The organism is Rhizobium sp. USDA 4016, from assembly GCF_056279705.1.
In genome coordinates, this window is record NZ_JBWCCY010000004.1 from 4209213 (window position 1) to 4320771 (window position 111559).

The 111559-nt window shown below is 60.0% G+C and carries 112 protein-coding genes, 1 tRNA gene and 1 pseudogene (2 of these 114 only partly in view); 69 read left to right on the plus strand and 45 right to left on the minus strand.

The annotated features are described in order from the left end of the window. The 4 genes in view from ACZ9DP_RS36540 to ACZ9DP_RS36555 are tightly spaced (at most 15 nt apart) and all read left to right on the plus strand, a layout consistent with a single transcriptional unit that may run on beyond the window. Positions 1 to 613, plus strand: partial view of a GntR family transcriptional regulator gene (locus ACZ9DP_RS36540; protein ID WP_074070003.1) — the 3' portion only. 161 nt of this gene lie to the left of the window's left edge; 613 of the gene's 774 nt are visible here — the last part of the coding sequence; its start codon lies beyond the left edge, outside the window; it ends in the stop codon at positions 611 to 613. Then, the gene (locus tag ACZ9DP_RS36545; protein ID WP_283069925.1) at positions 610 to 1641 is read left to right on the plus strand and encodes an SIS domain-containing protein; all 1032 of its coding nucleotides are present in this window, start codon (positions 610 to 612) and stop codon (positions 1639 to 1641) included. Before ACZ9DP_RS36540 ends, ACZ9DP_RS36545 begins: the two co-directional genes overlap by 4 nt. Next, complete coding sequence (gene nagA, locus ACZ9DP_RS36550; RefSeq protein ID WP_476205538.1) at positions 1641 to 2792, plus strand: N-acetylglucosamine-6-phosphate deacetylase; 1152 nt, start codon at positions 1641 to 1643, stop codon at positions 2790 to 2792. The genes ACZ9DP_RS36545 and nagA overlap by 1 nt, the downstream gene beginning before the upstream one ends. Before the next feature lie 15 nt (positions 2793 to 2807). Then, positions 2808 to 3536: an SIS domain-containing protein gene (locus ACZ9DP_RS36555; RefSeq protein ID WP_194728439.1), complete on the plus strand. Its 729-nt coding sequence runs from the start codon at positions 2808 to 2810 to the stop codon at positions 3534 to 3536. A 55-nt stretch (positions 3537 to 3591) separates the two neighbouring features. Here the strand turns inward: ACZ9DP_RS36555 and efp are convergent, their stop codons facing one another. Further along, a complete protein-coding gene (gene efp, locus ACZ9DP_RS36560; RefSeq protein ID WP_476205297.1) occupies positions 3592 to 4161 on the minus strand; it encodes an elongation factor P in 570 nt (189 codons plus the stop codon). A gap of 151 nt (positions 4162 to 4312) precedes the next feature. Between efp and epmA the strand changes: the two genes are divergently transcribed. The 7 genes from epmA (at position 4313) to ACZ9DP_RS36595 (ending at position 12491) form a co-directional block, all read left to right on the plus strand. Continuing rightward, positions 4313 to 5374 carry an EF-P lysine aminoacylase EpmA gene (epmA, locus tag ACZ9DP_RS36565; protein ID WP_476205299.1) on the plus strand — a complete coding sequence of 354 codons (1062 nt, stop codon included), beginning with the start codon at positions 4313 to 4315 and terminating at the stop codon, positions 5372 to 5374. Beyond that, positions 5374 to 6426: a lysine-2,3-aminomutase-like protein gene (locus tag ACZ9DP_RS36570; protein ID WP_476205300.1), complete on the plus strand. Its 1053-nt coding sequence runs from the start codon at positions 5374 to 5376 to the stop codon at positions 6424 to 6426. The genes epmA and ACZ9DP_RS36570 overlap by 1 nt, the downstream gene beginning before the upstream one ends. 263 nt (positions 6427 to 6689) lie before the next feature. Beyond that, positions 6690 to 6941, plus strand: a complete 252-nt coding sequence (locus ACZ9DP_RS36575; RefSeq protein ID WP_194728436.1) for an acyl carrier protein — start codon at positions 6690 to 6692, stop codon at positions 6939 to 6941. After that, positions 6941 to 8122 (plus strand): acyl-CoA dehydrogenase family protein, encoded by a 1182-nt coding sequence (locus ACZ9DP_RS36580; RefSeq protein ID WP_239599688.1) that lies wholly within the window; start codon positions 6941 to 6943, stop codon positions 8120 to 8122. Before ACZ9DP_RS36575 ends, ACZ9DP_RS36580 begins: the two co-directional genes overlap by 1 nt. A 5-nt stretch (positions 8123 to 8127) precedes the next feature. Continuing rightward, positions 8128 to 9036 (plus strand): amino acid--[acyl-carrier-protein] ligase, encoded by a 909-nt coding sequence (locus tag ACZ9DP_RS36585; RefSeq protein WP_476205302.1) that lies wholly within the window; start codon positions 8128 to 8130, stop codon positions 9034 to 9036. Positions 9037 to 9043: 7 nt separating this feature from the next. Next, positions 9044 to 10006, plus strand: coding sequence for a DUF1839 family protein (locus ACZ9DP_RS36590; protein WP_476205303.1), 963 nt, complete (start codon positions 9044 to 9046; stop codon positions 10004 to 10006). A 16-nt stretch (positions 10007 to 10022) separates the two neighbouring features. After that, the gene (locus tag ACZ9DP_RS36595) at positions 10023 to 12491 is read left to right on the plus strand and encodes a glycoside hydrolase family 2 protein (RefSeq protein ID WP_283069915.1); all 2469 of its coding nucleotides are present in this window, start codon (positions 10023 to 10025) and stop codon (positions 12489 to 12491) included. Here ACZ9DP_RS36595 and ACZ9DP_RS36600 read toward each other — a convergent pair. Beyond that, positions 12454 to 14310 carry a serine aminopeptidase domain-containing protein gene (locus ACZ9DP_RS36600; protein WP_476205304.1) on the minus strand — a complete coding sequence of 619 codons (1857 nt, stop codon included), beginning with the start codon at positions 14308 to 14310 and terminating at the stop codon, positions 12454 to 12456. The genes ACZ9DP_RS36595 and ACZ9DP_RS36600 overlap by 38 nt on opposite strands. 12 nt (positions 14311 to 14322) lie before the next feature. Then, positions 14323 to 15837 (minus strand): lipopolysaccharide biosynthesis protein, encoded by a 1515-nt coding sequence (locus ACZ9DP_RS36605; protein WP_476205305.1) that lies wholly within the window; start codon positions 15835 to 15837, stop codon positions 14323 to 14325. 160 nt (positions 15838 to 15997) lie between these two features. Between ACZ9DP_RS36605 and ACZ9DP_RS36610 the strand changes: the two genes are divergently transcribed. Further along, positions 15998 to 16876: a glycosyltransferase family 2 protein gene (locus tag ACZ9DP_RS36610; RefSeq protein ID WP_476205306.1), complete on the plus strand. Its 879-nt coding sequence runs from the start codon at positions 15998 to 16000 to the stop codon at positions 16874 to 16876. Here ACZ9DP_RS36610 and ACZ9DP_RS36615 read toward each other — a convergent pair. From ACZ9DP_RS36615 to ACZ9DP_RS36625, 3 genes are all read right to left on the minus strand, one after another. Beyond that, entirely contained in the window at positions 16852 to 18018 is a 1167-nt protein-coding gene (locus ACZ9DP_RS36615; RefSeq protein ID WP_476205307.1) for a glycosyltransferase family 4 protein, read from the minus strand. The genes ACZ9DP_RS36610 and ACZ9DP_RS36615 overlap by 25 nt on opposite strands. Before the next feature lie 120 nt (positions 18019 to 18138). Further along, complete coding sequence (locus ACZ9DP_RS36620; protein WP_016556708.1) at positions 18139 to 18375, minus strand: Lrp/AsnC ligand binding domain-containing protein; 237 nt, start codon at positions 18373 to 18375, stop codon at positions 18139 to 18141. A 72-nt stretch (positions 18376 to 18447) separates the two neighbouring features. Further along, positions 18448 to 19341: a LysR family transcriptional regulator gene (locus ACZ9DP_RS36625; protein ID WP_476205308.1), complete on the minus strand. Its 894-nt coding sequence runs from the start codon at positions 19339 to 19341 to the stop codon at positions 18448 to 18450. Positions 19342 to 19633: 292 nt separating this feature from the next. On the opposite strand from ACZ9DP_RS36625, the pseudogene ACZ9DP_RS36630 reads away from it, so the two are divergent. The 4 genes and pseudogenes from ACZ9DP_RS36630 to ACZ9DP_RS36645 all read left to right on the plus strand — a co-directional run bounded on the left by ACZ9DP_RS36630 (position 19634) and on the right by ACZ9DP_RS36645 (position 24726). Beyond that, positions 19634 to 20919 (plus strand): annotated as a pseudogene (locus ACZ9DP_RS36630) (NAD(P)/FAD-dependent oxidoreductase). 40 nt (positions 20920 to 20959) lie between these two features. Continuing rightward, positions 20960 to 22498, plus strand: a complete 1539-nt coding sequence (gene amaB, locus ACZ9DP_RS36635; RefSeq protein WP_476205309.1) for an L-piperidine-6-carboxylate dehydrogenase — start codon at positions 20960 to 20962, stop codon at positions 22496 to 22498. Positions 22499 to 22579: 81 nt separating this feature from the next. Then, positions 22580 to 23569, plus strand: a complete 990-nt coding sequence (locus tag ACZ9DP_RS36640) for an Ldh family oxidoreductase (protein ID WP_476205311.1) — start codon at positions 22580 to 22582, stop codon at positions 23567 to 23569. Between the two features lie 140 nt (positions 23570 to 23709). After that, on the plus strand, positions 23710 to 24726 hold the full coding sequence (locus ACZ9DP_RS36645) for an iron ABC transporter substrate-binding protein (protein ID WP_194728424.1): 1017 nt from the start codon (positions 23710 to 23712) through the stop codon (positions 24724 to 24726). Positions 24727 to 24783: 57 nt separating this feature from the next. On the opposite strand, the gene ACZ9DP_RS36650 is transcribed toward ACZ9DP_RS36645, so the two are convergent. Next, positions 24784 to 24951 (minus strand): hypothetical protein, encoded by a 168-nt coding sequence (locus ACZ9DP_RS36650; protein ID WP_237361744.1) that lies wholly within the window; start codon positions 24949 to 24951, stop codon positions 24784 to 24786. On the opposite strand from ACZ9DP_RS36650, the gene ACZ9DP_RS36655 reads away from it, so the two are divergent. Together ACZ9DP_RS36655 and ACZ9DP_RS36660 are read left to right on the plus strand one after the other, a co-directional pair. Continuing rightward, positions 24950 to 26464, plus strand: a complete 1515-nt coding sequence (locus tag ACZ9DP_RS36655) for an ABC transporter permease (protein WP_476205314.1) — start codon at positions 24950 to 24952, stop codon at positions 26462 to 26464. The two genes, ACZ9DP_RS36650 and ACZ9DP_RS36655, sit on opposite strands and share 2 nt — an antisense overlap. Continuing rightward, a complete protein-coding gene (locus tag ACZ9DP_RS36660) occupies positions 26461 to 27501 on the plus strand; it encodes an ABC transporter ATP-binding protein (RefSeq protein WP_074069985.1) in 1041 nt (346 codons plus the stop codon). The genes ACZ9DP_RS36655 and ACZ9DP_RS36660 overlap by 4 nt, the downstream gene beginning before the upstream one ends. Here the strand turns inward: ACZ9DP_RS36660 and ACZ9DP_RS36665 are convergent. After that, a complete protein-coding gene (locus tag ACZ9DP_RS36665; RefSeq protein ID WP_476205316.1) occupies positions 27498 to 28829 on the minus strand; it encodes a glucoamylase family protein in 1332 nt (443 codons plus the stop codon). The two genes, ACZ9DP_RS36660 and ACZ9DP_RS36665, sit on opposite strands and share 4 nt — an antisense overlap. Positions 28830 to 29348: 519 nt before the next feature. Between ACZ9DP_RS36665 and ACZ9DP_RS36670 the strand changes: the two genes are divergently transcribed. Beyond that, the gene (locus ACZ9DP_RS36670; protein ID WP_476205318.1) at positions 29349 to 29930 is read left to right on the plus strand and encodes a dioxygenase family protein; all 582 of its coding nucleotides are present in this window, start codon (positions 29349 to 29351) and stop codon (positions 29928 to 29930) included. A 182-nt stretch (positions 29931 to 30112) separates the two neighbouring features. Here the strand turns inward: ACZ9DP_RS36670 and ACZ9DP_RS36675 are convergent. Further along, positions 30113 to 30187 (minus strand) — tRNA-Gly (locus ACZ9DP_RS36675). A gap of 253 nt (positions 30188 to 30440) precedes the next feature. Between ACZ9DP_RS36675 and ACZ9DP_RS36680 the strand changes: the two genes are divergently transcribed. The 4 genes from ACZ9DP_RS36680 (at position 30441) to ACZ9DP_RS36695 (ending at position 32963) form a co-directional block, all read left to right on the plus strand. Continuing rightward, entirely contained in the window at positions 30441 to 30950 is a 510-nt protein-coding gene (locus ACZ9DP_RS36680; RefSeq protein WP_074069982.1) for a prolyl-tRNA synthetase associated domain-containing protein, read from the plus strand. A gap of 54 nt (positions 30951 to 31004) precedes the next feature. Next, positions 31005 to 31976, plus strand: coding sequence for a thioredoxin (trxA, locus tag ACZ9DP_RS36685; protein WP_476205321.1), 972 nt, complete (start codon positions 31005 to 31007; stop codon positions 31974 to 31976). Positions 31977 to 32080: 104 nt separating this feature from the next. Then, positions 32081 to 32764 (plus strand): LON peptidase substrate-binding domain-containing protein, encoded by a 684-nt coding sequence (locus ACZ9DP_RS36690; protein WP_074069980.1) that lies wholly within the window; start codon positions 32081 to 32083, stop codon positions 32762 to 32764. Positions 32765 to 32774: 10 nt separating this feature from the next. Then, positions 32775 to 32963, plus strand: a complete 189-nt coding sequence (locus ACZ9DP_RS36695; RefSeq protein WP_074069979.1) for a Trm112 family protein — start codon at positions 32775 to 32777, stop codon at positions 32961 to 32963. Here the strand turns inward: ACZ9DP_RS36695 and ACZ9DP_RS36700 are convergent. Beyond that, positions 32960 to 34174 carry a ubiquinone biosynthesis hydroxylase gene (locus ACZ9DP_RS36700; protein WP_194728420.1) on the minus strand — a complete coding sequence of 405 codons (1215 nt, stop codon included), beginning with the start codon at positions 34172 to 34174 and terminating at the stop codon, positions 32960 to 32962. The two genes, ACZ9DP_RS36695 and ACZ9DP_RS36700, sit on opposite strands and share 4 nt — an antisense overlap. 84 nt (positions 34175 to 34258) lie before the next feature. Between ACZ9DP_RS36700 and tesB the strand changes: the two genes are divergently transcribed. From tesB to ACZ9DP_RS36730, 6 genes are all read left to right on the plus strand, one after another. Beyond that, a complete protein-coding gene (gene tesB / locus ACZ9DP_RS36705; protein ID WP_074069977.1) occupies positions 34259 to 35143 on the plus strand; it encodes an acyl-CoA thioesterase II in 885 nt (294 codons plus the stop codon). A gap of 223 nt (positions 35144 to 35366) precedes the next feature. Further along, a complete protein-coding gene (locus ACZ9DP_RS36710; protein ID WP_027511789.1) occupies positions 35367 to 35705 on the plus strand; it encodes a P-II family nitrogen regulator in 339 nt (112 codons plus the stop codon). 28 nt (positions 35706 to 35733) lie between these two features. Beyond that, on the plus strand, positions 35734 to 37170 hold the full coding sequence (locus tag ACZ9DP_RS36715; RefSeq protein ID WP_074069976.1) for an ammonium transporter: 1437 nt from the start codon (positions 35734 to 35736) through the stop codon (positions 37168 to 37170). Between the two features lie 235 nt (positions 37171 to 37405). Further along, positions 37406 to 40072 (plus strand): FtsK/SpoIIIE family DNA translocase, encoded by a 2667-nt coding sequence (locus tag ACZ9DP_RS36720; RefSeq protein WP_476205324.1) that lies wholly within the window; start codon positions 37406 to 37408, stop codon positions 40070 to 40072. A 136-nt stretch (positions 40073 to 40208) separates the two neighbouring features. Beyond that, positions 40209 to 40877, plus strand: coding sequence for an outer membrane lipoprotein carrier protein LolA (locus ACZ9DP_RS36725; protein WP_194728417.1), 669 nt, complete (start codon positions 40209 to 40211; stop codon positions 40875 to 40877). Positions 40878 to 40994: 117 nt separating this feature from the next. After that, positions 40995 to 41798, plus strand: coding sequence for an exodeoxyribonuclease III (locus ACZ9DP_RS36730; protein ID WP_476205326.1), 804 nt, complete (start codon positions 40995 to 40997; stop codon positions 41796 to 41798). 3 nt (positions 41799 to 41801) lie between these two features. On the opposite strand, the gene ACZ9DP_RS36735 is transcribed toward ACZ9DP_RS36730, so the two are convergent. Both ACZ9DP_RS36735 and ACZ9DP_RS36740 read right to left on the minus strand, forming a co-directional pair. After that, positions 41802 to 42257, minus strand: coding sequence for a cyclic nucleotide-binding domain-containing protein (locus ACZ9DP_RS36735; RefSeq protein ID WP_074069973.1), 456 nt, complete (start codon positions 42255 to 42257; stop codon positions 41802 to 41804). A 13-nt stretch (positions 42258 to 42270) separates the two neighbouring features. After that, complete coding sequence (locus tag ACZ9DP_RS36740) at positions 42271 to 42954, minus strand: response regulator transcription factor (protein ID WP_039846414.1); 684 nt, start codon at positions 42952 to 42954, stop codon at positions 42271 to 42273. A gap of 144 nt (positions 42955 to 43098) precedes the next feature. Here ACZ9DP_RS36740 and ACZ9DP_RS36745 point away from each other — a divergent pair, with 144 nt between their 5' ends. Continuing rightward, entirely contained in the window at positions 43099 to 43647 is a 549-nt protein-coding gene (locus ACZ9DP_RS36745) for a L,D-transpeptidase family protein (protein ID WP_283069884.1), read from the plus strand. A 137-nt stretch (positions 43648 to 43784) separates the two neighbouring features. Then, entirely contained in the window at positions 43785 to 44615 is an 831-nt protein-coding gene (locus ACZ9DP_RS36750; protein WP_476205328.1) for an aldo/keto reductase, read from the plus strand. A gap of 54 nt (positions 44616 to 44669) precedes the next feature. On the opposite strand, the gene ACZ9DP_RS36755 is transcribed toward ACZ9DP_RS36750, so the two are convergent. The 11 genes from ACZ9DP_RS36755 to ACZ9DP_RS36805 form a co-directional block, all read right to left on the minus strand. Further along, complete coding sequence (locus ACZ9DP_RS36755; protein WP_194728413.1) at positions 44670 to 45212, minus strand: SixA phosphatase family protein; 543 nt, start codon at positions 45210 to 45212, stop codon at positions 44670 to 44672. Positions 45213 to 45318: 106 nt separating this feature from the next. Beyond that, on the minus strand, positions 45319 to 46728 hold the full coding sequence (gene leuC, locus ACZ9DP_RS36760; protein ID WP_074069969.1) for a 3-isopropylmalate dehydratase large subunit: 1410 nt from the start codon (positions 46726 to 46728) through the stop codon (positions 45319 to 45321). Positions 46729 to 46968: 240 nt separating this feature from the next. Further along, positions 46969 to 47790, minus strand: a complete 822-nt coding sequence (locus tag ACZ9DP_RS36765; RefSeq protein ID WP_476205330.1) for an amino acid ABC transporter permease — start codon at positions 47788 to 47790, stop codon at positions 46969 to 46971. Positions 47791 to 47806: 16 nt separating this feature from the next. Further along, a complete protein-coding gene (locus tag ACZ9DP_RS36770; protein ID WP_194728412.1) occupies positions 47807 to 48604 on the minus strand; it encodes a basic amino acid ABC transporter substrate-binding protein in 798 nt (265 codons plus the stop codon). A gap of 149 nt (positions 48605 to 48753) precedes the next feature. Then, entirely contained in the window at positions 48754 to 49293 is a 540-nt protein-coding gene (gene rplS, locus ACZ9DP_RS36775) for a 50S ribosomal protein L19 (protein WP_074069966.1), read from the minus strand. A 224-nt stretch (positions 49294 to 49517) separates the two neighbouring features. Then, on the minus strand, positions 49518 to 50198 hold the full coding sequence (gene trmD, locus ACZ9DP_RS36780; protein WP_194728411.1) for a tRNA (guanosine(37)-N1)-methyltransferase TrmD: 681 nt from the start codon (positions 50196 to 50198) through the stop codon (positions 49518 to 49520). 7 nt (positions 50199 to 50205) lie between these two features. Continuing rightward, the gene (gene rimM / locus ACZ9DP_RS36785) at positions 50206 to 50775 is read right to left on the minus strand and encodes a ribosome maturation factor RimM (RefSeq protein WP_239596538.1); all 570 of its coding nucleotides are present in this window, start codon (positions 50773 to 50775) and stop codon (positions 50206 to 50208) included. Positions 50776 to 50893: 118 nt separating this feature from the next. After that, entirely contained in the window at positions 50894 to 51262 is a 369-nt protein-coding gene (gene rpsP, locus ACZ9DP_RS36790; RefSeq protein ID WP_022717347.1) for a 30S ribosomal protein S16, read from the minus strand. A 50-nt stretch (positions 51263 to 51312) separates the two neighbouring features. Beyond that, entirely contained in the window at positions 51313 to 51633 is a 321-nt protein-coding gene (locus ACZ9DP_RS36795; RefSeq protein ID WP_022717348.1) for a chorismate mutase, read from the minus strand. A gap of 16 nt (positions 51634 to 51649) precedes the next feature. Further along, positions 51650 to 53233 (minus strand): signal recognition particle protein, encoded by a 1584-nt coding sequence (gene ffh / locus ACZ9DP_RS36800; RefSeq protein ID WP_239596541.1) that lies wholly within the window; start codon positions 53231 to 53233, stop codon positions 51650 to 51652. A gap of 517 nt (positions 53234 to 53750) precedes the next feature. Further along, complete coding sequence (locus ACZ9DP_RS36805; RefSeq protein ID WP_476205332.1) at positions 53751 to 55709, minus strand: elongation factor G; 1959 nt, start codon at positions 55707 to 55709, stop codon at positions 53751 to 53753. A gap of 285 nt (positions 55710 to 55994) precedes the next feature. On the opposite strand from ACZ9DP_RS36805, the gene dapF reads away from it, so the two are divergent. The 5 genes from dapF (at position 55995) to ACZ9DP_RS36830 (ending at position 61037) form a co-directional block, all read left to right on the plus strand. Beyond that, positions 55995 to 56900, plus strand: coding sequence for a diaminopimelate epimerase (dapF, locus tag ACZ9DP_RS36810; protein WP_194728408.1), 906 nt, complete (start codon positions 55995 to 55997; stop codon positions 56898 to 56900). After that, positions 56897 to 58171 (plus strand): tRNA (N(6)-L-threonylcarbamoyladenosine(37)-C(2))-methylthiotransferase MtaB, encoded by a 1275-nt coding sequence (gene mtaB, locus ACZ9DP_RS36815; RefSeq protein WP_074069960.1) that lies wholly within the window; start codon positions 56897 to 56899, stop codon positions 58169 to 58171. Before dapF ends, mtaB begins: the two co-directional genes overlap by 4 nt. A 15-nt stretch (positions 58172 to 58186) precedes the next feature. Then, the gene (ftsY, locus tag ACZ9DP_RS36820) at positions 58187 to 59746 is read left to right on the plus strand and encodes a signal recognition particle-docking protein FtsY (protein WP_476205333.1); all 1560 of its coding nucleotides are present in this window, start codon (positions 58187 to 58189) and stop codon (positions 59744 to 59746) included. 62 nt (positions 59747 to 59808) lie between these two features. After that, the gene (locus ACZ9DP_RS36825; protein ID WP_074070465.1) at positions 59809 to 60453 is read left to right on the plus strand and encodes a septation protein A; all 645 of its coding nucleotides are present in this window, start codon (positions 59809 to 59811) and stop codon (positions 60451 to 60453) included. Then, the gene (locus tag ACZ9DP_RS36830; RefSeq protein ID WP_194728404.1) at positions 60450 to 61037 is read left to right on the plus strand and encodes a DUF2585 domain-containing protein; all 588 of its coding nucleotides are present in this window, start codon (positions 60450 to 60452) and stop codon (positions 61035 to 61037) included. Before ACZ9DP_RS36825 ends, ACZ9DP_RS36830 begins: the two co-directional genes overlap by 4 nt. Here the strand turns inward: ACZ9DP_RS36830 and ACZ9DP_RS36835 are convergent. From ACZ9DP_RS36835 to ccmA, 5 genes are all read right to left on the minus strand, one after another. Then, a complete protein-coding gene (locus ACZ9DP_RS36835) occupies positions 61034 to 61639 on the minus strand; it encodes a DsbE family thiol:disulfide interchange protein (protein WP_476205335.1) in 606 nt (201 codons plus the stop codon). The genes ACZ9DP_RS36830 and ACZ9DP_RS36835 overlap by 4 nt on opposite strands. Further along, positions 61636 to 61803 carry a heme exporter protein CcmD gene (gene ccmD, locus ACZ9DP_RS36840; RefSeq protein ID WP_476205336.1) on the minus strand — a complete coding sequence of 56 codons (168 nt, stop codon included), beginning with the start codon at positions 61801 to 61803 and terminating at the stop codon, positions 61636 to 61638. Before ccmD ends, ACZ9DP_RS36835 begins: the two co-directional genes overlap by 4 nt. A 3-nt stretch (positions 61804 to 61806) precedes the next feature. Beyond that, a complete protein-coding gene (locus tag ACZ9DP_RS36845; protein ID WP_194728402.1) occupies positions 61807 to 62568 on the minus strand; it encodes a heme ABC transporter permease in 762 nt (253 codons plus the stop codon). Between the two features lie 58 nt (positions 62569 to 62626). Further along, positions 62627 to 63286 (minus strand): heme exporter protein CcmB, encoded by a 660-nt coding sequence (gene ccmB / locus ACZ9DP_RS36850; protein WP_476205338.1) that lies wholly within the window; start codon positions 63284 to 63286, stop codon positions 62627 to 62629. A gap of 145 nt (positions 63287 to 63431) precedes the next feature. Beyond that, a complete protein-coding gene (ccmA, locus tag ACZ9DP_RS36855; RefSeq protein WP_074069953.1) occupies positions 63432 to 64079 on the minus strand; it encodes a heme ABC exporter ATP-binding protein CcmA in 648 nt (215 codons plus the stop codon). Between the two features lie 260 nt (positions 64080 to 64339). Between ccmA and acnA the strand changes: the two genes are divergently transcribed. The 3 genes from acnA (at position 64340) to ACZ9DP_RS36870 (ending at position 68668) form a co-directional block, all read left to right on the plus strand. Continuing rightward, positions 64340 to 67030 (plus strand): aconitate hydratase AcnA, encoded by a 2691-nt coding sequence (gene acnA, locus ACZ9DP_RS36860; protein WP_476205339.1) that lies wholly within the window; start codon positions 64340 to 64342, stop codon positions 67028 to 67030. A gap of 221 nt (positions 67031 to 67251) precedes the next feature. After that, positions 67252 to 67992 carry a DUF1223 domain-containing protein gene (locus ACZ9DP_RS36865; RefSeq protein ID WP_074069951.1) on the plus strand — a complete coding sequence of 247 codons (741 nt, stop codon included), beginning with the start codon at positions 67252 to 67254 and terminating at the stop codon, positions 67990 to 67992. A gap of 274 nt (positions 67993 to 68266) precedes the next feature. Further along, positions 68267 to 68668 carry a DUF2794 domain-containing protein gene (locus ACZ9DP_RS36870; protein WP_074069950.1) on the plus strand — a complete coding sequence of 134 codons (402 nt, stop codon included), beginning with the start codon at positions 68267 to 68269 and terminating at the stop codon, positions 68666 to 68668. Between the two features lie 5 nt (positions 68669 to 68673). On the opposite strand, the gene ACZ9DP_RS36875 is transcribed toward ACZ9DP_RS36870, so the two are convergent. The 4 genes from ACZ9DP_RS36875 to ACZ9DP_RS36890 all read right to left on the minus strand — a co-directional run bounded on the left by ACZ9DP_RS36875 (position 68674) and on the right by ACZ9DP_RS36890 (position 73488). After that, positions 68674 to 69231: a GNAT family N-acetyltransferase gene (locus tag ACZ9DP_RS36875; protein ID WP_074069949.1), complete on the minus strand. Its 558-nt coding sequence runs from the start codon at positions 69229 to 69231 to the stop codon at positions 68674 to 68676. A gap of 101 nt (positions 69232 to 69332) precedes the next feature. Next, positions 69333 to 70061, minus strand: coding sequence for a Bax inhibitor-1/YccA family protein (locus ACZ9DP_RS36880; RefSeq protein ID WP_022717367.1), 729 nt, complete (start codon positions 70059 to 70061; stop codon positions 69333 to 69335). A 179-nt stretch (positions 70062 to 70240) separates the two neighbouring features. After that, the gene (locus tag ACZ9DP_RS36885) at positions 70241 to 72784 is read right to left on the minus strand and encodes an ABC transporter permease (protein ID WP_476205341.1); all 2544 of its coding nucleotides are present in this window, start codon (positions 72782 to 72784) and stop codon (positions 70241 to 70243) included. After that, positions 72781 to 73488 (minus strand): ABC transporter ATP-binding protein, encoded by a 708-nt coding sequence (locus ACZ9DP_RS36890; RefSeq protein WP_194728398.1) that lies wholly within the window; start codon positions 73486 to 73488, stop codon positions 72781 to 72783. The genes ACZ9DP_RS36885 and ACZ9DP_RS36890 overlap by 4 nt, the downstream gene beginning before the upstream one ends. A 54-nt stretch (positions 73489 to 73542) precedes the next feature. Between ACZ9DP_RS36890 and ACZ9DP_RS36895 the strand changes: the two genes are divergently transcribed. Beyond that, a complete protein-coding gene (locus ACZ9DP_RS36895) occupies positions 73543 to 74187 on the plus strand; it encodes an arylesterase (RefSeq protein ID WP_476205342.1) in 645 nt (214 codons plus the stop codon). Positions 74188 to 74255: 68 nt separating this feature from the next. Further along, complete coding sequence (gene thpR / locus ACZ9DP_RS36900) at positions 74256 to 74849, plus strand: RNA 2',3'-cyclic phosphodiesterase (RefSeq protein ID WP_074070463.1); 594 nt, start codon at positions 74256 to 74258, stop codon at positions 74847 to 74849. Here the strand turns inward: thpR and ACZ9DP_RS36905 are convergent. Beyond that, entirely contained in the window at positions 74756 to 75256 is a 501-nt protein-coding gene (locus tag ACZ9DP_RS36905) for a low molecular weight protein-tyrosine-phosphatase (RefSeq protein WP_283069860.1), read from the minus strand. The two genes, thpR and ACZ9DP_RS36905, sit on opposite strands and share 94 nt — an antisense overlap. Before the next feature lie 35 nt (positions 75257 to 75291). Between ACZ9DP_RS36905 and ACZ9DP_RS36910 the strand changes: the two genes are divergently transcribed. The 7 genes from ACZ9DP_RS36910 (at position 75292) to ACZ9DP_RS36940 (ending at position 81192) form a co-directional block, all read left to right on the plus strand. Beyond that, complete coding sequence (locus ACZ9DP_RS36910) at positions 75292 to 75594, plus strand: 4a-hydroxytetrahydrobiopterin dehydratase (RefSeq protein WP_476205343.1); 303 nt, start codon at positions 75292 to 75294, stop codon at positions 75592 to 75594. Positions 75595 to 75645: 51 nt separating this feature from the next. Then, positions 75646 to 76035, plus strand: coding sequence for a YkvA family protein (locus tag ACZ9DP_RS36915; protein ID WP_074069944.1), 390 nt, complete (start codon positions 75646 to 75648; stop codon positions 76033 to 76035). A 346-nt stretch (positions 76036 to 76381) separates the two neighbouring features. Beyond that, positions 76382 to 76897 carry an invasion associated locus B family protein gene (locus tag ACZ9DP_RS36920; RefSeq protein WP_074069943.1) on the plus strand — a complete coding sequence of 172 codons (516 nt, stop codon included), beginning with the start codon at positions 76382 to 76384 and terminating at the stop codon, positions 76895 to 76897. A gap of 227 nt (positions 76898 to 77124) precedes the next feature. Further along, complete coding sequence (gene rlmN / locus ACZ9DP_RS36925) at positions 77125 to 78354, plus strand: dual-specificity RNA methyltransferase RlmN (RefSeq protein WP_074069942.1); 1230 nt, start codon at positions 77125 to 77127, stop codon at positions 78352 to 78354. Positions 78355 to 78444: 90 nt separating this feature from the next. Continuing rightward, entirely contained in the window at positions 78445 to 79398 is a 954-nt protein-coding gene (locus ACZ9DP_RS36930; RefSeq protein WP_194728393.1) for an ABC transporter substrate-binding protein, read from the plus strand. 121 nt (positions 79399 to 79519) lie between these two features. Further along, a complete protein-coding gene (locus tag ACZ9DP_RS36935; protein WP_476205344.1) occupies positions 79520 to 80401 on the plus strand; it encodes an ABC transporter permease in 882 nt (293 codons plus the stop codon). Further along, entirely contained in the window at positions 80398 to 81192 is a 795-nt protein-coding gene (locus ACZ9DP_RS36940; protein WP_476205346.1) for an ABC transporter ATP-binding protein, read from the plus strand. Before ACZ9DP_RS36935 ends, ACZ9DP_RS36940 begins: the two co-directional genes overlap by 4 nt. A gap of 10 nt (positions 81193 to 81202) precedes the next feature. On the opposite strand, the gene ACZ9DP_RS36945 is transcribed toward ACZ9DP_RS36940, so the two are convergent. Both ACZ9DP_RS36945 and ACZ9DP_RS36950 read right to left on the minus strand, forming a co-directional pair. Continuing rightward, positions 81203 to 81844 (minus strand): LysE family translocator, encoded by a 642-nt coding sequence (locus ACZ9DP_RS36945; protein ID WP_074069939.1) that lies wholly within the window; start codon positions 81842 to 81844, stop codon positions 81203 to 81205. A 79-nt stretch (positions 81845 to 81923) separates the two neighbouring features. Next, a complete protein-coding gene (locus ACZ9DP_RS36950) occupies positions 81924 to 82778 on the minus strand; it encodes an SDR family NAD(P)-dependent oxidoreductase (protein ID WP_074070461.1) in 855 nt (284 codons plus the stop codon). Positions 82779 to 82956: 178 nt separating this feature from the next. On the opposite strand from ACZ9DP_RS36950, the gene ACZ9DP_RS36955 reads away from it, so the two are divergent. Beyond that, positions 82957 to 84180 carry an argininosuccinate synthase gene (locus ACZ9DP_RS36955; protein WP_476205539.1) on the plus strand — a complete coding sequence of 408 codons (1224 nt, stop codon included), beginning with the start codon at positions 82957 to 82959 and terminating at the stop codon, positions 84178 to 84180. Positions 84181 to 84311: 131 nt separating this feature from the next. Then, a complete protein-coding gene (locus ACZ9DP_RS36960; RefSeq protein WP_074069938.1) occupies positions 84312 to 84953 on the plus strand; it encodes a LysE family translocator in 642 nt (213 codons plus the stop codon). Between the two features lie 6 nt (positions 84954 to 84959). On the opposite strand, the gene ACZ9DP_RS36965 is transcribed toward ACZ9DP_RS36960, so the two are convergent. Continuing rightward, complete coding sequence (locus ACZ9DP_RS36965) at positions 84960 to 85391, minus strand: hypothetical protein (protein WP_074069937.1); 432 nt, start codon at positions 85389 to 85391, stop codon at positions 84960 to 84962. A 210-nt stretch (positions 85392 to 85601) separates the two neighbouring features. On the opposite strand from ACZ9DP_RS36965, the gene ACZ9DP_RS36970 reads away from it, so the two are divergent. The 5 genes from ACZ9DP_RS36970 to ppa all read left to right on the plus strand — a co-directional run bounded on the left by ACZ9DP_RS36970 (position 85602) and on the right by ppa (position 92764). After that, a complete protein-coding gene (locus ACZ9DP_RS36970) occupies positions 85602 to 87689 on the plus strand; it encodes a M3 family metallopeptidase (protein ID WP_476205347.1) in 2088 nt (695 codons plus the stop codon). Positions 87690 to 87825: 136 nt separating this feature from the next. After that, complete coding sequence (locus ACZ9DP_RS36975; RefSeq protein ID WP_476205348.1) at positions 87826 to 89403, plus strand: alkaline phosphatase D family protein; 1578 nt, start codon at positions 87826 to 87828, stop codon at positions 89401 to 89403. Positions 89404 to 89526: 123 nt separating this feature from the next. Beyond that, a complete protein-coding gene (typA, locus tag ACZ9DP_RS36980) occupies positions 89527 to 91347 on the plus strand; it encodes a translational GTPase TypA (RefSeq protein WP_022717387.1) in 1821 nt (606 codons plus the stop codon). A 199-nt stretch (positions 91348 to 91546) separates the two neighbouring features. After that, positions 91547 to 92053 (plus strand): GNAT family N-acetyltransferase, encoded by a 507-nt coding sequence (locus tag ACZ9DP_RS36985; RefSeq protein ID WP_074069934.1) that lies wholly within the window; start codon positions 91547 to 91549, stop codon positions 92051 to 92053. A gap of 177 nt (positions 92054 to 92230) precedes the next feature. Next, positions 92231 to 92764, plus strand: coding sequence for an inorganic diphosphatase (gene ppa / locus ACZ9DP_RS36990; RefSeq protein ID WP_074069933.1), 534 nt, complete (start codon positions 92231 to 92233; stop codon positions 92762 to 92764). 4 nt (positions 92765 to 92768) lie between these two features. On the opposite strand, the gene ACZ9DP_RS36995 is transcribed toward ppa, so the two are convergent. From ACZ9DP_RS36995 to hemC, 8 genes are all read right to left on the minus strand, one after another. Further along, positions 92769 to 93083 (minus strand): DUF167 domain-containing protein, encoded by a 315-nt coding sequence (locus ACZ9DP_RS36995; RefSeq protein WP_074069932.1) that lies wholly within the window; start codon positions 93081 to 93083, stop codon positions 92769 to 92771. Continuing rightward, positions 93080 to 93370, minus strand: coding sequence for a YggT family protein (locus ACZ9DP_RS37000; protein ID WP_028739981.1), 291 nt, complete (start codon positions 93368 to 93370; stop codon positions 93080 to 93082). The genes ACZ9DP_RS36995 and ACZ9DP_RS37000 overlap by 4 nt, the downstream gene beginning before the upstream one ends. A 189-nt stretch (positions 93371 to 93559) precedes the next feature. Continuing rightward, a complete protein-coding gene (locus tag ACZ9DP_RS37005) occupies positions 93560 to 94318 on the minus strand; it encodes a glutamine amidotransferase (RefSeq protein WP_074069930.1) in 759 nt (252 codons plus the stop codon). Continuing rightward, on the minus strand, positions 94308 to 94793 hold the full coding sequence (locus ACZ9DP_RS37010; RefSeq protein ID WP_074069929.1) for a tellurite resistance TerB family protein: 486 nt from the start codon (positions 94791 to 94793) through the stop codon (positions 94308 to 94310). The genes ACZ9DP_RS37005 and ACZ9DP_RS37010 overlap by 11 nt, the downstream gene beginning before the upstream one ends. Before the next feature lie 17 nt (positions 94794 to 94810). After that, the gene (locus ACZ9DP_RS37015) at positions 94811 to 96421 is read right to left on the minus strand and encodes a heme biosynthesis protein HemY (RefSeq protein WP_074069928.1); all 1611 of its coding nucleotides are present in this window, start codon (positions 96419 to 96421) and stop codon (positions 94811 to 94813) included. Between the two features lie 3 nt (positions 96422 to 96424). Then, positions 96425 to 97678, minus strand: coding sequence for a COG4223 family protein (locus ACZ9DP_RS37020; protein WP_476205352.1), 1254 nt, complete (start codon positions 97676 to 97678; stop codon positions 96425 to 96427). A gap of 89 nt (positions 97679 to 97767) precedes the next feature. Beyond that, entirely contained in the window at positions 97768 to 98472 is a 705-nt protein-coding gene (locus tag ACZ9DP_RS37025; protein ID WP_476205353.1) for a uroporphyrinogen-III synthase, read from the minus strand. 6 nt (positions 98473 to 98478) lie between these two features. Then, on the minus strand, positions 98479 to 99408 hold the full coding sequence (hemC, locus tag ACZ9DP_RS37030) for a hydroxymethylbilane synthase (protein WP_194728383.1): 930 nt from the start codon (positions 99406 to 99408) through the stop codon (positions 98479 to 98481). A 72-nt stretch (positions 99409 to 99480) separates the two neighbouring features. Between hemC and tsaD the strand changes: the two genes are divergently transcribed. From tsaD to ACZ9DP_RS37055, 5 genes are read left to right on the plus strand one after another with little or no spacing between them, the layout of a single operon-like run. Next, positions 99481 to 100578 carry a tRNA (adenosine(37)-N6)-threonylcarbamoyltransferase complex transferase subunit TsaD gene (gene tsaD, locus ACZ9DP_RS37035; RefSeq protein WP_476205355.1) on the plus strand — a complete coding sequence of 366 codons (1098 nt, stop codon included), beginning with the start codon at positions 99481 to 99483 and terminating at the stop codon, positions 100576 to 100578. Beyond that, positions 100575 to 101558, plus strand: a complete 984-nt coding sequence (locus ACZ9DP_RS37040; RefSeq protein WP_194728381.1) for an NAD(P)H-dependent glycerol-3-phosphate dehydrogenase — start codon at positions 100575 to 100577, stop codon at positions 101556 to 101558. The genes tsaD and ACZ9DP_RS37040 overlap by 4 nt, the downstream gene beginning before the upstream one ends. A 10-nt stretch (positions 101559 to 101568) precedes the next feature. After that, complete coding sequence (locus ACZ9DP_RS37045) at positions 101569 to 101862, plus strand: YciI-like protein (protein ID WP_074069922.1); 294 nt, start codon at positions 101569 to 101571, stop codon at positions 101860 to 101862. 3 nt (positions 101863 to 101865) lie between these two features. After that, a complete protein-coding gene (locus ACZ9DP_RS37050) occupies positions 101866 to 102297 on the plus strand; it encodes an EVE domain-containing protein (RefSeq protein WP_476205357.1) in 432 nt (143 codons plus the stop codon). A gap of 5 nt (positions 102298 to 102302) precedes the next feature. Beyond that, the gene (locus ACZ9DP_RS37055; protein ID WP_476205358.1) at positions 102303 to 102950 is read left to right on the plus strand and encodes a class I SAM-dependent methyltransferase; all 648 of its coding nucleotides are present in this window, start codon (positions 102303 to 102305) and stop codon (positions 102948 to 102950) included. Here the strand turns inward: ACZ9DP_RS37055 and ACZ9DP_RS37060 are convergent. Beyond that, a complete protein-coding gene (locus tag ACZ9DP_RS37060) occupies positions 102940 to 103425 on the minus strand; it encodes a hypothetical protein (RefSeq protein ID WP_074069920.1) in 486 nt (161 codons plus the stop codon). The two genes, ACZ9DP_RS37055 and ACZ9DP_RS37060, sit on opposite strands and share 11 nt — an antisense overlap. A 310-nt stretch (positions 103426 to 103735) precedes the next feature. Between ACZ9DP_RS37060 and sdhC the strand changes: the two genes are divergently transcribed. The 9 genes from sdhC to sucC form a co-directional block, all read left to right on the plus strand. Beyond that, positions 103736 to 104131, plus strand: a complete 396-nt coding sequence (sdhC, locus tag ACZ9DP_RS37065) for a succinate dehydrogenase, cytochrome b556 subunit (protein WP_074069919.1) — start codon at positions 103736 to 103738, stop codon at positions 104129 to 104131. A 10-nt stretch (positions 104132 to 104141) separates the two neighbouring features. Continuing rightward, positions 104142 to 104522, plus strand: a complete 381-nt coding sequence (gene sdhD, locus ACZ9DP_RS37070) for a succinate dehydrogenase, hydrophobic membrane anchor protein (protein WP_074069918.1) — start codon at positions 104142 to 104144, stop codon at positions 104520 to 104522. A gap of 7 nt (positions 104523 to 104529) precedes the next feature. Then, positions 104530 to 106371, plus strand: a complete 1842-nt coding sequence (gene sdhA, locus ACZ9DP_RS37075) for a succinate dehydrogenase flavoprotein subunit (protein ID WP_283069831.1) — start codon at positions 104530 to 104532, stop codon at positions 106369 to 106371. A 2-nt stretch (positions 106372 to 106373) separates the two neighbouring features. Then, complete coding sequence (locus tag ACZ9DP_RS37080; RefSeq protein WP_476205540.1) at positions 106374 to 106616, plus strand: hypothetical protein; 243 nt, start codon at positions 106374 to 106376, stop codon at positions 106614 to 106616. A 9-nt stretch (positions 106617 to 106625) separates the two neighbouring features. Continuing rightward, positions 106626 to 107405, plus strand: a complete 780-nt coding sequence (locus ACZ9DP_RS37085) for a succinate dehydrogenase iron-sulfur subunit (RefSeq protein ID WP_074069915.1) — start codon at positions 106626 to 106628, stop codon at positions 107403 to 107405. Between the two features lie 297 nt (positions 107406 to 107702). Beyond that, a complete protein-coding gene (locus ACZ9DP_RS37090; RefSeq protein WP_074070458.1) occupies positions 107703 to 108209 on the plus strand; it encodes a protease inhibitor Inh/omp19 family protein in 507 nt (168 codons plus the stop codon). A 48-nt stretch (positions 108210 to 108257) separates the two neighbouring features. Beyond that, positions 108258 to 109421 carry a cell division protein ZapE gene (gene zapE / locus ACZ9DP_RS37095; protein ID WP_476205359.1) on the plus strand — a complete coding sequence of 388 codons (1164 nt, stop codon included), beginning with the start codon at positions 108258 to 108260 and terminating at the stop codon, positions 109419 to 109421. A 178-nt stretch (positions 109422 to 109599) separates the two neighbouring features. Next, positions 109600 to 110562, plus strand: coding sequence for a malate dehydrogenase (gene mdh, locus ACZ9DP_RS37100; RefSeq protein WP_022717411.1), 963 nt, complete (start codon positions 109600 to 109602; stop codon positions 110560 to 110562). A 19-nt stretch (positions 110563 to 110581) separates the two neighbouring features. Then, positions 110582 to 111559: the 5' portion of an ADP-forming succinate--CoA ligase subunit beta gene (sucC, locus tag ACZ9DP_RS37105; protein WP_476205361.1), read on the plus strand. Its footprint extends 219 nt past the window's final position; only the first 978 of its 1197 coding nucleotides appear in the window; the start codon lies at positions 110582 to 110584; its stop codon lies beyond the right edge, outside the window.

The window sequence follows — 111559 nt, forward strand, 5'->3', positions numbered from 1 at the left end:
CGAAGCTCTGAAGCTCGGCCGCGTGACGGTGCGAACCGCCTATCGTGATCTGATGGCATCCGGCGCATTGGAATCGCGTCACGGCAGCGGTACCTTCGTTTCCAGTAAGGTGGAGCGCATGGAGCAGCCGCTCTGGCGTCTTTCGTCTTTCTCGGCCGATATGCGCTCACGCGGCCGTTCGCCGGCGGCAAGGATATTGTCCCGCACGATCAATTCGCCATCGCCGGAAGAATCCTTCCTTCTCGGACTTGGGCAGGATGAGGCCGTTCTGCGCCTGGATCGTCTGCGCCTTGCGGATGGTTTGCCGCTGGCGATCGAGCGGGCGGTTGTGCCGGTCAAGTTCCTCGGCGGCAATGCCGGTGGCGAGGGATCGCTTTATGATGCGCTGGCCGCAAACGGCCACAAGCCGGTGCGTGCTCTGCAGCGGCTGACCGCCGTGACGCTCGATCCTTCATCAGCCTCGATGCTGAATGTAAAGACCGGTGCGCCAGCACTCTTGATCGAACGGATTTCGCGCCTGGAAGACCAGCGCGTCGTTGAATACACCCGTTCGCACTACCGCGGCGATGCCTATGATTTCGTGGCCGAACTGAAAATTGGAGATGACCTATGAGTGAGAACCAGTCGCTGATGCTGCAGGAGGCGGGCCAGTCGCCGGACGTGGTCGCGACGCTCCTTCAAAAGGAGAAGCCGGTTTTCGCCGAAATCGCCAAGCTGTTTTCCTCGGTTCGCCCGAGCGTGGTGACGACGGCAGCGCGTGGCTCTTCGGACCATGCCGCAACCTTCTTCAAATATCTCTTCGAGATCACTGCCGGTATTCCCGTCGCTTCCGTCGGCCCATCGATCGCTTCCGTCTATGGTGCGGCTCTACAGTTGAAGGATGGTGTTCACTTCACGGTTTCGCAATCCGGCGCCAGCCCGGATATCGTTGCCCTTCAGGATGCTGCCAAGCGTGGCGGCGCGACGACGATCGCCGTTGTGAACGTCACCGACAGCCCGCTTGCAAAGCAGGCAGATATCGTTCTGGACCTCAATGCAGGTGCGGAAAAGAGTGTTGCCGCGACGAAGTCCTTTATCGCCTCGGTTGCCGCGCTCGCCGGTGTCACGGCTGCGATTGGCGGTACGGCCGATCTGCAAGCCTCATTGGAGAGGTTGCCAGAGGCTCTGTCGGCGACAGCTGGTATCGATACGGCTGCCGCAGAAGACGTGCTCTTCAATGCAACCTCGCTTTATACGGCAGGCCGCGGGCCAGCTTTGGCGATCGCGCTCGAGGCCGCGCTGAAAGCCAAGGAAACGTCCGGCCTTCACGCGGAAGCCTTCTCGCTGGCAGAGCTGATGCATGGCCCGATGCGCCTCGTTCAGCCGGGTTTCCCGATCGTCGCCTTCATGCCCGACGATGCGGCCTATGCCAACAACGTTCAGGCACTCGAGCGATTACAGAAGCTCGGCGCAACGACGGTACCGTTCTCGGCGCAGCCGCTTTCCGGCGTCAATCTGCTCGTGCCGACGACGGGCAACGGCTTACTCGATCCGCTCGTGTCGCTTCTCGTCTACTATCGCCTGATCGAGTCAGTTACGCGCCGCAAGGGTTTCGATCCAGACAAGCCGGCGAACCTGCTCAAAGTCACGGAGACGATATGATACCCCGCAAGATCTTCACCGGTGCCCGGATCTTCGACGGCGAGAGGTTCCACGACGAAAAGGCGCTGATCGTTGCCAATGGCCGGGTCGAAGCCATTGTCTCGTGCAACGACTTGCCCGAAGGCGAGACGATCTTGCTTGACGGCGGAGTGCTTTCGGCAGGTTTCGTCGATGCGCAGGTGAATGGCGGTGGCGGGCGCATGCTGAACGATGAGCCGTCGGCAGCTTCGATGTGTATCATTGCTGACGGTCACCGGCGCTACGGTACGACGGCGCTGCTTCCAACGCTGATCACCGATACGGCAGATGCGACGGCGGCTGCGATCGAGGCCGCGAAGGATGCGGTTAAAACCCATCGCGGCGTGGCCGGTCTTCATCTGGAAGGTCCGCATCTGGCGCCTGCCCGCAAAGGCGCGCACCTGGCCGAACTGATGCGCCCGGTCGAAGACAAGGATGTCAAGGCTTGCATCCGCGCCCGTGAGGCGATCGGTACGCTGCTCGTGACGATGGCGGTCGAACAGGTGACGGTCGCTCAAGTTCGCGAACTGAGCGAGGCTGGCATCATCGTCAGCATCGGCCATTCGGATTGTTCGAGCGAAGCTGCAGAAGAGCGTTTCGATGCTGGTGTACGCGGCGTCACCCATCTTTTCAACGCCATGAGCCAGATGGGTCACCGCGCACCCGGTCTGGTTGGCGCGGCAATCGACCATCCGTCGACGTGGTGCGGCATCATCGCCGACGGCCATCATGTCGATCCAAAAGCACTGCGCACTGCACTTCGCGCCAAGCGCGGGGAGGGCAAGCTCTTCTTCGTGACGGATGCCATGTCGCTGGTTGGCTCCGAAAAGGATAGCTTCATGCTGAACGGTCGCACCGTACGGCGTGAGAAGGGGGGCTTCTGCTCGAAGCTGGTGCTTTCGGACGGCACACTTGCCGGGTCGGATGTCGATATGGCGTCGACCATCCGCTATGGCGTCACCTATCTTGATCTGACGCTTGCCGAGGCGCTGCGCATGGCAACGCTCTATCCGGCCCGGTTTCTCCGGCTCGATGGTTATGGCCATCTTTCGCCGGGAGCGCGCGCCGACCTCGTGCATCTGACGGATGCGATCGAAGTCACCGCCACGTGGATCGACGGCGAGGCGGCCTGAAGCAAAGGAAATGCCATGACGGCGGTTACGGATGCCTATTTCTCCAATCTGATCGGCCGTCTCGAGGCTTTGAAGAAAAGCCTTGCCGAACCCATGGCGAAGGCCGCAGCAGTCATTCTCGATGCGGCGCGTCATGACAAGCGCGTTTACGTCTTCGGCACGGGCCATTCGCATATGCTGGCCGAGGAGGTGCATTATCGCGCCGGCGGTCTTGCGTTCACCGTGCCGGTTCTCATCGGCTCCGCGATGCTGCATGAGGGGGCGGTCATCAGCTCGGTCTATGAACGCACGCAAGGCCTCGTTCGGCCGGTGCTGGAGCGCTACGGGATGCAGCCAGGCGACGTCATCATCATTGCTTCGAACTCGGGTGTGAATGCCGCACCAATCGAGGCCGCGGACTATGGCCGCGAGATCGGCGCCAAGGTGATCGCTGTTACCTCGGTTGCCTATTCGAGCGCGATTGCCAATGGCCGCCGCCGGCTCGTGGATATCGCCGATGTCGTGCTGGATAACGGCTTGCCGCCCGGCGATGCCGTGCTCGATCTGGCTGGAAGCAGTCTCAAGGTGGGCCCGGTGTCGACGGCTGTCGGAGCAACAGTGCTGAACGCAATCTTCGCTGAAGTTGCGTCAGTGCTTTCGAAGTCCGGCGACGCACCAGTCTATCTCAGCGCCAACATGCCCGGAGCTGCGGAGGTCAATCAGCGGCTGGTGAGAAAATACCGGCCGCGCAACCCGCATCTGTAATCAAAACAGAAAGGCCGGCATTAGGCCGGCCTTTCTGTCTGATATGTCCGAAGGATCAATCCTTGGCGCGTTCGACGTAGGAGTTGTCTTCCGTTGCGATAACGACGCGCGTGCCCGCGTTGATATGCGGCGGCACCAGGGTGCGCACGCCGTTCGAAAGCATCGCTGGCTTATAGGAGGACGACGCCGTCTGGCCCTTGACGACCGGTTCCGTCTCGGTGATCTCGAGCGTGACGTGACGCGGCAGCTCGAGTGCCAGCGGGATGCCTTCATGCATCGACAGAATGCAGGTCATGCCTTCCTGGAGGAAGGCCTTCTGGTCGCCCATTGTTTCGTTGTCGACGACAACCTGATCGTAGGTCGCCGGGTTCATGAAGTGGAAACCTTCGCCGTCTTCATAGAGATACTGGAAGTTCACATCCTCAACGAAAGCGCGCTCGACCTGCTCGGTCGTGCGCCAGCGCTCGGAAACCTTTACGCCGTCGACGATGCGGCGCATGTCGACCTGGGTGACCGGCGTACCCTTGCCGGGGTGAAAGTTCTGCGCGGTGAGAACGACGTAAAGTTTGCCGTCTACGTCGAGAACGTTGCCCTTGCGGACCGAAGAGGCGATGACCTTGACCATAAGACTTCCTTGTAACTCGGCTTTTGGCGTCGTAGAGGGATTGTCTGGATGGTCCCGATGACGCCAATTGTTTTTCGTTGGGGCGCAACTAACCTAAAATCCGGCAAAACGCCAGCCCTCGTGTTGGCGAGCCTGGTGATGAAAGCTGAGAATGAACCTTACCAGCGCCAAAGCGTCTCCTTGGTGGACCCCCAGCGTCCACGCGGACCGCCGCCCCTTCCTGATTGGGCGGAACGCGATCCAGGCGGCGCTGCGCGGCTTCTTCGCGCGCGAGGATTTCATCGAGGTAGATACTGCGACGCTGCAGGTTTCGCCCGGCAACGAGGCACATCTGCACGCTTTTGCAACCGAGGCGCTGACGACGGACGGGCAGGCGACATCCTTCTACCTGCACACCTCACCGGAATTTGCCTGCAAGAAGCTGCTCGCCGCCGGTGAGCAGCGCATCGCCTGCTTCGCGCATGTCTATCGCAACCGCGAACGCGGCCCATTCCATCATCCCGAATTCACGATGCTGGAATGGTATCGCGCCGGCGAAAGCTATGAAACGCTGATGATGGACTGCGTGCGGATTCTGGCGCTGGCCGCCGAAACCGTGAAGACGCCGAAGCTGACCTATCGGGGCGCCGAAACCGACCCCTTCGCCGGACCTGAACGCATCAGCGTCGCAGAGGCGTTCGAGCGCTATGCGGGCATCGACCTGTTGGCGTCGGTCGCCGCCGATGGTTCGACGGATCGGGAATATCTGGCTTCCGAACTACGCCGGAACGGCATGCGCGTCTCGGCCGACGACGGCTGGGCGGACCTCTTCAGCCGCGTCCTGGTTGAAAAGATAGAACCCCACCTCGGTTTCGGCCGCGTGACCATTCTGGATGAGTACCCGGTTTGCGAAGCGGCACTCGCCCGTCCCTCGGCACGCAATCCGCGGGTTGCGGAGCGTTTCGAGCTCTATGCCTGCGGCGTTGAACTGGCGAACGGCTTCGGCGAACTCACCAATGCGACAGAACAACGCCGCCGCTTTGAGCTCGAGATGGCAGAAAAAGCGCGCGTCTATGGCGAACGCTACCCGATCGACGAGGATTTCCTCGATGCGCTTTCGATCATGCCCGAGGCAAGCGGCATCGCGCTCGGCTTCGACCGGCTGGTCATGTTGGCGACAGGAGCCTCGCGCATCGACCAGGTGCTGTGGGCACCGGTTGCGGAGTATCGCTGATGAATATCGTCCGGCCGATCAAAAGTGTCGTTGACCTGTCGAAAGCCAGGTTGTTGGCCGATCGCGACCGGCTGGCACTGGAAGAGGTCGCTGCACGATATGCGATCGCCCTGACGCCGACCGTCGCTAAGCTGATCGATCGAGCCGACGTCGACGATCCGATCGCGCGTCAGTTCGTGCCGGATGCGGCCGAGCTTGTCGTAACACCTGAAGAGCGCGCCGACCCGATTGGTGATCATGCGCACAGCCCGGTTGAAGGCATTGTGCATCGCTATCCGGATCGCGTGCTGCTGAAGGCCGTGCATGTCTGTCCGGTCTATTGCCGCTTCTGCTTCAGGCGGGAGATGGTCGGTCCTCAAGGTCTCGGTACGCTCGATCCGGCGGCGATGATGGCTGCTTTCGACTATATCCGCAGCCATCCGGAGATCTGGGAGGTGATCCTTACAGGCGGCGATCCGCTCGTCCTTTCGCCGCGACGGCTGGAAGAGATCATGCGGGAGCTTGCGGCCATCGATCACGTGAAGATCGTCCGGTTCCATACACGCGTGCCTGTTGTCGATCCGCAGAGGATCGATGCGACGTTGATCGCCGCGTTGAAAGCGAGCGGCAAGACGACTTATATAGCGCTGCATGCCAACCATCCGCGCGAAATGACGATCGAAGCCCGTGCAGCCTGTGGCCGGCTCATCGATGCCGGGATCGTCATGATCAGTCAGTCCGTGCTGTTGAAGGGCGTCAACGACGATGCCGGCGTTCTGGCGGACCTGATGAAGACCTTCGTCGAGACGCGCATCAAGCCTTACTACTTGCATCATCCCGATCTGGCGCCCGGCACCAGCCATTTCCGGCTGACGATCGAAGAAGGCCAGAAGATCGTTTCTTCGCTGCGCGGCCGCATCTCAGGCCTTTGTCAGCCGGCCTATATCCTTGATATCCCAGGTGGCCACGGAAAGGCAGTGATTGGCGAAAATTCTGTCCGGAAGACGGCGGATGGTTGTTTTTCCGTACTGGATTACCATGGCGTAGAGCATTGCTACCCGCCTTCCGAGTGACGTGAAGACACGTGGCGTATCATTTCTGCACTTTCAGCCTGGACACAATCTTGGCGCCTGAGACAGGAGTAACGCCTAAGTGTCTGTCAAGAAAAAGATAAAGGCCATCGAGGCAAGGTACTCCCTAAAATTTTAACTGCGAGTCTTCCTCATATTTAACCAGACAAGTTAGCGGAATGTTTTGTTTTCCGGCCTAAAGAACGCTCATGATGAAGGCGATAAATCGCCACTCGGGATCATGACAATCTTGGAGGTTGCTAAGGATGAACAAGACTATCCGCGAACTGCTCGCCAAATTCGGCAAGCTTCCTGTTCCGATCGATCAGCTAGCCGACGATGCCGATCTCTATGCGGCCGGCCTGACATCCTTTGCTTCCGTGCAGCTCATGCTTGGCATCGAAGAAGCCTTCGATATCGAATTCCCGGACAATCTCCTCAATCGCAAGTCCTTTGCCAGCATCTCCGCGATCGAAAAGACCGTCGATATCATCAAGGACAACCGGAAGGTCGCGTGATGAACTTTCCGGTCAAGATCACGGAACAGAGTTTTACCGTCAGAACGGCGCGCGTTGCCGAGATCGCCGCGAAATATGCCGACGCCGTCGACGCCGAAGGCCGCTTTCCATGCGAGGCCGTCGATGCGATGAAAGCCGAGCGCCTGCTCAGCATTCAAGTGCCGCGCCACCTGGGTGGCGAGGGGGCTTCGACGACCGAAGTCGCCGAACTCTGCTCCGTTCTTGGCCAGGCTTGCGCCGCAAGTGCGATGGTCTTCGCCATGCACCACATCAAGCTTTCAAGCTTGGTCGAGCACGGCACCGAAAGTGAATGGCATGCGGGCTTCATGCGGCGCATCGCCGCCGAGCAGCTTTTGATCGCATCGGCGACGACCGAAGGCGGGATCGGCGGCAATCTGCGCAACAGCATCTGCGCCATCGAGGTCAGCGGCGACAGCTGCCGTCTCGAAAAGGACGCGACCGTGATCTCCTACGGCTCGCATGCCGATGCGATCCTCATAACCTCTCGCAGCCATCCGGACGCAGCACCCTCGGATCAGGTCCTGACGGCGTTTCTCAAGGACCAGTACACACTTGAGCGCACGCATATCTGGAACACGCTGGGCATGCGCGGCACCTGCTCCGACGGCTTCCTCTTCAAGGGGCAAGCGCCTGCCGTTCAGATCCTGCCGAAGCCTTTCGCCGAAATCGCCGCACAGTCGATGCTCGCTTCGTCGCATCTGCTGTGGAGCGGCGTCTGGTATGGCATTGCGGTCGACGCCGTCTCCCGCGCTCAGGCCTTCGTGCGTGCCGCCGCCCGTAAATCTCCTGGTGTTCCGCCCCCCGGTGCGCTGCGGCTCGCCGAAGTCTCCACTCTGCTGCAGATGGTGAAGTCGAACGTCGTGGCGGGTCTCAAGGCTTACGAAGATGCCAAGTCCGATCCGGACAAGCTTTCCTCGATGGGCTTTGCGGTGGCCATGAACAACGTGAAGATCGCTTCGTCGGAAACGATCCTGGAGATCGTCAACCACGCCATGCTGATCTGCGGCATCGTGGGCTACAAGAACGGTACGCCCTTCAGCCTTGGCCGGCATTTGCGCGACGCTCATTCCGCACAGCTCATGATCTCGAATGACCGCATCCTCGGCAACACGTCGAGCATGCTTCTCGTCCACAAGCAGGACACTAGCCTACTGGGGTGACAGTCATGGATATGCAGACCTCGTTTCTAGACCGGCTCTTCGAATCCGGTCTACTGATCGATACCGGCGTCGACGGTCTTTATGGCCGTAGCGGACAGTTCGAAGACGTGATCACCGCCTTCGAGCGCCTGATCGACAAGTTCGGCGGTGCGGATGGCGCAGAAGCCATGCGCTTCCCGCCGGGCATGAACCGCGCGCTTTTCGAAAAGAGCGGCTACATGAAAAGCTTCCCGCAGCTTGCGGGCACCGTCCACAGTTTCTGCGGCAGTGAACTCGATCACATGAACCTGCTGCAGTGCATGGAAGTCGGCGACGACTGGACGAAGGGCCAGGAAGCAACGGATATCGTGCTGACGCCGGCCGCCTGCTATCCGCTTTATCCGACAATCGCCAAGCGGGGCAATCTGCCTGCGAAGGGCGGCCTCTTCGACCTGCAGTCCTATTGCTTTCGTCATGAACCGTCGAAGGATCCCGCCCGCCAGCAGCTTTTCCGCATGCGCGAATATGTCTGCATGGGCACCGAAAGCCATGTGACCGACTTCCGTCAGCGCTGGATGGATCGCGGCGTCGAGATGATGAAGCAGCTCGGCCTCGAAGTCGTCATCGACGTCGCCAACGATCCATTTTTCGGCCGCGGCGGCAAGATGATGGTCAACAACCAGCGTGATCAGAACCTGAAGTTCGAGCTGCTGATCCCGATCACGTCGGCTGCCAAGCCGACAGCCTGCATGAGCTTTAACTATCATCAGGACTCCTTTGGCCAGAAGTGGGACCTGAACCTTGAGGACGGCAGCGTCGCGCACACTGCATGCGTCGGCTTCGGTCTCGAGCGCATCGCGCTTGCGCTGTTCCATCATCACGGGCTCGACGTGACGGAATGGCCGGCGAATGTGCGCAAGACCCTGTGGGGCTAGCGGTTCGATGTCCTGCGTTTTTTCGGCCATCCGTCCAGATGGCTACCGCCAGCATGCGCTGCATTCCAACGAACGCATGTGGCCGGAAACCAACTGCTATATCGACCTCTGGATCGAAGTGCTGAACACGCTGAGGCTGCCGCCTGAAGCGATGCTCGGCTTTACGCTGACGCAGGATTTCGAGGGCGATCAATTCACCTTCTTCAAGGTGCCGCTCGAAGACCTCGAGGCGCTTTACGGCATCCGTGTCACCGAACTCGCGATCTTCGACCGCGTCGAGCATCACGTCGAAACGCAGATCAGGCGCGGCCGACTTTGCCTGATCGAAATGGACTCCTTCTATATGCCGGATACCCTCGGTACGGCCTATCGTTGCGAACACGGCAAGACGACCGTCGCCATCAACCGGCTGGATGTTGCTGCCAAGCACGTAGAGTATTTTCACAATGCCGGCTATTTCCAGCTTGAGGGCGAGGACTTCGACGGTCTCTTCCAGATGCATCTGACGGACGAGGATTCGCCCTTCCTACCCTATACGGAATTTGCAAAACTTCCGGAGGCGTTTGCAGGCGAAAACTATATCGGCGATGTGGCGCACCGTCTTTTCAAGGTCCATTTCTCGCGCCGGCCTGCCGAAAACCCGATCCGCGCCTTTTCCAAGCAATTTCCGCAGCAGGTGGAAGTTGTCGCCGAGCGCCCTTTCGGCTTCTTCCACAAATATGCCTTCAACACCTTGCGCCAGTTCGGCGCCAATTTCGAGTTGGCCGCAGATCACCTCGCGTGGCTTTCTCCGGGCAGGTTCGCGCAGGCTGAAGAGTATGCCCGGCGTATCTCCGAAGTGGCGAAGTCGGTGCAGTTTCAGCTTGCCCGCGCCGTCACGCGCAGGAAGTTCGAGCCATTGCAGGCGGCGCTTGATCCGGCGGCAGATGCATGGGATGCCATGATGACTTCGATTTCCGATCGGCTTTGATACCGGGAGCTTGTGCATGGGGGGGCGGTTGGCGAGCGTCGGTGCGGAAGAGACCCTGCTTTCCGAAGGCTGGAACCTGGTTCTGACGGAACCGGGAGCTTGCTTGACGCCGCATGACATCCCGCCGTCTTCGAGGTTCATTGCAGCACCTGTTCCCGGCACTGTGGCTGACGCTCTGGAGCGCGCCGGTCTCTTCGATCGCGAAAATCCGGAGCCGCTGAATACGAAAGACGCCTGGTACGTCTGCCGGCTCTTCGACGCCCAGCCTGGCGATGTTATCCTTCGTTTCGGCGGGCTTGCGACGCTCTGCCATGTCTTTCTGAACGGGCAGGAAATCCTCTCTTCCGAGAGCATGTTCACGGCGCATGAAATCCCGGTCACGCTTATGGGCGGCGATGACCTGGTCCTTTGTTTCCGTGCGCTCGGTCCCCGTCTGAGCGAGCCCGGAGCCCGCGCCCGCTGGCGTCCTCAGATGATCGCGCCGCAGGGGCTTAAGAACTTTCGTACGACGCTGCTTGGGCACATGCCTGGCTGGTGCCCGGAAATTCATGCTGTCGGGCCGTGGCGGTCGATTACGCTTGTTCGCCGCAGCGTGATGTCGATCGATAATGTCTCGATCCGGGCTGTGCTGGAAAATGGCGTCGGCCGCCTCAGCGTTTCGTTGCACGCGGATGCCGCAAATCCCGAGATGCTGCTTCGCTGCGGAGAGGTGGAGCAAGGCTTTGAGAAGATCGGCGGAAATCATTATTCGGCGATCCTCAAGCTGCCGGAGGTCACGCCGTGGTGGCCGCATACGCACGGGACCCCGCATCTTTACGAACTGACGCTCGTTTCGGACGGCACCGAATACTCGCTCGGAAAGACCGGCTTCCGGCGGATTGAAATCGATCGTGGCGTCGACGGCGACGGGTTCGGCCTTCGGGTAAATGGCGAGCCCGTCTTCTGCCGCGGTGCTGTCTGGACGACGGCCGATATCGTTCGCCTGCCGGGTTTTCGCGCGGACTACGAGCCCTTTCTGCGCCTTGCTGCCGGCGCCGGTATGAACATGATCCGCATCGGCGGCACGATGGCCTATGAAACGCCAGAGTTCTTCGAGCTTTGCAACGAGCTCGGCATTCTTGTCTGGCAGGACTTCATGTTCGCCAATTTCGACTATCCGCGAAGCGACAAGGCCTTCACGGGCCACGTTCATGCCGAAGTCGAGGGTTTTATCCATGGAGTGCAGGCTTCTCCTTCGCTCGCGGTTCTTTGCGGCGGAAGCGAGATTTATCAACAGGCGGCGATGCTTGGGTTGCCGCAGGAATTCTGGCGCGGACCGCTGACGGAGGACGTCATCCCGGCGATTGCAGAGCGTATGCGCCCCGACGTGCCCTACGTGCCGAACTCCCCTCACGGTGGGGCCATGCCTTTCTCGCCAAATACCGGCGTCACGCACTATTACGGCATTGGTGCCTATATGCGCCCGCTGGAGGATGCTCGCCGCGCCGACGTCCGGTTTGCTGCAGAAACCCTCGCCTTCGCCCATGCACCGCAACAAAAGACATTGCAGCGGCATCTGGATGTCCCGGCAGTCCATAGTCCGCTGTGGAAAGCTCGCGTTCCGCGGGATCGCGGCGCCTCCTGGGATTTCGAGGATGTTCGCGACTTCTACCTGAAGGAACTTTATAACGTCGACCCAGCGGCGCTGCGCCGGGAAAATCCGGAGCGCTATCTCGATTTGTCTCGCGCCGTGACGGGCGAGGTTCTGACGGAAACCTTCGCCGAATGGCGGCGCAAGGGTTCAAACTGCAACGGTGCTCTTGTCTGGACGCTTCAGGATATTCTGCCTGGTCCCGGTTGGGGCGTTGTCGATTCCACCGGTGAGCCGAAACCGGTTTGGTTTGCCATGCGCCGCGCCTTCCGCCCGATTCAAGTGCTGCTGACGGACGAGGGCACGAACGGCCTTGACGTGCATGTCATCAACGAAACCGGGGAAAGCTTGCCGGTTGAGCTTGAAGTCGTCTGCCTGCGAGACGGCAAGCAGAGAGCCGTCAGCGGCAGCCAGGCACTGATACTTGCGCCAAGATCCACCGAAAAGCTCGCCGCGACCGAGCTCTTCGGTGCATTTTTCGACACGACCTATGCTTTCCGTTTCGGTCCACCTTCCCATGACGTAACCGTCGCGCGGCTGCGCTCCGCCGATGGCGGGCTGCTTGCCGAAGCATTCCATTTCCCGCTCGGACGGTCGAAGGCGTTTCACGATGCCGCGATCGATGTGAAGGCGGTAGAAGATGGCGGGAACTGGACCCTTGAGCTGCAGGCCGATCGCTTTGCGCAGTCCGTACACGTTGATGTCCCGAATTACCGTGCAGCCGACGATTGGTTTCATCTGGCGCCAGGTTCGGTCAAACGCGTCCCACTGCATGGCCTTGCGGGCGCGACGAAGGGCGAGGCGCCCTCTGGTGAAATCAGGACGTTGGGAGGTTCGCGTATTTTGGCGATCTGACGGCGTGGCTGCGGTCCTCATGCGGTGTTGCCTGGCGCGTCCCGATCTTCAGCGATATGGAGCGGACCTCCTGGAGGTAGAAGGACTGAGCATGTGCCTGTGTAAGGTTATGATCGGCTTCCGGTATGATGTTGAGCCTAACGTTGCCGTAGCGTTTCAGATATGAGCCATTCTTGCCAAAATGATCATTGAACTGCTCAAGACCGGTATCATGGGCGGTATAGATCAGCGACACGTCAACCTTGCGGGCTTTCAGGGACTGGAAAAGATCGAGAATTGCGGTCCGCTCCTCGGATCGGACCGGCAGAAAATCCAGCATCGGACGGCTTAGCCTGATCGCTCGTCGCACCAGAGAGGTCATGAAATTTCTGATTGCCCGCGGGACATCGATTTCACCGCGCAACAACCGCTTTAGGGTTTCGAACTGCAGCAGCTTCAGGCGGTACGTTTCGAGCGAGCGCGGCACATGGCGAAGCGATGCGTCGACCGTGAGCCTACCGGACCAGTGGAAGACATAGGGATTGGCGGCAATCAAGCCGCTGGAGCGTTCATCCCAGAGGCTGCCCTGGAAAGCGAGGTAACCGCCGCTGCAGCGGCCGACAAGCACGGCAGGCAGCAGCTTGGATGATTCCAGAAGATCGAGGGCCGCTGTGATCTCATCGTTCTGTCCTTTGAAATAGAGCACCTGCTCTGGCGCGCCCGGGGTGGGCGGGCTATCTGCGACATTCGCATTGTCGAAGCGCAGCGAGGGAATGCCGTCGCGGGCAAGCGCGCGCGCCATTTTTACGGATGTGCGGCCCCAGCCCGCATTCCGGTCGTAAGCCGTCGTCAAGATGATCGCGGTTGCACCACGACGCGGAGCCGTGGGCTCGCAAAGAATTCCGTAGAGTTCGCCAGCTTTTCCAAACCGCAGCGGCGTCTCGGTGAACTCGGCGGTTGTAAGCGGTGCCGTCGGGCGTTGCCTTCGCGTTGATGTCCCTCTCTGAGAACCGGAAATCGATTTCACCCATTCGACAATGTGATTGCCGGTCTCTACCGGCATCGTTGCGATCGTCGGGTTGAAGACGAGTTCGTCATAGCCGCGATAGACAGCTTCCCGCGTGGCCGGATGCAGGTCCTTGACATGGGCGGCAAAATCTTCGTCGGCCGAACGGTTCGGGCGCGTCAGCACCAAGCAGTTTTTTGCGTCGAGCTTCGAAAGCTCCATGAGGTTGATTTTGCGAACTTCCGCGGCGATTTCGTCCGACATACGAAGGCCGGCGATCCATACGCCCTGTGTTTCGCGCTGGCTTTCGGCAACGCCCATTCCGTCGTCGATCATCTTCGACCATACGGAGAGTTCACGCAGATAGAGCCGGCCGGAGATTGCGGGTGCCATCAATGCAATGCCCTCGACACCACCGAGCCTTTGCGCCAGATCGACAGCGATCGTGCTGCCGAGACTCTGGCTCACAAGTATGATGCTGTCACAGCCGGAAAGCGATTTCAGCTGCGCTGCAGCCTGCTCCGCCGTTTCGAGCCAGACGGCTAGGCCGCGGCTATGGTCCGTTACCTCCAGCGCGTCGCCGGTTCCTGCGTAGTCGAAGCGCAGGCTTGCCACACCCGCTTCGGCAAGTTCTTCCGCCAGGATACGGAAGAACTTGCGGGTGCACATTTCCTCAAATCCCCAGGGGCTGACAAAGAGAACGGCCGTGGATTTGCGCGCGGCTTGACTGGCAGGTGCGTAAAGGCCGATTGTGCCGGCAAATGTCACCGGCTCGGCTGCTGCAGCAGCTTTTTGCGTTGTCTTGCTTTTGTTGGTATCCAGCCCCGTGCTCATTTTCATTCCTCGTCATATTCTGCGCGGCGTGAGCAGCGCCAGCGCATGAAATGCTAATGGATGCGCCAGCTTCGGCAGGCGATTGACGATCTGTTCCATCACCGCAATATCAGCAGCCGGAACGGCGTTCAGCAGGCGTAGGGCGATCCCATAGGCGCCTGCTGCTGCGATAACCGCAACAACAAGCCCGCCAATTCCTGGAACAAAATGGATCGCTCCATATGCTGTCGCCCCGCAAAGGGCCGCGGCAGCGGCGATGCGGAGAATCGGGATCGACATTTGGTAGATCGAGCCGTCGAGGTCGATCCGCGCGACCATCAACATGCACATGACCGTAAATGCCAGAAAACGGATTGCCGCGGCACCTTCTCCGCCGTACCAGGGCACGGCGGCAAAACAGCCCACAGCGAGTACGAGGCTGGCTATGCCTCCGATCATCAGGCGTTCACGAATTCGATCGACGGAATACAGATATTGCGTGCAAATCTGCGTGAAGACGTAAGGTATGGCCGTCAGCGCCAAGATGGCGACTGTACCGCCCGCCGGCGCGAAAGGCTGGCCGAAGATTGCAACGACGAGCGGCTTGGCGATAGCGGCAAGGCCGAAGCTCATTGGCAGCGTGATGTATGCAATGCTTCGAACGACGCCTTCAAAAATGCTTGCAGGGAGTTTGCCGTTGGGACTGGAATGAATTTTTTCCGAATAATAGGGAATAAGGCTACCGCTCAGTTGGACGGGAAGCTGCAGCGCGAGATTGGCCAGCGACAAGCCGACGGCATAATAGCCGACAGCCTCCACGCCCCAATCCTTCTGCAGGAAGAAAAGCTCGATGCGATTTAGGAAGATCGATGTATTCGCGTATTCCAAGGACAGAATGAACGAAGAACTCGCAAGATAACCCACGCCGATACCACACGAGCTTGCGCGCACCGAGGCAATCCTGAGCGTAAAGAGGAACATCAGGAACTGACCGGCTGCATAACCGGCCAAGGCGCCGCTAACGCCGTACAGCAGCGCACCTGCAAGCACGATGACGACCTGTACGACGGAGCTTGCGATCGTCAGCAGAAAAAAAGGCGCGAGATTCTGTTCCCCGATGAGATAGTTCTTCGTGTAAGCGCCGATCGACTGGAAAAGGAAGAGGACGCCGGTGATGACAATCACGGCCGGGGCGCCGACGGCCCAATGAAGCTGCTCGGCTTCGAAATAGACCAGGGAATAAACGGCGAGCACTATCAGCGACGCAACGATCGTTGGCCGTACGAGATAGGCGGCAAAGCTACGGCGTTCCTCGTAGGATCTGCCCTTAGCCCGCAGTTGCGGCAGGATGCGCAGAAGCATGACGCCAGTGCCGAGTTCGGCGAGAAGCGCTCCGGTCGTGACCAGCCACAGGGAAAATGCGATAATCCCGTTTGCTTCCGGGCCGAGCAGCCGCGCAGCAATGATCGAACATGCAAAACCCGTCGCAAGCAGGGTCAGGCCTGCTGCCGCATTGAGCGCCGAGTTTGCCATTATGCTCTTCGCCATGAATACTACCGCTTTTCCTTTTCCCGGAGACCACAGCGCATTGTGAAGTGTCTATTTCAGATACCTTAATATTTGCCGCTTAAAGTCCAGTTAAACGTCGCACCGGTGGTCGGTATGAAAATCACCGCAATTTGCCGGCTTCTGCCTTCAGGGGTATCGATTGTTCAGCCTCATCGTCTGTACCGTTGATCGTTTCGATCAACTCGAGCGTCTCTTTGGATCCTTGGCAAGGCAGACGCTGAGGACCTTTGAAATCATTCTGGTTGATCAGAATGAAGATGACCGGCTATTCGATCTGGTGGAACGCTTCGCTTCCTCCTTTCCCATTCACCATCTACGCTCGGGGCGCGGGCTTTCGCATGCGCGCAATAACGGAATTGCGAAAGCATCGGGAACCTATGTGTGCTTTCCGGACGACGACTGCTGGTACGAGCCCGCTACCTTGGAAATCGCCGCGCGGCTCTTTCGAGAAAATTCCGCGCTTTCGATCGTAACGGGACGAACGCTTGATGCGGATGGCAAGCCTTCCGTTAGCCCGACGGGTGATCGCAGCGTAGAGATATCCCGCCGGACTTATCTTCGCTGCGGCAATTCGAACGGCATCTTCGTTCGTCGTGAAACGCTTTGTGCAATCGGCGGCTTCGACGAGAATCTGGGCGTTGGGTCGGCGTCGCCGTTTCAAAGCGGAGAGGAGGCCGATCTCCTGCTGCGCTTCGTTGGTGCCGGCCAGAAACTCATGTACTTCCCGGAACTCATCGTCCATCACGATCAGGTTGTGAGCGTGATCGGTACCCAGCAGATCGAACGCGCTCGAAAATATGGCCGCGGTTTCGGTGCGCTGCTGCGCAAGCACGATTTTTCCTTGCCGTACGTGACCTACAGAATTGCACGCCCGGCGATCGGCTGGCTTGTTGCGCGCTTCCGCTTTAATGCGGATGAAGCGGCATTCAAGCGAGCATGGCTCAAAGGGATCGTCGAAGGGTACAAGGCCTGGCCGAAATGGAACGGCGTTGATCAGTCGCTTAGGACCGAGTCGTAGACGCTGAAATAGCGCCCCGCCACCGTTTGCCACGAATACCGGCCGGCTTCCTGCATCAGTGTCAGGCGAATGCCGGCCGGATCAATTGGAAGAGCAAGATAAGCCGACTCCAAGATATCAGCCGCGGCTTGCGGATCGGAAAAGTCGGCAAGGCGTAGCAACGGGTGTTTTGCGGCCAGACCGCAATAGGCTGCATTTCCGTTGAGTACCGGCACAAGGCCAGCACTCATGGCTTCGAGGGCGACGAGGCCGAAGCCTTCATATTCAGAGGCGGACGCGAAAAGCGACGCGCTGCGAATGAGGCGGGCGATCGAATCGTTGTCCGGTGAAACAGTCAGCGTCACGGTCGTGTCGAGCGCGCGTGCCTGGATTTCTCGCCGCAAGTCTGCTTCCTTGAGGTCGGATTCAGAGCCGACGATGTCGAGGTGCCATTCAAGATTGCGTGCTTTCAGGATGATCATGACATCCAGCAGGTGATCCAGCCGCTTGTTGAGGGAAAAGCGGCCGATGGTGATGATGCGGCGTCGTGGCTTTTGCGATGCGCTGTCGGCGAATTTGCCGATGTCCACGCCGTTCTCGATCAGGATGCTCGTTCTTGGCGAGATTTTGCGAAACTGTTCCAGATCGGAGACGCTGCAGCCGACGATGCGTTTGTACGCCCTTGCCGACATGCGTGTCAGGGTCTGGAACCAAAACTTCTTGATCGTGGCGTATTTTCGAGTGTGGAAGAAGCCGCCATGGGTGGTCACGATCATCGGCTTGCCGTGCAGGAAGCGTCCCAGGGCCAATGCATCGAAGAAGAAGTCGATCGCGTGCACGTGAATGACGGCGGCGTCCCCCAGGTGGCGAAAGACTTGCGGTGCGATCGGATAGCGCTGGCTGCCCGACCAGGGGATGCGGACGACCTCGATACCGTCGATCGTCTCATGGGCGGGCAGTTTGTTGTCCCGCGACGTGAAGAGCGAATCGAGCGTTATGACGCGGACGCGGTAGCCGTGTTTGATCGTCTGGTAGGCAAGGTTGGCGACAACATCTTCGAGTCCGCCGCGATTGGGCAGAAACTGGCGTACAACATGCACGATCAGTGGTGCAGCAGCTGACTGCGGCACCGATGTGACTGTCTCTGTTTCCACTGCTGACATCGTTCACCTACCGGCCACATGGCCGCAACTCGGCTTTGACCAGATAATGGATGGCGTTAAAGCGGGGTTTACGGGGAGACCGGCGGATCGATTGTTGCGGAAGAAGGTTAATCGTATCTGTCAGAAGGCCTTGAAGGTCAGCGTCGTCAGCGAGCGAACAATGCCGGGGATATTGGCGATGTTGTCGTTGATGAACTTGCCGATGTCCTGACCCTCCTCGATATAGACCTTGAGAAGCAGGTCGTAATCGCCGCTCGTCGAATAAAGCTCCGAAACGCGTTCGGTCTGGTAGATCGCGTCGGCGACCTCGTAGGTCTTGCCGGGCGCGCATTGGAGCTGGACGAAAATGGGTTTCATGGGAGTTTCCTGCGAAATATTCTGATTGGGCGCATAATGCTCGAAAGCGCTCTTGCGATGCAAGCCGTTCCGTCATCCCGCTTTGGCTTCTGCGGTGATCCAGTCACGAAAGGCTGAAAGCGGCGCATAGTCGGCCCGCTCGGGAGGACAGGCGAGATAATAGCTTTCGCTGCTTTCCACTTCCCGGCCGATCGCCGCGACAAGATCACCGCGCTTCAGCTCGTCCTGAATGAGAAATGTCGGCAGCAGCGCGACGCCGAGGCCGGTGATCGCTGCCTGTGCCGCCGTCGCAAACTGGTCGAACAGCATGCCGTGTACGTTTTGGAAGGCGACGCCGTTATCGGCAAACCACCGCTCCCAGGCGTCAGGGCGGGTCGTCAGATGCAATAGGGGAACATCCAGCAGGTCTTCAGCTTTGGTGATGCCGTGCTGCCTCAGGAAGGCGGGGCTGCAGGCAGCAACCGTCTTTTCGGACATCAGGAAGGTCAATTCCGCTCCCGGCCAATGCGGATGGCCGAAGTGAATAGCGGCGTCGATCGAATCGAGCCGGAAATCGAAGGAGGAGAGCCGGGTGACGAGATTGATCGTAACGCCCGGATTCTGGTCCAGGAACCGGCCGAGGCGTGGTGCCAGCCAGCGGGTGCCGAAGGTCGGCAGGATGGCGAGGTTCAGCGTTCCGCCATGCGGATTAGCGCGCAGGTTCAGCGATGCGCTGGAAATTCGGCGAAGTGCTTCGCGGATCTCGCGGGCGTAGCTGTCGCCCGCAAGCGTGAGGCGCACCGTCTGGCGTTCGCGAAGAAAAAGTTCAGCGTCAAGCTGTACTTCCAGCGCCTTGATCTGGCGGCTGACGGCGCTCTGGGTGAGGTCGAGTTCGCGTGCTGCCGCTGTCACGCTGCCGGTTCGGGCGACGGCCTCGAAGGCGGCGAGCAATGAAATCGACGGCAGAAAACGTCGCGAAGGCAGCATGGTTCATTCCAATTGAGAATGATGTATTTCCAAAACGTCGATATTCATGGCGCTGGAGCCTTTGTAAAGACGTCTATCCTCCAAAATCGGAATGACCCGGAGTTCTTTGATGCCGAGCACCGTCGAGGACGAGCTGAAGCTCTTTGCCGAGCGCCAGTCGGCTTCGCCCGACGCCGTGATGAAGACGCTGGGGATCGTCGGCCTGGAGTTGAAAACCGTTGACTGAGGCTGCTTCCGCAATGCCGTGGACGGCGCTAGAGTGCTGCCGCGTTTGCTTGGAATGGACTGACTGATGCTGAATGATCCCCGCTCCCACGGACTCTGGGAAAAGACCGCGCCGCTGCCGCCGGCGACATCGGCGCTTCAGGGCGCCCTGTCGGCCGATGTGGTGATTGTCGGCGGCGGCTACACCGGACTGTCGTCCGGTCTTCATCTTGCCGAAGCCGGTTTCGAAGGTCGTGCTGTTGGAGGCCAAGGAGATCGGTTTCGGTGGGGCTGGCCGCAATGTCGGACTGATCAATGCCGGCATGTGGGTGATGCCGGACGATCTGCCTGGCGCTCTCGGGCAGACCTACGGCGATCGCCTGCTCGGTATGCTCGGCGAGGCGCCTCGCCTTGTCATGGAGTTGATCGAAAAGCACGACATCGCCTGCGAGCTTGAAAAGAACGGTACGCTGCATTGCGCCGTCGGCGCGGATGGGTTGAAGGAAATCGAGACGCGTGCTGCGCAGTGGTCCGCGCGCGGGTCGCCAGTGACGCTGCTTGATGCCGCCGAGACCGCACGTCGCGTTGGCACCAGCGCCTATGCCGGTTCGCTGCTCGATATGCGTGCGGGAACACTGCAGCCGCTCGCCTATGCTCGAGGTTTGGCGCATGCGGCTATCAAGGCGGGCGTTTCGATCCATACATCGAGCCCTGTTATCGCAACCGAACGAGACGGCAGCCGATGCACGGTGAAGACTGAGAGCGGCCGGGTGACCGCTGACTGGATTATCGTCGCGACGGATGCCTATAGCACCGGGCCATGGGAACAGGTCCGCTGCGAGCAGGTGCATCTTCCCTATTTCAATTTCGCGACGACGCCGCTCAGCGATAATCTGCGCAAATCGATTCTGCCCGGTCGCGAAGGCTGTTGGGATACGAAGGAGATCCTCTCCTCATTCCGGATGGATCGTGCCGGGCGCCTCGTTTTCGGCAGTGTCGGAGCGTTGCGCAACACCGGCGCTGCAGTTCACAAAAGCTGGGCGAAACGCTCGCTGAAGAGGCTCTTTCCGCAGATCGGCGACGTAGAATTCGAATACGAATGGTACGGCAAGATCGGCATGACCGACAATGCGCTACCACGCTTTCACAAGTTCGCGCCGAATGCCGTTGGCTTCTCCGGCTATAATGGCCGGGGCATTGCGCCTGGCACGGTATTCGGCCGTACGCTGGCACACCATATATTGGGGCCGGATCGCGGAGGCGGACCTGCCCTTGCCGGTTACGGACCTGCGGGAGCCCGGTTTCCGCACGCTCAAGGAAATGTGGTACGAAGCCGGCGCCCAGGTCGCTCACTTCGCCGACGCGCGCTTTTGAGTAAAAGCTCGCAATCAAGAACAAGAAGGTTGGAAACACGATGACCATCGCTACGCTCGATCTCGCAGCCGAGACGAAGAAACTGCTTTCCGAACTCGGCGTCGATGCGGCCCGCTATACCGGCGGCTCGCTGCGTGTCGCCTCGCCGATCACCGGCAAGGAAATCGGCCTACTCAAGGAACATTCCGTCGCGGATGCCAAAAAGGCGATCGACGAAGCGCACAAGGCATTTGCCGAATGGCGCGCAGTCCCTGCGCCGAAGCGCGGCGAACTCGTCCGTTTGCTTGGCGAAGAGCTTCGCGCGGCGAAGCCGGCGCTCGGCCGCCTCGTTTCGATCGAAGTCGGCAAGATCACGTCTGAAGGTCTCGGCGAAGTCCAGGAAATGATCGACATCTGCGATTTCGCAGTCGGCCTTTCGCGCCAGCTCTACGGCCTAACGATTGCAACCGAGCGCTCCGAGCACCGCATGATGGAAAGCTGGCATCCGCTCGGCGTGGTCGGCATCATTTCGGCCTTCAACTTCCCGGTCGCGGTCTGGTCGTGGAATGCGGCGCTGGCGCTCGTCTGCGGCAATTCCACAGTCTGGAAGCCGTCGGAAAAGACGCCGCTGACGGCACTTGCCGTACAGGCGCTGTTCGAAAAGGCGCTGAAGCGCTTCGTCGCCGAAGGCGGGCAGGCTCCGGCGAACCTTTCGACGCTGCTGATTGGCGGCCGCGATGTCGGTGAAGTCCTCGTCGATCACCCGAAGGTGCCGCTGGTTTCCGCCACCGGCTCCACGGCTATGGGCCGCGCCGTCGGCCCGCGGCTGTCGCAGCGCTTTGCCCGTGCGATCCTTGAACTCGGCGGCAACAATGCCGCCATCGTCTGCCCGACAGCCGATCTCGATCTCACTCTGCGCGGCGTTGCCTTTTCGTCGATGGGAACTGCCGGCCAGCGCTGCACGACGCTTCGCCGTCTCTTCGTGCACGAGAGCATCTACGACAAACTCGTGCCTCGCCTGCAGAAAGCCTATGGATCGGTCACGATCGGCAATCCGTTGGAAAACGGGACGCTTGTCGGTCCGCTGATCGACAAATCGGCCTTCGAGAAGATGCAGTCGGCTCTATCCGAGGCAAAGTCGGCTGGCGGCAAGGTCACGGGTGGCGAGCGCGTCGAAAACGGCGCTGCCGAAGCCTTCTATGTGCGCCCGGCGCTTGTCGAGATGCCGTCTCAGACTGGTCCTGTCGAACACGAGACCTTCGCACCGATCCTCTATGTCATGAAGTACACGGATTTCGACGAGGTGCTGAAACTGCACAATGCCGTGCCGCAGGGCCTATCTTCCTCGATCTTCACCAATGACATGCGTGAAGCCGAAACCTTTGTTTCCGCCCGTGGCTCCGATTGCGGCATCGCCAACGTCAATCTCGGCCCGTCGGGTGCCGAAATCGGCGGTGCTTTCGGTGGCGAAAAGGAAACCGGGGGCGGCCGCGAATCCGGCTCGGATGCCTGGAAGGCCTACATGCGCCGCACGACGAACACGATCAATTACGGCAAGACGCTGCCGCTCGCTCAGGGTGTCAAGTTCGACGTCGAGTGATCGAGAGAGCCGCATTGAATCCGAAGGGACGATGACGTAACACCGTCATCGTCCCTTCGTTTTTGCCCAAGGTTTTTCTCCATGCATCTGACACTTGCCGCAGCCCAAGCGCTGGTTATCGACGCGTTGAAGCGCAGCGGAGTGGAGGAGGGAAATGCGCGCTCCGTCGCGCGTGCGCTGGTCGCCGCAGAAGCCGCAGGACAGGGTGGCCACGGGCTGCGCCGCGTCGTTGCCTATGCGGCCCAGGCAAAGTCCGGAAAGGTCGACGGAATAGCCAAGCCGATCGTCTTCCGGCCTTTTCCATCCATCATCCAGATCGACGCCTGCCACGGCTATGCTTATCCGGCTTTCGATCTCGCCGTGCCGTTGCTGTCGGAGATGGCGCGCAAACAGGGCATTGCGCTTGCCGCTATCCGCCGTTCGCATCATGCGGGTGTGCTCGCGCTGACCGTCGAACGTTTTGCCGAAGCCGGTCTCGTGGCGCTGATGGTTGCGAATGCCACAGCTTCCATGGCTGCCTGGGGCGGACGCAAGCCCGTCTTCGGCACCAATCCCATTGCTTTTGCAGCGCCCGTTCCCGCAGATGATCCGATCGTCATCGACCTTGCGTTGTCGCGCGTTGCGCGTGGCAAGATCATGGCCGCCCGGCAAAAGGGCGCGTCGATCCCGGCCGATTGGGCCTTTGATCGTGACGGCCAGCCGACAACCGATGCGGTTGCCGCCCTGGAGGGCACCATGGTGCCATCCGGCGAGGCCAAGGGTGCTGCGCTTGCCATGATGGTCGAGATTCTCGCAGCACCGCTCGCGGGTGCCAATTTTTCCTTCGAATCCACTTCCTTGTTCGATGACCAAGGAGCAGCGCCTGGCCTTGGGCAGATGCTGATCGTTATCAATCCCGAAGCCAGCGGTGGAAGCTTCGCGGCATCGCGTCTGGGCGAACTTGCCGCTGAAATTTCTTCCGATCCCGGTGTCCGCCTGCCCGGTCGCCGCGGCCAGAATGCGCGAAAATACGCGCTGGAGCATGGCATCGAAATCGAAGATGACGTGATCGACGCCATCCTGGCTATATAGAATTATTCTAAAGTTGATGGGTGGGTTCAAGTATTTGTGAAGACCGGCGGCAAGGCGAAACTTGAAAAACTAAATCAAGAAAAATATACGGGGCGCGCATCACCCGGGGAGTTTGGGTGACACCCGCCATGGAGGGCATCATGAAAATTTCTCTTACGCGCTTTTCCGCGCTTGCTTTGGCCACCTCGCTTCTTGCTGCGACGTCTCTGGCATCCAGCGCAAATGCGCAGGAATCCGAAGGTATCGTTGTCTATAACGCTCAGCACGAAAGCCTCGGCCGCGAATGGATCGATGCCTTCACCAAGGAGACCGGCATCAAGGTCACTATGCGCCAAGGCAGCGACATGCAGTTCGCCAACCAGATCATCCAGGAAGGCGACGCTTCCCCGGCCGACGTGTTCTTGACCGAGAACTCTCCGGCGATGGCGCTCGTCGATGGCGCGGGCCTGTTTGCCCCGGTCGACAAAGAAACGCTTGATCTGGTCCCGGCGCAGTACCGTCCGGCCGATGGCATGTGGACCGGCATCGCCGCCCGCTCGACGGTGTTTGTGTATGATAAGACGAAGCTCACCGAAGACAAGCTGCCGAAGTCGATGCTCGATCTCGCCGATCCGGCCTGGAAGGGCCGTTGGGGCGCGTCGCCTGCCGGTGCCGATTTCCAAGCGATCGTCGGTGCACTGCTGCAGCTGAAGGGCGAAGCAGCAACGGCTCAATGGTTGAAGGCGATGAAGGAAAACGCAACGCCTTACAAGGGCAACAGTGTTGCCATGAAGGCCGTCAATGCCGGCGAAGTTGAAGGCGCGGTCATCTATCATTACTATTGGTTCGGCGATCAGGCGAAGACTGGCGAAAACAGCAAGAATGTCGGCCTGCATTACTTCAAGAACCAGGATCCGGGCGCGTTCGTCAGCGTATCGGGCGGCGGCATCTTGAAGTCGACGCAGCATATGAAGGAAGCCCAGGCGTTCTTGAAGTTCGTCGCCGGCAAAGCCGGCCAGGACATCCTGAAAAACGGCACGTCCTATGAATACGCGGTCAGCGGCGATGCGAACGAAAAGCTCGTCCCGCTTGCCGATCTCAATGCGCCGAAGGTTGAGGCTTCCGAGCTTGACAGCAAGAAAGTCGTCGAGCTGATGACGGCCGCGGGCCTGATCTAAGCCTCTCTGCCGCAGGCCGGATCGAGTCAAAACTATTGCTTTTGGCTCAAGAAAACCTTAGGGCATGACCCAATCCGGCAACCGCTTCAGAAAGAGGCGGTTGCCTTCCTTTTTCAGCGTATCAAAGGCGTCGGCCTTGCTGCAAGACAACAGATCGCTTGTTTCCGAGCTCGCGCCCGGCAATGGAGCGCCAGTCAGCGGAACAGGTTTGCTGCGCGGGCGCATGCCGCACGCCTCCGTCGTCGTCTTTGCAACGCTCGTCGCACTTATAAGCCTCGTGCCGCTCGGCTTCATCGGTTGGATTACCATCAATGTCGGCTGGCAGACGGTCAAGGAGCTGGTCTTCCGGCCACGTGTCGGCGAGCTGCTCGTCAACACGATCCTCCTCGAGGCGCTCACCATTCCCCTGTCGATTGTTGTTGCCGTGACGCTCGCCTGGCTGACGGAGCGGACCAATGTTCCGTTTCCGCGGTTGTGGTCCTGGCTTGCCGTTGCGCCGCTTGCCGTTCCGGCCTTCGTCCACAGCTATGCCTGGGTGAGCCTCGTTCCCGGCATGCGCGGCCTGCAGAGCGGTGTCTTCGTTTCCGTGCTCGCCTATTATCCTTTTCTCTACCTGCCGGTCGCTGCTGCTCTTCGCCGCCTCGATCCGGCGATCGAGGATGCGGCGGCGTCGCTTGGCCTCGATCCCTGGCGTGTCTTCTTCCGTACGGTCCTGCCGCAGTTGCGGCTTGCGATCTGTGGAGGCTCGCTCTTGATCGGGCTGCATCTCCTGTCGGAATACGGGCTTTACGTGATGATCCGCTTCGACACCTTTTCGACCGCGATCGTCGATCAGTTCCAGTCGGCCTATAACAGCCCCGCAGCCAATATGCTCGGCGGTGTGCTCGTCGCCTGCTGCCTTTTCCTGCTTGGCCTCGAAATCCTTTTGCGCGGCAACGAGCGCTACGCCCGCGTCGGATCCGGTTCCGCACGTCCCGCCGATCGCCGCCGTCTCGGCTGGTTTGTCGTACCTGCCATTCTGCTGCCGGGCACGCTTGCGGTGCTGACGCTCGGCGTACCGCTCATGACGCTCGGCCGCTGGCTCTATCTCGGCGGCGGCGAGATCTGGCGGCTGGATGCGGTCGGAAATGCGTTCGTTCAAACGATCGTCCTTGCGGTTGCAGGCGGCGTGCTGACGACGATCGCGGCCGCGCCCATGGCCTGGCTGTCGGTCCGCGCCCCGGGGCGATTCCAGCGCTTGCTCGAAGCCTGCCATTATTATGTCGGCTCGCTTCCGGGCGTCGTCGTGGCGCTGGCATTGGTGACGATCACCGTGCGGCTGGCGCTGCCGCTCTACCAGACTTTTGCGACCCTCATCGTTGCCTATGTCCTGCTCTTCCTGCCGCGTGCGATGGTCGGCCTTCGTGCCAGCATCGCACAAGCACCTGTGGAGCTGGAACGGGCTGCCATGTGCCTGGGACGCACGCCATCGCAGGCCGTGCGCCAGATTACCATGCGCCTTGCTGCCCCGGGCTTTGCTGCAAGCATCGCGCTGTCGGCGCTTGGCATCACCAACGAGCTGACGGCAACGCTGATGTTGTCGCCGAACGGTGTTGAAACGCTGGCAACGAAATTCTGGTCGCTGACCAGCGAAATCGACTATGCGTCGGCCGCTCCCTATGCGGTGATGATGATAGTGCTGTCGCTGCCGCTGACCCTTCTTCTCTATGCCCAATCGAAACGGACCGCCGGCCAATGACCTTGCTTACGATCCAGTCTGTCAGCAAGCGCTATGGCCCAGTGACAGCGCTGGACAAGGTGACGCTGGACGTTGCCGCCGGCAGCCGCACCGCCGTCGTCGGCCCCTCAGGTTCCGGCAAAACGACTTTGCTGCGCATCGTCGCCGGCTTCGAGCGGCCCGATGAAGGGCAGGTCGTCCTGAACGGCGAAGTGCTCGCGGATGGCTCGGCAGCCGTTCCCGCGCACAAGCGCGGCATCGGCATCGTCTCGCAGGACGGTGCGCTCTTCCCGCATCTGAGCGTTGCCGACAATATCGGCTTCGGTTTCGAGCGGGGCGGTCCCGATCGCGAAAAGCGGATCGTCGAACTACTGGATATGGTCGAGCTCGACCGCAACATGCTGACGCGCCGTCCCCACCAGCTTTCCGGCGGCCAGCAGCAGCGCGTGGCACTGGCGAGAGCCCTCGGCCGCAAGCCGCGCCTCATGCTGCTCGACGAGCCCTTCTCGGCGCTCGATACCGGCCTTCGCGAACACATGCGCAAGGCTGTCGCACGCGTGCTGCAGATGGCGGATATCACGACTATTCTCGTAACCCATGATCAGGCAGAGGCTCTCTCCTTTGCCGACCAGGTCGCGGTGCTCAGGGAAGGCAAGCTGATCCAAGCGGGTTCACCGCAATCGCTCTACCTGCAGCCGAAGGACCGCGAGACCGCACTCTTCCTGGGTGATGCGGTGATGCTTCCGGCGATTATCCGCAATGGCTTTGCCGATTGCGCGCTCGGCCGTGTTGCAGTGGAAGGCAGCCATCAAGGCAAGGCCGAGATCATGCTGCGGCCGGAGCAGATTCGCGTCGTTGCCGATGAAGGCGAGCCCGCCTATGGTGGTCGTGTCGTCGAGGTCGAGTTCGGCGGCGCAACCTGCACCGTGGCAGTGTCGCTGGAAGGCGTGGCGCTACCGCCGATCTTCATCAAGACATCCAGCGTGGCCTTGCCCGCACGCGGCGATCGTGTTCGCCTTGACATCGCCGGCAAGGCGCATGTCTTCGGCCGCCGTTAAGCCGACTTTCGCGAAACCCTTTCCGTTTCCGCCTGCTCCAGCCAGCCGCCCGTAAAGCCGGCGCGTTCAAGGCCGAGACGGATGACCGGCGACTGCCGCATCAGGTTCCAGATGAACTCCGACCGGTCGTTTTCGATCGTCATCACCAGCAGCCCTTGGTCGATCGCGACGCATCGATCGTCCACCCAACCTTCAGGCCGGGCAGTCTTCACCGTCGGGTTGAAGCCGCCTGGAAAGCGGCCTTCGCAGAGCAGATCAGGATAGGCGGCGAGCAGCGCCTTTAGGCCATCAAGCGACGCCTGCCGGTCAAAGGGCAATGCCGCAACCGCCGCCCAGGGTGCAATTGTCCCGTCATCCGGGCCAAGCGGTGCACCGCGGGCGGCGTAACCAAGCACCTTCGGGCGCCGGCCGCCACGCATGTTGCGCGTTGGCGGCGGGCCGTCGGAGGCGGAAAGTCCCCAGACATCCCTATTGTAGCCAACGAAGTGTCCGGGGTTGCGCTCGGCATAATCGCGCTGCACGGCGATCGAAACCTGTGTGTTGCGGAAATAGTCCCAGTCGTGGGCGGCCATCTCTTTGTCCTTAATCCCGCGGAAGTCGATCCAGGCATGCGGGAAAAGGTGAATGAAGAACGGTCCAGCATAGAGATAGGGCTGCTTGCCGAAGAGCATCCAGGAATAGCTTGAGACGAAGGCATCGTAGCTCGATGGCAAGATCGGATGGGTCGGCGAAGCAAGTGCCAGCATATAGAGCAGGATCGCTTCGTCATATCCCTGCCAGCGCCAGCGCAGAAAGCCACTGCCCGGCTTCCAGCCCATGCTGACGGTCTGCCCCTTGTTCAACGCCCAATGCCAGTCGATGCGCTCATAGATGAATTTCGCAAGCTCGCGGATTTCCGTCTCCACCGCATCGGTCCGATCGAAATAGGCCGCAGCCGTCAGCATGCCGGCGACGAGCAAGGTCGTGTCGATTGTCGAGAGCTCGCTGTTCCAGGCCCGGTGGCCGGTATCCATATGCAGGAAGTGGTAATAGAAGCCGCGATAGCCGGTCGCGTGGCGTTCGCGTCCCTGATGGCTCCTGGCAAAGAAACGCAGCGTCGTGACTGACCTGCCTGCCGCTTCTTTGCGCGTCATCCATCCGCGTTCGGCGGCGACCGCATAGCTGGAGAGCGCAAAGCCGACGGCAGCGATGCTGCAAGGAACCCCGGGCACTGACGTATCCGCGACCAGGCCGTTTTCGGGATTGGAATATTTCAGAAAATAGTCGAATGCGGATTCCTGCAGCCTGTCGATCAGGGCGGCATCCGTGTCGTCAATTCGTTGCAGCATACATCAAACCAACCGTTGCCCGCCCTCGCTCAACATGGCGATGCGTTGCGCGCAAATCAAATTCTTTTCAGATAGTGCGGCAAATGGCTGCGATCGGCCGTTTTGGCGCTGACGTGGCGACATGGCTTTAGAACACTACATCGTCTTACCGATGATTATTATAAATATTTGATATTTCTATGAAAACTGGAGAGCTCGAAGGAATTTGAACCCTCGACCCCAACCGGCAAGCATAAAATTACGACGTCGTAGGATCGTGCCCGTACTGCAAAATTCACTCCAGTTCTAGAAGGAGCGGTTTTTGCGCGGAGCACTCGATGAGTGTGACGCGAAGTGCATACGTGGAAATAGATTGCACTTGGCCGAAATCCGGTGACTGTTACCCGAGGCAACAGCAAGGCATTCGGGCCATGCGCGCCGCTACAACTATTGAGTACCCAAATTCCTAGCGACCCGCCCCACTTCTGCCCAATGGAGCCGCAAGGATCTTGGTTTCCATGTTAGGGGAGATACAACGCCATGCCGACCCGGCGACATTTCCTTATGGGCTTCGTTGCCACGCCGATTGTGCTCCCGAGACTCGGCCATGCAGCCGGCGCTCCTGCGCAGCTGTCGCTTACACCAACTTGCGATGATGACGACGATCTGACGCCAGCGCAGACCGAGGGCCCGTATTTCACCCCGGAGAGCCCTGAAAAACAGGACTTCGCGAGCGATGCACCGGGCGGTGAAAGGATGACGCTTGCCGGTTACGTGCTGACCGAGAACTGCCAGCCCGTGGCAAAAGCGTTGATCGAGTTATGGCATGCCAATGAGATTGGCACCTATGACAACAGCGGATACAAACTCCGCGGACATCAATTCACCGATGCTGAAGGCAAATGGTGGTTTGAGACGATCGTGCCAGGGGTCTATCCTGGCCGCACCCGGCATTACCACCTGAAAGTCCAACGGCCCGGCGGAAAAGTGCTGACGACGCAGCTCTATTTTCCCGGTGAGCCGGACAATGAACGTGACCGGATATTCAACGCAGCCTTGTTGCTCGATGTCGGGGCGACGAGCGACGGAAAATTCGGCCGCTACGATTTCATAGTGGCCTAAACCGGGCGCCTTGCATAGCAAGCGATGAACCAAGGCCATTACGTTGCAAAATTCCACGGCATGAAAGTTTCGATTTCGCTGGCTGGCCACCCGCTGCGATACAACCCGTTCGGCACGAGGTTGTCACCTACGTGTTAGGTACGATCTGTTACCAATGTCTCCGGGTCGGACAATTTGGAAACTGGAGCGGGCGAAGGGATTTGAACCCTCGACCCCAACCTTGGCAAGGTTGTGCTCTACCCCTGAGCTACACCCGCTCAATCCGCATCGGTCCGGGGTAGTTGGTGGACCGTGGGCTGCCACCTTGCGGCGACGGGCGCTATATGGCCCAATCGATTTTTAAATGCAACAGGGAAATCACGCAAAGGCCAAGAAAAATTCCACGATTTCAGAGGCGCTTTCGCAAACTGCCGCAAATTCAGGGATAAGCGTCGATCCCGAACATTGCAAAACACGTCCCTCCGACTTAATCAGGGCACCTTATCTCTTTCTTTCCGCACGGATGCCGCGATGACTGAAGCCAAGCCGAAAAACAAGAACGAACTTTTCGCCTTCCTCGACGGGCTCGGCATCGCGCACAGCACGCATGAGCATGCTCCAGTCTTCACCGTGGCCGAATCGGTGTCGCTGCGCGATGCTATTCCCGGCGGGCATACAAAAAACCTTTTCGTGAAAGATAAGAAGGATCAGTTCTTCCTGCTGACGGTCGAGGAACATGCCGTTGTCGATCTCAAGACCGTGCATGGGCTGATCGGCGCCGCCAGCAAGGTTTCGTTCGGCAAGGCGGAAAAGCTGATGGAATATCTTGGCGTGATCCCCGGCGCGGTCACCGCCTTTGGCGCCATCAACGACATGGGCAACAATGTGACCTTCGTGCTCGATGCGGACTTGATGAAGGAGGAGGTCGTCAATTGCCATCCGTTGTCCAACGATGCGACGACGTCGATTGCAAGCGCAGATCTCATTCGCTTCATGGAAGCGACCGGCCATAAGCCGCTTGTCTTGAAAGTGACGGCCTGACATACGATTTTAGCGCTAGAAAAAGCCGGGCAACCGGCATGGCGGGAGATACCAATGAGCGGCAGCGACAATTCCTACAGCAATTCCTTCGGCAGTCAGATGTCGGCAACGGCGAATTTCGGTTCGGCGCCGCAGCCGGCGGCAGGCGGCGGACATATCAAGGATACGACAACCGCCACTTTCACGAAGGACGTCATCGAGGAATCGCGCAACCAGCCCGTGCTCGTTGATTTCTGGGCGCCTTGGTGCGGCCCGTGCAAACAATTGACGCCAGTGCTCGAGAAAGTGGTCAATGAAGCGCAGGGCCGCGTGAAGCTCGTGAAGATGAATATCGACGACCATCCGTCGATCGCAGGCCAGCTTGGCATCCAGTCGATCCCGGCCGTGATCGCTTTCGTCGGCGGCCGCCCGGCCGATGGCTTCATGGGTGCCGTGCCGGAAAGCCAGGTTCGCCAGTTCATCGACCGCATCGCCGGTCCTGCTGGTGCAGATCAGGCTGCGGAGATCGAAGCGGTGCTCGAGGAGGCTGCGGGGCTCCTGGCCGCGGGCGACGTTAATGGTGCCGCGCAACTCTATGGCGCGATCATGCAAGCCGATCCGGAAAATGCCAAGGCGCTTGCCGGGATGGCCGAAATCATGATTGCCGCCAACCAGCATCAGCGCGCTCGCGAAGCGCTGACCGATCTGCCGGAAGAGCTTGCCAAGGACGCCGGGATTCAGGCCGTCATCACGAAGCTCGATCAGATCGAAGAAGCCCGCAAGCTCGGTGATCCAATCGCCCTGGAACAGGACCTTGCGGTCGATCCGGATAACCACGATGCGCGCATGAAGCTTGCCAAGATCCTGAACGTCGAGGGAAAGCGCGACGAGGCGGCCGAGCATCTGCTCCATATCATGCGCAAGGACCGGACCTTCGATGACGACGGCGCACGCCGCCAACTCCTGCAGTTCTTCGAAGTCTGGGGCTTCAAGGATCCGGCAACGGTGTCCGCGCGGCGCAAGCTTTCGGCGATGCTCTTCTCGTAACTTTCAAAGCCTTGCCCTTGCGTTTTTGGGCAAGGGCACCACATTTCACAGGCAGGACAGGGAGCACCGTTTCGCTCCTGCCGCTTGGTGTGGGACAAGTTTTGATGCAAGTCGGGAATGCAAGATATTTAAAGCCCGGCGATCTGCCAGATTCGATCGCCGTCTTTCCTCTGACCGGCGCTCTTCTCCTGCCTACGGGACAGCTTCCGCTGAATATTTTCGAGCCGCGTTATCTCGCGATGTTTGACGCCGCGTTGGCTGGCAACCGGCTGATCGGCATGGTCCAGCCGGCGCTTGGCGACAATGATTCGACGGCGGGCGACAAAAGCGGCGAACCTCATCTTGCTCCCGTCGGCTGCATCGGGCGGATCACCTCTTTCGCCGAGACGGGCGACGGGCGCTATATCGTTTCGCTAACGGGCGTTTGCCGTTTCCGCCTGCTTGGCGAGAAAATGACGCATGAGCCGTTCAGAAGCTTCCGCATCGCTCCCTTCATTTCCGATCTTTCCGCACGCGATGAAGAAGATGCCGTCGATCGTGGCGCTTTGCTTTCCGCTTTCAGGGCCTACCTCGATGCGAACAAGCTGGAGGCCGACTGGGAAAGCGTCGAGCGCGCCAGCAATCTGACGCTCGTGAATTCGCTTGCGATGATGTCGCCCTTTGGCCCTGCAGAGAAACAGGCGCTGCTGGAGGCTCCCGATCTCAAAACCAGGGCGGAAACCCTGATCGCAATCACTGAAATCGTGCTCGCGCGGGTCTTCGGTGACTCCGATACGGTTTTGCAGTAAATCATCGGGTATGGACGAAAAACTCAGCCGTGTTGATCCGAAACTGCTTGAGCTCCTTGTTTGTCCGCTCACCAAGGGCACGCTCCGCTATGACCGCGAGCACAACGAACTCGTCTCGGAAAAGGCGCGCCTTGCCTATCCGATTCGTGACGGCATCCCGATCATGCTGGTGTCAGAGGCGCGGGGGCTGGACGATTAGATCGTCTCGCCTGCCAAAAGCCGCGGATTGTTCCTGGCCGCGGTCCCGGCCGCCTGCCCGATGAAGAAGGACTTGAGGCTCGGGATCCTGTCGACGATGCCCAGGCCGACGTCGCGGGCAATGCGCACCGGCATCACGTCATTGGAGAACAGCCGGTTCAGCACGTCGGTCGTCACCCCCATGCGGAAAGTATCGAAGCGGCGCCAAGTCTGGTAGCGCTCGAGAATATTGATCGAGCCGATATCGAGCCCGAGCCGGTCGGCCTCGACGATGGTTTCTGCCAATGCTGCCACGTCCTTGAAGCCGAGATTGAGGCCCTGGCCGGAAATCGGGTGAATGCCGTGGGCTGCATCGCCTGCAAGTGCAAAGCGCGGCGCCACGAAGGCCCGGGCGAGCGTCAGGCCGAGCGGGAAGGCGCGCCTTTCGCCAATCACCTTGAGCGCGCCGAGCTTGTGGCCGAAACGGCGCTCCAGTTCCTCTTCGAAAATCAGGTCGTCGCCGGCAACAAGCCGGTCGGCATCGTGGGCCTGCTCGGTCCAGACAAGGGAAGACCGGTTGTTGGTGAGCGGCAGGATCGCAAAGGGACCGGAGGGCAGGAAATGCTCCTCGGCGCAGCCATTGTGCGGCCGCTCGTGCTCGACGGTTACCACGATGCCTGACTGGCCGTAATCCCAGCTGACCGTCTTTATGCCTGCAAGATCGCGGAGCTTCGAGCGCACCCCATCGCAGGCGACGAGCAAGCGTGATTCCAGTGCGCTGCCATCGGACAACGTCACGGAGATCCGGTTTTCTTCCGTCTTCAGGCCGGTGGCGCTCAGTCCATGCCGGATTTCGATGCCGAGCCGGTCACAGACGCCGCGCAACGCGCCGACCAGGACGGCGTTCGGGATCATGTGCGCAAAAGGGCGGCCATCTTCCACTTCACCATCGAAGGTCAGGAAAACCGGGCGGACCGGGTCGGCTGTCCTCGAATCGGTCACGATCATCTTGGTGATCGGCTGGGCTTCAGGCTTGATTTCCTCCCAGATGCCGAAGACTTCCAGCATCTTCGTTGCCGCGGCGATGATTGCCGAGGCGCGCATATCCTTCTGCCAGGCATTCTCAGGCGCTGCTTCAACGACCGCAATATCGAGGTGGGGGGCAGCCTGCTTGACGGCGACCGCCGCGGAAAGGCCGACGTAACCTCCGCCAACAACCAGCATGTCCTGCATCGCCCGCTCTCCGCGCCTTGTGATTACAATGATGATCTATATAGATCATCGCATCCCCACTTCCTACCGTTGGGAGCTGAACAAATGATGGAAGACGCGGCCAAACCCACTGCCATGGAAACGCTGCTCGCGACGCTTGATCTCGAGCCGATCGAAGTCGATATCTTTCGCGGCCGCAGTCCGCAGGTCGGCTGGCAGCGCGTCTTTGGCGGACAGGTGATCGGTCAGGCATTGATGGCTGCCCAGCGGACGATTGAGACAGAGCGCTTCGTTCACTCGCTGCATGCTTATTTCATGCGGCCGGGCGATCCTTCCGTACCGATCGTCTATCAGGTGGAGCGCATCCGTGACGGATCGAGCTTCAACACGCGCCGGGTGGTGGCAATCCAGCACGGCAAGGCGATTTTTGCACTCTCGTGCTCCTTCCAGGTCGAGGAACCGGGCTTCGATCATCAGATCGTGATGCCCGATGTCCCCATGCCGGAAAGATTGCTCGGCGAACAGCAGATCAAGGAGCAGTATCTCGCGCATGCGCCGGCGGCTGTGCGCAAATACTGGGAGCGCGAACGGCCGATCGAAATCCGGCCGGTTTCGCTGACACACTATTTTTCCGACAAGAAGCTCGATCCCCGACAGGATGTCTGGGTGCGCGCGACAGGGCCGGTCCCGGATAACCGGCTCTATCAAGCTGCTGTGCTTGCCTATCTCTCCGACATGACGCTGCTCGATACCTCGCTCTACGCTCATGGGACGTCGATCTTCGACCAGAGCCTGCAGGTTGCGAGCCTTGACCATTCCATGTGGTTTCATCGGCCTGATAAACTTGAGGATTGGCTGCTTTACACACAAGATAGCCCATCGGCTTTTGGTGCCCGCGGTCTCACGCGCGGTAGCCTCTTTACCCGGTCGGGTGTTCTGATTGCGTCAGTCGCGCAGGAAGGTTTGATTCGGAAAAAGGCAAATGAATAAAAAATGTGCAAATTTACAAATTTGGGCATTATTTGGGCGGTTGTTGCCCTGACATTTGCCTCTTAAATAGCATCGCTCATTATACTCTTTACTTTTCAATAACTTATAATCTGCCTCGAAACTGGCACGCCCTTTGAATGTAGATCCCCAGTCGCTGTTCGTGAACGTCAGCGGCAAGGAGAGTCGGCTCCGCGCCGAGGATAACGAAGGATGGGAAAACCAGATGAAAATTGTGATGGCCATTATCAAGCCGTTCAAGCTCGATGAGGTCCGCGAAGCCCTCACGGCGATCGGCATCCAGGGCCTGACTGTGACCGAAGTGAAGGGCTACGGACGCCAGAAGGGACATACCGAAATCTATCGCGGTACGGAATATGCGGTCAGCTTCCTGCCGAAGCTCAAGATCGAAATCGCAGTCGCATCAGAAATCGTCGACAAGGCCGTCGAAGCCATCGCGTCGTCGGCCAAGACCGGCCAGATCGGCGACGGCAAGATTTTCGTCTACTCGATCGACCATGCCGTCCGTATCCGCACGGGCGAAACCGATACCGAAGCGCTGTAAGAACGGCTGAGCAAGGAGCTTTATTCCAATGTCAATTTCGAAGTTTTCTTCCACATTTGCGCGGCTCGGGGCTGCGTCTGCCGCGCTCTTGGCGCCGGTCGTCGCCTTTGCGCAGGAGACCGCGCCGGCTGCTGCCGATGCCGCGGCTGCAGCGGCTCCGGCCTTCACCATGGACAAGGGTGACAATACCTGGATGCTCGTCTCCTCGGCGCTCGTGCTGTTGATGACCATTCCCGGCCTGGCTCTCTTCTATGGCGGCCTCGTACGCGCCAAGAACATGCTCTCCGTGCTGATGCAGGTCTTCATGATCACCGCCGTTGTGTCGCTGATCTGGGTCACCTACGGCTACTCGCTCGCCTTCACCGACGGCGGTTCGCTGAACAGCTTCATCGGCGGTTTCTCCAAGGCCTTCCTTGCCGGCGTCAACACGTCGTCGCTCGCCGAGACCTTCTCGAAGGGCGTCGCAATTCCGGAATACACCTTCATCGTGTTCCAGATGACGTTTGCCTGCATTACGCCCGGCCTCATCGTCGGTGCGTTTGCCGAGCGCATCAAGTTCTCCGCCGTCATGCTGTTCGTTGTCCTGTGGGTCACCTTCATCTACTTCCCGATGGCGCACATGGTCTGGTTCTGGGGTGGTCCGAGCTCCTACAGCTCGCCGTCCGGCCTGATCTTCTCCTATGGTGCAATCGACTTCGCCGGCGGCACGGTCGTTCACATCAATGCCGGTATTGCCGGCCTTGTCGGCGCCATCATGCTTGGCAAGCGCACGGGTTATAAGAAGGAAATCATGGCTCCGCACTCGATGACGCTCACCATGGTCGGCGCATCGCTTCTGTGGGTCGGCTGGTTCGGCTTCAACGCCGGTTCCAACCTCGAGGCCAACTCCTATGCTTCGCTCGCGATGATCAACACCTTCGTCGCAGCGGCTGCTGCCGCTGTTTCCTGGTGCATCGTCGAAACCTTCGCCCGCGGCAAGGCTTCCATGCTGGGTGCCGCTTCGGGTGCTGTTGCCGGTCTCGTTGCCGTTACGCCGGCAGCAGGCTTTGCAGGTCCGATGGGCTCGATCGTTCTCGGCCTGATCGTTTCGCCGGCCTGCTATTTCTTCGTCGACGTCGTGAAGAACAAGTTCAACTACGACGACAGCCTTGACGTCTTCGGCGTACATTGCATTGGCGGCATCATCGGCGCCATCGGCACCGGCATTCTCGTCAACCCGGCGCTCGGCGGCGCAGGCATCGTCGACTACTCGACGCCGGACTTTGCTGCATCCTACGCCGGTACGGCAACTCAGGTCTGGGCTCAGCTAAAGGGCGTCCTGACGACCCTCGTCTGGTCGGGCGTCGGCTCTGCGATCCTCTACAAGATCGTCGACCTCATCGTCGGCCTGCGCGTAACCCCGGAGGCAGAACGCGAAGGTCTCGACCTGTCGACCCATGGCGAAGCCGCCTACCACTCTTCTTGATCGCAGGGACAGCGGCGCCCGACAAAGGGCGCCGCTGAACAGCCCGTCGCGGCCTATCTATAGGCTGCATCTTGGCCCGGACCTTAGGTTCGGGCCTTTTTATTTGCCGGTCCGGCTTGTCCAGTCTCTCATGGTTAACATCGCTTTAACCCTCCTTTGATTAGGTGGGGCGGACGCATATTGCGTGGCGACGCCCTCGGCGATTCGCGCGCTCAGCATTGGACGGGTTGGGTATATGGCAAGAAGCACGTCGCCGGTGATGGATAGCCGGCCGGACCGTTTCTCCCTCTCAGGGTTCGTGTTCCGGCAGGCGCAGGCTCTCCTGGGCTTTGCAATCTTCCTGCTATTGGCGCTCGCGGTCGCGGCGCTCGCGACATGGAACGTCACAGATCCGAGCTATTCCTACGCGACCGGCAATCCGCCGGCAAATGTCCTGGGATATGGCGGTGCCGCCTTTGCTGACATCGCGATGCAGTTCTTCGGCCTTGCAAGCGTCGTGGCGCTGTTGCCGGTCGTCGCCTGGGCCTTGGCATTGATTTCAGGCCGCCGCATTAGCCGCATTCCTCAACGGGCCGGCGCCTGGGCTCTCGGCTCGATCCTTTCGTCTGCCGTGATCGGCTGCTTCCCGCCGCCGCTGACATGGCCGATCCCGAACGGCATCGGCGGCGTCATCGGCGATATGATCCTTCGTTTTCCGGCTCTCTTCGTCGGCGCCTACCCGAGTGGCGCGTTCGCGACGGCTGTCGGCTGCGTGTTCGCGCTGCCCACCGCCTGGATGATGCTCTTTGCTGCCGGCATCGTCGGCCGCACGGAAGCTGAAGAGGATGAGGGCGATGCACTCATGGCTATACCTTCCAAGGCCCGCTCGGTTGGTGATGCCGACGAGGACGAGGACGACGAAGGCGGCGGCTGGCTTGCGTTCGGAGCGCTAACGCATGCCTGGTATATGAGCCAAGCGCGGATGCGCCGCATCCTCGGCATGGCGCCACGCAAGCGCCGCCAGAGCGATTTCGAATCGCCCTACGACTTCAACGATGATGAATTCGGTACCCTGAACGAGCCCGTCCGCGCCAAGGCGCCGGCAGGCCGCAGCGAGCGCCTGGAGCCGTCGATGGAACCGCGCGTCAGTTCGCCGCGCCGGGTCGTCTCTGCGCCCTCGATTTCGCTCGACGACGACGATGGCGAAGTGCCATTCGATGGCGACATGCCTCCGCGTCCGGCCGATATTCTGCCGGATGACGACGAAGATGACTGGATGATACGTGCGCCGGCAAAGGCCGCCGGCGGCAAGCCCGAGCCGCGCGTCGTGCCGCAGATCTCGCGTCCGAAGCCCGGTGCCCGCATCGAACGCGAATCGCAGGGTTCCTTCATTCGTCCGGAAGGTTTCCAGCTTCCCTCGATTCATCTGCTCGCCGAACCAAAGAATGTCATCCGTGACTCATCGCTTTCCGCCGATGCGCTGGAGCAGAATGCCCGCATGCTCGAAGGCGTCCTGGAAGACTTCGGTGTCAAGGGTGAAATCATCCATGTCCGCCCTGGCCCAGTCGTCACACTTTACGAGCTCGAGCCGGCCCCGGGCATCAAGTCCTCACGCGTTATCGGCCTTGCCGACGACATTGCCCGCTCCATGAGCGCGATCGCCGCCCGTGTCGCTGTGGTCCCTGGCCGCAACGCGATCGGCATCGAATTGCCAAACTCAACGCGTGAGACTGTTTACCTGCGCGAACTGATCGCATCGCGTGATTTCGAAGGTTCGAAGGCGAAGCTCGCCATGGCACTCGGCAAGACGATCGGCGGCGAGGCCGTCATCGCCGATCTCGCGAAGATGCCTCACCTGCTGGTTGCCGGTACGACAGGCTCCGGTAAGTCGGTTGCCATCAACACCATGATCCTCTCGCTGCTCTACCGTCTGACGCCGGAACAGTGCCGCTTGATCATGATCGACCCGAAGATGCTCGAACTCTCGGTCTATGATGGCATTCCGCATCTGCTGTCGCCGGTGGTCACCGATCCGAAGAAGGCTGTCGTCGCGCTCAAATGGACCGTCCGCGAGATGGAAGAGCGCTACAAGAAGATGTCGAAGATCGGCGTCCGCAACATCGATGGCTTCAATGCGCGCGTTGAGCAGGCGCTGGCCAAGGGTGAAGCCATCTCCCGAACCGTGCAGACAGGCTTTGACCGCCACACCGGCGAAGCGATGTACGAAACCGAGGAATTCGACCTGCAGCCGATGCCCTACATCGTCGTCATCATCGACGAAATGGCTGACCTCATGATGGTCGCCGGCAAGGATATCGAAGGCGCCGTCCAGCGTCTGGCGCAGATGGCGCGCGCCGCCGGTATTCACGTCATCATGGCGACCCAGCGTCCGTCCGTCGACGTCATTACCGGCACGATCAAGGCAAATTTCCCGACCCGCATCTCCTTCCAGGTCACGTCGAAGATCGACAGCCGCACGATCCTTGGCGAACAGGGCGCCGAGCAACTGCTCGGCATGGGCGATATGCTCTATATGGCTGGCGGCGGGCGCATTCAGCGCGTCCATGGTCCCTTCGTGGCTGATATGGAAGTCGAGGAGATCGTTTCCTATCTGAAGACCCAGGGCGCACCGCAATATCTCGATGCGATCACCGCTGATGACGACGAGGACGATGATTACGGCGGTCCGGCGGGGACGTCCAATCTGGCGGATTCCGACGATCCCTACGACCAGGCGGTCGCCATCGTGCTTCGCGACGGCAAGGCCTCGACGTCCTATATCCAGCGTCGTCTCGGCATCGGTTACAACCGCGCCGCATCATTGATCGAGCGCATGGAGCAGGAAGGCGTCATCGGACCTGCAAACCACGCAGGCAAGCGCGAAATCCTGGTTCCGACCGAAGGCGATATCCTCGATCGCTAGAGGCTGAAAAAACTGCCGGGGCAATGACTTCACGGAAACCTGATCGCCTCGGAAACGTTACCTTCTGCAGCGATGCTTCTGCGCCATGAAGACGCCGCCTTTCGGCAGCATGCAGGTCGCATCATAGGAGACCTAGATGACCAACTCCGATTTCCATTCCAGTGGCTTGCTGCTGAACCGCCGTCACCTTCTCGGCGCCATGGCTCTCGCGGCTGTTTCGGCTGCTGCGCCTTTCGACGCCTTCGCGCAGGCAGCGGCCGGCGGTTCTTCGACGGCACAGGCGATTGCCAACCATTTCTCCAACGTAGCCACCATGCAGGGCGAATTCGTGCAGTTCGGACCGCGCGGGGAGCAGACGGGCGGCAAATTCTTCATCGAGCGTCCCGGCAAGCTGCGCTTCAACTATAACGATCCGTCGCCGATCCGGGTGATCTCGGACGGTAGGAATGTTGCGGTCGGTAACCTGAAGCTGAAGACCTGGAGCCTTTATCCGCTTTCCAAGACGCCGCTCAGCCTGCTGCTTGCACGGAGGATCAACCTGTCGGACGGTTCGGTAAAGAGCGTAAAGGAAGAATCGGACCTGACGACGATCGCGCTTGGCAATAAGACGATCTTCGGCAATTCGACGATTACGATGATGTTCGATCCGAAGACCTACGATCTGCGTCAGTGGACGATCACCGATAATCAGGGCAAGGACACGTCCGTGATGGTGTTCAATGTCAGGACCGGCGTTCAGTTTGATCAGAAGGTCTTCAGAGTGCCGTACGAAAGCATTCCAGGTACTGCCGCTTCCCGTGACTGATGCCATATGACTTTCTGTGAAAAACGCCCGGTGAAAGCCGGGCGTTTTTGCTTGTGGACGTTCCATCCACAGCCCCTTTGCTCTAAGGCCTTTCCAGTCTCGTTGAAAGGCAATGGCATGAGCTTCTCGATTACCACCTGGAACATCAATTCGGTGCGGCTGCGCATGCCGATCGTCGAAAAGTTCGTCCTCAAGCATAGGCCGGATATCCTCTGCCTGCAGGAAACCAAGGTTCCAAACGAGCTCTTTCCGGCGGCCCCTCTGCGCGCCATGGGTTATGAGCACATCATCGTGCATGGCCAGAAGGGCTATCATGGCGTCGCTATCGCCTCGCGCATCCCGCTCCAGGAGGATGATCGCCTGGACTACGGAAATGTCGGCCACGCGCGCCATATCTCGGCGGTCTTCGAGCGTGGAGGGCGCCGCGTCCGGCTGCATAATTTCTATGTGCCCGCCGGCGGCGACGAGCCGGACCCGGCCATCAATCCGAAGTTCGCCCATAAGCTGGATTTCGTCGAGGAAATGAAGCTGCTGAAGGCCAACGGCGAAGCGAATACCTCGGCGATCCTCGTCGGTGATCTCAACATTGCGCCGCTCGAGCACGACGTCTGGTCGCACAAGCAGATGCTGAAGATCGTCAGCCATACGCCGGTCGAAACCGAGGGTCTGCTGGAGGCGATGAAGCGCGGAGCCTGGCTTGATCTCATGCGCCAGCACGTGCCGTCGCACGAGAAGCTCTATACCTGGTGGAGTTACCGCGCCAAGGACTGGGAGGCTGCCGATCGCGGCCGCCGCCTCGATCATATCTGGTCGTCATCGGACCTCGGCCCGCTGCTCCAGCGCATCGACATCCTGAAGGAGGCTCGCGGATGGGACCGTCCGTCCGATCACGTGCCCGTGACCGCGCATTTCAAGCTCTGAGATCTACGAAAAGCGGTGAAGCTGTGCGCTCGCCCGTGCCGCCAATTCCGCGATGTTGTCGCGAATGCGGCTTTCTATGAGGCGGGCCGCATCTGGATACTCCTCGATCAGCCTGTAGAAGAGCGCTCGCGTGATGCGGATGACGCTGGAATCCTCCCGCGCCACGGCGGTGAATTTGCGCTCCACCAGCGTTACCAGAGCGAGTTCGGACAGTAACGTGCCCTGGCCCGCGATGCGCTCGACCTTGGGATGGCCATCTGGGCCTGTCGTGCTGAGCTCCAGCGCGCCGCTGACGACGACATAAGCACTTTCCGCCGGTGATCCTTCGCGGAAAAGCATCTGCCCGGTGGAAATCAAACGCCGGTCGGCGCCGAAGGCGACCAGCCGCAACTGGTCGGCGGACATGCCTTTGAAGAGCGGCTGCTGCGAAAGCATGTTGATATCGTCTGTCAGCGCCATGCGGCTCTTTGCCCTACGGTACGATCTTGTAGCCGCCGTTTTCCGTTACCAGGATTTCGGCGTTCGAGGGATCGCGCTCGATCTTCTGGCGCAGGCGGTAGACGTGCGTTTCAAGCGTATGGGTGGTCACGCCGGAATTGTAGCCCCACACCTCTTCGAGAAGGACGTCCCGGGTGACTACCTTCTGTTCCGCGCGATAGAGATAGCGGATGATCGCCGCTTCCTTCTCCGTGAGGCGAATCTTCTGGCCGTTTTCGGTGGTCAACAGCTTCTGGCTCGGCTTGAAGAGATAGGGTCCGACTGTGAAGGTCGCGTCCTCGCTCTGTTCGTGCTGCCGAAGCTGGACGCGGATGCGCGCCAGAAGCACCGAGAAGCGGAACGGCTTGGTGACATAGTCGTTGGCGCCGGCCTCCAAGCCGAGGATCGTATCTGAATCCGTATCGTGTCCGGTCAGCATGATGATCGGCGCCTTGAAGCCGCCCTTGCGCAGCAGCTTCACGGCTTCGCGTCCGTCCGTATCCGGCAGCCCGACATCCATGATCAGCAGATCGACGGGCGTGTTGCGCGCAGCTTGTATTCCCTTGCCGGCCGTCGCCTCCTGCAGCACCGTGAACTCATCATAGAGCGCAAGCTGCTCCGTCAGGGTTTCGCGAAGGTCGTTGTCGTCATCCACCAGTAGAATGGTGCGTGCGGTCATGCGGTTCTGTTCCTCAGATTCCGTCTCATCAAGTCCTACGCCATATTTCGATCGCTGGCAAAGACCGGGAGACGTGCTGTTGCCGGGCCAGGGCCGATGTGATTTCAATCGAAGTCCCAAGCAAAACAAAAACATGTGAGAAAAATGGAGAAAACAAGGCGAAGCGCAAGAACGGTACCATCCACCATTATTGTGCGTCCCGCGCCCGGCAGGCAAAGCCGCGCACTGGTTCAATGCGGTTCTTTCGTCCTTCCCGCCGCAATCGGCCGTTCCGGCCGCACCATCTTGAAGCGCGAGGGCGACGGTGCAACGCCGATTGCTTCAATGAAGCTGCTTTACGGATTTTGCCGCGGCGAACGTCCGAGCCGCCTCGAAACACCGCTCTTGCTCCGCCGCATCCGTCAGGACATGCTCTGGTGCGACCAGCCCGGCGATCCGAACTACAATCGCCTCGTCAGAGCGCCCTTCCGTCCAAGCCATGAAGAGTTGAAGCGCAAGGACGGACTCTACGACATATGTCTCGTCATGGATTGGAATATCACATCCCGCGCCCGCAATCGGGGATCGGCTATCTTTTTCCATCTCATCAGGCCGGGCTATGAGCCGACAGCAGGTTGCCTCGCCGTCCATCCGCGCGACATGCGCCGGCTTTTGCCGCACATGCGCAAGGGGACCGTCATACGCGTTCTCTGAGGCATCAGGGGTGATAATCTGCGCACCGTCTCCTATATCCGTTTTGACCGGCGCTCAGGCTGAATGGCATGCCGGGAATTCCGTTCGCGGATTCAATTTCATGCCCCTCCAATCCTTCAAACTTCCGGAGATATATTGTGGCCAATCAACCCATCATCACTTTCCATGACGGACATTCCATTCCCCAGGTCGGCCTCGGCGTATGGCAGACGCCACAGGAGGTCGCGGCTCCGACAGTCCGTAAGGCCCTCGAAGCCGGCTACCGCCATATCGACACGGCTTCGGGCTACGACAACGAAGAGGGTGTCGGCGAGGGCGTGCGTTCCTCCGGTCTCGACCGCAAGGATGTTTTCATCACGACAAAGCTTCGTAACACCGACCAGGGTTACGACAGCGCTCTGCGCGCCCTCGAGGGCAGCCTGAAGAAGCTTGGCACCGAATATGTCGATCTCTACCTGATCCACTGGCCGTCGCCGCACCGCGGACTCTATCGCGAAACCTGGAAGGCCTTCGTCAAGATCAGGGAAGAAGGCCGTGCTCGTTCGATCGGCGTTTCCAACTTCTATCCGGATCATCTGGATCACATCGTTGGCGATACCGGCGTGGTTCCGGTCATCAACCAGATCGAACTCCACCCGGATTTTCAGCAGAAGGCGGCGCAGGACGCGCACCGGAAACTGAATATCGTTACCGAATCCTGGAGTCCGCTCGGTCAGGGAAAATTCATCGCCAACCCGGTTATCGGTGAAATCGCCAAGAAGCACAGCAAGACACCGGCGCAGGTCATCATCCGCTGGCATATCGATAGCGGTCTTGTCGTGATCCCCAAGTCGGTGACACCGTCGCGCATCGAGGAAAACTTCAAGGTGTTCGATTTCAAGCTCGATGCCGGGGACATGGCAGCGATTGCCAAGCTTGACGACAGGAATGCCCGCATGGGACCGGAGCCCTATACGGCAACGTTCTGATCAAGAGACCTTCCATCTCCTCCTCCTCCATTGCGGGGAGGAGGAGACGTTTGCTCACGTGAGTTCACGCGGTGTCACAAAGCGCTCGAGACGTCCGCTTCCGGGCGATATATCCGCCCAGCTATTTTCCTCGAACGCGATGATCGCCATGCCGGCAGTGGCGAATTTCTCCTTCAAGCGGGCGCAAGCCTCCGGATCGCCCTTGCCGATGAGATTGTTCGCGAGGTCCTGAAAACCGGGATTGTGTCCGACAAGCATGACCGTTCGGACCGACGGCTCAATCTTGTGGAGGAGGCCGACAATGCGCGTTGCCGAGGCTTCGTATAAATCCGGCACATCGCGTTCCACAGTCGAGGCGGAAAGTTTTTTCGCTACACGCTTCCATGTTTCCTGTGCGCGCCGCGCCGTCGACACCAAGGCGAGATCCGGGAAGAGCTTTTCGCGCGTCATATAGGCGCCGATCAAGGGCGCGGCCTTTCGCCCGCGCTTCGCAAGCGGGCGGTCGTGGTCTGCGACATCGTCCGGCCAAGCGGATTTTGCGTGGCGCAGAAGAAAAAGGCGAAGGGACTTCGGCGAAGACTTTTTTGACGCATTCATGCCGCTCACCTGAAAAAGGCCAGGAGACTATTGTCTCACCGAATGCCCATCTTGTCTTCTTAAGATGGCATGCCTCCCTCTCGAACCGAGAGGGAGGCAAAATCCGTCAGTTCCACTCGCGGATATCGACGAAATGGCCAGCGATTGCAGCAGCGGCAGCCATGGCCGGCGAAACGAGGTGCGTGCGGCCCTTGAAGCCCTGACGGCCTTCGAAGTTGCGGTTGGACGTCGAGGCGCAGCGCTCGCCCGGCTTCAGGCGGTCGTCGTTCATGGCGAGACACATGGAGCAGCCCGGCTCACGCCAGTCGAAACCGGCTGCCTTGAAGATCTTGTCGAGGCCTTCGGCTTCGGCCTGTTCCTTCACGAGGCCGGAGCCGGGAACGATCATCGCGTTGACGGTCGAAGCAACTGTCCTGCCTTCGACGACCTTGGCAACTGCTCGAAGGTCTTCGATACGGCCGTTGGTGCAGGAGCCGATGAAGACGCGATCGATGTTGATCTCGGTGATCGGCGTGCCTGGCCTCAAGCCCATGTAGTCAAGTGCGCGCCACTTGGAGCCTCGCTTGGTTTCGTCCTGGATCTCGTCCGGGTTCGGAACGACGCCTTGAACCGAGACGACGTCCTCCGGCGAAGAGCCCCAGGAGACGATGGGCGGCAGTTCGGCGGCGTTGAGCTTCACGATGCGGTCGAAATGTGCGCCTTCGTCGGACTTCAGCGTCCTCCAGTAGGCAATCGCCTGTTCCAGGGCCTCGCCCTTCGGCGCGCGCGGCTTGCCCTTTATGTATTCGAAGGTCGTATCGTCGGGCGCAATCAGGCCGGCGCGGGCGCCGCCTTCGATCGACATGTTGCAGATCGTCATGCGGCCTTCCATCGACAGCGCACGGATCGCTTCGCCGGCATATTCGATGACGTAGCCGGTACCGCCGGCCGTGCCGATTTCGCCGATGATGGCGAGAACGATGTCCTTGGCGGTGACGCCGGCCGGAAGCTTTCCGTCGACCTGCACCAGCATGTTCTTCGCCTTCTTCTGGATCAACGTCTGTGTCGCCAGGACGTGCTCGACCTCGGACGTGCCGATGCCGTGGGCGAGCGAGCCGAAGGCGCCGTGCGTCGACGTATGGCTGTCGCCGCAGACGATCGTCATGCCCGGAAGGGTGAAGCCCTGTTCCGGCCCGATGATGTGCACGATGCCCTGACGCTTGTCGTTCTCGGAGTAATATTCGACTTTGAACTCGGCAGCGTTCTTGGCAAGCTGCTCGACCTGGATGCGGCTCTCCTCGTTCTTGATGCCGAGATGGCGATCAGGCGAGGTCGGAACGTTATGATCGACGACGGCAAGCGTCTTTTCGGGAGCACGAACCTTGCGGCCGGTCATGCGCAGGCCTTCGAACGCCTGCGGAGAGGTCACTTCGTGGACCAGATGGCGGTCGATGTAGAGAAGACAGGTGCCGTCTGCCTGTTCGTCGACCAGGTGGTCGTCCCAGATCTTGTCGTAAAGGGTACGCGGTGCGCTCATGGCATTTCAGTCCGTTTTTGGATGCAATGGGAAAAGGAATAGGCGGCAAGGCCCGCCGGCCATCATTCGATCAGCGAAGTCGGCTGTTGAGCGCACCGGAAACGGTCGCAAAGAAGCGTGCCGGCAGGCGATAATGATCCTGCAGCACAAAAATATGCGCGCCAATGCACCTGAACTTGCTTTCCATGGGCGTGCATATAGCGATTTTTCTCGCAAACGGCAATTCGAATCATGTCAGCGCTACCGGCTGTGAGCTTTGCGCATCCGCTGCTCGATCTGCCGCAGCGCGAGCGACAAACCGATCGTCAGGATCAGATAGATATAGGTGACGATCGAATAGGTCTCGAAGAAGCGGAAGGAGCCGGAGGCATAGACCTTGCCCATCTGCGTGATGTCGGAAACGCCGAGCACGGAAACGAGGGAGCTGTCCTTCACCATCGAGACGAAGTCGTTCGACAGCGGCGGAAAGATGACGCGGATCGCCTGCGGAAAGACAACCAGCCGGAAGCGGTGGTAGCGCGACAGGCCCAGCGCCTTTGCCGCTTCGATCTGTCCATGGTCGACCGATTGGATGCCGGCGCGGAAAACCTCGGCAATAAAAGAGGAATACCCGATCATCAGGGCGATGATCGCACGCCACATCAGTGATAGGTCACGCACGAGAATCGGTTCGGCCAATCCGGCTTTTAAAAATGGCGTGATCAGGAAATTATAGGCGGCGACAATGCCCGGAGCGCCGACAAAGGCCACGTAAAAGAGCAGCACGAGCATCGGGATGCCGCGGATAATCTCGATATAGAAGCGGGATGCTTGGCGCAGCGCGACGCTATCGGAAAGCCCGAGAAGAGCAATGCCGAGGCCAAGCAATGTCGCCAGCGCAAAGGCGACCAACGTCACGAAGACGGTAACCCATACGCCGTTGACGACGGTGCGGAAGACCTGCGCATAGATGCCGTTGGCGACGATGACGATCGCAAGGATGACGCCGATCGCAGCAAGGGCGACCAGCCACCACGGATAGTCGCCCTTGAGATTTCCGGCAGGAGAAGGCTGCAGGGCCATCAGCGGCTGACCTGCATCATTCGCCCATCTTGTAGTCGAGGAACCACTTCTTGTTCAGTGCGTCGAGCGTGCCGTCGGCTTTCAATGCGGCGATCGCGGCGTTGACGGGGGCAACGAGATCGGAGCCCTTGGGGAAGATGAAGCCGAAATCCTCGGTGCCGAGCGGGCCGCCGATCACCTTGAGCGTGCCGTTCGAGGCATCGACATACCCCTTCGCGGCAACGCTGTCCGTCAGCACCACATCGACATCTCCGGCTTTGAGCGCCTGGACCGTCGCGCCGAAGGTTTCGAAGAGCTTGATACGCGGATTCTGCTCGTTGCCGTCAAGAATTTCATAGACGGCCGTGTAGAAAGGCGAGGTGCCCGGCTGCGCGCCTACCAGGCCGTCCTTGAACTCACCGAAGGTCTTCGCGTCCGTGAAGCGGCTCTCATCGCCCCGGACCAGCATGAATTGCTGCGAGCGCATATAAGGATCGGAGAAATCCACTTTCTGCTTGCGGTCGTCCTTAATGGTGATGCCGGTCATGCCGATGTTGTACTGATCGTCGGAGACGGCCTGGATCATCGCGTCCCAGCTCGTGTTCTGATATTCGACCTTGAAGTTCAGCCGCTTGGCGATCTCGTTCATCGCGTCATATTCCCAGCCGATCTGCTTGCCGGACTTGGGGTCGACGAACTGCAGCGGCGGATAGGCATTCTCGGTAACGACGACCACCGTCTTGCCGCCAAGATCCGGCAGATCGGCACCAAGGGCCGCCAATGGCGAAAGAACGAGAGCGGCGAGGCCTGCAAGAATGGTGCGGCGGAACGGCATCAGAAATCTCCAATGAAATGTGGCTTTGGGGAAATTGTCATAGTTGCGAAGCCGATGGCAAGAGCATCGGCCCCGATGCCGCAGGCCCAAAACAGAAAAGGCGGCCCAAAGACCGCCTTTTCGTGTAAAGAATTTTGCGTTCCCAGAGCTTATTCTGCTGTGGGCTCTGCAGCGGCTGCTGCAGCTTCCGCTGCTGCCTTTGCTTCTGCGGCTTCGGCTGCTGCCTTTTCGGCTGCGAGAGCCTGAGCTGCTGCAACCTTTTCGGCTTCGATCCGTGCCTTTTCCTCGGCAACAGCAGCGCGCTCGGCGTCGTTGAGCTTGCGGGCGCGGGTGCCGGTGTTCTCAACGATACGGGCGGACTTGCCGCGACGGTCGCGCAGGTAGTAGAGCTTCGCACGGCGGACCTTACCGCGGCGAACGACTTCGACACTTTCGATCATCGGAGAATAGATCGGGAATACGCGCTCGACGCCTTCGCCGTAGGAAATCTTGCGGACGGTAAAGTTTTCCTGCAGGCCGCCGCCGGAGCGGGCGATGCAGACGCCTTCATAGGCCTGAACACGGGTACGGTTGCCTTCCGTAACCTTGACGTTGACGCGGAGCGTGTCGCCCGGGGAGAATTCCGGAAGCGTCCGCTTGGCTTCGATCTTGGCGGCCTGTTCGGCCTCGAGCTGCTGAATGATGTTCATCGTCTTAACCTTTGGTTCTTCTGAAACAGCCAGAGCGCTCGACACGTGATCCTTTGGGATTGCCTCGGGATTTTGCCCTTCGCGGGCGGGAGCGGATTCGCCATTCTTTGTTTGCTGGCAGACGGGGCTAGCCCCATTTCCGCGTGCGCTACTACACGAAAGCCTGGGCCTTGTCATCCCTTGGACGACATTTTTGTAAGGCGGAGGCACGGATTTTCCGGCTTTCAGTCCTTCAGAAGGTCCGGTCGCCTTTCCTTTGTCAAGGCAACCGCCTGCTCATGTCGCCATTTTTCGATGGCGCCGTGATTGCCGGAGGTCAGGATCGCTGGAATTTCGCGGCCTTCCCATTCCTGCGGCCGGGTGTAGTGGGGATGCTCCAGCAACCCCCCTTCGAAACTCTCATGCAGCCCGGAAAGATCATTGCCCATGACGCCTGGCAGGATGCGCACGATCGTGTCGAGAACGACCAAGGCGGCGGGCTCGCCGCCTGAAAGCACGTAATCGCCGATCGAAATTTCTTCAAGCTCCCGCGCATCGATCACCCGCTGATCGACACCTTCGAAACGGCCGCAGACGATGATCACGCCCTGGCCCGCCGCAAGCTCGCGCACCCGTTTCTGCGTCAGCGGCTTGCCGCGCGGGCTCATCAAAAGCCGCGGACGAGCATCATTTTCGCAAGTGCTGTCGATCGCACGCGCCAACACGTCAGGCTTCAGCACCATGCCGGCGCCACCGCCTGCCGGCGTGTCGTCGACGGTGCGGTGTTTATCGGTCGCAAAATCCCGGATCTGCACGCTATCCAGCGACCATTGCCCTCGCTCCATCGCCTTGCCGGCGAGCGAATAGCTCAGATGCCCCGGAAACATTTCCGGGTAGAGTGTCAGGACGGTCGCCCGGAAACCCATGGCAATCTCACTTCTTTTTCTTCGGCTTGCCGGAGGCGAGCTTGGAGATTTCTTGCGGATCATCGACAAGTCCCGCCGCCAGCGGATCGATCAGGATTGTGCCGTCTTCGAGATCAATTTCGAGAACCGACGCTTCGGAGAAGGGGATGAGCACCGGGCGCTTGCCCGGCCCCTTAAGCTCCAGCAGGTCGCCCGCGCCGAAGTCGAAAACGCCGGTAATGGTGCCGTAGCTGACGCCCTTGTCGTCCACCGCCTCCAGCCCTTCCAGATCGGCATAGAAGAATTCGTCTTCCTCCAGTTCGTCGTCCGGCAGGTTGCCGCGTTCGATGTAGAGCTCCAGGCCGTTGAGCGCCTCGGCCGCATTGCGGTCATTGATGCCACGGAAGCGAACGACGACGACATTCTTCATCTCGCGGATTTCGAGGATCTCGAATCTCCGCCCGTCCATGCTGTGCAAATGCCCATAGTCGCCGAGTGCGGTCGGATCGGCCGTATAAGCCTTGGCGCGCACTTCGCCGCGGATGCCCTGCGCACCGCCGATCGTTGCCATCAGTACGGGGTTTTCAAGCTTTGTCATGGGGCCCTTCATGTGAAGCCGGAAATCTGGCTTCTCATAAACGAAGTCTGCCGGAATGAAAATGAAAACGGGCGGCATGTCGCCATGCCGCCCGTCCGATCGGGATATGATCCCGGGATTATTCTGCGGAAGCGGCGGCTTCAGCTGCATCGGCAGCTTTCTGAGCCCTCTCGGCAGTGCGTTCCTGGGCCTTCTTGCCCGGCTTTGCCTTTTCCGGGTTGTTCTTGGCCTCGCGCTTTGCAACGCCGGCTTCGTCGAGGAAGCGCAGAACGCGGTCGGTCGGCTGCGCGCCGTTGTCGAGCCAGTGCTTGACGCGCTCGGCGTTCAGTTCAACGCGCTTTGCGTCGTCCTTGGCCAGCATCGGGTTCCAGGAACCGAGCTTTTCGAGGAAGCGGCCATCGCGCGGCGAACGGGCGTCGGCAACAACAACGTGATAATACGGGCGCTTCTTGGAACCACCGCGGGCGAGACGAATTTTCAGTGCCATGTCATTTACTCCTTAGGCTTTTCTTGACCGCTTCGTGAGGCGGTATTGGTTCATTTTGCTGCGGCGCCTTGTTCAGCGTGATCCGCAGCGATCTGCTCGTGATGCCGGATGACTTCCGTGATGACGAAGTTCAAGAACTTCTCGGCGAAATCCGGATCCAGATGCGCATCTTCGGCAAGCTGCCGAAGTCGGGCGATCTGGTATTCCTCGCGCGCCGGATCGGCCGGCGGCAACTTGTACTTGGCCTTCAAAACGCCGACCTCTTTGGTGCAGCGAAAGCGTTCGGCCAGGATGTGGACGAGCGCAGCGTCGATATTGTCGATCGACTGCCGGTAGCTCGAAAGCTGGGCTTTGACGTCTGGATCAATCATGGGGCAGGCGATCCTTTCACTTCTTCTTCGGCAATCCGGGCAGACCCGGGAAACCACCGCCGAGACCCGGCAGCTTTGTCCCGCCAAGACCTGGCAAGCCGCCCGGCAAACCGCCACCTAAACCGGGCATGCCCCCACCCGGCTTCCCAAGACCCGCCGCTTCGGCCTGCTTTTGAAGTGCTTCCAGCTGCTTGGGGTCGATATTCGAAAGATCAGGCATGGAGCCCATCCCACCCATGCCGCCAAGGCCCATCTTGCCGGCAAGACCTCCCATCAGCTGCTTCATCATGCCGCCTTTGCCCTTGCCGCCCATCATCTTCATCATGTCCGCCATCTGGCGGTGCATCTTGAGCAACTTGTTGATGTCGGCAGCGTCGGTGCCGGAGCCGGCGGCGATCCGCTTCTTGCGGGAATGCTTGAGGATGTCCGGGTTGGCGCGCTCAGCCTTCGTCATCGAAGAGATGATCGCAAGCTGGCGGCCGAAGAGGCTGTCATTCAGGCCGGCGGATGCCATCTTGTCCTTCATACCGGCCATGCCGGGCATCATGCTCATGATGCCGCCCATGCCGCCCATCTTCTGCATCTGGCGCAGCTGGTCGGCAAGGTCGTTGAGGTCGAATTTTCCCTTGGCCATCTTGGCGGCCATGGCGGCCGCCTTTTCGGCGTCGATATTTTCCGCCGCGCGCTCGACGAGCGAGATGATGTCGCCCATGCCAAGAATACGGTCTGCGATGCGGCGGGGATGGAATTCTTCCAGCTCGCTCATCTTTTCGCCGACGCCGATCAGCTTGATCGGCTTGCCGGTGACGGCGCGCATAGAGAGAGCCGCACCGCCGCGGCCGTCGCCGTCCATACGGGTGAGCACGAGGCCGGTGATGCCGACGCGCTCGTCGAAATTGCGGGCCAGATTGACGGCGTCCTGACCGGTCAATGAGTCCGCGACCAGCAGGATTTCATGCGGGTTCGACTTCTTCTTGATGTCGGCCATTTCGACCATCAAGGGCTCATCGATATGCGTACGGCCGGCGGTATCGAGGATGACGACGTCATGGCCGCCGAGCTTGGCTGCCTGCACGGCGCGCGCGGCGATATCCGTCGGTGACTGGCCGGCGATGACCGGAAGCGTGTCGATATTGGTCTGGGCGCCGAGCTGGCGAAGCTGCTCCTGCGCTGCCGGACGGCGTGTGTCGAGCGATGCCATCAGCACCCTCTTCTTCTCGCGCGTCGTCAGGCGGAGGGCGATCTTCGCCGTCGTCGTCGTCTTGCCGGAGCCCTGCAGGCCGACCATCATGATCACGACGGGGGCGGCAGCGTGAAGGTCGACGCCGGCGCCTTCGCCGCCCAGCATCTCGATCAGCTCGTCATGAACGATCTTTACGACCATCTGGCCGGGCTTGATCGCCTTCAATATCTCTGCGCCGACGGCCTTTTCGCGCACACGGTCGGTGAAGGAGCGTACGACATCGAGTGCAACGTCGGCTTCCAGCAATGCACGGCGAACCTCGCGCAGCGCTGCGGAAACATCGGCTTCCGAAAGCGCGCCACGGCCTGTCAGTCCATTCAGAATGGATCCAAGACGGTCCTGGAGGTTTTCAAACATCGGCTCTTCCTTGATACGTTTCGGGCAGGATTGGTATGCCCGGAAACGTCGTGCTTTTCCTTGACGAAAACAAGACGCAAAGCCAAAAAGCACCCGAGGGCGCATCGCGCTGTCGGGTGTGGACCTCCGGGATCTCTTTATACCTTATCGGGTCCCGGTCGGCGGCTCGAGTCTTGAAGCTCGTCACAGAATGAGCCGCGGTAAACAGGAAAGTGCGGACAAAGTCAAGAGAATGCGGACAAATGACCGCATTACCGGCTTGCGAAGCCTTCAGCGTGCCGCTTGTGTAATCCCAAGTGACACTATCAAAAGTGCCGCCTCCATGAATTCCGCCGTCATTGTGTGAAAAAAGCTGGCGGCCATGAGCGGCTGTTGGGATTTCTGGATCGATTGCGGCAGCACCTTCACGGGGTGGCCCGGACGGCTCCTTGACCGCCCACAGGCTGCTCTTGGGTCACAACGCCGACGGGAGGCGGATACGGCGCGGTTTGAAGTCCGGCTGACGCCCAGCCGAGTTCTAATTCGGGTGCGATCCCGAACCGTGTGCGTGGATGATTGCGTCGGCCTCTTTGCCGTAGATCTCCTCGAAGTGATCGAACGCTTTGGAGAAGTATCCGATTCCTTGCGTAGCGGAGCGCAAGGTCCGGGCAAGTTCGTCGAGCGCCGCACCGGGAACGAGTGCCCGAAAGACATCCCATCCTTTGGCGCTCTCATCGCGATCGAAGCCAAGCACCTGGCCCTTGAGTGCCGAGACGATCGCCACCATGCTGCCAGAGAAGATGGATGGTATGTGGATTTCGACGCGGACCACTGGCTGCATCAGCACAGCCGCTGCCTCTGATAATGCCTGCCGCACCCCCATCCGTGCCGCTGCCCGGAAGGCGAAGTCGGAGCTGTCGACGGAGTGGTACTGGCCGTCCGTGAGCGTCACGTCGACATCGATCACCTGAAAGCCGAGCGGGCCTTTTTCCATGGCTTCACGGGCGCCGGCCTCCACCGCCGGAATGTAGTTCCGGGGAACTGTGCCGCCTTTGACCGTCTCGCCGAAGGTGAAGCCCTGCCCCCGTTCATTGGGACGCACACTCAGCTGCACGTCTGCGAACTGCCCTGCGCCACCCGTCTGCTTGCGGTGACGATAGTGGACGTTCGAGGGCTTTGAGATCGTTTCCCGATAGATCGGGTTCGGCGATCGGTCCGTGACTTCGACGCGGAATACCTCCGACAGGGTCTTGCGCAGATCGCGCAGGTGCATCGGTCCTTGCGCGCAGATCAGCTGTGCGCCTGTTCCCTCCTCCTGCATCACCTTCAGGCCGCGATCGGTCTCGGCCAGCTTTGCAAGCGTCGCCGAGAGCTTCGTTTCGTCGCGCTCGGTGCCCGGAACAAGGATGCGTTCGAGCATGGGCGTCGGCGGGGCCGTCCAAGCGGGCGGTGCAAACGCGTCGGCCGCTGTCAGCAAGGCGGTTGCGGGCAAGTGATCTGACTTGACTGCGGCGAAAATCCTGCCGCGTGCCGAGTTGCCGGCAAGGGGACGGCCGTTTCCTCCCTCCTGAACCGACCCGAGACTAGCGCCGCCCAGCGCAGCGCCCTGTTTCAGTCCGTCGGCAAGCGCACGGACGAGAATGGTCTTTCCAACGCTCGGCCGGTGGTAGGCGTGGAAGCTCACGGCAGCCAATGCCGTTTCATCCAGGCTGCCGGTGGCAGCCAGCCGGCTCTTCAGGGCTTCAACAGGCGGCGCTTCGTGGCGCAGCGCCTTCATCAGCCGCTTGATGCCATTGCTATGGGATGCTGCGCCGAAGAGCACGGGAATGACCTTGTTTTCCTTCAGGATCCGCGAGGCGATGGCAAAGAGTGCGTCGCTTGGTAGTTCGCGGTCTTCTATCAGTTCCTCGAGAAGCCAGTCATCGTACTCGGAAAGCTGTTCCAGCAATTCGGAACGTGCCTCGTGCTCGCGCGCAGCAGCACTGTCGGGAAGTTCGACGAGGGCCGAAGGCTGACCCTCCCGATAGCGCCAGGCGCGCTCCGAAATCAGGTCGCAGCTGCCGACCACAACATCTCCGTCGCGGATCGGTATCTGCCGCAGGACGAGAGGATGGCTGGAATAGGCCTGCAGGGCGGCGATGACATCGCGCAGGCGCCCCTGCGGCTCGTCCATGCGGTTCACAAAAAGAATGCAGGGTGTCCCCGAAGCTTCGATGGCGCGAAGATAGGGTGCTGCCAGCACCGCCTCGTCCGGCGCCGGCGATACGCAGAGGATGCAAGCATCGCTTGCCAAAAGTGAATCCTGGGCAAGCGCCAGCGCCTCGTTCGCGCCGGGTGTATCCAGCGCACACCATGCCTCGCTTCCGAATTCGAATTCCGTCAGGCTCGACCCGTATGGAGAGACGGACTTTCTCGGTGTCCCTTCGAGCGAAGCCAGTTTTGCGACGAGCGTCGACTTTCCCGTCTGCGAGGGTCCAAGTACCGTGAAGCAGCGCATCGGCTATCCTCCCTTTGCCAAGAACACGCATCCGATTGTCAAGAATGCCTTCAACCGTTGAAAAGTGCTAGGCCATTGCGACTTTTCTCAAGCATGAGGCGGCGGCTGTCCCCTCATGAGACATTTTTGCCTGGGCAGCATAGCGTCTGCCTTGCCGGGCTCCCCACGAGACTATCGGCGAAAAGGGCGGAGCAGCGAAGCGTCGCTGGCTAGTCATTGCCCGCACCCACTGGTAATTCCCGCGCGTTTCCGCCATATACAGCCGAACTGGCACGGGATGATCCTATGAGCGCAACGGTCGAATTCGCGAAGATGAACGGGCTTGGCAACAAGATCCTGGTCGTCGACATGCGCGGCCGCGCCGACAAGGTGACGCCTGCTGCGGCGATCGCGCTCAATGCCCATCCAGATACGGCCTTCGACCAGATCATGGCGATCCACGACCCGAGGGCTCAAGGCACCGATGCCTGGATCGATATCCTGAATTCCGATGGATCAAAGGCGCAAGCCTGCGGCAATGGCACGCGTTGCGTGGTGCAGGCTCTTGCCGCGGAAACCGGCAACAAGGTTTTCACTTTCCAGACGGTGGCAGGCATCCTCAATGCCGTCGAGCATGACGACGGTACGATCTCGGTCGACATGGGCAAGCCTGTTTTCGACTGGGACAAGATCCCGCTTGCGGAAGAATTTCACGATACCAGCCGCATTGAACTCCAAATCGGTCCGATCGACAGCCCGGTCCTGCATTCGCCCTCCACCGTGTCGATGGGCAACCCGCATGCCGTCTTCTGGGTCGACAGGGACGTGATGTCCTTTGATCTGGCGCGCTTTGGACCATTGCTTGAGAACCATCCGATGTTTCCCGAGCGCGCCAATATCACGCTGGCGCAAATTACCTCGCCGGCATCGATCACGACACGGACATGGGAGCGCAGTGCGGGTTTGACGCTTGCCTGCGGTTCGGCTGCCTGCGCAACAGCAGTTTGCGCTGCCCGCACGGGCCGCACGGGCCGCAAGGTCGCAATTCATGTCGCCAGCGCCAAGCCGCCCGGCATATTGTCGATCGAATGGCGCGACCGCGACGACCACGTGATCATGACCGGCCCTGCCGAATGGGAATGGTCCGGTACGTTAGATCCCTCCACCGGTTCGTGGGCGCGCGATCAGGCGCAGGGGGCCGAGGCGCGGTGAGCGGCGTTGAGGTCATTACCTTCGGCTGCCGTCTCAACACCTACGAATCCGAAGTGATGCGGGCGGAGGCGGAAAAGGCCGGGCTCAACAACGCCATTTTGGTGAATACTTGCGCGGTCACAAGCGAGGCCGTGCGTCAGGCGCGGCAAGCCATCCGCCGCGCACGACGCGAGAATCCGCATGCGCGTATCATCGTGACGGGCTGCGCAGCCCAGACCGAAAAGCAGACCTTCGCAGAAATGGCCGAGGTCGACGCCGTTCTCGGCAACGAGGAGAAGCTGATCACGGCTTCATATCGCGCCCTGCCCGATTTCGGAGTGGCCGCGGAAGAGAAGCTGCGCGTCAACGACATCATGAGTGTGCGCCAGACGGCGCCGCAGATGGTGAAGCACATCGACGGGCATGTGCGGGCCTTTATCCAGGTGCAGAACGGCTGCGACCATCGCTGTACCTTCTGCATCATCCCCTATGGCCGCGGCAATTCCCGCTCCGTGCCCATGGGCGCCGTGGTCGATCAGGCGCGCAACCTCATTGAAAACGGCTACCGAGAGATCGTGTTGACAGGCGTCGATGCCACCAGTTACGGCGCCGACCTGCCCGGCGAACCGACGCTCGGGCTGCTTGCCAAGACGCTTCTGAAGCAGATACCTGACATCCGCCGACTGCGGCTGTCATCGATCGACAGCATCGAGGCGGACAAGCATTTGTTCGATCTGGTCGCCGATGAGCCGCGTTTCATGCCGCACCTGCATCTTTCGCTGCAACATGGCGACGACATGATCCTGAAGCGCATGAAACGGCGGCATTCACGCGACGATGCGCTGGCCTTCGTCGATCAGGTTCGCCGTCTGCGTCCAGAGATGTGCTTCGGCGCGGACATGATCGCCGGTTTCCCGACCGAGACCGAAGAGATGTTCGAAAATGCCGCCAGCCTGGCGCAAGAAGCGAAGATCGCTCACCTGCACGTCTTCCCTTACAGCCCTCGTCCAGGCACGCCGGCAGCCCGCATGCCGCAGCTCGACCGGTCGATCGTCAAGGATCGTGCGGTACGGCTTCGTGCTACTGGACATCGGCTTCATCAGTCCCATCTGGCTCAGATGGTCGGAACGCGGCAATGGCTGCTGGTGGAAAACAACGGGCTCGCACATACCGAGAACTTCACGCTTGTCGCAGCCCCCGGTCTTCGCCCGCGTTCGTTCGTCGAGGCAACCATCACCGGCCATAATGGCAAACATCTTGACATGCAATTGACAGCCGCCGACGCGGCCTGATTTCACGGAATTCCCATGGCGCTCAGTTTCATCAAAAAGGTCTTCACCTTCGGCAAGGAAAAGCCGGCGGAAGAGCAGGCGCCCGAGGCTTCAGACACAAAAGTTCTCGAAGCCGAACATTCGCGCGAGGAACACTTGCCGCTCGCAAGTGATCCCGTTTTATCGGAGGAGATGGATGCCGCGGGCAGCCCGGCTGCGGACGCTCTCGAGCCTTCCGAAGAGGCCGAGGAGTCGGCGATCCTTCCGGGCGCCTACCAGATTGGCGATCTTGGAGTGATACCACTCTCGTTGCTGGAGGCCGAGGCTGAAGCCGAGCCAGAGACGTCAGCCCAAGACGCGCCCTTGGCGGAGACACCCCCCTCAGTCCCGTCGGGACATCTCCCCCACGAGGGGAACGATCAGTTGGCCGACGAGGCGCCACTTTCCGATGCTTCACATGATGAAGTCACGGATATTGAGATTTCCGGGACGGCTGAGGGAGCTCCTGCTCAGCCAACCTCCCTCCTTGAAGGGGAGATGCCCGGCAGGGTGGAGGGGGATGCTCCTCGTCCTGAAACGGAGGGCGAGCATGCTTCAAAGACGGAACGTGTCCTTCCCAACGGCTTTGCAACCACTCCGAAAATCACCGAACCGGAGCCGATTGCTCCTGCGCCGAAACTCAGCTGGTTCCAGCGTCTGCGCGCCGGTCTCGCGCGTACTTCGTCGCAACTCACGGGCCAGATTTCCGCGCTCTTCACCAAGCGCAAGCTGGACGACGACACCCTTCAGGATCTCGAAGACCTGCTGATACAAGCCGATCTCGGCGTCGAGACCGCCATGCGTGTCACCGATACGCTTGCTTCCGAGCGCTACGGCAAGGATGTGACCGGCGAGGATGTCAGCCGCATCATGGCGTCGGAAATTGCCAAAGTGTTGAAGCCGGTCGCAAAGCCCTTGCAGCTCGATCTCACCCACAAGCCGCATGTCATTCTCGTCGTCGGCGTCAACGGCACCGGCAAGACGACGACGATCGGCAAGCTGGCGTCGAAGCTTTCGGGTGCCGGGTTGAAGGTCATGGTGGCGGCGGGCGATACTTTCCGCGCCGCGGCGATCGAGCAGTTGAAGATCTGGGCCGATCGCACGAAGTCGGAATTCATCGGCACCAAGCTTGGTGCGGATGCCGCAGGTCTCGCCTACGACGCCTTCGAGCAGGCGAAGGCGAAAAAATGCGACGTGCTGATCATCGATACCGCCGGCCGTTTGCAAAACAAGGCGGAGCTGATGGCGGAGCTTGAAAAGATCGTCCGCGTGCTCGGCAAGCTCGATCCCGACGCCCCGCATACGGTGCTGCAGACGCTGGATGCGACCACCGGCCAGAACGCTCTCAATCAGGTCGAAATTTTCCGCAATGTTGCGGGCGTCAACGGCCTGATCATGACCAAGCTCGATGGTACGGCAAGGGGCGGCATCCTCGTTGCGATCTCCGCCAAGCACAAGCTACCGGTCTATTTCATCGGCGTCGGCGAAGGCGTAGACGATCTGGAGCCGTTCGAGGCCGAGGATTTCGCTCAAGCCATTGCCGGCCTTGGGCAATGATGCCACAGATAAGCCGGAACAGCGCGCAAGGCGCGCGAACGACGAACAGGTTTGACGAATACATGACGACTGAAAGCGATATTACTCCCAGCGCCGCCGACCGGCACCATCCGATGCTGAAGCTGGCGCTGGAACTCGGGCCGCTGCTGATCTTCTTCTTTGCCAATCTGCGCGGCGCCTGGCTGGTCGAAAGATTCCCTGCATTGTCCGAACTCGGCGGGCCGCTCTTCGTGGCGACGGGGCTCTTCATGGCGGCGACGATCGTCTCGCTCGTCGTTTCCAAGCTCGTCCTTGGCCATCTGCCGATCATGCCCTTCGTGTCGGGCATCGTCGTTTTGATCTTCGGTTCGCTGTCGATCTACCTGCAGAACGAAACCTTCATCAAAATGAAGCCGACGATTGTCAATACGCTATTCGGTGTCGCGCTGCTGGGCGGGCTTGCCTTTGGCAGGTCGCTGCTCGGCTACGTCTTCAACGCGGCCTTTCAGCTCGACGCTGAAGGCTGGCGCAAGCTGACGGTCCGTTGGGGCGTTTTCTTCCTGTTCCTTGCCGTTTTGAACGAAGTCGTCTGGCGCAATTTTTCCGATGACTTCTGGGTGACCTTCAAGGTCTGGGGGACGATGCCGATCACCATCATCTTCACCATGGCGCAGATGCCGCTCATCTTGAAGCATTCGATAACTCCTGCAGGAGAGACCGAGAAGTGACGGCATTCAGTGCAGCGGAAAGAGCGAGACATCAGAATTTCTGGTTCGCGGCCTGCCTGGCGGTTTTGATCGTCCAGATCGCTGCCGAGTACCTAATGGGCCGCACGCCGATCTGCGCCTGCGGCTATGTCAAGCTGTGGGAAGGCGTCGTCAACTCGAGCGGCAATTCCCAGCATCTTTCGGACTGGTACACGCCGTCCCACATCATTCACGGCTTCCTGTTCTATGGGCTGGCGCATCTCGTAATGCGTAACAGACCGATCGCCGTCCGCCTGCTTCTGGCGCTCGTCGTCGAATCCGGCTGGGAACTGCTCGAAAACTCGCCGATCATCATCGACCGCTACCGTGCGGCGACGATCTCCCTCGATTATTACGGCGATAGTATCCTGAACTCGGCCATGGACACCGTCTTCATGGTCGCCGGCTTCTTCTTCGCAGCCCGCGCTCCGATCGCGCTCACAGTCGCCATCGCGATCTTCTTCGAGATTTTCACGGGTTACATGATCCGTGACAACCTGACGCTCAACGTGCTGATGCTGATCTGGCCGGTCGAGGCGGTCAAGGCCTGGCAGAGTGCGGTTTAGGAAATCGGTTTCCCGAGCGCCTTTTCCATTGCCGGATAGAGGCCTTCCTTGAGGCTGACATCGTCGAAGGGGCCGACGCGTTTATAGAGGATCGTGCCGTCGGTGGCGACCAGGTAACTCTCCGGAATGCCATAGACGCCCCAGTCGATCGCCGCCTTGCCATTCGGATCGACGCCGATTGCGGCATAGGGGTTTCCGAGCTCGCCAAGGAAACGCAGCGCGCTGTCGTTCTTGTCCTTGTAGTTGATCGCGACGATGTTGAGCCGGTTGTCCTTTGCCAGTTCCGTCAGGATTGGATGCTCTTCCCGGCAGGGAAGGCACCAGGAGGCAAAGACATTGACCAGCGTCAGCTTGCCCTTGATCGCGCTATCCGTCAGCGGCGGCAGATTGGACCCTTCGAGGGGTGCCAGGTTTAATTCCGGAGCTTTGGTGCCGATCAGCGCTGAAGGGATCTCGGAAATGTTCTTGCCGTGGAAATCCTGATCGTAAAGCATCTTTGCTGCCGTCGCGGCAATGCCGCCGAAAACGACAAGCGGGATCAATGCCAGCGCATAACGGGCAAAGCCGCGTGGTTTTGGCCGATCTGCTTGCGGCGTGCTCATTCGTTATCCTTCGGACGCGCCGAACGGCGGCGGATACCGGAAGCATCGAGGGCCGCCAGTTCCTTCTGCCGCGCGCGCCCGTCCACCCAGATCCACAGCGTCACGGCAATGGTGACGAAAGCGGCGAACCCATAGGAACAGTAAACATAAAAGGCGTGCGTCATCGGTCAATCCTCACGGCTTGCCATGCGCGCGGCAAGACGGCGCTGGGCGGCAACGCGGCGCCGCCAGATTTCGTTGCGCATCGCCATGATGTGCAGCGTGAAGAAGAGCAGCGTGAAGCCGATTGCCATCACGAAAAGCGGGCGCAGGAACTCCGGGTCGATCGCCGGGCCGGCGAGGCGCACGACGCTCGCAGGCTGATGCAGCGTATTCCACCAGTCGACCGAGAACTTGATGATCGGGATATTGACGAATCCGACGAGGATCAGAACCGCGGTGACACGCGCGGCCCTTGACGGATCATCGATGGCGCGGTTCAGCGCAATCAGGCCGAGATACATCAGGAAGAGGATGAAGACGGACGTCAGCCGCGCGTCCCAGACCCACCAGGTGCCCCACATGGGCTTGCCCCAGAGAGAACCGGTGACCAATGCAAGCAGCGTGAAGGCGGCGCCGAGCGGTGCGGCGGCCTTGGCGGAGACATCGGCCAGCGGATGGCGCCAGACGAGCGTGCCGATCGCCGAAATGCTCATCACGATGTAGCACATCATCGAAAGCCAGGCCGAAGGCACATGGAGATACATGATGCGGACGGTTTCGCCCTGCTGGTAGTCGCCTTTCGTCGAGAAGCTGAGGTACAATCCGATGATGAGACAGAGCGCCGTTGCCGCCGCCATCCACGGGATGGTGCGCCGCGCCAGCGCCAGAAACCGCGTCGGATTGGCGAGATCGCTGATTTTGCTGATGGCAAGGCTTGTTTCGCTCATGTACGGTTCTTTACCTTGAACGCGGTGATCCCGCAATTGATCGCTCTCAAAGAGCCAATCAATCCGATGTGTTTCGCAGCGCAAGTGCTGCGGCTGCCGGACCGATGACGGCAAAGAACATCGTCAATGCGATCAGAATGAGGAAGGGCGGCGTGAAAGGTGCCGGATCTTCCACTGCCGCATAGGTGGCGCTGACGCCGAAGATCAGCACCGGAATGGTCAATGGCAGAACAAGGATCGAGACCAGCAGCCCGCCGCGCGGAAGGGCGACGGCGACAGCCGCGCCGACGGCGCCGATGAAGGTGATGGCGGGCGAGCCGGCCAAGAGCGTCAGCATCGTCGCACCGATCGCGACCTCGTCCATGTTCATGAAGAGACCAAGGAACGGGGAGGCAATCACCAATGGCAGGCTCGTCGCCGTCCAATGCGCGAAGCATTTGACAAGAACCGTCAGCACGAGAGGCGTTTCCTGCATCAGCATCAAGTCCAGCGAACCGTCGTCACGTTCGGCTTGGAAAAGTCGGTCAAGACCCAGCAAAGCCGCAAGCAGCGCGCCAATCCAGACGATGGCGGGGCCGATTCTGGAAAGCAGGTTCAGGTCCGGCCCGACGCCGAACGGGATGACAGCGACGACGGTGAGGAAAAACAACACGCCGATGAGAGCGCCGCCGCCGGCGCGGATGGAGAGCTTCAGATCGCGGAAGAAGAGGGCGGTCATTTGAGGTGTCCCTCTTCGCGGATGACCAAGGACCCCTCCCCAACCCCTCCCCACAAGAGGAAGGGGCTAACGTGCGGCGCCGTTTGCTGCCTAGAAATATCCGTTCCGCAAGCTGTAGCGTTGTCCTGGTGTGCCACAAGCGTCATCAACCCCAAACTCCTCGATCCACGCCCGCAAACCCCGTCATCTTCAATGCCCGGGCACTCTCAAGCCCGAGCGGCTGATGGGTCGCGGCGACAACGATGCCGCCCTTTCTCCGGTGGGCGTCGATGAGACCGGCAAACAAGCGGTCGGCGCTGGCATCGAGTGCTGCGGTCGGTTCGTCGAGAATCCAGACCGGGCGGTAGGCAACGAGCAGCTTGGCGAAGGCAAAGCGGCGTTGCTGGCCGGCGGAGAGATAACCGAAGGGAAGATGCGTAATGTCCGAAAGGCCGACGGCCTCGGCGGCGTCTTCGATCGACAGTTCCGAGGCGCCGAGGACGTCGCCGAGAAAGTTTTGCCAGAAGGCGAGATTTTCGGAAACGGTTAGCTCGCTTTTCATCGCATTGCGGTGGCCGAGATAGTGGCTGACCTCGCGCGGAATCCGGTCCGTTTCACCACGCGAATCAGTGAATTGAACTGTGCCCCTTTCAGGCCTTAAAAGACCGGCCACGACGCGCAGCAAAGTCGACTTTCCCGATCCGTTTTTCCCAGTCAAAACCAGCGCTTCGCCTGCGTCGAGGCGAAAGGATACGTCTGCGAAAATCAGGTCTTCGCCCCGCCTGGCAGCGAGATTGGAGGCGTCGAGATGCATAGGTTTTCCGTTCAATAAGTTTTTAGTCACCGCGACGCAAAAAATGTCCCAAATGGGCCGAGCCCTCTCTGGCACCTTTCTTAGAAATTATCTATAAGACCCGCAACCACGCCAGCGGCCGGCGTGAATTTCATCCTTGCGCCGAACTTGGAGAAACCTCTCCACGTGCGGACAGCGGAAATGGCCGTACCCGCATCCTGATGTGCATTAGTGCATAGGCGTCCGCACGACTGTGTTGGCTATCAGAAACGGGGTCTCTCGTGTCTAAATCTCTTGACAGCTTCAATTGTCGCTCCACGCTTTCCGTGAACGGAAAGGACTACGTCTATTACAGCCTACCGAAGGCTGAAGCGAACGGTCTTAAGGGCGTGTCGAAGCTTCCCTATTCGATGAAGGTTCTGCTCGAGAACCTGCTGCGCTTCGAAGACGGCCAGTCGGTCACCAAGGAGCACATCCTCGCGGTCGCCGAATGGCTGAACAACAAGGGCTCCGTCGAAAACGAAATCGCCTATCGCCCGGCGCGCGTGCTGATGCAGGACTTTACTGGCGTTCCGGCGGTGGTCGACCTTGCTGCGATGCGCGACGCAATGGTCTCGCTCGGCGGCGATCCTGAAAAGATCAACCCGCTCGTGCCCGTCGACCTCGTCATCGACCATTCCGTCATCGTCGATGAATTCGGTACGCCGCAGGCCTTCGCCAAGAACGTCGAACTTGAATACCAGCGCAACGGCGAGCGCTACCGCTTCCTGAAGTGGGGCCAGCAGGCATTCAAGAATTTCCGCGTCGTTCCTCCCGGCACCGGCATCTGTCACCAGGTCAATCTCGAATATCTCGGCCAGACCGTGTGGACGAAGGATGAGGACGGTGAGACGATCGCCTATCCGGACACCTGCGTCGGTACCGACTCGCACACGACGATGATCAACGGCCTCGGCGTTCTGGGCTGGGGCGTCGGCGGTATCGAAGCAGAAGCCGCCATGCTCGGCCAGCCGGTGTCGATGCTCCTGCCGGAAGTCATCGGCTTCAAGCTCACCGGCAAGCTCAAGGAAGGCGTCACGGCGACGGACCTCGTTCTGACCGTCGTGCAGATGCTGCGCAAGAAGGGCGTCGTTTCGAAGTTCGTCGAGTTCTTCGGCCCCGGCATGGACAACATGCCGCTCGCCGATCGCGCGACGATCGGCAACATGGGTCCGGAATACGGCGCGACCTGTGGCTTCTTCCCCGTCGACGGCGAAACCGTCAACTACCTCATCATGTCCGGCCGCACGCATGACCGGATCGCGCTCGTTGAAGCCTATTCGAAGGCGCAAGGCATGTGGCGCGAAGGCGATGGTTCCGACCTCGTCTTCACCGACACGCTGGAGCTCGACCTCGGCGACGTCGTGCCGTCGATGGCAGGTCCGAAGCGTCCTGAGGGCCGCATCGCGCTCGAAGACATCGCGTCCGGTTTCGCCACGTCGATGGACGCCGACTACAAGAAGCCCGGCCAGCTTTCGAACCGTTATGCGGTCGAAGGTACGGACTTCGATCTCGGCCATGGCGACGTTGCCATTGCCGCCATCACATCCTGCACCAATACCTCCAACCCGTCGGTTCTGATTGCTGCCGGCCTGCTCGCCCGCAACGCCGTTGCCAAGGGCCTGAAGACCAAGCCCTGGGTCAAGACTTCGCTGGCGCCTGGATCGCAGGTCGTCGGCGAATATCTTGCCAAGTCCGGCCTGCAGGCCGACCTGGACAAGCTCGGCTTCAACCTCGTCGGCTTCGGCTGCACGACCTGCATCGGCAATTCCGGCCCGCTGCCGGCGCCGGTCTCGAAGACGATCAACGACAAGGGCCTCATCGTTTCGGGCGTGCTTTCGGGCAACCGCAACTTCGAAGGCCGTATCTCGCCGGATGTCCAGGCGAACTATCTGGCATCCCCGCCGCTCGTCGTTGCCTACGCGCTCGCCGGCACGGTCCAGAAGGACCTGACCAAGGAGCCGATCGGCGAAGACCAGAACGGCAAGCCGGTCTATCTCAAGGACATCTGGCCGACCTCGAAGGAAGTTCAGGAGTTCATCCTCAAGTACGTCACCCGCGAACTTTACGAAACGAAGTATGCGGATGTCTTCAAGGGTGATGAAAACTGGCAGGCTGTCCAGGTTCCTCCGGGGCAGACCTACGCCTGGGACGACGACTCGACCTACGTCCAGAACCCGCCTTACTTCGTCGGCATGGGCAAGAAGGGCAGCGGCACCTCGGACATCAAGGGTGCCCGCGTCCTAGGCCTGTTCGGCGACAAGATCACCACCGACCACATTTCTCCGGCCGGTTCGATCAAGGCTGCGTCGCCGGCCGGTTCTTATCTGCTCGAGCACAATGTCGGGGTCGCGGACTTCAACCAGTACGGCACGCGCCGCGGTAACCATGAAGTGATGATGCGCGGCACCTTCGCCAACATCCGCATCCGCAACCACATGCTCGGCCCGAACGGCAAGGAAGGCGGCTACACGATCCACTATCCGTCGAAGGAAGAGGAATCGATCTACGACGCCGCCATGAAGTACAAGGCAGAGGGCGTTCCGCTCGTCATTTTCGCCGGTGTCGAATACGGCAACGGCTCGTCGCGCGACTGGGCGGCGAAAGGCACCAACCTGCTCGGCGTCAAGGCCGTTATCGCGCAGTCCTTCGAGCGTATCCACCGCTCGAACCTGGTCGGAATGGGTGTCATCCCCTTCGTCTTCGAAGACGGCACGACCTGGCAGAGCCTTGGCCTCAAGGGTGACGAGACCGTTACCATCGAGGACCTGGAAAACATCAAGCCGCGCGAGAAGAAGATCGCCAAGATCACCTACAGCGACGGCACGGTGAAGGAGGTTCCCCTCCTGTCGCGCGTCGATACGCTCGACGAAGTGATCTACCTCAACAACGGCGGCATCCTGCAGACGGTTCTGCGCGATCTCGCTGCCTGATTGTTAAGAAACAGGGCACATAATGGCCGCCGGAGAGCAATCTCCGGCGGTTTTTCTTTGCGGGTTTCCATCTCACGCCGATGTGTTCTAGCAGCGATGCCGACGGGCGGCGTCTCACCCCTTCGTGACTTCCCGTTTGCAGTCGGAAGGATTATCTCTACGGGCGTAAGTCAGGGCCTGCGGTATTCGGTCTGCTGCGCGTCTCTGGAAAAGAGGTTGGAATGTCGCCGCGTTTTTTGATTTCGCTGGTCGCCGGTATGGTGCTTACAGCGCCGCTTCATGCCGAAGATGGCAAACTGAAAGGCGTCGTTGAACTTTTCACCTCGCAGGGATGCTCGTCCTGTCCTCCCGCCGATGCAGCCTTCCGGAAGCTGGTTGGCCAGGGCGATGTCATCGCACTCGCCTATCATGTGGACTACTGGAATTATCTTGGGTGGACGGACACGCTCAGTTCGAAGGAAAACACCGAGCGCCAATATGGTTATGCTCGGATGATGGGCCGCAGCAACGTCTACACACCGCAGGTCGTGGTGAACGGCCGCGATCACCTGACTGGCTCGGACCTTTCCGCCATCTATGGCAAGATCGATACATTTTCGACGGAAGGCAAAGGCTTGACCGTGCCCGTGGACGCGCAGCTGCGCGGCGACGAGCTCGAGATCAAGATCGGCGCCGGCGAAGGTAAGGCCAATGTCGTGCTCGTCTATTTCGACAAGGAAAAGACGATCGACGTCGAAAAGGGCGAAAACAGCGGCAAGAAGATTTCCTATCTCAACAGCGTCAGCGATGTCGAAACAGTCGGCATGTGGGATGGCAAGGCGGCAAGCCTGACGCTGCCCGCAAGCGTCCTGCAGAAGCCAGGACTGGAGGGTTGCGCCATCCTGCTTCAGGCGACGACAACGGACGGCGATCCGGCTGCGATCGTCGGCGCAACGATCGTCATGGCAGGCAAGAATATCTGATCGGTTTACCGCTTCGAGGCGGATGGAACGAGGCGGCCCGGCTGATCGTATTCGGGGCTGGGGTTAAGGTCGATACGCTCAGCCGGGCCCTTTGGCGCGCTGGCGCCAAATCAGTGAGCGAACTTCCTCCGGAAATGAGGCGCTGTTTTGACTGAAATGCGGCGCTTGGGAGATTGCATAGCATATGTTTAATGTGATGGTAGCTGCACTTGCAATTTGATGTGGCTCGGGCAAACTGTCGTTCTCCTGTCATAAGTGGAGGCTTGGGAGACTGATGACAGATCAGCCGGATTTGCGGCATGGCGACGCCCGTTCCGCCAGTAGTAGTTCCTCGGTCGTCGTCGATTTAAAAGAGTACAAGCAAAGCAAGGACCCGCCGCCGGTGACCTTTCATCGTCGCGAGTTGGATGCGATTTTGTGGATCTACGGAAGGATGGTTGGCGAAGGCGAGTGGAAAGATTACGCGATCGACCATCTGAAGGAGAAGGCGGTCTTCGCCGTGTTTAAACGTTCAGGCGAGATGCCGCTTTTCCGCATCGAGAAAGATCCGAGGCTCGCCGCCAAGCAGGGCGCTTATTGCGTGATCAATGCAAACGGCATGATCCTCAAGCGCGGCCATGACCTGCAGCAGGTGTTGAAGGTCTTCAACAAGGTTCTCAAACTCGTCGAGACGTAACGGCGTCAGCCGTCAAACAGCGTGCCGGGATAGACCGACGGGTTAGGATCGCTGTCTTTGCCATCGCCGAGCGGCCGCTGCATGATCATCGTGTCGAGCCAGCGGCCGTGTTTGTAGCCGGTACCCTTCAGCAGGCCGGTCTCTTCGAAACCCAATGCGCGGTGAAGCGCGATCGAAGCCGGATGGGCGCCGCCGATGATGGCTACCATCTGGCGGAAGCCGAGTTCCGTGCAGCGCGAAATCAGCGCTGTTAGCAGTGCCCGGCCAATGCCAAGGCCGCGCGCTGTAGGCGCGAGATAGATTGAATCCTCCACAGTCCAGCGATAGGCAGGCCGGGTGCGGAAGGCGGAAGCATAAGCATAGCCGAGCAAGGCTCCATTCTCATCAACCGCCGCGATATAGGGATACCCAAGACTGGTATTTGCAGAGAAGCGAGAGGCCATTTCGGATTCCGAAGGCGGGATGATCTCGTAGCTCGCGACGCCGTTGAGGACTGATTCGCGATAGATTTCCGAGATTGCGGGAAGGTCGGAAGGAGTGGCGTCACGAAGAAAGAAAGGCATTGGATCGGCCGGTCATTGATGGATGCCCTTAGAAAACACTCCATCGCTCGACGTGCAATAAAAAAGGCGGCCGGAGCCGCCTTTTCAATGATGCTGTCCACTTACCTGCGGTTGCCGAGGAACTGCAACAGGAACATGAAGAGGTTGATGAAGTCGAGATAGAGCGTCAGCGCCCCTATGATCGCCTTCCGGCCGGCGACGGCAACGTCATCAGCTTCGAAGTACATTTCCTTGATTCGCTGCGTATCGTAGGCAGTAAGGCCTGCGAAGATCAGGACGCCGATCACTGAGATCGCGAACTGCATCGCAGAGGAGGCCAGGAAAATGTTGACGAGCGAAGCGATGATCAGGCCGAAGAGGCCCATGATCAAAAACGAGCCCATCGCCGACAGGTCACGCTTTGTCGAGTAGCCGTAGAGCGACAGTGCGCCGAAGGAGGCTGCCGTGATGAAGAACGTCTGAACGACGCTCTCGCCCGTGTAGATCAGCAGCAGCGACGAGAGCGACAATCCGACCAGCGCGGCATAGACCCAGAAGGTCGTCTGCGCTGCGGAAACGCTCATGCGGCCGATCCGGAAGCTTAAGAAAAACACCAGAGCCAGCGGAGCGAAGATCACGACCCACTTCAGCGGGCTCACATAGATCGCCTGGCCGAAGGCGGTCAATTGACCATCGGCAAAAGCGAGCTGGAATGACAGAAATGCCGCTACACCCGTGATCGCCAGACCCAGCGCCATCAGGTTGTAGACCTTGAGCATATAGGAGCGCAGGCCCTGATCGATCATCTCGCCAGTTTGTGCGCGGCTTTGGTAGTTACGAAGGTCAGCCATAGTTTCCTCTTAAAAGCTCCGATGGGTATACGGTGTCGGGCTATACGACCCGGGCGCCGCTGCGGAGCTCCAGCATGCCTACCGGTAATATGAGCCTTTCGCCTTTTGCAAACAAGGCCCTTGCAACCCGCGATCGGGTTAAATCGCCGTAAGGTGAAGGGATTTTATCAGCCGCAGATTCATAGTTCGCGCAAAACGGGTGCTGCCTTCTGGCCAAGAATGCGCCAGGTGCCGATGAGCCCGATGCCGACTGTCAGGACCAGCGCGGTGACCAGCGTGAGGCCGGCGACATCCGGCAGGAAGGTCGAAGGCATCCGCATGATGCGGCTGACGATGAACCAGGCCGCAGCGCTGCCGGCGATCAATGCAAAGACCGCTGTTGCAACCCCCAGGATCAGATATTCGTAGCTGAAGGCGCGGATGAGCATTGCCCGCGTCGCGCCAAGCGTCTTCAGGACGACGGCGTCGTGTGTTCGGGCCCGGTTGCCGGCGGCAAGCGCGCCGGCAAGCACCAGAACGGAGGAGATGAGCGCAACGGAGGCCGCGGCGCGGATCGCGGTTGCGAGCTGCGCGACCAGCGTGTTGACAATATCGATTGCGTCCTTGACGCGCACGCTGGTGATCGTCGGATACGTATTGGTCACGGATTTCAGGATAGCCGCTTCTATCGCCGGCGTCGCCGAGGGATCGGTAAGCGTTGCCAGCCAAGCATGCGGAGCGCCGCGGAAGGTATTCGGCGAGAAGACCATGACGAAATTGATCGATAGCGATTCCCACTCGACTTTCCGCAGGTTTGCGATCCTGGCCGTCAGGTTACGGCCGAGCACATTTACGGTGACGGTATCGCCGATTTTGAGGCCGAGTTCCCTGGCTTCTTCCGAGGAGAAGGAGACAAGCGGTTCGCCGCTGTAGTCCTGCGGCCACCAGCTTCCCTCTGTCAGCGAGGCGTTTTCCGGTATCGTCTGGGAATAGGTGATGCCGCGGTCGCCGCGCAGCACCCATTGGCCGCCGGGCGGCACCTGGATCTTGGTCACGTCCTTGCCGTTCAGCGCCAGAATGCGGCCCCGCAGCATCGGCACTTCCACGAGCTTGCCTTCCGGCGCCTGCCGGCTGATCAGGCTTCGGAAGTTTTCGACCTCGGCGCTCTGAATGTCGACGAAGAAGAAATTCGGTGCGCCGTTTGCCATGCGGCCGGTCAATTGCCGGCGCAGGTTGCCGTCGATGAGCGTCAAGGTGACCAATAGCGCGAGGCCGAGGCCGAGCGAGAGGACGACGGACGGCGTCAGTGCGCCGGGGCGATGGATGTTGCCGATGGCAAGCCTGAGCGCTGGTGAATTGACACGCGGGCTGCGCTTGGCGAGCCAGGCGATCAGTGCTGCAACGGCGCGCAAGATGACGAAGGCAAAGACAATCGCGCCGACGAAGATGACGGCGATGTATCGGTCATAGGCGGTAACGATCGCAAGACCGGCAAGCCCAGCCATGAAGAGCGCGGCCAGCAAAATGTAAGGCAACGAGGGCAGGCGGCGTGCCTCGAAACCCTGTTCGCGGAAGAGCGCAGTTGCAGGCACTTCCCGGGCATGGCCGAGCGGCATGATAGCGAAGGCGAGCGTCGTCAGGATGCCGAAGAGTGCGGCGAGCAGCAGCGCGTCCGGATAGAGCGTCGGTTCGGTGGAAACCGGCAGGAATTGTGCCAGGAATTGCGCGGCAAGCATCGGCGACAAGGCGCCGATGACGAGGCCGAACAGGATGCCGGCGAATGCGATGATCGCAATCTGGAAGAGATAAACGAGGACGACGACGCCAGCAGGTGCCCCCAGGCATTTGAACGTCGCGATCGTCGTGCGCTTCGCATCCAGAAAGGCCCGCACGGCGTTGGCGACGCCGACACCGCCGACGATGAGTGCGGTCAGGCCGACGAGCGTCAGGAATTGCGAGAAGCGGGTAATATTTTCGGTGAGAGACGGGGCCGCGCGGTCGCTGGTTCGGATCGACCAGCCCGCCGATGGGAACTCCCTGGTGGCGCGGTCGCGCACGCTCCCGCGCTCGGAGGGGGCATCGAGCTTAATCTTGTAGACATGCTCGACAAGGCTGCCGGTCTGGATGAGTCCGGAAGCAACCAGGGCCTGGCGGCTGACCACCAGCCGTGGCGCAAATCCGAAACCTTCTGAAAGCGCGTCCGGCTCGGTCTTCACCTGACCTGTGATGCTGAGGGTGGCATTGCCGAGCAGTATCTCGTCGCCGACTGCAAGACCGAGCCGCTCCAGCAGGAGAGGTGCCGCAACGGCGCCATAGGTTCCGTTCTGATCGGAAAGCAGAGCCGAAAGGGGGTAATCCGGTTCGGCCGTGAATTTGCCATAGAGCGGATAGGTTTCATCCACCGACTTGACCTCGACGAGCGCTTGATCCGACCCGTCTGGCTTTCGTGCCATGGAACGAAGACCGGTTGAGATGGAAACCTGGCCGAGGCCCCGCAGGAAATTCATCTCCGGCTGGGTTGCTTCACGGTTGTTCAGCTCGAAGCGGACGTCACCGGCGAGCAGTTCCTGGCCCTGGGAGGCGATCGAGTCGGTGATCGACTGCGAGATGGAATTGACGGCGGCGATCGCGCCGGTGCCGAGTGCGATACAGGCAAGGAAGATGTAAAAGCCCCGGAAACCGCCGCGGAGTTCGCGAAGGGCAAGGCGGAAGGCAAGCGCGGTGCGCGGGGCGACAAGCTTCATGCGATGGCCGCTTCGGAATGGCGCGCCGCGCTATCGCCTTCGATCTTGCCGGAACGGACTTTGATCTGCCGCGAGCAGCGATTGGCAAGCGAGACGTCATGCGTGACGAGCAGCAGTGTCATGCCGCGTTCGGCCTGCTTGGAAAAGAGCAGATCGGCGATCTGGCGGCCGGTATCGGTGTCGAGATTACCGGTCGGTTCGTCGGCGATGAGGAGGGCTGGCGAAGGCGCAAGCGCGCGCGCGATGGCGACGCGCTGCTGTTCGCCGCCCGAAAGCTGGCCCGGGTAGTGGCTCAGCCGCTCGCCGAGCCCGACCGATTTCAACTCACGACGGGCGATGTCGAAGGGGTTCGGCACGTTTGCGAGTTCAAGCGGGACTGCGACGTTTTCAAGTGCCGTCATATTGGCGATCAGATGGAACGACTGGAAGACGATGCCGATATTGCGGCCACGGAAATCGGCGACCTGATCTTCGCTGAGGGCGTGCAACGGCGTGTCGTTTATATTGATCTCGCCGGTATCGAGCCTCTCAAGGCCGGCGAGGACCATCAGCAGCGTGGACTTTCCCGAGCCGGACGGACCGACGATGCCGACCGACTCGCCGGCGGCGACCGAAAGGTCGATGCCCTTCAAGACATGAACGGAGGCTGCCGCGTTGCCCAGCGTCAAATCTGCCTGCTTGAGCTCGATGATGGTTTTTGCCAACAGAAAATCGCCCTATATGAATTGCAAAGACCTTGCCAATCTAGGGAAAGCAGCATGAGATTTAAAGTTGCCGCGGTTCACATCGCTGTCATTGCCGCTTCGTTGATTTTCGGGACGAGTGCCAATGCTGCGACGATCAACCTTGTCGGCTTCGGCGACAGCCTGATGGCAGGCTACCAATTGCCGCCCGGCGACGGCTTTCCGGAGAAGCTGCAAGCGGCCTTGAAGGCCCAAGGCGTCGATGTTTCGATCGCCAATGCCGGCGTTTCCGGGGACACGACGACCGGTGGACTGGCGCGAATCGATTGGTCGGTCCCCGATGGCACCAACGGCGTCATCTTGGAGCTTGGCGCCAACGACGCGTTGCGCGGTATTGCCCCGGAAGAGAGCGAAAAGAACTTGGACGCGATGATTGCCCGGCTAAAGGATCGCGGCATCGCCGTGCTGCTCGTGGGCATGATGGCGCCGCCGAACATGGGTGGGGACTATGCTGCGCGTTTCAATCCAATCTACCAAAAACTCGCGGAAAAACATCAGGTTCCGCTTTACCCTTTTTTCCTTGACGGGGTCGTGATGGACACCAGTCTGAAGCTGGACGATGGAATGCATCCGAACGCGAAGGGCATTGATGTCATGGTTCAGAAGATGGAACCGGCTGTCACGGAATTCATCGGGACGATTTCTACTGTGAAGAAATAGGGGCTTGCGCGGGTGTCGAATGCGTGATTCCGTGTGAGCACCTGCAAAAGATTCGGGGAGTGCTCGTCATGCCGAGACTGTTTACCGCCCTCGAAATTCCGCGCAATGCGGCGATGAGCCTTTCATTGCTGCGCGGTGGTCTTCCCGGTGCACGATGGATCGATGTGGAGAACTACCACATCACGCTGCGCTTCATCGGCGATGTCGATGGACGCACTGCTGACGAGATCGTTGAGCGCCTGGACCGGATCGATCGGCCCGAATTTCAGATCCGCCTTGACGGCATCGGCTCTTTCGGCTCGAAGAAGCCGCATTCCGTCTGGGCAGGCGTTTCGCCCTCGCCGGAAATGTATGCGCTACAGGCTGAAATCGAGCGCATCTGCCAGCGGATCGGCCTGCCGCCGGATCCCCGAAAATTTACCCCGCATGTGACGCTGGCGCGGATGAAGTCCTCGCGCGTCGATGACGTCGTCCACTACCTTTCCAGCCGAGGCAACTTCCAGACGTCGTCCTTCACCGTTCCACGCTTCGTGCTGCTTTCGTCGCGCGAATCGGTCGGCGGCGGGCCCTATCTGACGGAAGAAGTGTTCCCGCTGAGCGAGGCTTGGTCGGCGCCGAACTTGTCCACCAATGCGATGCAGCCGGTCAAAAGCCTCGTATAGATCAATTCGAAGCCTTCTGGGCCACCAAAGTAGGGGTCCGGAATATCTTCGCCAGTCTGAAGCGCGGTATCGCCGAAAAGCATTATGTTGCCTGCGCCCGGCGCCATCGCGCGAAGCTCGGCAATATTGGCGCGGTCCATTGCGAGGACAAGATCGAACTCTTCGAAATCCTCAAGGCGGACACGGCGGGCACGTTGCCCTGTAATGTCAATGCCGTGGGCGCGTGCGATTGCGATCGAGCGCCTATCGGGCTGTTTGCCTTGATGCCAGCCGCCGGTACCTGCTGAGTCAATCTTGAACCGATCGGCAAGACCGCTCTCCCTTGCAATATGAGCGAAAACGCCTTCGGCGAGCGGAGAGCGGCAGATATTGCCCATGCAAACAAAGAGAATGCTGACGCGTTTCATGAAGAGACCTGACTGAAGAGATGGAGCACGATGACATGAAACAGGAGAAACTGGAACGGAGCGCGATCGACAGCCAGCTTGCCGGATTGGCGGGTTGGTCGTCGGATGATGGTTGGGCATCGATCTCGAAAACCTTCAAATTCGCAAGCTTCGTCGAAGCCTTCGGCTTCATGACGAAGGCGGCGCTTGCGGCAGAAAAGCTCAACCACCATCCGGAATGGTTCAATGTCTATTCCAGGGTCGAGGTGAAGCTGAACACGCATGATGCAGGTGGATTGACCGAACTCGACTTCAAGCTTGCCAAGGCGATGGACAAGGCCGCCGGGCAGATTGATTGAATCTGTTAAAGCCATCACCATATCTTCGCATGCACCAAAGGGAAAACGGGAATGGACGAGGTCAAATTCGGTGAAATCCTGCTGCCCGGGGACGAAGATACCCAGAGCCGGCGGGAAAAGGCTGTGCGGAAAAAGTTCTGGCCGACCTTCAAGCGGGCAGTGCGGCAGATTCCGTTTTCACGGGATCTTGTCGCAGGCTTCTATTGCGCGCTCGATCCGGAAACGCCGACGCGCGTGCGCGGCATCCTGCTTGCGGCTCTCGCCTATTTCATCCTGCCTTTCGACCTGGTCCCGGACCTCTTTATGCTGATCGGCTTCTCGGACGATATTGCGGTGCTCTCCGCGGCTTTCGCAATGGTCAGCAGCCATATGAAAGCGAAGCACTACGAGGCGGCGGATCGCGCGCTTGCCGATCAGCCGGAAGGCATGAAAACGATCTAGGCCATTTCGGCTTCCAGCACGTTTGCGCAGGCAATTCTTTGACGGATTTCCAGTGTCTTAATGACCCTGCAACGGAATTTTGGAAGGTCAAACTCTTGCCTGAATCTTTATGTCTTAAATCTCCTCGAAGGGATGGCATCACGCCATCAGGGCAGAATATCGTCGCGGAGCGCAATCGCGTCATAGGTTAACACTCAGGCTCAGGCCGGAATGACACACGTGGATGACAATTCGCAGGCTCCGTTGACGCTTTGGTAACCTGAATTAAGTCAAAATAAAGCAGATCGTGACGAAGACGCCGCTCGCTCCGACAGGGCGCTGAATCGCAAGAACCGGCAGGAAATCCATGTTTGTAAAAAGTATCGTATCCGCTCTCGCACTCGTTCTCATCACGGCCGGAGCTGCAGGAGCACAGCAGACTGCTGCTGCGCCGACACGCATCCAGCAATTCCAGGCCTGGGGCGCCTATTCCTATAAGCAGGGCACCGGCAATGTCTGCTATGTGCTGTCCGTGCCGACCGAAAAGAAGCCGGCTGGCATTGACCACGGCGACAACTTCTTCATCGTCTCGCAGCGTCCTGGCCAGAACATCTCCTATGAGCCGCAAGCGATGATGGGCTACACGGTCAAGGACGGTTCGAAGATCGAAGTCGTCATCGACAACAAGACCTTCGTCATGTTCACCAAGGATAAAGCCGGCTGGGTCGAGAACGCGGCGCAGGAACCTGCGCTTGTGGCAGCCATGAAGGGCGGCAAGTCGATGACGGTCAATGCGACGTCTCGCCGAGGCACTGCCACATCCTACAGCTACTCGCTCTCCGGTATCTCCGCTTCGCTGAAGCAGATCGAAGCCTGCAAGTAAGCCACCTTGCTCTGTCTTGAAGTTCAAGGGCCGGCCTTGCGCCGGCCTTTGGCGTTTCCATCTATAGTGACGCGCGGCGAAAATGATGATAAAGCCGCGCGCAACTGCGGAAAGATCGCGGCATATGCTGCTGCTCCGTCATTCAATTTTCTGCCAACTGCCGATGCCGCCCGCCAAGTCTTCCGGCTTACCGGGATGAGCGCAGTTTGATTTCGGGATAAGAGACCATGTCCGTCATGGATGCCGTGACCATCACCAAGCCTGCCGGGCAGCCGCGCACAGAGCTTTCGCCGAAGCCCTCGCTGATAGGCTTGAGCCGCGAGGAAATGGGTAATGCTCTTCGCGAGAGGGGTGTTGCCGACAAACAGGTGAAGATGCGCGTCAGCCAGCTCTGGAACTGGATTTATGTGCGCGGCATCTCCGATTTCGACCAGATGGTGAATATCGCCAAGGACATGCGAGAGATGCTGAAGCAGCATTTCACCATTGCGCGCCCGGAGATTGTCGAAGAGCAGGTTTCCAATGACGGCACCCGCAAGTGGCTGCTGCGCTTTCCGCCGCGCGGCGCCGGCCGTCCCGTCGAAGTTGAAACCGTCTATATCCCGGAAGAAGGTCGTGGCACGCTCTGCATCTCCAGCCAGGTCGGCTGTTCCCTGACCTGTTCCTTCTGCCATACCGGTACGCAGCGGCTGGTGCGTAACCTGACAGCGGAAGAAATCCTCTCGCAGCTCCTGCTTGCCCGCGACCGGCTTGGCGATTTCCCGGACCGCGATATTCCGGTCGGCGCCATGGTACCGTCGGAAGGCCGCAAGGTCAGCAACATCGTCATGATGGGAATGGGCGAGCCGCTCTACAATTTCGATGCGGTCAAGCAGGCACTGCTGATCGCCACGGATGGCGACGGGCTTTCGCTGTCGAAGCGCCGCGTCACGCTTTCCACCTCCGGCGTCGTGCCCGAGATTTTCCGCACTGGAGACGAGATCGGCGTCATGCTGGCGATCTCGCTGCATGCCGTGCGCGACGACCTGCGCGACATTCTCGTACCGATCAACAAGAAGTATCCGCTGAAGGAGCTGATCGAGGCCTGCCGGGCCTATCCAGGGCTTTCGAATGCACGCCGCATCACCTTCGAATATGTAATGCTGAAGGACGTCAACGACAGTTTGGAAGATGCCAAGGGGCTGATCCAGCTCCTGAAAGGCGTGCCTGCCAAGATCAACCTGATCCCGTTCAATCCCTGGCCGGGCACGAACTACCAGTGCTCTGACTGGGCGCAGATCGAGAAGTTTGCCGATTTCATCAATTCGGCAGGTTACGCCTCGCCAATCCGTACGCCGCGCGGCCGCGACATTCTCGCCGCTTGCGGCCAGCTGAAATCGGAATCCGAGCGCATGCGCAAGACCGAACGCCTGGCATTCGAGGCGATGATGATCGCCAATCACGGCGTGGACGACTGATCAGCAAGTTTGATCCTTGCAGCAGTTCTTTGCGATTGATTGCGGCGCGGGGTTTTCCTAGAACCCCCTCATTATCGATGGAGGACTCTCATGCGTTTGATCTCGCTCGCCGTCGCGGCGGTTCTTGCCCTTACCTTGCCTGCCAAGGCTGACGGCGTCACGGTCGCTGTGACGGCCATCGTCGAGCACCCGGCGCTCGATGCCGTGCGCAAGGGCGTCCAGGATACGCTTGCCGCGGCAGGCTATAAGGAAGGTGAGAATCTCACGTTCCTCTTTGAATCCGCACAGGGAAATCCTGCCACCGCAGCGCAGATCGCCCGCCAGTTCGCAGGCGAGGATCCGAACGTCATCGTGCCGATCTCCACGCCGTCAGCGCAGGCTGTGGTTTCCGCGACCCGCGACATTCCAGTGGTCTTCACTGCCGTTTCCGATCCGCTCGGCGCCCAGCTCGTCAAGGATATGGACAAGCCCGGCGGCAACGTCACCGGCCTTTCCGATATGTCGCCGGTTGCCGAACATGTTGCGCTGATCAAGGAGATCCTGCCTGCCGCCAAGACGATCGGTTACCTTTACAATTCCGGGGAAGCCAATTCCGTCTCGTTGCTTGCGGCCCTGAAGGCTGAGGCGGAGAAGGCCGGTATGGGCGTTGTTGAGTCCGCAGCGACGAAGTCTGCAGAAGTCCAGGGTGCTGCGCGCGCGCTGGTCGGCCGTGCCGATGCGATCTACGTCCCGACCGACAACACGATCATCTCGGCGTTGGAGGGTGCCGTAGCCGTTGCCGAAGAAAGCAAGCTGCCGCTCTTTACGGCGGATACGGATTCCGTCTCACGCGGCTCGATCGCAGCGCTCGGTTTCAACTATTACGACGTTGGCAAGCAGACCGGCGATGTCGTGGTTCGTGTCCTGAAGGGCGAAAATCCGGGTGATATTCCGGTTAAGGTTGCCGCCGGCAGCGATCTCATCATCAACAGCGCCGCGGCTCAGAAGATGGGCGTTAAGCTACCGGAAAGCGTTCTCAAACGCGCCAATCGCGTCATCGAATAACCACCAGCTTTCGCCATTATCGATATTGCGCTCGGCCGCTCCTGTTTCTAAACGGGAGCGGCTGATGATATTCATGCCCTTACGATGGACGGGCAAAACGAAGAAAAGAGGGTCGACCGCCTTGAGTGAGATCGCATTTTGGGGTGCCGCGGAGCTTGGGCTTGTCTACGCCTTCGTTGCTCTTGGCGTTTATCTCGCCTTCCGCGTCCTCGATTTCCCCGATTTGACGGTGGATGGCTCCTTTCCCCTCGGCGCGGCGGTGACAGCGGTTCTGATCATTGCCGGCGTCAATCCTTGGCTGGCAGCGCTGGTTGCGATGATCGCCGGTGCTGCGGCCGGCGTTGTGACGGCGCTCCTCAATGTGCGCTTTCGGATTCTCAACCTGCTTGCCTCGATCCTCACCATGATTGCGCTCTTTTCGGTCAATCTGCGCGTCATGGGCAAACCCAATGTCGCGTTGATCAATGCCGATACGATGATCAGTCCGTTCTTCGGTCATGGCCTTCGCGACTTCTACGTCCGGCCGCTCTTTGTCGGCGTTCTCGTCGTCATCGCGTTGATCGTGGTCTGGCGCTTCCTCGAAAGCGATGCCGGGCTTGCGATGCGGGCAACGGGTGCAAATGCGCGGATGGCGCGGGCGCAGGGCGTCGACACCAGCAGACAGATCTACCTTGGCATGGCGATGTCGAATGCTCTCGTCGCGCTCGGCGGCGCGCTCTTTGCGCAGACGAACGGTTTTGCCGATGTGACGTCCGGCGTCGGTACCATCGTGGTCGGCCTTGCCGCCGTGATCATCGGTGAAACGCTGCTGGGCCGCCGCGGGTTGTTGATTGCGCTCATCGGCTGTGTCTTCGGCTCGATCATCTACCGCATAGCCATTCAACTGGCGCTTTCCACCGACATGATCGGTCTCCAGGCCTCGGACCTCAATTTCGTGACGGCGGTTCTCGTGACCATCGCGCTCATTCTTCCCCGACTTCGCCGCGGAGGAGCCCCATCATGATCAGCATTAAGGATATCAAGGTCGTTTTCGGGAAGGGCACGCCGCTGGAGAAGCGGGCGCTAAACGGCGTCAGCCTGGCCATCGAGCAGGGCTCCTTCGTGACCGTCATCGGATCCAACGGTGCGGGCAAATCGACGCTGCTCGGCGTTCTCGCCGGCGACGTTCTGGCAAGCGAGGGGAAGGTGCTGATCGGCGATATCGACGTGACGCGCAAGCAGACGGCTGCGCGGGCGGGGCTTGTCGCACGCGTCTTTCAGGATCCGCTGACGGGAAGCTGCGGCTCCTTGTCGATAGAGGAGAATCTTGCTCTTGCCGCTCGGCGCGGCGAGCGGCGCGGATTGGTGGCGGCCCTCGGCCCCAAGCGCCGCGATCTTTTCCGCGACCGGATCGGCGAACTGAACCTCGGTCTCGAAAATCGTATGGCTGATCGCATGGATCTGCTTTCCGGCGGCCAGCGGCAGGCGGTTTCCCTGGTCATGGCGACGCTGGCAGGCTCGGAGGTCTTGCTGCTCGACGAACATACGGCCGCACTTGATCCAGGCATGGCGGAATTTGTCATGAGCCTCACGGACAAGATCGTCTCAGATCGCAAGCTGACCACGCTGATGGTGACCCATTCCATGCGCCAAGCGCTGGACTACGGACACCGCACGGTCATGCTGCATGGCGGCGAAATCGTGCTGGACGTCAGCGGCGACAGTCGCAAGGATCTGCAAGTCGAAGACCTGATCGCGATGTTCCGCAAGATGCGCGGACAGACGCTCGACGATGATGCACTGCTGATCGGCTGAGCGGGCGCGATCAGCGTGCCTGCGTGAGAAATATCTTTACGGCGAAGATCGAGAAGACCCCCGCGAAAGTGTAGTCCATTCCGCGCAGGATCTTCCTGTTCTTCTGCAGCCAGCCCGCAAGCCAGTCGGAAGCGAGAACCACAAGGGCGTTCACCGGCATGCCGATGAGGATGAAGAAAAAGCCGAGGAAGAGCAGCTTGTGCGTGACCGCCGGATCGCCCGCGCTTACGAATTGCGGCAGGAAGGTCATGAAGAAGATGATGACTTTCGGGTTCAGAAGATTGACCCAAAAGCCGACGGAAATATTGGAAAGCGGCGTGCCCTTGGCTTCGCTGACCTGCTCGACGGAAAGCTTCGAACCGAAACGGATCGCTTGAAGAGCCAGCCAAAGAAGATAGGCAGCACCTCCGGTTTTGAGGACCAGGAAGGCGGTCGGCGAGGCGGTGATCAGCGCCGAGATGCCGAAAGCAACCAGCATCGTATGAACCACGATGCCGAGGCTGGTGCCCAAGACGACGTAGAGTGCCGGCTTCTTGCCCTGAGACAGAGCGCGGCTGATCGAGAGCGTCATGTCCGGTCCGGGCGTGGCCGCAAGAAGCAGGCTGGCCGCGGAAAAGGCGAGAAGGGTCGCAATGCTCGGCAGGAAATCCATGGCACTCTCTGAAAGCTGATAGGAGTTAGACTTTCTTATCCAAGTTTCAGAAAATTACCAATCAATCCTGATGATCCGCCTATCGCTTTTCTTCAAGGAAGGCCTTGAACCTGTCGGCATAATCCTTGTGCCAGCGCGAAAGCGGCGGGCGGTTTTCGATGATGTCGCCGATCGCCCAGGCCATGCGGCGCTCGTCAAGGGGGCGGGCGACGTCGTTGTCCGGGCAGAGGATATAGAAATCGCCGCGCTCCAGGCTTTCGATCATGAAATCGACGGTCTGTTCCGGTGTCCAGGCGGCCGCGGGTTTTTCGGTGCGGTCACCCTTTGTAAGGCCGGTGAAGACAAAGCCCGGGATCAGAAGGTGGGCAGATATCTTCGAGCCTTCGGTATTGCGCAGTTCGTGCTCGAGGGCTTCGGTGAAAACCTTCACGCCTGCTTTCGACACATTGTAGGCAGGATTGCCCGGAGGAGTCGTGATGCCCTGCTTGGAGCCGGTGTTGATGATGAGCCCGGGCTCGCCATGTGCCAGCATCTTTGCTCCGAAGACCCGCGTGCCATTGATGACGCCGAGGAGATTGACCCCGAGGATGCTGTCCCAGTTTGCCTGAGCGCTGAAGATCGAGGTTTCCGGACCGATGCCGGCGTTGTTCATCAGCACATGGACGCGGCCGAAGCGCTGAACGACAGCTTGTTCGAACGCCTCCAGCGAAGACTTGTCGGAAACGTCCGTCTCGACTGCCATCACACGCTCCTGGCCGGCAATGGCTTCGAGTTCGCCACGAGCCGTCGCCAGCCGGTCGCCATCGAGGTCGGCGATGACGACGCTCATACCTGCCTTGGCAAAGCGCTTTGCCGCCGCAAGGCCGATGCCGGATGCGCCGCCGGTGATCACCGCAACATTGGGCTTCTTGAGAATCTCCTGAATATTCGTCACGGGACCGGCCTCCTCAATCATTATTCGGACGCAGCCAGATATGGGTGCGCGTTTCGCGCTGTCAAACATCAAGCCTGCTCTGCCCCAAAAATCCTTGCCCTTGCGTCACGCGACAATCTCGCTAAAAGTGCCCGCGACACCGGGCTTTGCCGCCCATTATGCAACGGACCTCATCATCATGGCATCTAAGAAAGACGTGAAAAAAGTCGTGCTCGCCTATTCCGGCGGTCTCGATACCTCAATCATCCTGAAGTGGCTGCAGACCGAGCTCGGCGCCGAAGTCGTGACTTTCACGGCCGACCTTGGGCAGGGTGAAGAGCTCGAACCGGCGCGCAAGAAGGCCGAGATGCTCGGCATCAAGGAAATCTACGTCGAGGACGTGCGCGAAGAGTTCGTAAAGGACTTCGTCTTCCCGATGTTCCGCGCCAATGCTGTCTATGAGGGCGTCTATCTGCTTGGCACGTCGATCGCCCGACCGCTGATTTCCAAGCACCTGATCGATATCGCCCGCAAGACCGGCGCCGACGCGATCGCCCATGGCGCGACCGGCAAGGGCAACGACCAGGTCCGCTTCGAGCTTTCCGCCTACGCGCTGAACCCGGATATCAAGATCATCGCGCCGTGGCGCGACTGGGCGTTCAAGAGCCGCACCGAGCTGCTGGCATTTGCCGAACAGCACCAGATCCCGGTTGCCAAGGACAAGAAGGGTGAAGCGCCGTTCTCCGTCGACGCCAACCTGCTGCACTCGTCCTCCGAGGGCAAGGTTCTTGAGGATCCGGCACAGGAAGCCCCGGAATACGTGCATATGCGCACGATCTCTCCGGAAACCGCGCCCGACAGGGCAACCGTCATCAAGGTCGGTTTCGAAAAGGGCGACGCAGTTTCGATCAACGGCGTTCGCATGAGCCCGGCGACACTGCTCGCCACGCTCAACAGCTATGGCCGTGACAACGGCATCGGCCGTCTGGACCTCGTCGAAAACCGTTTCGTCGGCATGAAGTCGCGCGGCGTCTATGAGACGCCCGGCGGCACGATCCTGCTTTCGGCGCATCGCGCGATCGAATCGATCACGCTCGACCGCGGTGCAGCACATCTCAAGGATGAGATGATGCCGCGTTACGCAGAGCTGATCTATTATGGCTTCTGGTTCTCGCCGGAGCGGGAAATGCTGCAGGCGCTGATCGACAAGAGCCAGGAGCATGTCGAAGGCGAAGTGACGCTGAAGCTCTACAAAGGCAATGTCATGGTCATCGGTCGCGAGAGCCCGAAGTCGCTTTATTCCGACAAGCTGGTCACCTTCGAGGACGACCAGGGTGCCTACGACCAGAAGGATGCGGCGGGCTTCATCAAGCTGAACGCACTGCGCCTGCGCACACTCGCCAAGCGCAACCTCAAGAGTTAAGCGTGTCACAATACGCTTGAAAAGAGGCCCGCACGGCCAAGCCGTGCGGGCCTCTTCTTTGGGGTGTTGCGACGCTTGACGGATTGCCGGGTTAGCATAGTCTGCGGCTTCGATCCTTCGGAGCTTTTGCCATGACGCAATCCCTGCTCGTCGGCGCCTTTCTGGCGGCTCTCTTTTATGTGCTCATTCCAGGCCCTGCGTTCCTTCAGCTTCTCGGCATCGGCGCCGGGCAGGGGCGAAAGGCTGGCGCCTACTTCATGATGGGGCATCTTGTCGGTGATATTCTCTGGTCGGCGCTGGCGCTGGTTGCGATTGTCGGCGCGAGAACGATAGGCACCTTCGTCTTCGATCTGCTCGGATTGCTCTGCGGTTTCTATCTCGCTTGGATCGGCTGGAGCGCGGTAACGGCCAAGCCGAAAGGCGACGGGCAGGCCCTGGTGACGGTGAAGCGGCCCTTTCGCCGCGGGCTGATTTTCGGCGTGACCAATCCGAAAGGCTACCCGGTGGCGCTGGCGACCTTCACGGCACTGGTTGCCGGTTCGGCCGGTGCGCTCGATTTCGAGGCTTTGCCGCTGCTTCTCAGCGTATCCTTCCTAGGCTTCGTGACTGCCGATCTCATTCTTGTCGCCATCATAGGCGCAGGCGCCGTGCGGCGTTTCTACCGCGCGCATGAGCGGCTGATCGTCCGCTGCTCCGGCGTGCTCTTCATGGGATTTGCAGCCCAAGCACTCTGGCACGCAACGCCCGGCCTGCTTGGATGGCGCAAGGCCTGACGGCGCCTACGCGTTCAGGAAATTCACGATCGATTTCAGCGTCTTTACGCTATCGGAATCGCCGATCGACATGGCGATCTGCAGCTGGTTTTCATAATAGTCGCGGAAATTGAATAGCGTGCCGTCGGTGATCCCGGTCAGATCGATGACATTGCCCTGCACATCGATGGCATGCATCGGCAACGGCTCGGAAATCGCCGCAAACGTGTCCTGGTCGATCCCGCCGTTGTCGTAGCTTTGGCGCGCATGGCTACGCAGCTCGCTCGGGCTCATGGCAGCGAAATCCGGCCCTTCGACACGATTGTCTTCGACCTTGAATATCGCTGAAGCTGCCGCTCCGGCGTCGATTCCAATATCTTCGGTCTTCGAACTTTTTGCGTTGTTCTGGCTGTTTTTAAAAAGCAAACTCTGAGAAGACCGCACAGAAAAAATTTCCATGGCGCATGTCCCCTTACGGAAAGAGTGGCTCGAAACTAGCGTCAGCGCGCGAGTCGCGTCAATCGTTAACGATTGGTTAATTTTTATGTATCAATTCTTGCCCGTCAAAACTTGCGAGGGCAAGCAAAAGCGAATCTCGCAAGCGGCATACCAATGCGGTGATGCCTTGCCTATATTGCCGTTTCCAGCCTCTGCATAAAGGACGTCAGCATGCCTTCCACACAAGAGTTCAATCCGGCGCTTGTCAACTGGAACGGGCTTCATGGCCTGCCTCGCTTCGAGGCGCTGAACGACGGTGATTTCGCCGCTGCCTTCGATGCCGCTCTCGCATCTCATGAAGTGGAGATCGACGCGATCGCCGGAAACGTGGAAGAGCCCACATTCGAGAATACGATCGTCGCCCTGGAGATTGCAGGCGACGAGCTTTCGCGTGTTTCGGCGCTGTTCTGGAACCGGGCGGGGGCCCACACGAACGATACAATCCAGGCACTGGAGCGCGATATATCGCCAAAAATGTCGCGCCACTATTCCAACATCGGAATGAACGCTGCGCTTTTTGCACGTATCGATACGCTCTGGGAGGATAGGGAAAGTCTCGGACTGACACTTGAGCAGACACGTGTGCTGGAGCGTCGTTGGAAGAGCTTTGTAAAATCCGGCGCCAAGCTGGCGAAGGCCGAGCAGGAGAAGCTTGCGGCAATCGACGAAAAGCTTGCAGGCTTGAGCACGCAGTTCGGACAAAACGTGCTGGCCGACGAAAAGAACTGGTCGCTGATCCTCTGCGAAGGACCCGAGCTCGCAGGCCTTCCGGATTTCCTGAAGGACGCCATGGCGGCCGCATCGCGCGAGCGCGGCGAAGAGGGAAAGTTTGCGGTCACTCTGTCGCGCTCGATCATCGAACCGTTCCTGACCTTTTCCGAACGGCGCGATCTGCGCGAGCAGGCCTTCAAGGCATGGGTCGCACGCGGCGAGAACGGGGGCGAGACGGATAATCGCGGCATCATCCGCGAGACGCTGACCCTTCGCGGAGAAGTCGCGAAGCTTCTCGGATATGGCAATTTTGCGGAACTGAAGCTCGACAACACGATGGCAAAGACGCCAGCCGCGGTAAATCATCTGCTGCGCGCCGTCTGGGCAAGAGCTGTCAAACGGGCGCTTGATGAAGAGGCGGATATCGCAAGGCTGATCGCCGAGGACGGCAAGAACCATGAGGTCATGCCCTGGGATTGGCGCTACTATGCCGAAAAGATCAGGGCGCAGAGGTTCAATTTTTCCGAAGCCGAACTGAAGCCCTATCTGCAGCTCGAAAAAATCATCGATGCCTGCTTTGATGTCGCCGGCCGACTCTTCGGCATTCGTGCCGTCGAGAAGAAGGGGATTGCCGCCTATCACCCGGATGTGCGCGTCTTTGAAATTCGCGATAGCGAAGACAAGCTGGTTGCGCTTTTCCTGGGGGATTATTTTGCCCGCAGTTCCAAGCGCTCCGGCGCCTGGATGAGCGCGTTCCAATCCCAGCATAAACTCCCAATGAAGAATGGGCATCAGGGCGAACTGCCGATCATCTACAACGTGTGCAACTTCGCAAAACCGGCCGAGGGCAGGCCGGCACTGCTTTCGCTGGACGATGCGCGCACACTCTTCCACGAATTCGGCCATGCGCTGCATGGCATGCTTTCGAACGTGACCTATCCCACTGTGTCGGGCACCGCCGTTTCGCGCGACTTCGTGGAACTGCCATCTCAGCTTTACGAGCACTGGCTGACAGTTCCCGCAATTCTCAAGCAATATGCCGTGCATTTCGAAACCGGCGCACCTATGCCGCAGGAGCTGCTCGACAAGGTGCTTGCGGCCCGCACCTTCAATGCCGGGTTCAACACGGTCGAGTTCACCTCCTCGGCGATTGTCGATATGGAGTTTCACACGCGCGACGCTGTGGAAGACCCGATGGCGGTGCAAAATCAGGTGCTCGCCGAACTCGGGATGCCGAAGTCGCTCGTGATGCGCCATGCCTCGCCGCACTTCCAGCACATCTTCTCCGGCGGTTATTCGGCAGGCTACTATTCCTATATGTGGTCGGAAGTGCTCGATGCGGATGCTTTCGCCGCTTTCGAGGAAACCGGCGACGCCTTCAACAGTGAGATGGCGCAAAAGCTCAAGGACAACATCTATTCCAGCGGCGGCTCGATCGATCCGGAAGACGCCTATAAGGGATTCCGCGGCAAGTTGCCGAGCCCCGAGGCAATGCTCGTCAAGAAGGGCCTTGCAACATTCGAAGAGCTTTCGGGCAGCGACGCGTAAGGCGGTCCTTAACAAAATTGTCGCCGAAGTTTCGGAAAACCGTCATGTCATCTTCAAGAGACTGACATGACGGCCGCTCTAGGCTTGCTGCGAGTGATTCGATCCCGCTCTCGAAGCAAGCCGAATGAGCCATGGCATGAAACTGACGGACACGACGCGCCGCCGCTTCCTTTCCTCGATCGGCGCAGTCGGCGGCTTTGCGGCAGCCAGCCTCGTGATGCCATATTACGCGCGAGGATCTTCGAGCCGCCCCATCTTCACGTCAGGCGTTCAATCCGGTGATGTAGACGCAACGTCGGGCATGATATGGACGCGTGTCGACCGGCCATCGCGGCTCTTCGTCGAATATTCGACGAGCGACAAATTCGCGAATGCCGTCAGGTTGGCCCCGATCGACGTCACACCGGAGACCGATCTTGCGGGTAAGCTGCTGCTGCGGGATCTGCCTCCGGACCATGACATCTTCTACAGGTTTGTGGCCGCCGACCTGCAGGACGTCAACAGCGTCTCCGAACGAATTCACGGCCAGTTCCGCACCGCGCCTTCCAACAGGCGGACGATCCGCTTCGCATGGTCAGGCGATACGGCGGGGCAGGGATGGGGGATCGACGACGAGGGTATGCGTACCTATCAGACCATCGCCTATCACCGCCCCGATTTCATGATCCATTCCGGCGATACGATCTATGCCGACAATCCAATGCCGGACGAGATCCGGTTGCGTGACGGCGGACTCTGGAAGAACAGGATCGTGACCGAGGAGAAGCGCGACATCGCGCAAACGCTCGATCAGTTTCGCGGACAGTGGAAATACAATCTGCTCGACGAACATGTGAAGGAACTGAATGCAGTCTGTCCGGTCTTCTATCAATGGGACGACCACGAGGTTTTAAACAACTGGTCGCCTTCGACCGACCTTCGCGGCAATGATCGCTACAAGGAAAAGTCCGTTTTGACGCTGGCAACTCGGGCAAGCCGCGCCTTCCATGAGATGACGCCAATCCGCTACGTTGCCGCCGACCCAGGGCGCATCTACCGGAAAGTCTCATATGGTCCGCTGCTCGATATCTTCTTCGTCGATCTGCGATCCTATCGGGGGCCGAACGACCATGGCCTGGATCAGGTCCTGACGGCGAAGTCCCGCATCCTTGGCGAAGGGCAGGTCGCATGGCTGAAGCGCGAACTGGTGCGCTCGACGGCAACATGGAAGGTGATTGCCTGCGATATGCCGGTCGGACTCGTCATCTGGGATGATTATGGAAAGCGGGAAGGCAGCGAGTCCTTCTCTAACGGCGACAATGGAGCGCCGCTCGGGCGAGAGTTAGAATTTGCTGATCTGCTGCGCTTCATCCGCGACGCGGCGATTTCGAACATCGTCTGGCTGACGGCTGACGTCCACTACACTGCGGCGCATTATTACAATCCGGCCAAGGCGAAATTCCGGGAGTTCTTGCCGTTCTGGGAATTCGTCTCCGGGCCGTTGCATTCCGGGACCTACGGAGCGCAGGAGCTCGACATGACCTTCGGCCCAGACGTGCGGTTCATCAAGGCCGCGCCTGGCGGTGCGGACTCCAATCTGCCACCGTCTGCTGGCCTTCAGTTCTTCGGACTGGTCGAAATCGACGGGCAGACCGAGCAGATGACCGTGCGGCTGATGGACAGAAATGATACCGAACTCTGGCGGACCGTCATCGACCCCCAACATGTGACCTAGGCCCACATGGCCGCTATCGCCCCTCCCCCCTTTCGCAAACGCGAAAAACACTGTATGAGCCCGCCAAACGTAATTGGCGCTTTCCCTTGAACGTAGCGCCTCAGCCTCAGAGATTTGAAACATATGGCACTTCGCAACATCGCGATTATCGCTCACGTTGACCATGGCAAAACGACCCTGGTGGACGAGCTCCTGAAACAGTCCGGCTCGTTTCGTGAGAACCAGCGCGTTGCAGAACGCGTGATGGATTCGAACGACCTTGAAAAGGAGCGCGGCATCACCATTCTCGCCAAGGCGACCTCGGTCGAGTGGAAGGGTGTCCGCATCAACATCGTCGACACCCCGGGCCACGCCGATTTCGGCGGCGAAGTTGAGCGCATTCTCTCGATGGTGGACGGCGCGATCGTGCTGGTCGATGCTTCGGAAGGTCCGATGCCGCAGACGAAGTTCGTTGTCGGCAAGGCGCTGAAGGTCGGTCTTCGTCCCATCGTCGCGATCAACAAGATCGACCGTCCGGATGGCCGCCACGAGGAAGTGATCAACGAAGTCTTCGACCTGTTTGCAAACCTCGACGCGACCGACGAACAGCTCGACTTCCCGATCCTTTACGGTTCTGGCCGTGACGGCTGGATGAACGTCAACCCGGAAGGTCCGAAGGATCAGGGCCTCGCACCGCTTCTCGACCTCGTGCTCGAGCATGTTCCGGAGCCGACCGTTCACGAAGGTCCGTTCACGATGATCGGCACGATCCTCGAAGCCAACCCCTTCCTCGGCCGTATCATCACCGGCCGCATCAATTCCGGTTCGATCAAGCCGAACCAGCCGGTCAAGGTTCTGCATGCCGACGGCAAGACGATCGAGACCGGCCGCATCTCCAAGATCCTCGCTTTCCGCGGTATCGAGCGTCAGCCGATCGAAGAGGCGCATGCAGGCGATATCATCGCGATCGCCGGCCTCTCTAAGGGCACGGTTGCCGATACTTTCTGCGATCCGTCGATCACCGAGCCGCTGCAGGCCCAGCCGATCGATCCGCCGACGGTCACCATGTCCTTCATCGTCAACGATAGCCCCTATGCCGGCACAGAAGGCGACAAGGTCACCTCGCGCGTCATCCGTGACCGTCTGTTCAAGGAAGCTGAAGGCAACGTTGCGCTGAAGATCGAAGAATCCTCCGAAAAGGATTCGTTCTTCGTATCCGGCCGCGGCGAATTGCAGCTTGCGGTTCTGATCGAGACAATGCGCCGCGAAGGCTTCGAGCTGGCCGTTTCGCGTCCGCGCGTCGTCATGCACAAGGACGAAGCAACGGGCGAGATGCTCGAGCCGATCGAAGAAGTCGTCATCGACGTCGATGAAGAGCATTCGGGCGTCGTGGTGCAGAAGATGTCGGAGCGCAAGGCCGAAATGGTCGAGCTGCGTCCGTCGGGCGGCAACCGCGTCCGTCTTGTCTTCTTCGCACCGACCCGAGGCCTGATCGGCTACCAGTCAGAACTGCTCACCGATACGCGCGGCACGGCCGTGATGAACCGCCTCTTCCACGACTATCAGCCGTACAAGGGTGAGATCGGCGGCCGCGTCAATGGCGTGTTGCTTGCCAACGACTCCGGCGAAGCTGTGGCCTATGCTCTCTTCAATCTGGAAGACCGCGGTCCGATGATCATCGACGCCGGCGAAAAGGTCTATGCCGGCATGATCATTGGCATTCACAGCAGAGACAACGACCTCGAAGTGAACGTGCTGAAGGGCAAGAAGCTGACGAACATCCGCGCCGCCGGCAAGGACGAAGCCGTCAAGCTCACGCCGCCGATCCGCATGACGCTCGACCGCGCGCTGTCCTGGATCCAGGATGACGAGCTGGTCGAAGTGACGCCGAAGTCGATCCGTCTGCGCAAGATGTATCTCGACCCGAACGAGCGTAAGCGTTTCGAAAAGGCACGCTACGCCTAAACGATTCTAATTGCTGACATTTCAAACCCCGGCCTGGTGCCGGGGTTTTTTATTGTGCGGCGCGCTGATTCCGTCTTGTGACAATCGTTAAAAAAGCGTTAAATTTTGCTCATCGTCCACATGTTAAGTCTGTGGGCAAACGGCCGAAACGCATCATCGCGTATGGTTAATTGCCTGCTGGAAGACCAGAGTAAGCGTTATGAAGACGTTGTCGATCGATGTCCGGCGGGCAGAACCGCATGATGCCCAAGCCATTTCCGAGGTGCATCGCCTCGCCTGGCAACACACTTATGCCGGGATCATTCCGCATCGCGCTCTGACCCAGATGATCGAACGCCGGGGCGAGAACTGGTGGCGCAAGGCGACGCGCGGCCCGGCAACCCTCCTCGTTCTCGATGTTGCCGGCACGGTCGCAGGTTATGCCACACTTGGCCTCAATCGGGCCCGAGCGCTGCCGCAGGAAGGCGAGATCTACGAGCTCTATCTTCGTCCGGAGTACCAGGGCATTGGTCTTGGGCGCATGCTGTTCGGCGAGGCTCGGCGACTCCTGAAATCACTCGGCTGCAAGGGACTGGTGGTCTGGTGCCTGGAGGAAAACGAAAATGCCAGCCAGTTCTATCGTGGCCATGGCGGCGTTGACTTCTGCGAAGGCATGGAAAGCTTCGACCACAGGCAGCTGAAGAAAATCGGCTTCATCTGGAACTGAAAAGCCCAGCCTGCGTCTTTTGAAACAGCGCTGCACCGCTTTGAAGCGCCTGCTGAAAAGGGCGCCCTGCTCCTCGATATTGCAGATGAATCTTGAACATCCCGAACACGCAATGTTGCGTTGCGGGATGAAACGGACTATTTGGCTGCGAACAATTCACCTCGTGGGAGTTTTCGTATGCGCATCGACGCCATTTCCATCGGCAAGAATCCTCCGGAAGATGTCAACGTCATCGTTGAAGTTCCGGTCGGCGGTCACCCCATCAAGTATGAAATGGACAAGGAAGCCGGCACGCTGGTCGTCGACCGCTTCCTCTACACGCCGATGACCTATCCGGGCAACTACGGCTTCGTGCCGCATACGCTTTCGGAAGACGGCGATCCGATCGATGTCCTAATCGCCAGCACGCGTCCGCTGGTTCCGGGCTGCGTCATCAATGTCCGCCCGATCGGTGTTTTGAAGATGGAAGACAATTCGGGCAAGGACGAGAAGATCATCGCCGTCCCGTCGCCGGCGCTTACGCTGCGCTACGAGAAGGTGAGGGACTACACCGACCTTCCTGAGATTACCTTGAAGCAGATCGAACACTTCTTCGAGCACTACAAGGACCTGGAGCCCGGCAAGTGGGTGAAGATTTTCGGCTGGGGCGATTCGAAGGAAGCCGGTCAGCTGATCCTCGAAGCCGTTGAGCGCGCCAAGAAGTCGACGTAAGCCGCTATAGCTTCAGAAGCTTTTCGAGCCTTTCCATCAAGTCCTCCGGACCGCCATCGATCCGGAGGACTTTTTTGCGCGATGTATCGCCTGAGATCAATTGTATCGAGGATTTCGGAATGCCGAGCGCTTTGGACAGAAGCGCAATCAGCGCCTGGTTGGCTTTTCCCTTCTCAGGAATCGCTGCGACACGGATCTTAATGTGGCACTCGCCTTCGGCATCGGCCTCGATGCCATCGATCGCGTCGCGCCCGCCATTCGGGGTCAACCGAACGGCGAGGCGTATATGATTATCGAATATCTTCCAGGCGGAGTTCACGCCACCAGCGGGAAGATGGTGTTCCACATCAGGGAGCGCAGGAAGAAGATAATCAGCAGCAGAATGATCGGCGAAATGTCGATGCCGCCGAGATTCGGCAGCAGCCGGCGAATCGGCCGCAGCAGCGGCTCGGTGACATTATAGAGGAACATGCCGACCGAATTGACGAACTGGTTCGAGGAATTGATGACGTTGAAGGCGTAAAGCCAGGAGAAAATGGCACTCGCAATCAGCACCCAAGTATAAAGATTCAAAGCCAAATCAATGGTTTGAAAGAGGGCAATCATCTTGGTCTCCAGTTCGTTGCTGACAGACATGTATCCATTGGCGGCTAAACGGGCAAGTGCCGCGTGAAAACCCGCGGCGAATCATGCTTGGCGAACCCGCCCGTTCATGCGTCCGGCTTTTTCGCAGCAGATAACGAGCAGCGCAATGGGGAAGCAGCAGCGCTTGGTCTCAAGTGGATTGCTGCGCGCCTATGCAGACAGCGCAGCTATAGAGCCCGGTACGGCCTTTGCCGTCTTGCCTTCAAAGACGATATCGAGAAATTCGGTCAGCCACGCCTTGAGCGGTGCATCGAAGAGCATGCGGCCCTCCAGATGTTCCCGTCCCTGCTGCGCGTTCGGCAGGATGAAGCGGTGGGCGCCGTGGACGACCCAGCGATGCATCATCACGCGGGTGAGCTCTGCGTGGAATTGCAGTGCCCAGGCGTTGCCGTTGTAGCGAAAGGCCTGGTTGGGATAGGTATCGCCTTCCGCAAGCAAATGGGCGCCGTGCGGCAGATCGAAGCCCTCGCGATGGAAATGGTAGACCATCTTCGGCCAGTGCATCAGCAGCCGGCCCTTTTCGGTCGGGCGGAGGGGATACCAGCCGATTTCGGTCGAGCCGTCGGCATTCGACTGCACCTTGCCGCCAAGATGGCGCACCAGCATCTGCGCTCCAAGGCAGATGCCGAGGAACGGGCGGTTTTCCTTGAGTGGAATGTCCAGCCAGTTGATCTCGCTCTTTATGAATTCGTCTGGATCGTTTGCACTCATCGGTCCGCCGAAGACGACCGAACCGGCATGGTTCTCCAGCGTAGTGGGCAGCTTATCGCCCAGAACCGGGCGGCGGATGTCGAGGTTATAGCCCTTGTCGGCCAGGAGCTGGCCGACGCGGCCGGGGCTGGAGCGTTCCTGGTGCAGGATGATCAGTATGGGGCGCTTGTCACGTTTGATGGGACGGTCAATCGGCATCGTCTTGCACCACCACCGTATCGGTCACGCGTGCGGCTGCCTCCTGACGTTTCTGGATGCGCTCGCGGGAGGAAACACCCAAGAGATCGGCGATCCGCCAAATGACGTGGTCCTCCATCTCGCTGCGTTCGCCGTCGGCATAGACGATGTCCCAGAGAATGCCGATGAGTTCCAGACGCTGCTCGGTATCGAGATGGCGTTTCAGGTCGGATGTGAAGCGGTAATAGTCGACGGCACTGCTCTCCGCTTCCTGGCCAGCCGCAATCACTGCCTCCAGCGGCTTTCCGTCAAGGCCGTATTGCTCCTTGAGCAGCTTGCGAAGCCGCTTCTTTTCGCTGTCCTTGATCTTACCATCCGCTTCCATCACTTGCATGCAGAGAGCGGCAACGGCAATGCGGGGATCGTCAGGACTAAAACCCTTCTTGGGGTTGTTTGCAGTGAGATTTTGGAAGAATGCCTGAAAACGTTCGAACATGCGGATTTCATTCCATTTCAGAAAAGGCGGAGTCGTGTCTTGGGTTCCGGTTCCGCCTTCATGTTGCGAACGCCAGGGTCGTCCGGCATTCCATAAAAGGGTTTCGGCTCTGGCTGTGCGGTAACCGGCTCTGGCTGTTTGGAGGCCGTCGCGGGCAAGCCAGGCTTCGGTGCGGCAGCAGGAGCCGGCCGAGCGGCCTCTGCAATCGTCGCGGCGCGCTCCAGTTCAATGATGCGGTGATCGTTGGCCGGGCTTTCTGGCCGTGTCTCGCGAACGGGTGGCAAGGTCTTCAGCGCGGTATCGATCGAGACGGCGGAGCCGTCCTCGATCGGTCCTTCAAGCTGACCGAAGGGCGCCTTCCATTCGAAGGCGTCGAGACGGCCGGTGACGGGTGAGACGGGAAGCCATTTGTCGGAAACGAAGCCGTCGGCCACCCAGGCCGGATCGCGCGGCGCCTTCAGCGCCTGCGCCAGCCAGTGACGTACACGGCCTTGGTCGCCACTCTCGGCTTCCTCGATATCAGCAAGCAGCAGGAAGGCCGCTTCACGCGGCTGCATGCGCGCTGCCGCTTCGGCCTTGGCCCGGGCCTTGGCGAAATCCTGCGCATCGAGAGCCGCCTGTGCGACCACGAGCAGGGATTCGACGTTGTTGGGGCGCAGGGCTTCCAGCCGTTCGGCTCGCTTCAGGCGATCGACGGTGGAATCGCCGCTTCGGGCAAGCACATAGGTGCGGCCGATCTCGGGGTGTGGCCCTGCCTTCCAGGCCTGCTCGAGGATCGAGGCGGCCTTGCGCAGCTTGTCCTCACGAAAAAGCGCCTTGGCGGCAATGATCGCGGCCGGTTCGAAATCGGCAATGAGCTTCAGCGCATGCATCGCGTCGTCGCGCGCACCGGCCGGATCGCCTTCGAGCTTGTCACCGGCGCGAGCCGTCAGCAGAACACCGCGCAAGCGTTCCGCATCCTGCTTTTCGACGACACGCGCGGCCTTCTGTTGCTCAAGAAGCAGGATGGCGTCGTCCCAGCGGCCGGCCTGGCTGCGGTATTCGAGCGTCGCCTGTGCTGCCCAGGGCAGATAGGGCGCGTTGTCGGCTGCCTTTTCGGCATATTGGCGTGCGGCCTCGTTGGCGCCGAGGCGCTTGGCCTCGAGATAGAGCCCGCGAAGACCGAGTTCACGCGTTTCCGGATCGTTGGCCATCGCTTCGAACTTGGCACGGGCTTCGTCATGCCGGCCCTCGATCAAGGCCGCCTGTGCTTCGAGCAGGTTGATCAGCGGCTCCTGATCAGCGCGGATGAGGCCGCGGGACCGGGCTGCCATCTTGCGGGCAAGCAGGGCATTGCCGGCGCCGGCGGCGATAAGGCCGGTCGAGAGGGACTGATAGCCGCGATCACGCTTGCGGGCGCGAAAATAGCGGGTCACGGAATGGGGCGACGTCCAGACCGTGCGGACCAGCCACCAGGCGATCATGACAACAGCAATCAGTGCGATAAGGCCGCTTGCCGCGACGATCAGCTTTGCCTGATAAAGCCGGCCTTCCCACACCAGCGAGAGATCGCCGGGGCGATCGGCAAGCCAGGAGAAGCCGTAGCCGAGAACGACGACGAGGATGACGAAGACGACGAGGCGGATCATCGATCAACCCTCCTTGCCGGCGCCAGAAATGGCCTTGGAGAGCGCACCACCCACCAGTTCCTCGACGCGGATGCGGGCTTCCAATGATTGTTTGAAGGCGGCGGAAGCCTGCTTTGCGTTCGAGGGCAAGCCGTTCCATTCGTTGGCAGCGCCCGGCAGGTCGCCGTTCTTCACCTTGTCTTCCATACGCGCCGCAATGGCCTCGACACTTTCGCCCTCGATGTTGCCGACAGGGCGCACGGTGACGAGCGACTTGGCACTCGCCATCAGCCGGTCCGACCAGCTCTGGTTCGGATCCGCTTGGTTGACGGATTGGATGATGGCGGTCGCGACGTCGGGAACCTGGCGGATCAGTTCGGCGCGCGAGGGCACGCCGGTTTCGGCGAAATTACGGAGGTCGGCGACGGCGGGGTCGTCCGGCGAAACGCCGGCGAAAGTATCGAGCTCGGCCATGAAAGGTCCGCCGCGGTCGATCGCGGCCTTGAGGGCTGCAGCGGCGATCGCCTGCGCAACGGCAACATCCTGGCGTGGTTCGTTGAGCTTCTTCTCTGCTTCCTCCAGCCGCTTTATAATGTCGGCGCCGCTCGACGCCCGCTCTTCGGAGGTTTGAGAGAGAGAGGTGCGCAACTGTTCCAGCTGAGTGGCCAAATCCGCGACCTTTTGGTTCAGCGCCTCGACCTCCGGGGTGTCTACTGGCCCCGTCGCGGCAGGCGTCTTTGCCGCCGTCTCTAGAGCAGCGACACGCTTGTCGAGCGCATCGTCGCTGGTGCTCGGCGCTGCGGCGAGGTTCGCGATCGATTGCTTGAGGCCGTCGATTTCAGCCGAAAGGCTGGCCGTTTCATCCAGCGCGGTCTGAGGTGCGGAAGACGTCGGAAGGTAGCCGGCATATTGGATCACGCCAGCACCCAAAAGGGCAACCAGGCCGCCGAAAATACCGGCGGCGATCAGACCCGACGTCGTTGCGCCGCGTGGCTTTTGCCGGAGCGGCTCGGGGTCCGTTGCCATTTCCGGCTGACGGGGCTCCTCGGAGGTAGCGGCGTGCTCGGCCGTCTCCTCAGCCGATGGTTCTTTTTCCGGATCGACGGATGCCTCTAGGCCGGCTGTCGCATTGTCTGCGTCGGGAGTGCCGGCGTCAGGGGCGTTTTCTTCGGATTTCTTCTCGGTATCGGCTGCTGCCGCAATTTCCTGCGCTTCCAGATCGATCGTGACCGGCTCGTCGGCGTTTTTTGAATGACGTGGCGGATTTCCCGATACCATGCGTACCTCATTTTCCTGCATTGCAACGAAACTAGTCAGTGATGCCAGTTATGGAAAGAGGTTAGATCAAATTTGGGCGCGTAAGGCCTTCAAAGAAGCGACAGAAGGCTTCCCTCATCCGGCAATGCTGCGATGCGAAGATTTCTGCCGAGTGAAGCCGGGACTGCCGCGGCAACGGATGTGCTGAGGCAAAGGATGAGGGCCTGATTGAGCCAGGCGGGTTCCGATTGGACCTCGGCGAGACGGAAAAAACGCTCTGCGGTCTGGCGGGAATAAAGGAGTATGGCCTCCGGCGGCGGGGTCAATGCTTCTCGCAGGGCCACCGGATCAGGTTCTGCCGGATGCATCCGATAACACTCGACGACATCGACCTTCAGTCCCAGCGCGTGCGCGGTGCGCTCGAACGTCTTGGCGCGCGGCGAACCGGCGAGATAGGTGACAGATTCCCGCGTCTGCTCCGCGATCAACTCCGCCAGTCGCGCGCCATCGCCCGCCGAGGCTAAGACCGAAGCAAATCCCACCGCCTTGGCTTCGTTTGCGCTCGCTTCGCCAACAGCGAATACCGGCCGGCGGCGATAAGGCTTGACGTCTGTTCCTGACGACGAGAGCGCACGGACAGCTTCCGCGCTTGTGATGGCGATAGGACCGTGGGTCCTTGCCAGCGCATCCATAGCGGTCTTGCAATCATGCAGGGGCTGCGAAAGCGGCAGCAATACGGGCTCATGCCCCTTGTCGCGCAACCTTTTGGCGGTTCGCTCCCCCGAACGCCGCGGCCGGGTGACGAGCACACGCATCGCGCGTCAGCTCCAGTCGTCGAAGAAGCTGCTGCCAGCACGGGCGCGGATGTCTTGTCCGGCGCGCGTGCCGAGCGCTGCGGCATCGCGCCGATTGCCATCGATGGTGACCGAGTGCTGGTTGCGACCATCCGGCGTGATGATCAGGCCAAAGAACTTGATCCGATCGCCTTCGCAAATCGCATATCCGCCGATCGGCGTGCGGCAGGAGCCGTCGAGCGCCGCAAGGAAAGCGCGCTCACACGAGACGGCGTCGTGGGTCGCCGGGTCGTTGATGGCGGCCAGCAGATCATCGGTGCGCTGATCGCCAATACGGCTTTCGATGCAGATCGCGCCTTGCGCGGGAGCCGGAGGGAAGGTGTCGGGATCGAGGATGTCGGTAATCACGTCGACCTTGCCAAGACGCTTCAGGCCTGCGAGCGCCAACAGCGTCGCGTCGACCTGGCCTTCATCCAGCTTGCGCAGGCGGGTTTCCACAGCGCCCCGGAAGGTTATCACTTTGATATCCGGCCGCATGCGGCGGATCAGAGCCTGTCGGCGCAGCGATGCCGACCCGACCGTTGCGCCATGCGGCAGCTCGATCAGTTTTGGCGCCGTGCGGCCGATTACCGCATCGCGGATGTCTTCGCGCGGCAGATAGGCCGAGAGATGAAGCCCTTCCGGCAACACCGTCGGCATGTCCTTTGCGGAATGGACGGCCAAATCGAGGTCGCCGCTTGCAAGCTTTTCTTCCAGTTCCTGGGTGAAAAGACCCTTGCCGCCGATCTCGGCAAGCGCACGGTCGGTAATGCGGTCACCTTTCGTGGTCAGCACAACGATCTCGAACATTTCCTCCGGCATTCCGTGCGCCGCCATCAGCCGATCGCGCGCTTCGTGAGCCTGAGCAAGGGCCAGCGGGCTGCCCCGCGTTCCGATCCGGAAAGGTTTTGTTTGCATCCGCTTCGATCCGTTGTTACCGGAAGTTCTCGTAACCGGGTTTGGTACCCATCGCAATCAACGACAGGCTTCATGGCTCCCTTTCTACGCATCCTCGGCATCGAAACAAGCTGCGACGAGACCGCCGCGGCTGTGGTCGAGCGCGATGCGCACGGGCGTTCGAATGTGCTTTCCGACGTCGTCTTGAGCCAATTGGACGAGCATAGCGCCTATGGCGGCGTGGTGCCAGAGATAGCCGCGCGTGCCCATGTCGAGGCACTCGATACGCTGATTAACGAGGCGTTGCAGCGCGCCGATGTGTCGCTCTGCGAAGTCGATGCGATCGCTGTGACCTCCGGACCTGGATTGATCGGCGGGCTGCTCGTCGGACTGATGACCGGCAAGGCGATCGCCAAGGCCGCCGGCAAGCCGCTTTATGCCGTGAACCATCTCGAGGGCCATGCGCTGACGGCGCGGCTGACGGACGGGCTTTCCTTTCCCTATCTGATGCTGCTTGTGTCGGGTGGTCATACGCAGCTCATCCTCGTGCGCGGCATTGGCCAATACGAACGCTGGGGAACGACGATCGACGATGCGCTGGGCGAGGCGTTCGACAAAACGGCGAAGCTGCTCGGGCTGCCTTATCCCGGCGGACCCCAGGTGGAGGAGGCAGCGAAGACGGGTAACCCGGACCGCTTCGATTTCCCGCGGCCGCTCGTCGGTGAAACGCGGCTCGATTTTTCCTTTTCGGGCTTGAAGACGGCGGTCCGGCAGACCGCGACGGATATCGCGCCGCTGACGGAGCAGGATGTCGCCGATGTCTGCGCTTCATTTCAGAGGGCGATTTCGAGGACTCTGAAGGATCGCATCGGCCGTGGATTACAGCGGTTCAGGGCGGAGTTTGCGCATCTGGACGAGCAGCCGGCCCTGGTGGTCGCGGGCGGCGTCGCCGCCAACCTCGAAGTGCGCGCTACGCTAAAGGCGCTCTGTGATAAATACGCCTTCCGCTTCATCGCGCCGCCGCTGAGATTGTGCACCGACAATGCGGTGATGATTGCCTGGGCCGGGCTCGAGCGCATGGCGACGGGTGTTGCGCCGGATGATCTCGATGTGCAGCCGCGCTCGCGCTGGCCGTTGGATTCGAATGCGCAAGCGCTGATCAGCTACGGAAAGCGGGGAGCAAAGGCATGAGCGAACGGATTGCCGTCGTTGGCGCAGGCGCTTTCGGAACGGCGCTTGCCGCAGTCATTGCGCTCACCGGCCGCAGCCAGGTCGCTCTCGTCGGCCGCGACCCTGCGCTGATGGCCGACCTGAAAGCCGAACGGCTGCATGATGCGGTTCTTCCCGGCATTGAGCTGCCGGAAGCACTGGAATTCTCGGCAGAACCCGATTCGATCGACGATGCCGATATCGTGCTTTTCGCCATGCCGTCGCAGGCGCAGGCGGATGCGGCCCGGCAGTATGGCCCTTATCTCGCCAAGGACGCGATCGTCGTAACCTGTGCCAAGGGCATCGAGCGGGCGACCGGCAACTTGTTGACAGACATGCTGGAGCGCGAATTGCCGCAGCATCGCGTCGCGGTGCTTTCGGGGCCGGGTTTTGCATCCGACATCGCCAAAGGACTGCCGACCGCTATGGTAATTGCGGCATCGGACGTGGCCGTTGCCGAGCGGCTGGCGCAGGCGATTTCGGGCAGGACGTTCCGGCTCTATCCGTCGTCCGACCGTATCGGTGTGCAGCTTGGTGGTGCGCTGAAGAATGTATTGGCGATCGCCTGTGGTATCGTCGAAGGCTGCGGCATCGGCGATTCTGCGCGCGCGGCGCTGATCGCGCGCGGGCTGGCGGAAATGTCGCGCCTCGTCGTTGCCAAGGGCGGGCAGGCGGATACGGTGCGCGGGCTTTCCGGGCTGGGCGATCTTGTCCTGACGGCAACGAGCCATCAGTCGCGCAACCTGCGCTTCGGCATTGCGCTTGGCCGCGGCGAAAAGGCCGATCCTTTGCAAGGCGAATTGGTGGAAGGTGCCTTTGCCGCGGCCGTCGCCTCGCGGCTGGCGGAAGAGCTCGGCATCGCGATGCCGATCACCGACGCCGTCTCGGCGATCATCGAAGGTAAACTCAGCATCCCCGAGGCCATCGAACAATTGATGACACGTCCGATCACGACCGAATAAGGAGACTGACATGCTATTTGCCCTTCTCTGCAAGGACAAGCCGGGGCACCTCAACACACGCATGGAAACACGCGCGGCGCATTTGGAATATCTGAACAAGCTGAATGCCGAAGGCACGCTCAGCATGGCCGGACCGTTCCTCGACGGTGAAGGCAAGCCCTGCGGCAGCTTGGTCATGGTAAAGGCCGATACGGCGGAAGCCGCCAAGGCACTAGCCGATGCCGATCCCTATGCGAAGGCTGGTCTTTTCGAGAGTGTCGAGATCAAGTCCTTCAACTGGGTCTTCAACAATCCGGAGGCATAAGGGATGGCCCATTGGCTCTATAAATCCGAACCTTCCTCCTGGTCTTGGGAGCAGCAGAAGGCCGCAGGCGAGAAAGGTACGGAGTGGACGGGCGTTCGCAATTATCTCGCCCGCAATAACATGCGCGCCATGCAGATCGGCGAAAGAGGCTTCTTCTACCACTCGAATGACGGCCTGGAGATCGTCGGCATCGTCGAGGTCTGCGCATTGTCGCATCCGGATTCGACGGCGAAGGGCGACGATCGCTGGGATTGCGTCGATATCCGCGCCGTGCGCGATTTGCCCAAGCCCGTGACGCTGAAAGATGTCAAGGCGAATGAGAAACTTTCGAAGATGGCGCTGGTGACCTCGATGCGCCTTTCGGTCCAGCCGGTGACAGATGACGAGTGGCTCGAAGTCTGCCGCATGGGCGGCCTCGACAATCCGCCACGCTGACCGCATTGAAGACCGACCCGGAAATCTTCATCCGCGCCAATACGAAACTGATCACGCCGCCGCATGTGCCGGAGATCCGGTTGCATCTGGCGAACGAAGCTCATGAGCTTTGGCTTAAGACGGAGGAGGAACTGGCGGAGATCGGCCTGCCGCCGCCGTTCTGGGCCTTTGCCTGGGCGGGTGGCCAGGGACTTGCGCGTTATATTCTCGATCATCCGGAAACGGTGCGAACTAAGCGCGTTTTCGATTTCGCAACAGGTTCGGGGATCGTCGCGATCGCGGCGAAGATGGCGGGTGCGGTGGCGGTAAAGGCGGCGGATATCGATCCATGGGCTGAAACGGCCGTGCGGCTCAATGCTGATGCCAATGGGATCTCGGTTGATTTTAGCGGCGCCGATTTCGTCGGCAAGCCTGTCCATGCCGATATCGTCCTGGCGGGCGACGTGTTCTATGACCGCGTCTTTGCGGACGCCCTCGTTCCGTGGTTCGACCGGCTGGCCAGCGAAGGCAAGGAGGTTCTGGTCGGCGATCCGGGACGGGCCTATTTGCCAAAGGAGCGGCTGGAGTTTTGCGCCATCTACGAAGTGCCGGTAACGCGGGCGCTCGAAGATAGCGAGAACAAGAAGACGACGGTCTGGCGGTTCAGGGCCTGATGACGCAGACGCTGGCCTCGTAGCTGCAAGGATCGGCCTGCACGGCAACGTCGATCACTTTGGGCCCGGGTGCGAGCGACTCGGCCTGCGGCGCAGCGTAAAGTGCATAGCCGTCCGCACCGAAATAGGTGCCGCCTTCCGTTTCGTAAGCATAGGAGCCGGCGTAAGTGCCATTGTAATCATAGCGCAGTCGCTGTGGCGATCTGGCGATAGCGCTGCGGATGCGGTAGCCGTGCGATGACGGCGAGAAATGCTTGAGGCGAACATAACGGTTATGGCCGTGGCCATGGTGGCGATGATGGCGATGATGGCGATGATGACCGCCGAACCAGGGTTTGGCGCTGTTTGCCCACTTGGCGTTGTTTGCCCAATGGGTCACGCCACGATGATGCCCAGCACGCTCGCCCGCCGTGGCAGGAAGCGCAATCAGGGCACACAACACCAGCGCAAAGACTTTCGACAGACGCTGGAACATCAGACGCAACCTCCGGAAATCCGATCGTTAACAAATCGTTAACCCCAGCTTGCGTCAAAACTACCTATGTGTCCACTTGAGCGATGAAAAATCAGCATAAAATTTGATTCGAAAGGGCCAGTTTCGATTTCCGGCAACTTCCCGGTAACGCGAATCGATTAAATTAAAAACAGACAGCAATTGTGCTTGTCGTCGGGGGCTTCGGTGATTAAACGTCGCCGTTGATGCAATGCACACAGACAAATTTGTCATTCCTGTGGTTGCCTCGAAATGCTCCGAAATCTGGAGCGCAAGACGCCGCGAGGTTCTGATGGCGAATGTGACAAATAACCGGCCTCTGTCGCCGCATTTGCAAATTTATAAACTCATTCCGACCATGGTCATGTCGATCGTCCATCGTATCACAGGGGCTGCTCTTTATTTCGGCACGCTGCTGATCGCCTGGTGGCTGATCGCGGCTGCGACCGGTCAGGCTTATTACGACTGGGTAAATTGGGTGCTCGGCAGCATCATCGGCAAGGCCGTCCTGCTTGGTTACACCTGGGCACTGCTTCACCACATGCTCGGCGGCCTGCGCCACCTGCTGTGGGATCTCGGCCATGGTTTCGAGAAGGAATTCTCCACCAAGCTCGCCATCGCCAACATCATCGGATCGCTCTGTCTTACCGTGCTGGTCTGGGTGATCGGCTTTATCATTCGCTTCTGAGGTCGCTCATATGGATATGCGTACCCCTCTGGGTAGAGTTCGCGGCCTTGGCTCGGCCAAGGAAGGCACTGAACACTTCTGGCGTCAGCGCCTGACGGCTGTCGCCAACCTCCCGCTCATCGTCTTCTTCGTCATCTTCATGATCGTTTATGCCGGCGCGCCTTATGTCGATGTCGTGCATGCGCTGTCGAACCCCTTCGTGGCAGTCATCATGGGACTGATGGTGATTTCAGGCATCATTCACATGCGTCTTGGCATGCAGGCCATCATCGAGGACTACGTGCACAGCGAAATCGGCAAGCTCGTATTGCTGATGCTGAACACGTTTTTCGCGATCGCGGTCGCAGGGCTCTGTCTCTTTGCCATTCTGAAAATTGCTTTCGTAGGATAACCGTATCATGGCACCGACTTCACCTGCTCAGAATGGGAAAGCCTACAAATATGTCGATCACTCCTATGACGTGATCGTTGTCGGCGCCGGCGGCGCCGGTCTTCGCGCAACGCTTGGCATGGCAGAACAGGGTTTCCGTACGGCCTGCATCACCAAAGTATTCCCGACCCGCTCGCACACGGTCGCGGCCCAGGGCGGCATCGCCGCCTCGCTGCAGAACATGACGCCGGACAGCTGGCAATGGCATCTCTACGACACGGTCAAGGGGTCTGACTGGCTCGGCGACGTCGATGCCATGCAGTATCTCGCCATGGAAGCGCCGAAGGCGGTCTATGAGCTCGAGCACTACGGCGTGCCCTTCTCGCGTAATGAGGAAGGCAAGATCTATCAGCGCCCATTCGGCGGCCATATGCAGAACTACGGCGAAGGCCCGCCGGTGCAGCGCACCTGCGCGGTTGCCGACCGCACCGGCCACGCCATCCTGCACACGCTTTACGGCCAGTCGCTGCGCTACAACGCCGAGTTCTTCGTCGAATATTTCGCGCTCGACCTCATCATGTCGGAAGACGGCAGCCGTTGTACCGGCGTTGTTGCCTGGTGCCTCGATGACGGCTCGATCCATCGCTTCGCGGCGAAAATGGTGGTGCTGGCGACCGGCGGCTACGGCCGTGCCTATTTCTCCGCGACCTCCGCCCATACCTGCACCGGCGACGGCGGCGGCATGGTGGCGCGCGCGGGGCTTCCGCTGCAGGACATGGAGTTTGTGCAGTTCCATCCCACCGGGATCTACGGCTCCGGCTGTCTGATTACCGAAGGCGCGCGCGGGGAGGGCGGCTATCTCGTCAATTCCGAGGGTGAGCGCTTCATGGAACGCTACGCGCCCTCGGCCAAGGATCTTGCCTCGCGCGACGTGGTTTCGCGCTGCATGACGTTGGAAATCCGCGAAGGCCGCGGCGTCGGCAGGAACAAGGATCATATCTTCCTCCATCTAGACCATCTCGACCCGGCTGTTTTGCATGAACGCCTGCCGGGCATTTCCGAGAGCGCGAAGATTTTTGCCGGCGTCGATGTGACGCGCGAGCCGATCCCGGTTCTACCGACCGTCCATTACAACATGGGCGGCATTCCGACGAACTATTGGGGTGAGGTGCTCAACGCCGATAGCGCCAATCCGGAACGCGTGATCCCCGGGTTGATGGCCGTCGGCGAAGCGGGCTGTGCTTCGGTGCATGGCGCGAACCGCCTCGGCTCGAACTCACTGATCGACCTCGTCGTTTTCGGCCGTGCTGCGGCAATCCGTGCCAGCGAGGTCATTGACCGCGCTGCGCCGACCCCGCATCTGAACATAGCTGCCTGTGACAAGATCATGGATCGCTTCGATGATCTTCGCCACGCCAGTGGCGCAACGCCGACGGCGCATCTGCGCGAGAAGATGCAGCGCGCCATGCAGGAAGACGCCGCCGTGTTCCGCACCCAGGAGTCGCTGGAATCCGGCTGCAGGCGCATTTCCGCGATCTGGCAGGAAATGTCGGACATCAAGGTCACCGACCGTTCGATGATCTGGAATTCCGATCTCGTTGAGACGCTCGAGCTGCAAAACCTGATGGCGAATGCGATCACAACGATCTACGGCGCTGAGGCGCGCAAGGAAAGCCGTGGTTCGCATGCCCGCGAAGATTACACCGAAGGCGCATACGCCGGCCGCGACGACGTCAACTGGCGCAAGCACACGCTGGCCTGGGTCAGCAATGCCGGCGAGGTCAAGCTCGACTACCGTCCGGTTCACACCGAGCTCATCTCTGAAGGCATCGATCCCAACAAGATCGCGCCGAAGGCTCGTGTGTATTGACGATGGGAAAGTACCTCGGATTAGCTTCGTTCATTGCCGCGGTGCGGGCCGTCTCGCCCGTCATGGCGGCGGAGCGCTACAAATTGCGTGCTCCCGGCGGCTTGGCTGCCGCGGTCAGCAACGAGGTCGGTGTGTGGAAGACAGCGAATGCCGCGCAGGGTGCTCGCTCGTCGCTCGCAGCCGGCAACGCTGCTTTCGGTGGTTGTAGGGGTTACGTGAAAACGGAACTCCTGTCGGCAAACTAGGATTTTATCATGGTTGAACTCGCTCTCCCCAAGAACTCTCAGATGCGCGAAGGCAAGGTCTGGCCGAAGCCGGCGGGTGCGAAGAACACCCGTGAATTTCGCGTCTACCGCTGGAGCCCGGATGACGACCAGAACCCGTCGATCGACACCTTCTATATCGATGTCGACGACTGTGGCCCGATGGTTCTCGACGGCCTGCTCTACATCAAGAACAAGATCGATCCGACGTTGACGCTGCGCCGTTCCTGTCGCGAAGGCATCTGCGGTTCCTGCGCGATGAATATCGACGGCACGAACACGCTTGCCTGCACCAAGGGCATGGATGACATCAAGGGCACGGTTAAAATCTATCCACTGCCGCATTTGCCGGTGGTGAAGGATCTCGTTCCGGACCTGACGAATTTCTATGCGCAGCACCGCTCGATCGAACCCTGGCTGAAGACCGTATCTCCAGCACCTGCCAAGGAATGGAAGCAGAGCCACGAGGATCGCCAGAAGCTCGACGGCCTCTACGAGTGCATTCTCTGCGCCTGCTGCTCGACCTCCTGTCCGAGCTACTGGTGGAACGGCGACCGCTATCTCGGTCCGGCCGTCCTGCTGCAGGCCTATCGCTGGCTGATCGACTCCAGAGACGAGGCGACCGGCGAGCGTCTTGACGACCTCGAAGATCCTTTCCGGCTTTACCGCTGCCACACGATCATGAACTGCGCGCAGACCTGCCCTAAGGGTCTCAATCCGGCAAAGGCCATTGCCGAGATCAAGAAGATGATGGTTGAGCGCCGGGTCTGATAGCCGATGCTCGCCAAATGCCCGGCGCTGACAGAGGCTGCGCCGGGTTCTTGCGAATTTTTGCTGGGATCGGTCTGAATCCGGCGAAGGATTGTGCAGATCATCACCTTGCTGACAAATTCTATCTGCAGGAAGTTCTCCGACAGGCAAGTTGAATTGCTCCATTTCTGGCATAAGCATTGTCGCGAGCAATTTATGGCTGTGCCGACTTGATTAACCAAAGTGAAATACGCTAATTCGAAAATCAGTCTGATGACCAATTCTGTGCGGCAAGAGCGGACAATCGGGAGCATGATGATGCAATTGCGATATGCGATGACGGGTGTGGCGGTTGTTCTGTCATTGGCGGGCTGCCAGCGCACGGCATATGACAATGCGAGTTACAGCTCGCCGGCACCGCTAACCGCGCAGCCTGTTCCTTCCGTCCAGGGCGGGCAGCTTCCACCACCGGCAGGCGCCTCGCAGTTTCCCGCCGCTCCGACGGCCGCGCCTGCGGTTCCGGGCCAGCCGGGTGCCATGGCGGCCAATGCGCTTGACGTCTCCAAGGAATCCATGGTCGGCAGCTGGCGCGTCAACGGCAGGTGCGACATGTTCCTGACGCTGACCAATCTCGGCAGCGGCTCACGCGGCGGCACGCGCGGCTGCGCCGGCGAGCTGACGGCGATGGGCTCCTGGGAAGTCTCCGGCAAGCAGGTTCTTCTCAAGGATCGCAGCGGCAACCAGATCGGCAGCGTCTACAAGACCGCCGACAACAGCTTCAGCGGCCAGACGAGCACCGGTCAACCGATCACCCTCAGCCGGTAAAACAACCGGCGGCCACCCCGCCGACGACGCGTAGGCGGACTCCTCCTCATGCAGCCTATCCCCGACTACACTTCGAGCGTCAGCGAACACTTGAAATCGCTGACGGCCTCCGGCGCTCTCCAGATCGATTCAGCGCAGATGGATGTGGCAAAAAGCCTCGATCGGGTGCTTTTTGAACTGAAGCGCCGCCGCCCGGCTGCTAAATCCAGCTCGCTCGGCTGGCTCTTCGCTTCGAAGAAAAAGGCGAGCGAAGGCATCAAGGGACTCTATATTCACGGCAGCGTCGGGCGCGGCAAGACGATGCTGATGGATATCTTCTACCGCATGGCGCCCTGTTCGAAGAAACGCCGTGCGCACTTCCACGAATTCATGGCCGATGTCCACAACCGCATCGCCGCGCACCGGCTCAAGCTGAAGAACGGTGAGATAAAGCAGGCCGATCCCGTGCCGCCCGTGGCGGCCGCACTTTACCAGGAGGCCGAACTCCTGTGTTTCGATGAGTTTACGGTGACGGACATCGCTGATGCGATGATCCTGTCGCGGCTGTTCTCCGAGCTTTTTGCGCGTGGCTGCGTGCTCATCGCGACCTCGAATGTCGAGCCCGACAATCTCTACAAGGACGGCCTCAATCGCGGTCTCTTCCTGCCTTTCATCGGTCTCCTCAGGAACAATGTCGAGGTCGTGACGCTCGACTCCCCGACGGATTACCGGATGGAGAAGCTGAACAGCCAGCCGGTCTATCTGACGCCGATCGATGAGCGGACGGATATGGCCATGGACGCGTCCTGGGCGCAGGCGCTGGATGGGCGCAAGGCGCAGCCTTTCGATATCCCGATGAAAGGTCGGTCGATCCATGTGCCACTCGCAGTCGATCGCATGGCGCGCTTTTCCTTTGCCGATCTTTGCGAGAAGCCGCTCGGTGCTGCTGATTTTCTCGCAATCGCCAAGCGTTTCGATACGATCTTTGTCGATCGCATCCCGATGCTCGGTCCGGACAAGCGGAACCAGGCGAAGCGTTTCATCATTCTTGTCGACACGCTCTACAACCACGGCGTTCGCCTTCATGCGTCGGCTGCGGCAATGCCGGAAGATTTGCTGATCGAACGGCGCGGGACGGAAGGCTTCGAATTCGATCGTACCGCATCGCGTCTTTTTGAGATGCGCAGCGCGGAATATCTTGCGATGCACCATAAAAAGCACGCCGCGGAGTAACAGTTTCGCAACAAAATATCTTACGTTTACGTAAGATATTTTGTATCTAAACGATTGAAATTGCTGAACCAAAAATAACACGTTGCCATTTTTGGGCTTTAGGGCTATGCGATTGCGTCATTGGACGACGCCCTGGACGCGCCGCCCGACTGATTTTGATCGCAAAGGAAACAGCGAAATGGCGCGTAACAAGATCGCACTTATCGGTTCTGGCATGATTGGTGGCACGCTGGCGCATCTCGCCGGCCTGAAAGAGCTCGGCGACATCGTCCTCTTCGACATCGCCGACGGCATTCCACAGGGCAAGGGCCTCGATATCGCCCAGTCGTCCCCGGTCGAAGGCTTCGATGCCAATCTGACGGGTGCCAGCGACTATTCTGCGATCGAAGGCGCAGACGTCTGCATCGTCACCGCCGGCGTTCCGCGCAAGCCGGGCATGAGCCGCGACGACCTTCTCGGCATCAACCTCAAGGTCATGGAGCAGGTCGGCGCCGGCATCAAGAAATATGCCCCGAACGCTTTCGTCATCTGCATCACCAATCCGCTCGACGCCATGGTTTGGGCGCTGCAGAAGTTTTCCGGCCTTCCGGCCAACAAGGTGGTCGGCATGGCGGGCGTTCTCGATAGCTCGCGCTTTCGCCTCTTCCTTGCCAAGGAATTCAACGTTTCCGTTCAGGACGTCACTGCTTTCGTTCTCGGCGGCCACGGCGACACGATGGTGCCGCTTGCTCGCTACTCCACCGTTGCCGGCATTCCGCTCACCGACCTCATCACCATGGGTTGGGTCACCAAGGAACGGCTCGAGGAAATCATCCAGCGCACCCGTGACGGCGGCGCCGAAATCGTCGGCCTCCTGAAGACCGGTTCGGCCTACTACGCTCCGGCAGCCTCGGCAATCGAGATGGCCGAGGCCTACCTCAAGGACAAGAAGCGCGTTCTGCCCTGCGCGGCGCATCTCTCCGGCCAGTACGGCGTCAAGGACATGTATGTCGGCGTTCCGACAGTGATCGGTGCCGGCGGCGTCGAGCGCGTCATCGAGATCGACCTCAACAAGGCCGAGAAGGAAGCCTTCGACAAGTCGGTCGGCGCTGTCGCCGGCCTGTGCGAAGCCTGCATCAACATCGCGCCCGCGCTGAAGTAATCAAAACAGGAATAAACCCATGAACATTCATGAATATCAGGCCAAGGCTCTGCTGAAGAGCTATGGCGCACCGGTCGCTGAAGGTGTGGCCATCTTCAAGGCCGACGAAGCCGAGGCTGCGGCGAAAGAATTGCCGGGTCCGCTCTACGTCGTGAAAAGCCAGATACACGCCGGCGGCCGCGGCAAGGGTAAATTCAAGGAACTCTCGCCGGAAGCCAAAGGTGGCGTTCGCCTTGCGAAGTCGATCGACGAAGTCGTCGCCAATGCCAAGGAAATGCTCGGCAATACGCTGGTCACCAAGCAGACCGGCCCGGCCGGCAAGCAGGTCAACCGCCTCTACATCGAAGACGGTGCCGATATCGACCGCGAACTCTATCTCTCAATTCTCGTCGACCGTTCCGTCGGCCAGGTTGCCTTCGTCGTTTCGACGGAAGGCGGCATGGACATCGAGACCGTTGCACACGACACGCCCGAGAAGATTATCACCGTCGCTATCGACCCCGCAAAGGGCGTAACGGCTGAAGACAGCAAGAAGCTTGCGGATGCGCTGAATCTCCAAGGCGAAGCTCGCAAGGATGGCGACACGCTGTTCCCGATCCTCTACAAGGCTTTCGTCGAAAAGGACATGAGCCTGCTCGAAGTCAATCCGCTGATCGTCATGAAGAACGGTCGCCTGCGCGTCCTCGACGCCAAGGTATCCTTCGACGGCAATGCGCTCTTCCGTCACGAAGACATCGTCGCTCTGCGCGACAAAACGGAAGAAGACGAGAAGGAAATCGAAGCCTCCAAATATGACCTTGCCTACGTTGCCCTCGACGGCAATATCGGCTGCATGGTCAATGGTGCGGGCCTTGCCATGGCGACCATGGACATCATCAAGCTCTACGGCGCCGAGCCTGCGAACTTCCTCGATGTCGGCGGCGGTGCGTCGAAAGAAAAGGTCACCGCGGCTTTCAAGATCATCACCGCCGATCCGGCCGTGAAGGGCATCCTGGTC

Excerpts from the sequence above, each read along its gene's own strand:
- trmD (WP_194728411.1), bottom strand. The coding sequence starts at position 50,198 with ATGGGTTTCCGGGCGACCGTCCTGACACTCTACCCGGAAATGTTTCCG.
- ACZ9DP_RS36835 (WP_476205335.1), bottom strand. The coding sequence starts at position 61,639 with ATGAGCACGCCGCAAGCAGATCGGCCAAAACCACGCGGCTTTGCCCGT.
- ppa (WP_074069933.1), top strand. The coding sequence starts at position 92,231 with ATGCGCATCGACGCCATTTCCATCGGCAAGAATCCTCCGGAAGATGTC.
- trxA (WP_476205321.1), top strand. The coding sequence starts at position 31,005 with ATGAGCGGCAGCGACAATTCCTACAGCAATTCCTTCGGCAGTCAGATG.
- ccmA (WP_074069953.1), bottom strand. The coding sequence starts at position 64,079 with ATGCATCTCGACGCCTCCAATCTCGCTGCCAGGCGGGGCGAAGACCTG.
- rimM (WP_239596538.1), bottom strand. The coding sequence starts at position 50,775 with ATGACAAAGCTTGAAAACCCCGTACTGATGGCAACGATCGGCGGTGCG.
- ACZ9DP_RS36745 (WP_283069884.1), top strand. The coding sequence starts at position 43,099 with ATGGAGAAAACAAGGCGAAGCGCAAGAACGGTACCATCCACCATTATT.
- ACZ9DP_RS36960 (WP_074069938.1), top strand. The coding sequence starts at position 84,312 with ATGACGCAATCCCTGCTCGTCGGCGCCTTTCTGGCGGCTCTCTTTTAT.
- ACZ9DP_RS37045 (WP_074069922.1), top strand. The coding sequence starts at position 101,569 with ATGCTATTTGCCCTTCTCTGCAAGGACAAGCCGGGGCACCTCAACACA.
- ACZ9DP_RS36605 (WP_476205305.1), bottom strand. The coding sequence starts at position 15,837 with ATGGCGAAGAGCATAATGGCAAACTCGGCGCTCAATGCGGCAGCAGGC.
- ACZ9DP_RS37060 (WP_074069920.1), bottom strand. The coding sequence starts at position 103,425 with ATGTTCCAGCGTCTGTCGAAAGTCTTTGCGCTGGTGTTGTGTGCCCTG.
- ACZ9DP_RS36620 (WP_016556708.1), bottom strand. The coding sequence starts at position 18,375 with ATGAAACCCATTTTCGTCCAGCTCCAATGCGCGCCCGGCAAGACCTAC.
- thpR (WP_074070463.1), top strand. The coding sequence starts at position 74,256 with ATGCCGAGACTGTTTACCGCCCTCGAAATTCCGCGCAATGCGGCGATG.
- ACZ9DP_RS37020 (WP_476205352.1), bottom strand. The coding sequence starts at position 97,678 with ATGGTATCGGGAAATCCGCCACGTCATTCAAAAAACGCCGACGAGCCG.
- ffh (WP_239596541.1), bottom strand. The coding sequence starts at position 53,233 with ATGTTTGAAAACCTCCAGGACCGTCTTGGATCCATTCTGAATGGACTG.
- ACZ9DP_RS37010 (WP_074069929.1), bottom strand. The coding sequence starts at position 94,793 with ATGTTCGAACGTTTTCAGGCATTCTTCCAAAATCTCACTGCAAACAAC.
- tesB (WP_074069977.1), top strand. The coding sequence starts at position 34,259 with ATGATGGAAGACGCGGCCAAACCCACTGCCATGGAAACGCTGCTCGCG.
- ACZ9DP_RS36545 (WP_283069925.1), top strand. The coding sequence starts at position 610 with ATGAGTGAGAACCAGTCGCTGATGCTGCAGGAGGCGGGCCAGTCGCCG.
- ACZ9DP_RS36920 (WP_074069943.1), top strand. The coding sequence starts at position 76,382 with ATGTTTGTAAAAAGTATCGTATCCGCTCTCGCACTCGTTCTCATCACG.
- tsaD (WP_476205355.1), top strand. The coding sequence starts at position 99,481 with ATGGCTCCCTTTCTACGCATCCTCGGCATCGAAACAAGCTGCGACGAG.
- ACZ9DP_RS36660 (WP_074069985.1), top strand. The coding sequence starts at position 26,461 with ATGACCTTGCTTACGATCCAGTCTGTCAGCAAGCGCTATGGCCCAGTG.
- ACZ9DP_RS36770 (WP_194728412.1), bottom strand. The coding sequence starts at position 48,604 with ATGCCGTTCCGCCGCACCATTCTTGCAGGCCTCGCCGCTCTCGTTCTT.
- ACZ9DP_RS36580 (WP_239599688.1), top strand. The coding sequence starts at position 6,941 with ATGAACTTTCCGGTCAAGATCACGGAACAGAGTTTTACCGTCAGAACG.
- ACZ9DP_RS37090 (WP_074070458.1), top strand. The coding sequence starts at position 107,703 with ATGCAATTGCGATATGCGATGACGGGTGTGGCGGTTGTTCTGTCATTG.
- ACZ9DP_RS36590 (WP_476205303.1), top strand. The coding sequence starts at position 9,044 with ATGTCCTGCGTTTTTTCGGCCATCCGTCCAGATGGCTACCGCCAGCAT.
- ACZ9DP_RS36640 (WP_476205311.1), top strand. The coding sequence starts at position 22,580 with ATGCATCTGACACTTGCCGCAGCCCAAGCGCTGGTTATCGACGCGTTG.
- ACZ9DP_RS36655 (WP_476205314.1), top strand. The coding sequence starts at position 24,950 with ATGCCGCACGCCTCCGTCGTCGTCTTTGCAACGCTCGTCGCACTTATA.
- hemC (WP_194728383.1), bottom strand. The coding sequence starts at position 99,408 with ATGCAAACAAAACCTTTCCGGATCGGAACGCGGGGCAGCCCGCTGGCC.
- ACZ9DP_RS36615 (WP_476205307.1), bottom strand. The coding sequence starts at position 18,018 with ATGTCAGCAGTGGAAACAGAGACAGTCACATCGGTGCCGCAGTCAGCT.
- ACZ9DP_RS36720 (WP_476205324.1), top strand. The coding sequence starts at position 37,406 with ATGGCAAGAAGCACGTCGCCGGTGATGGATAGCCGGCCGGACCGTTTC.
- ccmB (WP_476205338.1), bottom strand. The coding sequence starts at position 63,286 with ATGACCGCCCTCTTCTTCCGCGATCTGAAGCTCTCCATCCGCGCCGGC.
- dapF (WP_194728408.1), top strand. The coding sequence starts at position 55,995 with ATGAGCGCAACGGTCGAATTCGCGAAGATGAACGGGCTTGGCAACAAG.
- ACZ9DP_RS36555 (WP_194728439.1), top strand. The coding sequence starts at position 2,808 with ATGACGGCGGTTACGGATGCCTATTTCTCCAATCTGATCGGCCGTCTC.
- ACZ9DP_RS36570 (WP_476205300.1), top strand. The coding sequence starts at position 5,374 with ATGAATATCGTCCGGCCGATCAAAAGTGTCGTTGACCTGTCGAAAGCC.
- ACZ9DP_RS36710 (WP_027511789.1), top strand. The coding sequence starts at position 35,367 with ATGAAAATTGTGATGGCCATTATCAAGCCGTTCAAGCTCGATGAGGTC.
- ACZ9DP_RS36740 (WP_039846414.1), bottom strand. The coding sequence starts at position 42,954 with ATGACCGCACGCACCATTCTACTGGTGGATGACGACAACGACCTTCGC.
- ACZ9DP_RS36725 (WP_194728417.1), top strand. The coding sequence starts at position 40,209 with ATGACCAACTCCGATTTCCATTCCAGTGGCTTGCTGCTGAACCGCCGT.
- epmA (WP_476205299.1), top strand. The coding sequence starts at position 4,313 with ATGAACCTTACCAGCGCCAAAGCGTCTCCTTGGTGGACCCCCAGCGTC.
- ACZ9DP_RS36690 (WP_074069980.1), top strand. The coding sequence starts at position 32,081 with ATGCAAGTCGGGAATGCAAGATATTTAAAGCCCGGCGATCTGCCAGAT.
- ACZ9DP_RS36795 (WP_022717348.1), bottom strand. The coding sequence starts at position 51,633 with ATGATTGATCCAGACGTCAAAGCCCAGCTTTCGAGCTACCGGCAGTCG.
- ACZ9DP_RS37025 (WP_476205353.1), bottom strand. The coding sequence starts at position 98,472 with ATGCGTGTGCTCGTCACCCGGCCGCGGCGTTCGGGGGAGCGAACCGCC.
- ACZ9DP_RS36975 (WP_476205348.1), top strand. The coding sequence starts at position 87,826 with ATGAAACTGACGGACACGACGCGCCGCCGCTTCCTTTCCTCGATCGGC.
- amaB (WP_476205309.1), top strand. The coding sequence starts at position 20,960 with ATGACCATCGCTACGCTCGATCTCGCAGCCGAGACGAAGAAACTGCTT.
- ACZ9DP_RS36825 (WP_074070465.1), top strand. The coding sequence starts at position 59,809 with ATGACGACTGAAAGCGATATTACTCCCAGCGCCGCCGACCGGCACCAT.
- leuC (WP_074069969.1), bottom strand. The coding sequence starts at position 46,728 with ATGAGCGCACCGCGTACCCTTTACGACAAGATCTGGGACGACCACCTG.
- ACZ9DP_RS36875 (WP_074069949.1), bottom strand. The coding sequence starts at position 69,231 with ATGCCTTTCTTTCTTCGTGACGCCACTCCTTCCGACCTTCCCGCAATC.
- ACZ9DP_RS37000 (WP_028739981.1), bottom strand. The coding sequence starts at position 93,370 with ATGATTGCCCTCTTTCAAACCATTGATTTGGCTTTGAATCTTTATACT.
- sdhC (WP_074069919.1), top strand. The coding sequence starts at position 103,736 with ATGGCGAATGTGACAAATAACCGGCCTCTGTCGCCGCATTTGCAAATT.
- ACZ9DP_RS36695 (WP_074069979.1), top strand. The coding sequence starts at position 32,775 with ATGGACGAAAAACTCAGCCGTGTTGATCCGAAACTGCTTGAGCTCCTT.
- ACZ9DP_RS36650 (WP_237361744.1), bottom strand. The coding sequence starts at position 24,951 with ATGCGCCCGCGCAGCAAACCTGTTCCGCTGACTGGCGCTCCATTGCCG.
- ACZ9DP_RS36865 (WP_074069951.1), top strand. The coding sequence starts at position 67,252 with ATGTCGCCGCGTTTTTTGATTTCGCTGGTCGCCGGTATGGTGCTTACA.
- ACZ9DP_RS36910 (WP_476205343.1), top strand. The coding sequence starts at position 75,292 with ATGAAACAGGAGAAACTGGAACGGAGCGCGATCGACAGCCAGCTTGCC.
- ACZ9DP_RS36845 (WP_194728402.1), bottom strand. The coding sequence starts at position 62,568 with ATGAGCGAAACAAGCCTTGCCATCAGCAAAATCAGCGATCTCGCCAAT.
- ACZ9DP_RS37015 (WP_074069928.1), bottom strand. The coding sequence starts at position 96,421 with ATGATCCGCCTCGTCGTCTTCGTCATCCTCGTCGTCGTTCTCGGCTAC.
- ACZ9DP_RS36715 (WP_074069976.1), top strand. The coding sequence starts at position 35,734 with ATGTCAATTTCGAAGTTTTCTTCCACATTTGCGCGGCTCGGGGCTGCG.
- ftsY (WP_476205333.1), top strand. The coding sequence starts at position 58,187 with ATGGCGCTCAGTTTCATCAAAAAGGTCTTCACCTTCGGCAAGGAAAAG.
- ACZ9DP_RS37040 (WP_194728381.1), top strand. The coding sequence starts at position 100,575 with ATGAGCGAACGGATTGCCGTCGTTGGCGCAGGCGCTTTCGGAACGGCG.
- ACZ9DP_RS36670 (WP_476205318.1), top strand. The coding sequence starts at position 29,349 with ATGCCGACCCGGCGACATTTCCTTATGGGCTTCGTTGCCACGCCGATT.
- ACZ9DP_RS36680 (WP_074069982.1), top strand. The coding sequence starts at position 30,441 with ATGACTGAAGCCAAGCCGAAAAACAAGAACGAACTTTTCGCCTTCCTC.
- ACZ9DP_RS37085 (WP_074069915.1), top strand. The coding sequence starts at position 106,626 with ATGGTTGAACTCGCTCTCCCCAAGAACTCTCAGATGCGCGAAGGCAAG.
- ACZ9DP_RS36665 (WP_476205316.1), bottom strand. The coding sequence starts at position 28,829 with ATGCTGCAACGAATTGACGACACGGATGCCGCCCTGATCGACAGGCTG.
- ACZ9DP_RS36880 (WP_022717367.1), bottom strand. The coding sequence starts at position 70,061 with ATGGCTGACCTTCGTAACTACCAAAGCCGCGCACAAACTGGCGAGATG.
- sdhA (WP_283069831.1), top strand. The coding sequence starts at position 104,530 with ATGGCACCGACTTCACCTGCTCAGAATGGGAAAGCCTACAAATATGTC.
- typA (WP_022717387.1), top strand. The coding sequence starts at position 89,527 with ATGGCACTTCGCAACATCGCGATTATCGCTCACGTTGACCATGGCAAA.
- ACZ9DP_RS36885 (WP_476205341.1), bottom strand. The coding sequence starts at position 72,784 with ATGAAGCTTGTCGCCCCGCGCACCGCGCTTGCCTTCCGCCTTGCCCTT.
- ACZ9DP_RS37050 (WP_476205357.1), top strand. The coding sequence starts at position 101,866 with ATGGCCCATTGGCTCTATAAATCCGAACCTTCCTCCTGGTCTTGGGAG.
- sdhD (WP_074069918.1), top strand. The coding sequence starts at position 104,142 with ATGGATATGCGTACCCCTCTGGGTAGAGTTCGCGGCCTTGGCTCGGCC.
- zapE (WP_476205359.1), top strand. The coding sequence starts at position 108,258 with ATGCAGCCTATCCCCGACTACACTTCGAGCGTCAGCGAACACTTGAAA.
- ACZ9DP_RS36915 (WP_074069944.1), top strand. The coding sequence starts at position 75,646 with ATGGACGAGGTCAAATTCGGTGAAATCCTGCTGCCCGGGGACGAAGAT.
- ACZ9DP_RS37080 (WP_476205540.1), top strand. The coding sequence starts at position 106,374 with ATGGGAAAGTACCTCGGATTAGCTTCGTTCATTGCCGCGGTGCGGGCC.
- ACZ9DP_RS36930 (WP_194728393.1), top strand. The coding sequence starts at position 78,445 with ATGCGTTTGATCTCGCTCGCCGTCGCGGCGGTTCTTGCCCTTACCTTG.
- ACZ9DP_RS36645 (WP_194728424.1), top strand. The coding sequence starts at position 23,710 with ATGAAAATTTCTCTTACGCGCTTTTCCGCGCTTGCTTTGGCCACCTCG.
- ACZ9DP_RS36965 (WP_074069937.1), bottom strand. The coding sequence starts at position 85,391 with ATGGAAATTTTTTCTGTGCGGTCTTCTCAGAGTTTGCTTTTTAAAAAC.
- ACZ9DP_RS36700 (WP_194728420.1), bottom strand. The coding sequence starts at position 34,174 with ATGCAGGACATGCTGGTTGTTGGCGGAGGTTACGTCGGCCTTTCCGCG.
- ACZ9DP_RS36870 (WP_074069950.1), top strand. The coding sequence starts at position 68,267 with ATGACAGATCAGCCGGATTTGCGGCATGGCGACGCCCGTTCCGCCAGT.
- ACZ9DP_RS36955 (WP_476205539.1), top strand. The coding sequence starts at position 82,957 with ATGGCATCTAAGAAAGACGTGAAAAAAGTCGTGCTCGCCTATTCCGGC.
- mdh (WP_022717411.1), top strand. The coding sequence starts at position 109,600 with ATGGCGCGTAACAAGATCGCACTTATCGGTTCTGGCATGATTGGTGGC.
- ACZ9DP_RS36730 (WP_476205326.1), top strand. The coding sequence starts at position 40,995 with ATGAGCTTCTCGATTACCACCTGGAACATCAATTCGGTGCGGCTGCGC.
- ACZ9DP_RS36755 (WP_194728413.1), bottom strand. The coding sequence starts at position 45,212 with ATGAATGCGTCAAAAAAGTCTTCGCCGAAGTCCCTTCGCCTTTTTCTT.
- ACZ9DP_RS36945 (WP_074069939.1), bottom strand. The coding sequence starts at position 81,844 with ATGGATTTCCTGCCGAGCATTGCGACCCTTCTCGCCTTTTCCGCGGCC.
- rplS (WP_074069966.1), bottom strand. The coding sequence starts at position 49,293 with ATGAACATCATTCAGCAGCTCGAGGCCGAACAGGCCGCCAAGATCGAA.
- ACZ9DP_RS36625 (WP_476205308.1), bottom strand. The coding sequence starts at position 19,341 with ATGCTGCCTTCGCGACGTTTTCTGCCGTCGATTTCATTGCTCGCCGCC.
- ACZ9DP_RS36575 (WP_194728436.1), top strand. The coding sequence starts at position 6,690 with ATGAACAAGACTATCCGCGAACTGCTCGCCAAATTCGGCAAGCTTCCT.
- ACZ9DP_RS36585 (WP_476205302.1), top strand. The coding sequence starts at position 8,128 with ATGGATATGCAGACCTCGTTTCTAGACCGGCTCTTCGAATCCGGTCTA.
- ccmD (WP_476205336.1), bottom strand. The coding sequence starts at position 61,803 with ATGACGCACGCCTTTTATGTTTACTGTTCCTATGGGTTCGCCGCTTTC.
- rlmN (WP_074069942.1), top strand. The coding sequence starts at position 77,125 with ATGTCCGTCATGGATGCCGTGACCATCACCAAGCCTGCCGGGCAGCCG.
- ACZ9DP_RS37005 (WP_074069930.1), bottom strand. The coding sequence starts at position 94,318 with ATGCCGATTGACCGTCCCATCAAACGTGACAAGCGCCCCATACTGATC.
- ACZ9DP_RS36905 (WP_283069860.1), bottom strand. The coding sequence starts at position 75,256 with ATGAAACGCGTCAGCATTCTCTTTGTTTGCATGGGCAATATCTGCCGC.
- ACZ9DP_RS36940 (WP_476205346.1), top strand. The coding sequence starts at position 80,398 with ATGATCAGCATTAAGGATATCAAGGTCGTTTTCGGGAAGGGCACGCCG.
- ACZ9DP_RS36895 (WP_476205342.1), top strand. The coding sequence starts at position 73,543 with ATGAGATTTAAAGTTGCCGCGGTTCACATCGCTGTCATTGCCGCTTCG.
- efp (WP_476205297.1), bottom strand. The coding sequence starts at position 4,161 with ATGGTCAAGGTCATCGCCTCTTCGGTCCGCAAGGGCAACGTTCTCGAC.
- ACZ9DP_RS36765 (WP_476205330.1), bottom strand. The coding sequence starts at position 47,790 with ATGGCCCTGCAGCCTTCTCCTGCCGGAAATCTCAAGGGCGACTATCCG.
- rpsP (WP_022717347.1), bottom strand. The coding sequence starts at position 51,262 with ATGGCACTGAAAATTCGTCTCGCCCGCGGTGGTTCCAAGAAGCGCCCG.
- ACZ9DP_RS36600 (WP_476205304.1), bottom strand. The coding sequence starts at position 14,310 with ATGAGCACGGGGCTGGATACCAACAAAAGCAAGACAACGCAAAAAGCT.
- ACZ9DP_RS36985 (WP_074069934.1), top strand. The coding sequence starts at position 91,547 with ATGAAGACGTTGTCGATCGATGTCCGGCGGGCAGAACCGCATGATGCC.
- ACZ9DP_RS36805 (WP_476205332.1), bottom strand. The coding sequence starts at position 55,709 with ATGCGCTGCTTCACGGTACTTGGACCCTCGCAGACGGGAAAGTCGACG.
- ACZ9DP_RS36595 (WP_283069915.1), top strand. The coding sequence starts at position 10,023 with ATGGGGGGGCGGTTGGCGAGCGTCGGTGCGGAAGAGACCCTGCTTTCC.
- ACZ9DP_RS36735 (WP_074069973.1), bottom strand. The coding sequence starts at position 42,257 with ATGGCGCTGACAGACGATATCAACATGCTTTCGCAGCAGCCGCTCTTC.
- ACZ9DP_RS36970 (WP_476205347.1), top strand. The coding sequence starts at position 85,602 with ATGCCTTCCACACAAGAGTTCAATCCGGCGCTTGTCAACTGGAACGGG.